Annotated in this window: 100 protein-coding genes, 1 tRNA gene and 1 pseudogene (1 of these 102 running past the window's edge); 52 read left to right on the top strand and 50 right to left on the bottom strand. The window is 70.9% G+C overall.

The features are described from left to right. From CW359_RS23065 to CW359_RS23055, 3 genes are all read left to right on the top strand, one after another. Positions 1–542, top strand: the 3' portion of a protein-coding gene (locus CW359_RS23065) for an SDR family NAD(P)-dependent oxidoreductase (RefSeq protein ID WP_105971979.1). The gene continues 226 nt to the left of window position 1, outside the view; 542 of the gene's 768 nt are visible here — the last part of the coding sequence; the start codon falls outside the window, past its left edge; the stop codon is at positions 540–542. Positions 543–584: 42 nt separating this feature from the next. Further along, positions 585–1430, top strand: a complete 846-nt coding sequence (locus tag CW359_RS23060) for an SDR family oxidoreductase (RefSeq protein WP_105971978.1) — start codon at positions 585–587, stop codon at positions 1428–1430. 204 nt (positions 1431–1634) lie between these two features. Next, a tRNA-Arg gene (locus CW359_RS23055) sits at positions 1635–1707 on the top strand. Positions 1708–1795: 88 nt separating this feature from the next. On the opposite strand, the gene CW359_RS23050 is transcribed toward CW359_RS23055, so the two are convergent. The 3 genes from CW359_RS23050 to CW359_RS23040 all read right to left on the bottom strand — a co-directional run bounded on the left by CW359_RS23050 (position 1796) and on the right by CW359_RS23040 (position 5783). Further along, on the bottom strand, positions 1796–2869 hold the full coding sequence (locus tag CW359_RS23050; RefSeq protein ID WP_105971977.1) for a Clp protease N-terminal domain-containing protein: 1074 nt from the start codon (positions 2867–2869) through the stop codon (positions 1796–1798). Positions 2870–3035: 166 nt separating this feature from the next. Next, on the bottom strand, positions 3036–4721 hold the full coding sequence (locus CW359_RS23045; protein ID WP_232838544.1) for a cellulase family glycosylhydrolase: 1686 nt from the start codon (positions 4719–4721) through the stop codon (positions 3036–3038). Positions 4722–4823: 102 nt separating this feature from the next. Then, complete coding sequence (locus tag CW359_RS23040; RefSeq protein WP_105972039.1) at positions 4824–5783, bottom strand: helix-turn-helix domain-containing protein; 960 nt, start codon at positions 5781–5783, stop codon at positions 4824–4826. 110 nt (positions 5784–5893) lie between these two features. Here CW359_RS23040 and CW359_RS23035 point away from each other — a divergent pair, with 110 nt between their 5' ends. Then, the gene (locus tag CW359_RS23035) at positions 5894–6955 is read left to right on the top strand and encodes a saccharopine dehydrogenase family protein (RefSeq protein ID WP_105971975.1); all 1062 of its coding nucleotides are present in this window, start codon (positions 5894–5896) and stop codon (positions 6953–6955) included. A gap of 7 nt (positions 6956–6962) precedes the next feature. Here CW359_RS23035 and CW359_RS23030 read toward each other — a convergent pair. Then, positions 6963–7388: pseudogene (locus CW359_RS23030) on the bottom strand (DUF234 domain-containing protein); the annotation flags it as partial. Positions 7389–7665: 277 nt separating this feature from the next. Further along, positions 7666–8163, bottom strand: coding sequence for a VOC family protein (locus tag CW359_RS23020; protein ID WP_105971974.1), 498 nt, complete (start codon positions 8161–8163; stop codon positions 7666–7668). A 341-nt stretch (positions 8164–8504) separates the two neighbouring features. Here CW359_RS23020 and CW359_RS23015 point away from each other — a divergent pair, with 341 nt between their 5' ends. Beyond that, positions 8505–8870, top strand: coding sequence for a beta/gamma crystallin domain-containing protein (locus tag CW359_RS23015; protein WP_105971973.1), 366 nt, complete (start codon positions 8505–8507; stop codon positions 8868–8870). Positions 8871–8981: 111 nt separating this feature from the next. On the opposite strand, the gene CW359_RS23010 is transcribed toward CW359_RS23015, so the two are convergent. Next, a complete protein-coding gene (locus CW359_RS23010; protein ID WP_105972038.1) occupies positions 8982–9446 on the bottom strand; it encodes a TIGR03668 family PPOX class F420-dependent oxidoreductase in 465 nt (154 codons plus the stop codon). A gap of 198 nt (positions 9447–9644) precedes the next feature. On the opposite strand from CW359_RS23010, the gene CW359_RS47605 reads away from it, so the two are divergent. After that, a complete protein-coding gene (locus CW359_RS47605; RefSeq protein WP_408647511.1) occupies positions 9645–9710 on the top strand; it encodes a hypothetical protein in 66 nt (21 codons plus the stop codon). Between the two features lie 61 nt (positions 9711–9771). Here the strand turns inward: CW359_RS47605 and CW359_RS23005 are convergent, their stop codons facing one another. From CW359_RS23005 to CW359_RS22985, 5 genes are all read right to left on the bottom strand, one after another. Further along, positions 9772–10584 carry a phosphotransferase family protein gene (locus tag CW359_RS23005; protein ID WP_105971972.1) on the bottom strand — a complete coding sequence of 271 codons (813 nt, stop codon included), beginning with the start codon at positions 10582–10584 and terminating at the stop codon, positions 9772–9774. A 238-nt stretch (positions 10585–10822) separates the two neighbouring features. Next, positions 10823–11929, bottom strand: coding sequence for a methyltransferase domain-containing protein (locus tag CW359_RS23000; protein ID WP_105971971.1), 1107 nt, complete (start codon positions 11927–11929; stop codon positions 10823–10825). Beyond that, positions 11926–12903, bottom strand: a complete 978-nt coding sequence (gene tgmB, locus CW359_RS22995) for an ATP-grasp ribosomal peptide maturase (protein ID WP_232838542.1) — start codon at positions 12901–12903, stop codon at positions 11926–11928. The genes CW359_RS23000 and tgmB overlap by 4 nt, the downstream gene beginning before the upstream one ends. Beyond that, a complete protein-coding gene (tgmA, locus tag CW359_RS22990; protein ID WP_232838541.1) occupies positions 12900–13070 on the bottom strand; it encodes a putative ATP-grasp-modified RiPP in 171 nt (56 codons plus the stop codon). The genes tgmB and tgmA overlap by 4 nt, the downstream gene beginning before the upstream one ends. Then, the gene (locus CW359_RS22985) at positions 13067–13597 is read right to left on the bottom strand and encodes an ATP-binding protein (protein WP_105971969.1); all 531 of its coding nucleotides are present in this window, start codon (positions 13595–13597) and stop codon (positions 13067–13069) included. The genes tgmA and CW359_RS22985 overlap by 4 nt, the downstream gene beginning before the upstream one ends. 174 nt (positions 13598–13771) lie before the next feature. Between CW359_RS22985 and CW359_RS22980 the strand changes: the two genes are divergently transcribed. The 3 genes from CW359_RS22980 (at position 13772) to CW359_RS22970 (ending at position 16849) form a co-directional block, all read left to right on the top strand. After that, positions 13772–14890, top strand: coding sequence for a helix-turn-helix domain-containing protein (locus tag CW359_RS22980; RefSeq protein WP_105971968.1), 1119 nt, complete (start codon positions 13772–13774; stop codon positions 14888–14890). A gap of 13 nt (positions 14891–14903) precedes the next feature. Continuing rightward, entirely contained in the window at positions 14904–15485 is a 582-nt protein-coding gene (locus CW359_RS22975; protein WP_105971967.1) for an HD domain-containing protein, read from the top strand. A 362-nt stretch (positions 15486–15847) separates the two neighbouring features. After that, positions 15848–16849: a hypothetical protein gene (locus CW359_RS22970; RefSeq protein WP_105971966.1), complete on the top strand. Its 1002-nt coding sequence runs from the start codon at positions 15848–15850 to the stop codon at positions 16847–16849. 57 nt (positions 16850–16906) lie between these two features. Here CW359_RS22970 and CW359_RS22965 read toward each other — a convergent pair whose 3' ends face one another. The 4 genes from CW359_RS22965 to CW359_RS22950 form a co-directional block, all read right to left on the bottom strand. Beyond that, positions 16907–20068 carry an FG-GAP repeat domain-containing protein gene (locus CW359_RS22965; protein ID WP_105971965.1) on the bottom strand — a complete coding sequence of 1054 codons (3162 nt, stop codon included), beginning with the start codon at positions 20066–20068 and terminating at the stop codon, positions 16907–16909. Positions 20069–20229: 161 nt separating this feature from the next. Continuing rightward, on the bottom strand, positions 20230–21738 hold the full coding sequence (locus tag CW359_RS22960; RefSeq protein ID WP_105971964.1) for a hypothetical protein: 1509 nt from the start codon (positions 21736–21738) through the stop codon (positions 20230–20232). 169 nt (positions 21739–21907) lie between these two features. Continuing rightward, positions 21908–23782, bottom strand: a complete 1875-nt coding sequence (locus CW359_RS22955; RefSeq protein WP_198655353.1) for an ABC transporter ATP-binding protein — start codon at positions 23780–23782, stop codon at positions 21908–21910. A gap of 172 nt (positions 23783–23954) precedes the next feature. Further along, positions 23955–25220, bottom strand: a complete 1266-nt coding sequence (locus CW359_RS22950; protein ID WP_232838540.1) for an MFS transporter — start codon at positions 25218–25220, stop codon at positions 23955–23957. A 100-nt stretch (positions 25221–25320) separates the two neighbouring features. Between CW359_RS22950 and CW359_RS22945 the strand changes: the two genes are divergently transcribed. The 4 genes from CW359_RS22945 to CW359_RS22930 all read left to right on the top strand — a co-directional run bounded on the left by CW359_RS22945 (position 25321) and on the right by CW359_RS22930 (position 30037). After that, a complete protein-coding gene (locus CW359_RS22945; RefSeq protein ID WP_105971963.1) occupies positions 25321–26355 on the top strand; it encodes an ArsR/SmtB family transcription factor in 1035 nt (344 codons plus the stop codon). A 9-nt stretch (positions 26356–26364) separates the two neighbouring features. Continuing rightward, positions 26365–26892, top strand: coding sequence for a glutathione peroxidase (locus tag CW359_RS22940; protein ID WP_105971962.1), 528 nt, complete (start codon positions 26365–26367; stop codon positions 26890–26892). An 83-nt stretch (positions 26893–26975) separates the two neighbouring features. After that, a complete protein-coding gene (locus CW359_RS22935) occupies positions 26976–27872 on the top strand; it encodes a MerR family transcriptional regulator (protein WP_105971961.1) in 897 nt (298 codons plus the stop codon). A 341-nt stretch (positions 27873–28213) separates the two neighbouring features. After that, positions 28214–30037, top strand: coding sequence for a hypothetical protein (locus CW359_RS22930; RefSeq protein WP_232838539.1), 1824 nt, complete (start codon positions 28214–28216; stop codon positions 30035–30037). 213 nt (positions 30038–30250) lie between these two features. Here CW359_RS22930 and CW359_RS22925 read toward each other — a convergent pair whose 3' ends face one another. Continuing rightward, positions 30251–33709, bottom strand: a complete 3459-nt coding sequence (locus CW359_RS22925; RefSeq protein WP_105971960.1) for a D-alanyl-D-alanine carboxypeptidase — start codon at positions 33707–33709, stop codon at positions 30251–30253. 222 nt (positions 33710–33931) lie between these two features. Here CW359_RS22925 and CW359_RS22920 point away from each other — a divergent pair, with 222 nt between their 5' ends. The 3 genes from CW359_RS22920 to CW359_RS22910 all read left to right on the top strand — a co-directional run bounded on the left by CW359_RS22920 (position 33932) and on the right by CW359_RS22910 (position 36578). Continuing rightward, positions 33932–34693, top strand: a complete 762-nt coding sequence (locus CW359_RS22920; protein WP_105971959.1) for a GOLPH3/VPS74 family protein — start codon at positions 33932–33934, stop codon at positions 34691–34693. 581 nt (positions 34694–35274) lie between these two features. Continuing rightward, a complete protein-coding gene (locus CW359_RS22915; protein ID WP_105971958.1) occupies positions 35275–36132 on the top strand; it encodes a helix-turn-helix domain-containing protein in 858 nt (285 codons plus the stop codon). Positions 36133–36368: 236 nt separating this feature from the next. After that, the gene (locus CW359_RS22910; protein ID WP_105971957.1) at positions 36369–36578 is read left to right on the top strand and encodes a DUF397 domain-containing protein; all 210 of its coding nucleotides are present in this window, start codon (positions 36369–36371) and stop codon (positions 36576–36578) included. A 152-nt stretch (positions 36579–36730) separates the two neighbouring features. Here the strand turns inward: CW359_RS22910 and CW359_RS22905 are convergent, their stop codons facing one another. Further along, complete coding sequence (locus CW359_RS22905) at positions 36731–37591, bottom strand: hypothetical protein (RefSeq protein WP_198655347.1); 861 nt, start codon at positions 37589–37591, stop codon at positions 36731–36733. Positions 37592–37682: 91 nt separating this feature from the next. Here CW359_RS22905 and CW359_RS22900 point away from each other — a divergent pair, with 91 nt between their 5' ends. Then, complete coding sequence (locus tag CW359_RS22900; RefSeq protein WP_105971956.1) at positions 37683–38468, top strand: SDR family oxidoreductase; 786 nt, start codon at positions 37683–37685, stop codon at positions 38466–38468. A 186-nt stretch (positions 38469–38654) separates the two neighbouring features. Then, entirely contained in the window at positions 38655–40226 is a 1572-nt protein-coding gene (locus CW359_RS22895; protein WP_105971955.1) for a sodium:solute symporter family protein, read from the top strand. A gap of 135 nt (positions 40227–40361) precedes the next feature. Here CW359_RS22895 and CW359_RS22890 read toward each other — a convergent pair whose 3' ends face one another. Beyond that, the gene (locus CW359_RS22890; protein WP_198655346.1) at positions 40362–42683 is read right to left on the bottom strand and encodes an ATP-binding protein; all 2322 of its coding nucleotides are present in this window, start codon (positions 42681–42683) and stop codon (positions 40362–40364) included. A 206-nt stretch (positions 42684–42889) separates the two neighbouring features. On the opposite strand from CW359_RS22890, the gene CW359_RS22885 reads away from it, so the two are divergent. After that, positions 42890–43252 (top strand): hypothetical protein, encoded by a 363-nt coding sequence (locus CW359_RS22885; protein ID WP_157968622.1) that lies wholly within the window; start codon positions 42890–42892, stop codon positions 43250–43252. Positions 43253–43292: 40 nt separating this feature from the next. On the opposite strand, the gene CW359_RS22880 is transcribed toward CW359_RS22885, so the two are convergent. Further along, positions 43293–44426, bottom strand: coding sequence for an ADP-ribosylglycohydrolase family protein (locus tag CW359_RS22880; protein ID WP_105972033.1), 1134 nt, complete (start codon positions 44424–44426; stop codon positions 43293–43295). Positions 44427–44599: 173 nt separating this feature from the next. Further along, the gene (locus tag CW359_RS22875; RefSeq protein ID WP_105971952.1) at positions 44600–48028 is read right to left on the bottom strand and encodes an ATP-binding protein; all 3429 of its coding nucleotides are present in this window, start codon (positions 48026–48028) and stop codon (positions 44600–44602) included. A 110-nt stretch (positions 48029–48138) separates the two neighbouring features. Here CW359_RS22875 and CW359_RS22870 point away from each other — a divergent pair, with 110 nt between their 5' ends. Further along, complete coding sequence (locus CW359_RS22870; RefSeq protein ID WP_105971951.1) at positions 48139–48687, top strand: DUF2165 domain-containing protein; 549 nt, start codon at positions 48139–48141, stop codon at positions 48685–48687. A gap of 21 nt (positions 48688–48708) precedes the next feature. Here the strand turns inward: CW359_RS22870 and CW359_RS22865 are convergent, their stop codons facing one another. Further along, positions 48709–49281, bottom strand: a complete 573-nt coding sequence (locus CW359_RS22865) for a hypothetical protein (protein ID WP_105971950.1) — start codon at positions 49279–49281, stop codon at positions 48709–48711. A 106-nt stretch (positions 49282–49387) separates the two neighbouring features. Beyond that, positions 49388–49591 carry a hypothetical protein gene (locus CW359_RS45395; RefSeq protein WP_157968621.1) on the bottom strand — a complete coding sequence of 68 codons (204 nt, stop codon included), beginning with the start codon at positions 49589–49591 and terminating at the stop codon, positions 49388–49390. Positions 49592–49788: 197 nt separating this feature from the next. Between CW359_RS45395 and CW359_RS22860 the strand changes: the two genes are divergently transcribed. The 3 genes from CW359_RS22860 (at position 49789) to CW359_RS22850 (ending at position 54132) form a co-directional block, all read left to right on the top strand. Next, positions 49789–51177, top strand: coding sequence for a glycoside hydrolase family 43 protein (locus CW359_RS22860; RefSeq protein ID WP_105971949.1), 1389 nt, complete (start codon positions 49789–49791; stop codon positions 51175–51177). A 343-nt stretch (positions 51178–51520) separates the two neighbouring features. Then, positions 51521–51955: a VOC family protein gene (locus tag CW359_RS22855; RefSeq protein ID WP_105971948.1), complete on the top strand. Its 435-nt coding sequence runs from the start codon at positions 51521–51523 to the stop codon at positions 51953–51955. Between the two features lie 449 nt (positions 51956–52404). Further along, positions 52405–54132 (top strand): ATP-binding cassette domain-containing protein, encoded by a 1728-nt coding sequence (locus tag CW359_RS22850; RefSeq protein WP_232838548.1) that lies wholly within the window; start codon positions 52405–52407, stop codon positions 54130–54132. Between the two features lie 35 nt (positions 54133–54167). On the opposite strand, the gene CW359_RS22845 is transcribed toward CW359_RS22850, so the two are convergent. Together CW359_RS22845 and CW359_RS22840 are read right to left on the bottom strand one after the other, a co-directional pair. After that, positions 54168–56780: a bifunctional FO biosynthesis protein CofGH gene (locus CW359_RS22845; RefSeq protein WP_105971947.1), complete on the bottom strand. Its 2613-nt coding sequence runs from the start codon at positions 56778–56780 to the stop codon at positions 54168–54170. A gap of 172 nt (positions 56781–56952) precedes the next feature. Then, positions 56953–57798, bottom strand: a complete 846-nt coding sequence (locus CW359_RS22840; RefSeq protein WP_105972031.1) for an LLM class F420-dependent oxidoreductase — start codon at positions 57796–57798, stop codon at positions 56953–56955. Between the two features lie 208 nt (positions 57799–58006). Here CW359_RS22840 and CW359_RS22835 point away from each other — a divergent pair, with 208 nt between their 5' ends. Further along, positions 58007–59545 carry a CehA/McbA family metallohydrolase gene (locus tag CW359_RS22835; protein ID WP_105971946.1) on the top strand — a complete coding sequence of 513 codons (1539 nt, stop codon included), beginning with the start codon at positions 58007–58009 and terminating at the stop codon, positions 59543–59545. A 148-nt stretch (positions 59546–59693) separates the two neighbouring features. After that, a complete protein-coding gene (locus CW359_RS22830; RefSeq protein ID WP_105971945.1) occupies positions 59694–60068 on the top strand; it encodes a peptidase inhibitor family I36 protein in 375 nt (124 codons plus the stop codon). Between the two features lie 61 nt (positions 60069–60129). Here the strand turns inward: CW359_RS22830 and CW359_RS22825 are convergent, their stop codons facing one another. Further along, positions 60130–60948, bottom strand: coding sequence for an endonuclease/exonuclease/phosphatase family protein (locus tag CW359_RS22825; RefSeq protein ID WP_198655345.1), 819 nt, complete (start codon positions 60946–60948; stop codon positions 60130–60132). A 102-nt stretch (positions 60949–61050) separates the two neighbouring features. Here CW359_RS22825 and CW359_RS22820 point away from each other — a divergent pair, with 102 nt between their 5' ends. Next, positions 61051–61446, top strand: coding sequence for a nitroreductase family deazaflavin-dependent oxidoreductase (locus tag CW359_RS22820; protein WP_105971943.1), 396 nt, complete (start codon positions 61051–61053; stop codon positions 61444–61446). Positions 61447–61480: 34 nt separating this feature from the next. Here CW359_RS22820 and CW359_RS22815 read toward each other — a convergent pair whose 3' ends face one another. From CW359_RS22815 to lanL, 4 genes are all read right to left on the bottom strand, one after another. After that, on the bottom strand, positions 61481–62359 hold the full coding sequence (locus tag CW359_RS22815) for an ABC transporter permease (protein WP_105971942.1): 879 nt from the start codon (positions 62357–62359) through the stop codon (positions 61481–61483). Next, on the bottom strand, positions 62356–63471 hold the full coding sequence (locus CW359_RS22810; protein WP_105971941.1) for an ATP-binding cassette domain-containing protein: 1116 nt from the start codon (positions 63469–63471) through the stop codon (positions 62356–62358). The genes CW359_RS22815 and CW359_RS22810 overlap by 4 nt, the downstream gene beginning before the upstream one ends. A gap of 256 nt (positions 63472–63727) precedes the next feature. Then, complete coding sequence (locus tag CW359_RS45920; RefSeq protein ID WP_198655344.1) at positions 63728–63883, bottom strand: VenA family class IV lanthipeptide; 156 nt, start codon at positions 63881–63883, stop codon at positions 63728–63730. Positions 63884–63927: 44 nt separating this feature from the next. Next, complete coding sequence (gene lanL, locus CW359_RS22805) at positions 63928–66642, bottom strand: class IV lanthionine synthetase LanL (RefSeq protein WP_105971940.1); 2715 nt, start codon at positions 66640–66642, stop codon at positions 63928–63930. 437 nt (positions 66643–67079) lie between these two features. Here lanL and CW359_RS22800 point away from each other — a divergent pair, with 437 nt between their 5' ends. From CW359_RS22800 to CW359_RS22790, 3 genes are all read left to right on the top strand, one after another. Continuing rightward, entirely contained in the window at positions 67080–67361 is a 282-nt protein-coding gene (locus CW359_RS22800; RefSeq protein ID WP_105971939.1) for a hypothetical protein, read from the top strand. A 68-nt stretch (positions 67362–67429) separates the two neighbouring features. Beyond that, positions 67430–67768: an STAS domain-containing protein gene (locus tag CW359_RS22795; protein ID WP_232838538.1), complete on the top strand. Its 339-nt coding sequence runs from the start codon at positions 67430–67432 to the stop codon at positions 67766–67768. Beyond that, positions 67765–68727 carry an anti-sigma factor RsbA family regulatory protein gene (locus CW359_RS22790; protein WP_105971937.1) on the top strand — a complete coding sequence of 321 codons (963 nt, stop codon included), beginning with the start codon at positions 67765–67767 and terminating at the stop codon, positions 68725–68727. Before CW359_RS22795 ends, CW359_RS22790 begins: the two co-directional genes overlap by 4 nt. A 153-nt stretch (positions 68728–68880) precedes the next feature. On the opposite strand, the gene CW359_RS22785 is transcribed toward CW359_RS22790, so the two are convergent. The 4 genes from CW359_RS22785 to CW359_RS22770 form a co-directional block, all read right to left on the bottom strand. Further along, a complete protein-coding gene (locus tag CW359_RS22785) occupies positions 68881–70332 on the bottom strand; it encodes an aldehyde dehydrogenase family protein (protein ID WP_105971936.1) in 1452 nt (483 codons plus the stop codon). Next, positions 70329–72059: an N-acyl-D-amino-acid deacylase family protein gene (locus CW359_RS22780; protein WP_105971935.1), complete on the bottom strand. Its 1731-nt coding sequence runs from the start codon at positions 72057–72059 to the stop codon at positions 70329–70331. The genes CW359_RS22785 and CW359_RS22780 overlap by 4 nt, the downstream gene beginning before the upstream one ends. 79 nt (positions 72060–72138) lie before the next feature. After that, positions 72139–73257, bottom strand: coding sequence for an LLM class flavin-dependent oxidoreductase (locus tag CW359_RS22775; protein ID WP_105971934.1), 1119 nt, complete (start codon positions 73255–73257; stop codon positions 72139–72141). Between the two features lie 117 nt (positions 73258–73374). Continuing rightward, entirely contained in the window at positions 73375–74151 is a 777-nt protein-coding gene (locus CW359_RS22770) for an SDR family NAD(P)-dependent oxidoreductase (RefSeq protein ID WP_105971933.1), read from the bottom strand. A 229-nt stretch (positions 74152–74380) separates the two neighbouring features. On the opposite strand from CW359_RS22770, the gene CW359_RS22765 reads away from it, so the two are divergent. Continuing rightward, on the top strand, positions 74381–75121 hold the full coding sequence (locus CW359_RS22765) for a hypothetical protein (RefSeq protein WP_198655343.1): 741 nt from the start codon (positions 74381–74383) through the stop codon (positions 75119–75121). A gap of 85 nt (positions 75122–75206) precedes the next feature. After that, on the top strand, positions 75207–75998 hold the full coding sequence (locus CW359_RS22760; RefSeq protein WP_105971932.1) for a hypothetical protein: 792 nt from the start codon (positions 75207–75209) through the stop codon (positions 75996–75998). Positions 75999–76064: 66 nt separating this feature from the next. Here CW359_RS22760 and CW359_RS22755 read toward each other — a convergent pair whose 3' ends face one another. The 7 genes from CW359_RS22755 to CW359_RS22725 form a co-directional block, all read right to left on the bottom strand. Next, positions 76065–76745 carry a response regulator transcription factor gene (locus tag CW359_RS22755; RefSeq protein WP_105971931.1) on the bottom strand — a complete coding sequence of 227 codons (681 nt, stop codon included), beginning with the start codon at positions 76743–76745 and terminating at the stop codon, positions 76065–76067. Positions 76746–76890: 145 nt separating this feature from the next. Then, on the bottom strand, positions 76891–77808 hold the full coding sequence (locus CW359_RS22750) for an LLM class F420-dependent oxidoreductase (protein WP_105971930.1): 918 nt from the start codon (positions 77806–77808) through the stop codon (positions 76891–76893). A 105-nt stretch (positions 77809–77913) separates the two neighbouring features. Further along, the gene (locus tag CW359_RS22745; protein ID WP_105971929.1) at positions 77914–78420 is read right to left on the bottom strand and encodes a hypothetical protein; all 507 of its coding nucleotides are present in this window, start codon (positions 78418–78420) and stop codon (positions 77914–77916) included. 142 nt (positions 78421–78562) lie between these two features. Further along, positions 78563–80893 carry a hypothetical protein gene (locus CW359_RS45390; RefSeq protein WP_157968620.1) on the bottom strand — a complete coding sequence of 777 codons (2331 nt, stop codon included), beginning with the start codon at positions 80891–80893 and terminating at the stop codon, positions 78563–78565. Further along, complete coding sequence (locus CW359_RS22735) at positions 80894–81754, bottom strand: protein phosphatase 2C domain-containing protein (RefSeq protein WP_105971928.1); 861 nt, start codon at positions 81752–81754, stop codon at positions 80894–80896. A gap of 2 nt (positions 81755–81756) precedes the next feature. Further along, positions 81757–82599: a vWA domain-containing protein gene (locus CW359_RS22730; protein ID WP_105971927.1), complete on the bottom strand. Its 843-nt coding sequence runs from the start codon at positions 82597–82599 to the stop codon at positions 81757–81759. Between the two features lie 122 nt (positions 82600–82721). Further along, entirely contained in the window at positions 82722–83993 is a 1272-nt protein-coding gene (locus tag CW359_RS22725; RefSeq protein ID WP_105971926.1) for an amidohydrolase family protein, read from the bottom strand. A 222-nt stretch (positions 83994–84215) separates the two neighbouring features. Here CW359_RS22725 and CW359_RS22720 point away from each other — a divergent pair, with 222 nt between their 5' ends. Continuing rightward, positions 84216–87227 carry an SARP-family global regulator AfsR gene (locus CW359_RS22720; RefSeq protein WP_105971925.1) on the top strand — a complete coding sequence of 1004 codons (3012 nt, stop codon included), beginning with the start codon at positions 84216–84218 and terminating at the stop codon, positions 87225–87227. A 230-nt stretch (positions 87228–87457) separates the two neighbouring features. Further along, entirely contained in the window at positions 87458–87664 is a 207-nt protein-coding gene (locus CW359_RS22715; protein ID WP_105971924.1) for a hypothetical protein, read from the top strand. Positions 87665–87792: 128 nt separating this feature from the next. Here CW359_RS22715 and CW359_RS22710 read toward each other — a convergent pair whose 3' ends face one another. Beyond that, the gene (locus CW359_RS22710; protein ID WP_105971923.1) at positions 87793–88158 is read right to left on the bottom strand and encodes a VOC family protein; all 366 of its coding nucleotides are present in this window, start codon (positions 88156–88158) and stop codon (positions 87793–87795) included. A 108-nt stretch (positions 88159–88266) separates the two neighbouring features. On the opposite strand from CW359_RS22710, the gene CW359_RS22705 reads away from it, so the two are divergent. After that, complete coding sequence (locus tag CW359_RS22705; protein WP_105971922.1) at positions 88267–89277, top strand: helix-turn-helix transcriptional regulator; 1011 nt, start codon at positions 88267–88269, stop codon at positions 89275–89277. A 35-nt stretch (positions 89278–89312) separates the two neighbouring features. Here CW359_RS22705 and CW359_RS22700 read toward each other — a convergent pair whose 3' ends face one another. Further along, positions 89313–90896: a FadD3 family acyl-CoA ligase gene (locus CW359_RS22700; RefSeq protein WP_232838537.1), complete on the bottom strand. Its 1584-nt coding sequence runs from the start codon at positions 90894–90896 to the stop codon at positions 89313–89315. Positions 90897–91013: 117 nt separating this feature from the next. On the opposite strand from CW359_RS22700, the gene CW359_RS22695 reads away from it, so the two are divergent. From CW359_RS22695 to CW359_RS22660, 8 genes are all read left to right on the top strand, one after another. Continuing rightward, the gene (locus CW359_RS22695) at positions 91014–92171 is read left to right on the top strand and encodes a lipid-transfer protein (RefSeq protein WP_105971920.1); all 1158 of its coding nucleotides are present in this window, start codon (positions 91014–91016) and stop codon (positions 92169–92171) included. Positions 92172–92200: 29 nt separating this feature from the next. After that, positions 92201–92617, top strand: coding sequence for a Zn-ribbon domain-containing OB-fold protein (locus CW359_RS22690; RefSeq protein WP_105971919.1), 417 nt, complete (start codon positions 92201–92203; stop codon positions 92615–92617). After that, positions 92614–93384 (top strand): enoyl-CoA hydratase/isomerase family protein, encoded by a 771-nt coding sequence (locus CW359_RS22685; RefSeq protein WP_105971918.1) that lies wholly within the window; start codon positions 92614–92616, stop codon positions 93382–93384. Before CW359_RS22690 ends, CW359_RS22685 begins: the two co-directional genes overlap by 4 nt. Before the next feature lie 107 nt (positions 93385–93491). After that, a complete protein-coding gene (locus CW359_RS22680) occupies positions 93492–94451 on the top strand; it encodes an alpha/beta fold hydrolase (RefSeq protein ID WP_105972029.1) in 960 nt (319 codons plus the stop codon). 237 nt (positions 94452–94688) lie between these two features. Then, positions 94689–95072: an MYXO-CTERM sorting domain-containing protein gene (locus tag CW359_RS22675; protein ID WP_105972028.1), complete on the top strand. Its 384-nt coding sequence runs from the start codon at positions 94689–94691 to the stop codon at positions 95070–95072. Further along, a complete protein-coding gene (locus CW359_RS22670; RefSeq protein WP_198655342.1) occupies positions 95069–95719 on the top strand; it encodes a class F sortase in 651 nt (216 codons plus the stop codon). Before CW359_RS22675 ends, CW359_RS22670 begins: the two co-directional genes overlap by 4 nt. A gap of 113 nt (positions 95720–95832) precedes the next feature. After that, on the top strand, positions 95833–96324 hold the full coding sequence (locus CW359_RS22665) for an RNA polymerase sigma factor (protein ID WP_105971917.1): 492 nt from the start codon (positions 95833–95835) through the stop codon (positions 96322–96324). Continuing rightward, on the top strand, positions 96308–96916 hold the full coding sequence (locus tag CW359_RS22660; RefSeq protein ID WP_198655341.1) for a hypothetical protein: 609 nt from the start codon (positions 96308–96310) through the stop codon (positions 96914–96916). The genes CW359_RS22665 and CW359_RS22660 overlap by 17 nt, the downstream gene beginning before the upstream one ends. Positions 96917–96946: 30 nt before the next feature. Here CW359_RS22660 and CW359_RS22655 read toward each other — a convergent pair whose 3' ends face one another. Together CW359_RS22655 and CW359_RS22650 are read right to left on the bottom strand one after the other, a co-directional pair. After that, positions 96947–98164: a glycoside hydrolase family 1 protein gene (locus tag CW359_RS22655; protein ID WP_105972026.1), complete on the bottom strand. Its 1218-nt coding sequence runs from the start codon at positions 98162–98164 to the stop codon at positions 96947–96949. Between the two features lie 41 nt (positions 98165–98205). Continuing rightward, the gene (locus CW359_RS22650) at positions 98206–99585 is read right to left on the bottom strand and encodes a glycoside hydrolase family protein (RefSeq protein WP_105971916.1); all 1380 of its coding nucleotides are present in this window, start codon (positions 99583–99585) and stop codon (positions 98206–98208) included. A gap of 180 nt (positions 99586–99765) precedes the next feature. Here CW359_RS22650 and CW359_RS22645 point away from each other — a divergent pair, with 180 nt between their 5' ends. The 6 genes from CW359_RS22645 to CW359_RS22620 all read left to right on the top strand — a co-directional run bounded on the left by CW359_RS22645 (position 99766) and on the right by CW359_RS22620 (position 105825). Continuing rightward, positions 99766–100788, top strand: a complete 1023-nt coding sequence (locus CW359_RS22645) for a LacI family DNA-binding transcriptional regulator (RefSeq protein WP_105971915.1) — start codon at positions 99766–99768, stop codon at positions 100786–100788. Positions 100789–100870: 82 nt separating this feature from the next. Then, a complete protein-coding gene (locus CW359_RS22640) occupies positions 100871–102214 on the top strand; it encodes an ABC transporter substrate-binding protein (protein WP_105971914.1) in 1344 nt (447 codons plus the stop codon). Between the two features lie 78 nt (positions 102215–102292). Further along, on the top strand, positions 102293–103255 hold the full coding sequence (locus tag CW359_RS22635) for a carbohydrate ABC transporter permease (RefSeq protein WP_198655340.1): 963 nt from the start codon (positions 102293–102295) through the stop codon (positions 103253–103255). After that, entirely contained in the window at positions 103255–104094 is an 840-nt protein-coding gene (locus tag CW359_RS22630; RefSeq protein ID WP_105971912.1) for a carbohydrate ABC transporter permease, read from the top strand. The genes CW359_RS22635 and CW359_RS22630 overlap by 1 nt, the downstream gene beginning before the upstream one ends. Positions 104095–104221: 127 nt before the next feature. Then, positions 104222–104800 carry a hypothetical protein gene (locus CW359_RS22625; RefSeq protein ID WP_105971911.1) on the top strand — a complete coding sequence of 193 codons (579 nt, stop codon included), beginning with the start codon at positions 104222–104224 and terminating at the stop codon, positions 104798–104800. 8 nt (positions 104801–104808) lie between these two features. Beyond that, on the top strand, positions 104809–105825 hold the full coding sequence (locus CW359_RS22620; protein WP_105971910.1) for a helix-turn-helix domain-containing protein: 1017 nt from the start codon (positions 104809–104811) through the stop codon (positions 105823–105825). Between the two features lie 46 nt (positions 105826–105871). Here the strand turns inward: CW359_RS22620 and CW359_RS22615 are convergent, their stop codons facing one another. From CW359_RS22615 to CW359_RS22600, 4 genes are all read right to left on the bottom strand, one after another. Next, on the bottom strand, positions 105872–106315 hold the full coding sequence (locus tag CW359_RS22615; protein WP_157968619.1) for a hypothetical protein: 444 nt from the start codon (positions 106313–106315) through the stop codon (positions 105872–105874). Positions 106316–106379: 64 nt separating this feature from the next. After that, a complete protein-coding gene (locus tag CW359_RS22610; RefSeq protein WP_157968618.1) occupies positions 106380–106637 on the bottom strand; it encodes a hypothetical protein in 258 nt (85 codons plus the stop codon). Further along, positions 106630–106983, bottom strand: a complete 354-nt coding sequence (locus CW359_RS22605) for a hypothetical protein (protein WP_105971907.1) — start codon at positions 106981–106983, stop codon at positions 106630–106632. The genes CW359_RS22610 and CW359_RS22605 overlap by 8 nt, the downstream gene beginning before the upstream one ends. A 62-nt stretch (positions 106984–107045) precedes the next feature. Beyond that, a complete protein-coding gene (locus tag CW359_RS22600; protein ID WP_105972025.1) occupies positions 107046–107489 on the bottom strand; it encodes an ATP-binding protein in 444 nt (147 codons plus the stop codon). Positions 107490–107634: 145 nt separating this feature from the next. Here CW359_RS22600 and CW359_RS22595 point away from each other — a divergent pair, with 145 nt between their 5' ends. From CW359_RS22595 to CW359_RS22580, 4 genes are all read left to right on the top strand, one after another. Then, positions 107635–108519, top strand: coding sequence for a helix-turn-helix domain-containing protein (locus tag CW359_RS22595; RefSeq protein WP_332874992.1), 885 nt, complete (start codon positions 107635–107637; stop codon positions 108517–108519). 2 nt (positions 108520–108521) lie between these two features. Next, entirely contained in the window at positions 108522–108698 is a 177-nt protein-coding gene (locus CW359_RS22590) for a DUF397 domain-containing protein (RefSeq protein WP_105971905.1), read from the top strand. 19 nt (positions 108699–108717) lie between these two features. Further along, on the top strand, positions 108718–109851 hold the full coding sequence (locus CW359_RS22585; protein WP_105971904.1) for a hypothetical protein: 1134 nt from the start codon (positions 108718–108720) through the stop codon (positions 109849–109851). 79 nt (positions 109852–109930) lie between these two features. Beyond that, positions 109931–113146: an ATP-binding protein gene (locus CW359_RS22580; RefSeq protein WP_105971903.1), complete on the top strand. Its 3216-nt coding sequence runs from the start codon at positions 109931–109933 to the stop codon at positions 113144–113146. Here the strand turns inward: CW359_RS22580 and CW359_RS22575 are convergent. Both CW359_RS22575 and CW359_RS22570 read right to left on the bottom strand, forming a co-directional pair. Further along, positions 113127–113918 carry an ABC transporter permease gene (locus CW359_RS22575; RefSeq protein ID WP_105971902.1) on the bottom strand — a complete coding sequence of 264 codons (792 nt, stop codon included), beginning with the start codon at positions 113916–113918 and terminating at the stop codon, positions 113127–113129. The two genes, CW359_RS22580 and CW359_RS22575, sit on opposite strands and share 20 nt — an antisense overlap. Then, positions 113915–114886 carry an ATP-binding cassette domain-containing protein gene (locus CW359_RS22570; protein WP_105971901.1) on the bottom strand — a complete coding sequence of 324 codons (972 nt, stop codon included), beginning with the start codon at positions 114884–114886 and terminating at the stop codon, positions 113915–113917. Before CW359_RS22570 ends, CW359_RS22575 begins: the two co-directional genes overlap by 4 nt. Positions 114887–115343 lie beyond the last annotated feature (457 nt).

The raw sequence follows: 115343 nt of genomic DNA, 5'->3' as shown, positions 1-115343 counted from the left end.
AGCGGACCGTCGCACACTTCGGGCGCCTCGACACCCTGGTCAACAACGCCGGGCTGATGCTGCTTGGCCCGGTCGTCGGTGCGGACGCCGCGGAATGGGAACGCATGATCGCCGTCAACGTGCACGGCCTGCTGCACACCACCCACGCCGCACTCCCCCACCTCCTCAAGGCCGCCGAGGACGGGCCGCGCCGGGTCGCCGACATCGTCAACGTCAGCTCCATCGCGGGCCGCGTCGCCTGGAACGGTTACGGCGTCTACAACCTCACCAAGTTCGGCGTGAACGGCTTCACCGAGTCCCTGCGCCAGGAGGTCACCCGGCGGCACGTCCGCGTCGGTGTGCTGGAGCCGGGCGGGGTGGACACCGAACTGGGCTCGCACAACGACCACAAGCCCGAACTCCGCGAGGCGATCCGCACCTTCTACGAGCAGACCGAGGTCCTCGCCCCGGACGACATAGCCGACGGCGTCGCCTACATGGTCACGCGCCCCCGACACGCCTCCGTCGGCGAACTCTGGATCATGCCGACCGACCAGGCCTGATCCGGCCCCACCAACGCCTCACGGCACCCGAAAGGAACTCTCATGAGCAAGGTCGTTCTCGTCACCGGCGCCGGACGCGGTCTGGGTACGGACATCGTCCGCGAGGCCCTCGCCGCCGGCCACCGGGTCGTCGCCACCGGCCGCCGTCCCGAAGAGGTCGAGCGGACGCTGGGCGGACCGCAGGCGAACCTCCTGGTCACCCGCCTCGACGTCACCAGCACCGAGGACGCCGAGGCCGCGGCACAAGCGGCCGTGGACCGCTTCGGCCGTATCGACGTGCTGATCAACAACGCCGGTAATTTCTTCGCCGGCTACTTCGAGGAGATCCCGCCCGCGCAGTTGCGCGAGCAGATCGAGACCAATCTCTTCGGCCCGATGAACGTCACCCGCGCCGTCCTGCCGATCATGCGCCGACAGCGCGCAGGACACGTCATCACGATCTCCTCCTCGGCCGGACTGATCGGCCAGGAGTTCTGCGTCGCGTACGCCGCCTCCAAGTTCGGCGTGGAGGGCTGGATGGAGTCCCTGCGCTACGACGTCGAGCCGTACGGCATCCACACCACGGTCGTGGAACCCGGCTTCTTCCGCACCGAACTCCTCGTGGACGCCTCCACCACCTGGCCCGAACCGACGATCGACGACTACGCCGACCGCACCAGGGCGACGATCACGGCCTGGAAGAGCATGAACGGCAGCCAGCCCGGCGACCCCACCAAGCTCGCCCGCGCCCTCCTCACGATCGCCGACCAGGACAAGCCGCTCCTGCGCTTCGTCGCCGGCGCAGACGCCATCGAGGGCGTCGAGGGCAAGGCCCGGGAACTCCTCGCCCAGGCGGACGCGTCCCGCGAACTGGGCGCCGACCTGGGGTACGCGGACACCGGGGCCTGAGGGTCCGGGACTGAGGGCCCGGGACTGAGGGTCCGGGACTGAGGGTCCGGGACTGAGGGTCCGGGACTGAGGGTCCGGGACTGAGGGCCCGGGCCTGACTGGCCGGGCCGACGGGCCGCCGCCGTCACTGATGCCCTGGCCCTCGCCTGCCGCTTATACCGACGACGCCCGTCCGCGCGTATCCGCTAGGCTGTCCCTGGTCCCGCCTTCGTAGCTCAGGGGATAGAGCACGGCTCTCCTAAAGCCGGTGTCGCAGGTTCGAATCCTGCCGAGGGCACAGAGTGGAACCGCAGGTCAAGGGCCCTTTCGTCCGTTGGACGGAAGGGCCCTTTCCTTGTGTTCGCGCTTTGTGTGCGCGGGAGTTGTCAGGCGGAGGACGTGGCGGTCAGCGTCTCGACGAGTTGTCTGGCGCGGGTCTGCTCTCCGAGGAGGATCTCGACCAGGGGGCCCGTGCCCGGGTCGGTCGTGCTTGTCGTGGTCGTGGCCTCTTCGATGTAGCGCTCGGCGGGGCGGGGGTCGGCGGTCAGGTGGGGTCGGTCGTCGGTCAGTGCGGTGCGGACCGAGGTGTAGTCGAGGCCCAGGTCGGCCAGGCGTTCGCCGCCCGCGTACCGGGTGTCGGGGGTGGGGGCGTTCTCCCGGGCCAGGTGCGGGTACCTGAGCGCCACCTCGTGGGTGGCCAGGATCGCCAGCAGGATGTGCTCCGTGCCCACCGCTCTGTCGCCGAGGCTGCGTGCCTGCTCGTAGGCCTCCATGCCGGCCCACCAGGCGGGCTTCGACGCCAGGTTGGTTCCGGCGCTCTTGACCAACCATCGCTTCCAGAAGGGCAGATGGCGGTAGGGGGCGCGGCCGAGGAGTACGTCGCGGGTGGCTTGCAGGTGGGGGGACAGGTCCTCGGCCTCCCTGTCTGCCTCGGTTTCGGTGCTGCTGTCCGTGCGGTCGAGGCGGGCTCGTACCGCTTGTGGTGGGATTCCGCAGGCCGCCAGTAGTTCCAGCGCGCGGTTGTCCTCCGCCAGGAGCGCCCGGAGCAGGTGGACCGCGCCGAACTTCGCCGCGCCCTCTCCCCTCGCCTGGTCCATCGCCGCGGTGAGCGCCCTGGCCGCCGCGCCCGTGAAGCGGTCTCGGCGGTCTCCGGACTCCTCTCCCAGTACCTCCTGCGCGGCGACGCTTCGCTCGGCCTCGTCGGTGCCGTGCCACGCCTCCTCCCGGGACTTCCTGTCCCGCAGCACCGCCAACAGCGCGGTCTGGGTGGCCCCTTCGTCGGCGAGGGCTTCGCGTGCGGTGCCCTTGGACGTGGTGATGCCCGCGAGCAGGTGCTCGGTGCCGATGGCCGCCCCGTCCGTCGCCAGTGCGCCGCCCCGGGCCGCGCCCAGGATTCCCACTGTCTTCCAGTCGGGCTCCACGAACGCCGCCCCGCCGTCTTCCTGCTTCTTGCCGGTCATGGGGTCCAGCCTCCCCTGCGGCGGGCGGCAGTCGCGTCGATCCAGGGGTGGATCTCCCTCTCTATCCATGGGTGCAGGGTCGGTCATTCATTCATGGGTGCAGGGCGGTGTTCCGGTCGCCGGGGGCCGCCCTGCACCCGTTCACTCGCATCAGTGGATCTGCGGGTCAACTCGTCGTGCAGGTCGTGCCGTTGACGGTGAAGGTGGTGGGTGCCGTGTTCGTCGCCCCCTTCGCTCCGATGAAGCCGACCGTCACCGAGGCCGCCGCCGGGATCGTCGCCGTATAGGAGGCGGGTACGACGCTCACGGCCGCGCCCGTCTGGGTCGGGGTGCCGCCCCACATGTTGCTGATCGTCTGGCCGTTGGCGAAGGAGAAGCCGAGGGTCCAGTTGGTGAGGGCGGTGGTGCCCGTGTTGCGCAGGGTGATGTCGCCCTGGAAGCCGCCGGGCCAGTCGCCGACGATCCGGTAGGCGACCGAGCAGCTGACGCCCGGGGTGCCGCCGCCGGGGGACGTGGTGACGTTCACCGTCGCCGAGCGCGGCGAACGGTTGCCGGCCGCGTCCCGGGCGTACACGGCGAAGGTGTACGCCGTGGCCGCCGTCAGGCCCGTCACCGTGACCGTGCCGCTGGTGGAGGCGGCGACCGTGGTCTCCGTACCGCCGCTGTTCACTCGTACGACGTCATAGCCGGCGACGCCAACGTTGTCGGTCGACGCGGTCCAGGTCAGGGTGGTCGAGGTGGCGGTGGTCGCGGAGGCGGCCGGGGTGCCGGGGGTGGTCGGGGGCTGGGTGTCGGTGCCCGTGCCGCCGCCGTAGATCGTGGCTTCCCTGGACGTCTGGGCTATGCCGTTGGCGCCGTTGAAGATGCGCTGGCCCCAGGTGCTGAGGTTCTTCGGGTCGAAGCCGATCGATAGGTCGAGGATCGGGTCCGTGTTGCCGCTCCAGGACCAGGCCAGGTAGCCCAGGTCGAGTTGCTCGGCGGTGGCCATCATCGTGTTCTCGTCCGGGTCGCCCCACTGGTCGGCCGGGCCGCCGAACTCGCCTATGAGGATGGGGAGTTTCGCCGTGACGAAGGCGTTGAGGTAGTCGGTGATCTCGGCCGCCGTGTCGAACACGCTGTACATGTGGATCGAGAAGATGAGGTTGCCGGTGGTGTCGGCGTTGTACACGGTCTGGGCGTTGGCGCGCATGACGCCCTGCCAGTCCTGGCCCCAGTTGGGCGCGTCCACCATGATCGTGTGCTCGAAGCCGGCGGCGCGGAGTTTCTGTACGGCGGCGATGGTGGGGGCGGTCCAGCCGGCCGGATCGGTGTTGCCCCAGGGCTCGTTGCCGATGTTGATGATGACGTAGTTCTCCTGGCCCGCGAGCACGCTCTTGAGGCCGATCCAGTAGTCGGCGGCCTGGTCGAGCGTGCCGGCGGCGGCGTCCTCGCCGTAGCCGGTGGTGTCGTGCACCTCCAGTACGCAGATCAGGCGGTTGGCCTTGCACTGGGCGATGACGTTGGCGACGTCGTCGGCGCTGTTCTTGGTCCAGCGGTGGCCGTCGGCGAGCACGACCCGGACGCTGTTGGCGCCCAACGCCTTGACGTCCCTGAGGGATTGGGTCTGGTTCGGGTACCAGGTGTGGGCGTGGTTGACGCCCCGCATCACGAAATCGTTGCCGTTGCCTTCGAGGAGACGGCCGTTGGAGATGTGGATGCCGGTGGCCAGGGTTCCCGGAGGCTCGGCCTGGGCCTGGGTGGGGGTCGGTGCCAGCGCCAGGAGGGCCAGGATGGTGGCCAGCGCGGTCAGCAGGACGGTTAAGGGGCTCTTTCGCGTGGCGCCTCGTGTCGTGGTGCTTCTCTGTGTTCTCACTGCGACTCCAGAAAGTGGGCGCGAAGGAACTTCAGCATCAGCGGAAATGTGGGAGCGCTCCCATAAACCCATCGCGGCAGGAACACGTCAAGACATCGCGCGTCATCGCGAGCTGCGGAACGTACGCCGGTACGTGTCCGGCGGCACCCCGATCGTGCGGTTGAAGTGGCGGCGCAGGGTCGTGGCGGTGCCCATGCCGACGGCCTCGGCGATGGCGTCGACGCTGTCGCCGGTGGCCTCCAGCAGCTCCTGCGCGCGCCGGATGCGCTGGGTGAGCAGCCACCGCAGCGGGGTGGTGCCGGTGACCGTACGGAAGTGGCGGCCCAGGTTGCGCGAGCTCATGTTGGCTTGGCGGGCCAGGTCCTCGACGGTCAGCGGGCGGTCGAGGCGTTCGATGGCCCAGGGGAGGAGTCCGGCGAGCGGATGGTCGTCCTGCGCGGGCACCGGCGCGGTGACGAACTGCGCCTGGCCGCCCGCCCGGTGCGGCGGTACGACGAGCCGGCGGGCGACGGTGTTGGCGACCGCCGAGCCGTGGTCGAGGCGTACGAGGTGCAGGCACAGGTCCATCGAGGCGGCCTTGCCGGCGGAGGTGAGGACGCTGCCGTTGTCGACGTACAGCACGTCCGGGTCGACGTCGACGAGGGGGTGACGGGCGGCGAGGACGTCGGTGTGCGCCCAGTGCGTGGTCGCGCGCCGCCCGTCGAGCAGTCCGGCGGCGGCGAGCACGAAGGCCCCGGTGCACAGGGAGGCGACCCGCGCCCCCGCCTCATGGGCGGCGCGTACGGCGTCGACGAGTTCGGTGGGCGGCGCCTGGTCGACGTCGGCCCAGCCGGGGACGATCACCGTGTCGGCGCAGGGGAGTTGGTCGAGGCCGGCGTCGGGTTCGAGGAGGAATCTGCCCGCGCGGACGGGGGCGGGGCCGCAGAGGGCGACGTCGTACCAGGGGGCGGTCACGTGGGAGAGGTCGGCGCCGAACACCTCGTAGGCGATGGAGAGTTCGAAGTGGAGCATGCCGTCGGTGATGGCGATCGCGACGGTGTTCGTACTCGTGTCCACGTCCATGTCCATGTCCGGAACTGTACGGGGTGTGTCGTTCCGGACACTCGCGCGGGTCGGGCAGCGCGGTCAGGATGGCAACGGTTGGTGTTGGTGAAGCGCGACGGGGAGAAGACATGGGATCAGGGCAGCGGGTCGCGGTGTTCGGGGCGTACGGGCACACCGGGCGGTTCGTGGTGGCGGAGTTGGTGGAGCGGGGGTACGTGCCGATCGTCTCCGGGCGGGATGCGGGGCGGTTGAGGGAGCTGGCCGCGTCGTACGGCCCAGGCCCGGGGCTCGACGTCCGCCCTGCCCCGGTCGACGACCCTGCGGCGCTGGACCGCGCGCTGGCGGGTGCGGTGGCCGTGATCAACTGCGCCGGGCCCTTCGCGGTGACCGCCGCGCCGGTGATCGAGGCGGCGCTGCGGGCCGGGATCCCGTATGTGGACGTGGCGGCGGAGATCGAGGCCAACCTCGACACGTTCGCGCACTTCGGGGAGCGGGCGCGGGCCGCGAAGGCGGTCGTGATCCCGGCGATGGCGTTCTTCGGCGGGCTCAGCGATCTGCTGGTCACGGCGGCCATGGGCGACTGGACGTCGGCCGACGAGGCGCACATCGCGTACGGCCTGAGCAGCTGGCATCCGACGGCCGGTACGCGCACGGCGGGCGCTGTGTCCCGGGAGCGTCGGGACGGCCGCCGAGTGCGTTACAGCGGGGGTCGGCTGGAGTACCACGACGACGCGCTGCCGACCCTGAAGTGGTCCTTTCCGGAGCCGATGGGGGCCCGGGAGGTGATCGGCGAGTTCTCGATGGCGGACGTGGTGACCGTCCCGAGCCACCTCACCATCCCCGAGGTGCGCGGCTACATGGCAGCCGAGGCGGCGAGGGACCTGGCGGCGGCCGACACCCCGGCGCCGGTCGCGGTCGGGGGCGGGGAGGGGAACGGGGACAGGCGGTCCTCGCAGACGTTCGTGGTCGATGTCGTCGTACGGGCGGGGGGTGTTGAGCGGCGGGCGGTGGCTCGGGGGCGGGACATCTACGCCGTGAGTGCGCCGTTGGCCGTGGAGGCGGTGGGGTGGGTGTTGGCGGGACGGACTCGGGGGGTGGGGGCGGGAGTGTTGTCTGCGGGGGCGGTTTTTGACTCGGTCGGGTTCCTCGGGGCTCTGTCTGCGCATATCTCGGTCGAGCTGTTTCGGTGAACGCGCGTCAACTCCTGCGCCAGGCGCCGAGCAGTTCCTCGGGGCCGTATGCCGCTTGGAGGCCGGAACAGCTGACGCCGTTGCGGGAGACCGCCACGAGCGGTACCGGCTCGTCGGTGATCGCCGTGCGGTGCTTGCGCAGCGCGGCCAGGTCGTGGCTGTCGAACGCGGAGTTCTCCAGCCACTTGACCGAGCCGAGGAACAGCAACCGCCTGGCGACCGGCTGCCGGTCGGCGCCCACCAGATCGATCTCGACGTCGTTGCTGCGGGTCCAGTAGCCGCCGATCGCCGGGGCTGCGGGCAGGGGTCCGTCCGGCAGGAGCCGGGCGAGGGATTCCCGGACGAGGGGCTCGATCGCGCGGCCCCGCCAGCTCGTCCACCGCTCCCTGATACGGCTCAGGGTGAGGTCCCCCCGGCCGCGTTCGATCTCCGCGGATCTCCATGGCCCGGGTGAGGGTGGTGCGGCTTCCGCATCCCCACGATGCGCGTGCCCGGCTTCTGGGGCTGACCGAGGCGGGCTGGGCCGCCACTCGCGCCGCCGACCAGGCTGCCCGGGCCGCCGTCGCACCGTGGCGGGAGACGCTGGGCGAGGCACGCTTCAGCGAACTTGTCGCCGACCTGACCCGCGTCACTCCACCGGGGCCGATCCGCCCCGCGTGGTGAGCCGGCAAGTCACTGGCCACCGCTCCGCCGGTCAGCCGCTTAGCCGGTCAGTCCAGGCCGGAGACCCGGCCCGGGAAGAAGTCGGCGCTTTGGACGTACTCCATCGCCTTGGTGAACTCCGGGTCGCCGAGGCGGTGTTGCATCTCCTCCGGGGTCAGGTCCTCCACGCGGGTCTGGATCCAGTACAGATTGCCCAGCGGGTCGTGTACCCGGCCGACGCGGTCTCCGAAGAAGAGGTGGGTGACCTCGGTGACCGAGGTGCCGCCGGCCGCGACTGCCTGGCGGTGCGTGGCGTCGGCGTCCTCGACGTAGAGGCGGAGGAAGCCGGGGGTCGGCGGCCACTCGGGGCGGGCGTCGAACATCATCACCACCGAGTCGCCGATCCGTACCTCCGCGTGCTCGATGGCCCCGTCCTTGCCCGCCAGGCACGCCAGCTCCTCAGCGCCGAACGCCCTCTTCATGAAGTCGATGAGCCGCACCGTGTCGCGGGAGATGATCCATGGCGTCACGGTGGTGTAGCCCTGGGGAACAGGTTTGACGGACATCCGGTTGCCTCCTGGCGGGTTCCTGGGGTGGCTTCTGGGGTGGTTTCTGGGGCAGCACGAGTGCCTCGACGTGGCGACGACGCTAGTTCCCGACTAGGTCAGGGGCTGTCCTAGAACATGCGGGAGAGCGCAGTCCAAAACGCGCTCGCGCGTTGCTCCTTCCCTGGGCAGACGTCGATGGCCCGCAAGGCAGACCTCCCGGCGCTTCGGGCAGCTCCGCCGCCTCGGGCTGGTAAGCGGCCGAGTCGGCGGCAGAAGATCGCCTCAACGGAGTGGCACGCGAGGCGAGTTCGTCCCGAAGGGTCGCTCCGCCTCTGCTCCTGGAAGGTGGACAACCCCCCATGAAGCAAATCGCCAAGAACGCGGTCCTGGCCGCGCTGACGTCCGTCGCGGTAACGGCCTCGCTCACCGTCGGCGCGACGAGCGCGTTCGCGATCAACGAAGGCACGTGCAGCAGGACCGACTTCCTGCAGATCACCATCCACCGGCCCGGCGAGAACTCGCAGATGCGGTGCTACGCCAACGCCGGAGAGGCCAACCTGATCTCCACGAACTGGTGGGTCACCCGGATCTCGACCGGCAACAACCGTGTCCAGTGGCTCGGGGACGGAAGCTGGCAGCCCGCTCAGGGCATCGACAAGTGGACCGTCATGACCTGGCCGAACCACCCGGGCGGGGTCAGCATCAACAAGGTCAGGATTCTCTGACCCACGGGCTAGCCAGCTGACTGGCCGACTGGCCGACTGACTGGCTAACCGGTTGTACGTGAGGCTGCACGGGACGGCGGTTCTGACGATCGCCGTCCCGGGCCGACCTGGTCACTTGGGCCCGTCATCCTTTGGGTCGTCCCGGCGTGACTGCGCGAACGCCCAGCCGCTCCACCGCTCGACCCGAACGGCGACCACGGGGCCCCGGGGAGGGCAGTCCTCGTACTGGCCATGCCGGTCGTACTTGCCGCACAGCGACTCCACCGCGCGGAGCCTCTCCTCGCCGTCCTCCAGGACCTCACCGCGCCCGTCGGCCCGCGCCCACCACAACCGCGACCAGTCCTCGTCGTAGTGGTCGACCAGCACCGTCACCGAGGGGTTGTCCCGGATGTTGCGCAACCGGCGCAGGTCCCAGGTGCTTTTGGGCTTGTGGTCGACGGCGAAGTAGAGGTTGTCGTCGAGGACTGCGAAGGTCACGGGTACGGCGTGGGGTACTCCGTGGGGGTCGGCGGTCGCCAGCCGGGCGACGGGTGACGTGGCGAACCGTTCCCTGGCGACGAGCGGCGAGAGTTTCATGCGGCCCACGGTAGTCACGTAGACCTTGGTTCCCGTGGGTTCCCGTGTCCCCGGTCCCGCGCTCGGTCCCGCGCCCGGAGCGCTTTCCTCGGCGGCTGCCGAGCGCCAGACTGCGGCTGTGAACTCGAACGACTCCGACCCACACGGGCGCGGAGCGGTCGACACCGTCGAGACGGAGAGGAAGCCGTCGCCCTCGTCGTGGCCCACCTACCCGATGACCTGGGCCCGGCTGTGACCGGTACTGCTGACGACCTCGGCCGATGACGTCGGTCGGCCCGGCCTCCCCCAAGAGCGCTCGAACCTGGTGCTCGGGTACGCGACGAAGTCAGGTCGCCCGTGCTCGGTGGGCGCCCCACGACTTGGCGGCCGTATGGACACTGTGGGTCCAGGAGTTGGGCGACTCGTCGGCGATCTCGGCCCACACGCTTTCGTTGGCCGCCGCGAACGCGTCCAGCCCGGCCTCGGGAGCCTCACGGAAGGCAGGGATGCGAGAAGCCCACTGTTCGGCGCTCTCGGGTGACTGGCCACCCTCGGCGATCAGCCAGACGACCCAGTACCCGGCGTCCAGCCACGGGGCGCCCCGGGTGGCCCACGCCCAGTCGACGAGCCACGCCCGCCCCTGACCGACCAGGACGTTGGTGGGGTTCGGGTCGGTGTGGCAGAGGGCGTCTCCGGTGAAGTGCGCGAGAGCCGCGGCCGGTGCGTGGTCACGCAGCCGGTGTCCGGCTTCCTTGAGTTCTACGCCGTCCGGCGCGCGCAGCTCCGACAGCCGTTCCAGAGTCGCGGCGACGAGCGGGAGATCGTCCGAGCCCTGTGCGTAGTCGGCGTGGCGGCCGTCGAGTGCGTCGAAGGCGACGAGGTCCCATCCGCCGGTCCGGAGGTGCCACCGCACGCGTGGAGAGAGGCCGTTCACGTATGGGCCCATGTCCGCTTCTCGCTGCTGCGTCCACATCCGAGGGTGATCCACGGGCAACCCCTTGACGTACACCTTGCCGTGCTCGGTCGTCAGTCGCGCGGAGATGGCGGAGTTGAAGCCGGCCGACACGGTTTCGACGCTCAGGAGCGGGCCGGTGCGGGCGAGGACGGAGCCCTGGACGTCGTCGGGCAAGTCGGCGAAGTCGATGCGATCGGTCGGCATGGGTGCACTTTTGCAGAGAGCAGAGACAGGGGTGGCCCCGCACAGCACGACGGCTGGAGTGCCCAGGCAGTCGGTACGTCGGCACGCACCAACACGTCTGAAACCGTCGGCTTCTCCGGCGGCTCGGATTCCGCACTCACACGCAACCGACCCGGCCGACGTGCCGTCACGCCCCAGCAGGACGAACAGACGAAAACGTCTGCGGAAGGTACCTCTGACGGTCATCACGTTGATATGGCTAGATCACGACCGGAGCGCGCGGCACAGGACAGCAGGGAGCGTCCAGCCAGATGCGCTGCGCCTGGACGGTCACGGTCACGCCGAAGCGTTCCCGGCTGGGCCGGTCGTTCTCGACGTACAGCGCGTGCGCGGCCTCTACCGCGTCCCACAGCGGTCGCGGCCCTGCCTGCCGTACGGCCCCGCCCTCGCACCGCGCCCACGCACCGTCAACGGCCCACAGTTCCAAGGCCGTTACCGTGCCGTTGTCGCCTCGCTCGAAAGCGAACGCCGTGTCCGGCGTGATGAGGGACAACACGAAACGGAATGCGTCGTCCTCGGCGACGACAGCCGGATCGACGGCTGTGAGCCGCCCGCTCGTCGCACTCGGCCTGCCAGGGTGTGCCGGGGTGCCGGTGGTGCCGGAATCACGGGCGGCCATAAAGTACGAGCCTCCTGGCAGGAACCGTCCTTCGGCACGGCCGTCGTAGCCGACGACCAGGCTCACGGTGCCCCAACCCAACGGGCACACGATCAGTCCGGCGGGCCTTACCTGCTCCAGCCAGGACGTCGGGATCGTGGAGAAAGCGCAGGTGGCAATCAGCCGGTCGTACGGTGCCCGGCCCGGATAGCCGTCGCGGCCGTCCCCGGCGACGACCAGCGGCGAGTATCCGCAGTGCCGCAACCGCGACTCCGCCAGCCGTGCCAGCGCGGGGTCGACCTCCACCGTGACCACCTGGCCGCTGCCCAGCCGCTCCGACAGAAGTGCCGAGTTGTAGCCGGTGCCGGTGGCCACCTCCAGCACCCGATGGCCGTCGGCCACTTCAAGTGCCTGGAGCATGGACGCCATCAGGCCGGGCGCGGTGGACGACGAGGTGGCCACGCCATCCGTCATCTGGGTCGCCAGCGCGTCGTCCGTATACACCAGGTCGAGCCAGTCGGGATGGGCTGCCGACACGAGCCGCCGCTCAGCATCGGCCAGAATCCAGAACTCCGGTACGAACGCTTGGCGCGGTACGGTCTCGAACGCCTTCCGCCAGGCGGGGTCGGTCAGTCGGCCGTCGGCTTCCAGAGTGTCGGCCAGCGCAGCACGCAGTTCGGCGGCACGCTCTTCGGTGTGCGTCGTCATGGTCGTCCTTCGGCGAGTAGGTCAGCAATGTGCGGGGCGATGGGCAGGCCGGTCCTGTTCTGGATCCAGGACCACTCCCCGGACGGGTTGCACTCGAACAGCACCCAGTCCCCGGCCGGGGTGACGGCGAAGTCGAACGCGCCGAAGTTGAGGCGGAAGTGTTTCAGCCAGCCCAGCACGCCCGCCCGTACGTGGTCCGGCACCCCGCACACGTCGTAGGTGAGGGCGTCATAGTCGCTGCGCCAGTCCACCCGGGAGGCGTCGCTGCCTGCGTGGATCTCGGCCGCGAACATGTCCGTGCCCACAACGGTCAGCCGTACCTCGTGGGACTTGGGGATCCACTCCTGGAACAGGTGCGCCGTCAGGGAAACCGTGTCGTCGAGGGTGCCGGGGTCGATCAGGGCCGTCGGCACCCCGGTGCGGCGGCCGTCCGGGTACTTCAGGGGGCCGCCCATGAGCGGCTTGCAGATCACCGGGCCGCCCAACTTCCCGCAGAACCTCCGGGCCGCCTCCGGGTCGGTGGTGATCAGCGATCGGGGCGTGCGGAGTCCGTGCGCCACCGCTACCGGGAGTTGTCCCGGCTTGTGGGAGGCGATGCCGTCCATGTCCGGCCGGTTGACCCAGGTCACCGGCAGTGCGTACAGCGTGCCGAGCAGGCCGGCCAGCGCCTGCTCGTTCGCCCATGTGCGGTGGGGTTCGTGCAGTTCATCGGATACGGCGGGAAGGCGGGGCCGCCTGTAGTAGACGGCCCTCACCTGCTCCAGCCGTACGGAGCGGTGTTCGTCGGCCAGGATCCCCGTCCAGGGTGCGTCGGTGTGTTCGGCGGACAGGGTGACCGCCGAGGGGAAGTTCCCCATGTCGAACCGCATCACCGGCACATGCCGGATCGTCAGTTCGTCGACCACCAGATCTGCGGCGGGGTCCAGTTCTTTGGTGACGACCAGCACCGGACCGCCGGACAGACGCGGTGTCACCGCATCACGTACGGGTCGGAGGTGTCGTCGTTCTTGCTGTCCCAGTTCGTGTTCGTGCAGCTCCCCGCCAAGGTCGTGGACCGGCTCCACAGCGAACCGGAGCCGTCGGCCAGGACGTTGACCTGACGTACCGGGTCGTAGGCGAATGCTCCTGCCTCCAGAGTCACGGTGTACGGGGTGCGCTCGGCGCGAGCGCCGAAGGGGACGACTGTCGTGGGCACGGTTCCTCCGTTGGCTGGTTGGTGGTGAGCGGGCTTTCACTGTCCGGCGCCGGAAACAACGGACCGCTCCCGCACAGGTCTGCCCACACCCGCTTCCCGCCGTGGACCGACTCGCTCCCCCAGTCGTGAGCGAGAGTCTCCACGAGGAGTAGGCCACGTCCGCTCTCGGCGTCACAGGACGGCGCAGCCGGAGCGGGGCTGGTGCGGGAGGTGTCCGTCACGACGATTCGTACGGTCTCGTCGCCGGTCCGGGTGAGGGAGGTGCCGACCGTGGCAGTGCCGGTGTGTTCCACGGCGTTGGCCACGAGTTCCGTGACGATCTGCTCGGCCACCTCGATCAGGTGGGAAAGGCCCCAGCGCTCCAGAGCCCGCGCTATGTCCCGGCGGGCCTGCCGGGCGGCCTCCGGCCTCGCCGGATACCGCTCCTGGTAGCGCTGTGGTCCTACTGATGCCGATGCAGCCGTCGTGGTCATCGTCGCGTCCCTCGGGGGTGCTCGCGTTCCGTGTGGCCTCATCACCGAGCGTCAGGGCCGCTGCCCCGTTAGGCTCGTCCGGTGATGCATACGACGGTAGAGAGCCGTGATCACCGCTTGAAGTGACTGCGGGTACAAGTGGTTTGCCGCGAACCAACGCAAACGGGGCTGTGGATGAGGTCGAGTTCACCACCAACCCTGACCGGGGGTCAGGGAACACCCGGGCGCCCGCGAACAGGCGTCATTTCCGGCTACGTCTTCCGGGTCATACGGGAGCAGTTGGGACTCACCCAGGAGGAAGCGGCCGAGCAGCTGCGGGTGTCCGCCGACACGATCGCGGGGTGGGAGTCCGGTCGGCGGCCCCTGACCGCCGTACCGGTCGGGCAGATGCTCGTGCACCGGCACCGGCTCATGCAGTTGGGCACGGTTCCCGCGCTTCTCCAAACCCTCGACCGCGCTCTGGAAGCAGACGTCCTCCTCGCGAGCGCGCTCGGTGACGAGGCCTCCCTGGTCGAGGACAGCCCGCTCGGAGCCTGGGTGATGCAGCGCGACCTCGTCGAGGTGCTCGCGTGGCCTCTCAACCACGTACCGCCCCAGCCCGTCCGTGACCTGCCCGCCCCGTCCCGCAAGCGCCGGGGACCCACGCCGACGGGGCCGGAACTGTCGGCCTGCGAACGGACGCGCTTCTTCACGCGGATGCGGAACACCGCGGAACAGGCCCGAAGCGAGGGCCAGTTCCTCCTCAGGCGGCAGGCCCTCTATCTCTCCGGGTACGACGATCAGCCCGACACGACAGAGTGGCTCGTCCACCAGCAGACCACCGAACGCCCCGGCGACTGGCTCACCCGATGGCTGGGCTCCCGTTCCGTCGCGGCCGTCTCGGCCCGGCGAGGAGACCGGGACCGTATGACCCACTTCATCGACACCGCGCTGACCGACGACGACGCCGGTGAGACCGCGAACCTGAACTACTGGGCGTACTGGATCGGCGAGACCGCGCACCTGGAGCTGAGCGACGACTTCATCGCCGCCAGCGCCCCCGGTCCCTGGCCGGGCGACAAGCTGCTCACCCACCTCACCCAAGGGCTCGCCCCGCATCACGGCTATGTCGACCTCAACATCCACTCCGTGTGGTCCCTGCTCCAGGTCCGGCCCAACCTGTTGCGCTCCGGTGCGGCGGGCCACGCCCTGCGCGACCAACTGCCCGTGATGTTGGATAGCCGGGAGCTGTCGGCGCGCGGGCGCCGGGAGCTGGAGAGCATCCGGTACGCGATCCGCCTCGCCGAGGCGTGAGAGGAGTCCGACGGTGGCCGAAGACCTGTCTGCGGTAGCTCGCTTCCTGTACGAGGCGGGCACCCTGAAGCAGACCAAGCGCACCGGCTGGTGGATGGCCGGCGTGCGCGACCCCGAGTCCGTGGCCGAGCACTCCTGGCGTACCGCCCTCCTCGCCACGATCATCGCCAAACTCGAAGGCGCCGACCCCGCCCGCGCCGCCTACCTCGCCGTGTGGCACGACTCCCAGGAGACCCGTACCGGCGACGTCAACCACCTCGGCAAGAAGTACGCCTCCGCCGCGGACCCTCGTGCGGTCACCGACGACCAAGTCGTCGGCATGCCCGAAGTGTTGGCCTCGGCGGTGCGCGAGATCGTCGCCGAGTACGAGGCCAAGGAGTCCCCCGAGGCCATCTGCGCCCGCGACGCCGACAAGCTGGAGTGCATGATCCAGGGCGTCGAGTACAAGGCCCAGGGCTACCAGAACGCGCAACGCTGGATCGACAACAGTCGGGGGCGACTCGTCACCAAGTCGGCCAACGAACTCGCCGACGCCGTGCTTGCGACCGGGTCACTGGAGTGGCTGCGGGCGGCGCTCGGGGAGAAGCAGGGCTGACATCGGGGCCCGAAGCTCAGGGCCCGAGTTTCAGTGGGGGAGGCTGCGTCGACACCGCCTCCCCCACCCCCTCGCACCCGCAACCCCGCGAAGCCTGAGCCCCAAGCTCCAGGCGCCGAGATCCGAGCCCCTTTTGTATTGAATGGGAGGGAAGTTGAACCCACCCTCCCACCCTCCCCTGGCCTTTGGCGCGGGCGCCGCGCGCGCCTCAACTGCCGCCTATACCAGCGGATGTGACTTTTCGTGATCGGCTTGCGACGCGCCGTGGTGACCGTCTAGCGTTCGCAGCAATAAACAACCCCGGCCGGGTGCTACCAACACCCGCCGGGGTCTGACCGACAAGATTCATCAGGAGTGATCTCGTGGCGTACGACGACTTTATCGCTGCCCCGCCCGACCCCGCAGCCCATCCCCTCGCCAAACCCGGCTACGGCAAGCGCTCCGCCCCGGACCAGTCGCCGCCCCGCAACGGCGACTTCGAGCATCTTCCGGCCCGCGCCGCCTATCTCGCCGGCCTCCTCGACCGGCTCTCCGAGAACGCGGCCATGGACGCCAAGACCATCGCCAAGGCGCAGCCCCTGTACGGCCAGGCGGCCGTGCGCACCACCCTCAACGAACTCGGGGTGGCCGGGCATCTGCGCCGGGTCCGCCGCCAAGTCCCCTCCGGTGAGAGCGTGAGCGGCACTCGGTGGGTCTTCCACACCTACTGGTCGCGTACCGCACGTGACAACGAATGGTGGGCTGTCTTCCTCCGAGGTGACGTGGTTCCCGGGGCGGCTGCGGCAGCCTCGGAGGAGACGGACGTTCAGGAGCCCCCGGCCGCCGACGAGGACCCGGAAGCCTCCGGCGCCGTACCGCCCCCGGAGGCCAACTCACCCCGCCCCGAACGGAGTTCGGCCCCCTCCGCCGCGTACGACACCCTCGCCCGGCTCGGTCTCCAGGAGCCCCGGCTCGCGCTGTCCGCCGCCGACTGTGCGGCCCTGGAGCAGTTGGCCGCCGAGTGGGTGGCCCGGGGCGCGTCCCCCGAGCACCTCACCCACGCCCTCCTCGCCGGGCTCCCGAACCCCGTGCACTCGCCCCGGGCGTTCGTCAAGCGGCGGCTGATCGACAAGATGCCGCCCGAGCGGACCGTCGTACCGGCAACGCCGACTCCCGGGCCCCGGCGCCGCCTGATGCTGGAGTGCACGAACTGCAGGGTGCCGGGGCGGCCGGAGGCGCTGCCCGGGGGGTTGTGTCGGGGTTGCCGGAGCCTGGACGGGAGTGGGCCCGGCGTTCCCGAGCGGTCGGCACGTCAGCCCGATCCGGGCGTACGTGCGCTGGTCGCGCAGGTGCGTGCCGGGCTGCGTGTGCCTCAGCGAGTCTGAACCGTCCTCTGTATGGAGTTACCGGCCTCCAGACGCCTGATTGCGTCAACTAAGCCGTCAGGAAAGCGACTTGTAACCCTTCCAGCCACTCGCGATCTTCACACGTGCGCCGAACGACCCCTTGCCGTCGCCGTTGTTGCGGTACAGGTTGCCGGACGTGTCCCTGGACACGAGGTCGGAGTTGCCGTCGTCGGTGATGTCGCCGACGCCGACGACCGCGTTGTACGAGCCGCCCCAGTTGCCGAACAGCTTCACGCGGGCCTTGAAGCCACCCGTGCCAGTGCCCGTGCCGTCGTAGCGGTAGAGGGTGTTGGACTTGTCCTGGGCGATCAGGTCTCCGACGCCGTCGCCGTTGAGGTCGCCGACGCCGACGATCTTCTTGTACGTCTTCCAGTTGGCGTAGAGCTTCACTCGGGCGGAGAGTTTGCCGGTGCTGGTGCCCTTGAAGAGGTAGACGGCCCCGGTGGAGGTGTTGCGGGCGATCAGGTCGGGGCGGCCGTCGCCGCTCACGTCACCCGGGGACGTGAGGATGTCGTACTGGGTCCAGCCGCTGGTCGCGAGGGTCGTGTACGACGTCGACGGCTTGAGCGTGGCGTAGCAGCCCGGCTTGTACAGGCGCAGGGCGCCGTTGCTCAGCCGTACCAGGACGTCGTTGCAGCGGTCGCCGCTCAGGTCGCCGAAGGGGACCACCTTGGCGGTGGTCGCCCAGCCGGTGCCGGTGGTGTTGGCGGTGAACCTGCCTGTTCCGGTGCCGGTGTGGACGGTCAGGGCGCCGGAGGAGCTGAGGGTCAGCAGGTCACCGCGGCCGTCCGCGCTGTCGAGGCTGCCGAAGTCGTGGCGTACGGCCGCACCTCCGAACAGGTAGCCCGATCCGGAGGTCGCCGTGGTCGCGGTGGTGGTGCCGAGGGCTGTTGCCTTCAGCGTCCACTTGAACGTGCCGTTGGGGAAGTAACTCCCGCTCGCTGTCCTGCCGTTCCACGTCGCCGTCACCGAGGTCGCGGCCGTGGAGCCGGTGATGGTGCGGGTGGCCCTGCCCGTCGCGCCGCTCTGGACCGAGGTGAGGGTCAGGGTCCAGGAGGTGACAGGGCGGGAGAGGATCCATCGGCCGTACCAAGGGGCCGACGACGCCGGGTAGGAGTAGAAGTCGGTTTCCGCCTCGAACGTGGTCAGGGCGGACGGTGTGATGCCGGTCGTGGCGACGTGTGTCTGCTCGAACGCGTCGAACCAGGCGACCAGCCCGGTGTACTCGTCGACCGTCCAGCGGTAGCGGCGGTCGACGGCGAGGCCGCTGTCGGGCAGGCCGGAAGCGATCACGCGGGTGGTGCCGGTGGCCGCGTCGGTGAGGATCAGTTGGTCGGCGTCGTGGTCGTGGCGGACGGTGAAGCCGTCGCCGAGCAGCACGTCACCGGGTTGCACGGCACGGGACGTACGGGCCTTCGTGTCGTACACGCCCGCCGAGTCCGTCCCGCAGGACCAGTACAACCAGCGTCCCGCCGCCTGGAGTTCGCTCGGCACGCAGCCGAGCGAGGGGACCGTCACCGTGGCGAGGGTCCTGTTCTCGGTGAGGCTGTACGAGGTGAGCTTCCCGGCGGTGGTGGTGGCGCTCCAGAGGGTGGAGCCGCCCAGGGCCGCGGTACGGATGGACCTCTTCAGCCTCTGGCCCTGGCCGTACTCGCCGACGTACTGCATGGGGGACGTACCGCCGGAGTTGTAGACGGCGTAGTCGTCGGAGACGTCGACGATCGTGCCGCCCTCGGTGCCGAACTCCAAGGCGACGTAGCCGATCGAGACCACCTTGTCCGCGGTGTCGTTGCCGCTGCCGGGGTCGTCGCCGTCGACGGTGTCCAGGTAGACGTCCCGGGGCCCGAAGCCCGTGGTGTTGCCCCACAGGGCCGCGCAGGTGGTGCCGGTGTACGGGCAGGCCGGGCGGATACGGACGCTCTCCGTGGCGGCGGACGCGGTGAGCGTGGCGGCGCCGTCGGTCGTCAGGGTCCGTACGGACGTGGTGTCGAAGTTGCTCGCGTCGGCGCCGGGATCGTCCTCCGCGACGCGCAGGTTGCCGCGGCTGAGCGCGATGCCGGTCTTGGCGTTCTCCTCCGGCGGGACCTGGCGCAGTTTCGACAGCTTGAGCGAGCCGTCCTCGGCCTGGCTCACGCGCTGGACCCACCAGTCGGCGGGGCCGGTGCCGCCGGTGACGAGGGCGTCGTCACCGGCCGCCTGGATCGTGTACGCGCCGGACCGTGCGAGCAGGGTCTTGTAGGACCCGTCGACGATCGAGACCGCCTTGACGGCCTCGCCGCCCTGTCTCCTGGTGATGGGCAGCAGCAGCTGGTCATCGACCAGGGCGGGGTTGCCGCCGAGCTCGCCCAGGTAGGTCAGCTCGTTGACGTCCGGGAGGGTGATGACCTGTTCCGCGGCGGTCAGGTCCGTGCGGGACTTGAGATGCAGTTCGGTGCCGTTGGAGTTGGACCAGCCGATCCGGTCCGCGCTCTGGACGAAGTGCGCGCTGGTCGGGACATCGGTGAACACCTCGGTGTTCACCGCCGTCGCGAGGTCGATGTAGTAGACCCTGCCGCCGTACGCCCAGAGCACGCCGGAGGAGTCCGCGGCCTTGAGTTCGCTCCCGCCGATACTGGTCGCGGCACCGGTGATGTCGCGTTCGCGCCGTTCACCGTCCACGAAGTCGATCAGGGTGGACGTGGTGACGACGGTCTCCCCGGCCAGCCCTCGGTAGTAGTTGGAGCTGTTGCTGGACGCCACGGTCGACAGTGCGTGCGTCTCCGGGTCCCAGAGGGTGACGGACCTGCTGGACAGGGACTTCGGCAGGGCGACCAGGTCGCCGTCCGATCCGTACCAGGCCGTACGGCACGTGGAGGCGAGGGCCGTGCAGCCCTCGCCCGGCGTGTAGACGCCGCTCGCGTTGCTGACGGTCACGCTGGTGCCGTCGGAGTAGTCCGTCCACTGCAGTCCGTCGGTCTTCGCCTGTCGGCTCAGGAACCCGGTCTCGCCCGCGACGAGCGGGCGTGCGGCGCGCGGGGTGTCCGATTTCGGATCGGCGAGCGTGATCTCCGTGGTGGTCGCGGCCACCGTGCCGGCCGCCTGGGCGGCGGCACCGTCCACCGGGCCGGAGAGCGTGTACAGGGTTCCGGCCATCAGGGCCAGAACGGTGGTGGAGACGGCGGCGGTCAGACCGCCCCGTCTCAGGGCGCGTCTGCCCACGTGAGTTTCCCTCCCCCGCGAGGACCCGGCCCTCGCACAACTGGCCGGATATTACCAAGGGTTCGCAAAGTCGATGAAGGGTTCCCGGAGCGCATGACAGCAGGGGCCCTCCCGTCCACCACTGGACGGAAGGGCCCCTGTCGTCGTGAGGCAGCCGTACGTCAGGCCGCCGGTGTCACACTCGGCGTCACCGCCGATGCCTCGCCCTTCGCCAGTGGCCACTCCTGGTGCAACTCCCCCAGCGGTATGCGGTGCTGGAAGATCGGCGTGCCGAAGATGGTCAGCTGGATCTGGAGGGCGCCGGAGAGGTCCACGCCGCCGTACAGGGCCCAGGAGCCGGTCGCCGAGCCCGTCCCGTCGCTCGATCCCTCCGCCGCCGCGTCCGCCTCGACCCGGAGGTACGGGGCCAGGTCGGCGACGACGCCGACCGTGCCGTACAGGCCGATGCCCGCCTCCGCGCCCAGCGACGCCTTGACGTCGCCGGTCGCCGTGACGTTCACGTCCAGCGGTGTGCCGGTCATCTTGGACTCGCTGACCGACTGCCAGCCCTTGCTCCAGGAGAAGGTGCCGCCGACGCGGAAGTCGCCCTTGAGGTCCTGCTCGACGTCGACCGTGACCTTGCCGTCGGCGTCGACCTGGAAGTAGAGGGTGAGGTCGAGGTTGACGACGATCGGGACCGGGCCCGCGTAGATGACCGGGTCGGAGTGGAGTTCCGCGAAGGGGATGCGCAGCGGCTTGCCGTCGGTCTTGGTGGTGCCGGCCGCGCGGCCCTTCAGCGACCACTTCGAGGCCCAGTCACCGGTCAGCCCGAGGAAGGCGCCGCCGGGTGCCGAACCGGTCCCGCCGGAGCCGTCGTACGAGAAGGCGACCTCGGGGGCGAGCTGCACGAAGCCCTGCACGGAGGCCGACGCCGAGGCGGGTGCGCCCTCGGCGGTGGCGATGGCCGCGCCCACGTCGATGCGCAGGCTGCCCAGCGGGAGCTTGGCGCCCTCGGGGCCGAAGGTGAGGTCGCCGGTCTTCGCCCAGGAGACCTTCACGCCCTGGACGAGCGGCTCGACCTCGATGGCGGACGGGTCGACCGGGACGTCGCCCTCGGCCTTGGACTCGCCGAGTACGGAGCTGAGTTCGGCCTCCTTGGTGACGACCTCCGTACCGCCGCTCGCGTCCTCGCCGACGACCTCGGTCACCTCGGCCAGCAGACCGTCGGGGGCGCCGGGGGCCGGGGCACTGGCGATGACGTCACCGACCGCCACGGGGGCGGCGGCGGGCGTCTCCGATGCCCCCGATGTCTCCGACGCGGAGGGCGAGGGAGAAGAAGGGGCGGTGGCCGTGTCCGAAGGGGACGCGGAGGAAGCCGGGGGCGCTGTGACCGACTTGGCGGTGATGACCGCCCGGCCGCTCTTCTTGTCGTACGAGGCGACCTTGAGCGAGGACTTCCGGGCCGTGTCACCTGCCGCCGAGGCGTCCTGGGTGGCCAGGGCGGTGGGTGCCGACTTGCCCAACGGGGCCTGTACGACGGCGAGTTGTTCCGGGGTCGCGGAGGCGGCGGGGGTCTCGGCCGCCGCGCCCACGGCGTCGGTCTCCGTGGACGAGCTTGCGGAGCAGCCGGTGGTGAGCAGGGCGGCGACGGTGACGGACGCCAGCAGGGCATGTCTGGTGAGCTTGTGCACGCGTGGGGGTCCTCGGGATCGAGTCGATCGAACTGGGGGACGGGGCACGGGGGTTGGGGCGGAGCACGGACGGTTACCCCTCGGTAGCCACGCATGAGCATGCCAGTCCCGCGCACCCCACGAGCCACACTTGCTTCACTTTCTTCACATCACGCGCGCGTGATGTGGATCACTCTCCGCCCCGCTCTTCCCCGTCGAGGCGGTACTGCTCCGACTGGACCAGATACATCCGCCGGAACAGCCCCTGCCCGTCACCGTCCGGCCTCATCAGGTCCTCGAACGTGCCGTGTTCGGCGACCCGGCCCCGCTCCAGGACGTAGATGTCGTCGGCGTGCCGGACGCTGTGCAGCCGGTGGGTGATCAGGATGACCGTCTGGCCGGCCGCCGCGAGGCTGCGGATCTGGTCGAAGACGCGCTGCTCGGTCTCCGCGTCGAGGGCGCTGGTCGGTTCGTCGACGACGAGGACGCGGGCGTCGCGGTGCCGGGCGCGGGCGATGCCGAGGCGCTGCCACTGGCCGCCGGAGATCTGGTGGCCGCCCTTGTAGCCCCGGGCGAGGAGGGTGTCCCAGCCCCGGGGCAGGGCGGCGATGGTCTCGTCGGCGCCCGCGTACTCGGCTGCCTCGTGCAGGAGTTGGTCGTCGTGCGGGGCGTCGGGGCGGCCGATGGCGATGTTGACGCGGGCGGTGAAGGGCCAGCGGTAGAAGTCCTGGGCGACTACGGCGATCCGGTCGAAGAGGTCGGTGCGGTCCAGCTCGGTCGAGTCGAGCCCGTCCCAGAGGATGCGGCCCGTGTCGGGCGCGTACAGCCCGCACAGCAGCTTGGCCAGCGTGGACTTGCCGCTGCCGTTGTTGCCGACCAGCGCGACGATCCGGCCGGTGGGGATGGTGACGTTCACGGCGTCGAGGGCGGGTTCGGTGTCCGTGCCCGGGTAGGTGAAGGAGACGTTCTCGAAGCGGATGGCGTCGACACGGGCGGGCAGTTTGACGCCCGTGTCGGGGATCAGCCGACGGTCCGCCTCCTGGCAGAGCCGTTCCAGGTCGGCGACGAACAGGCTTTCCTCATAGAGGTAGTTGAGCTGTACGACCAGTGCCTCCAGGTTGGCGGAACCGGTCCGGATGGCGATGACGGCCGTCCCGGCGACCGCCAGATCCATGGCCCCGGTCCACAGCAGCAGCCCGAGCACGCCGTACGCGCCCGCGGTCACCAGGCCGGTCCAGCCGGAGGCGATCAGCCCGGTACGGGCGGCCAGTGAGGCGAGCCGGGTCTGTTCCCGTTCGCCCGTCTCGGCCATGGTCCGGAAGTGCCGCAGCAGGAACGGCCCGATGTTGTGCACCCGCACCTCGGGCGCGGCCTGCGTGTCGATCAGCAGCCGCCCCAACAGCTGCCCCGCGCGGGCGTGTTGGACCCAGGCGTGGAAGGAGACGTAGCGGCGGCGGGCGATGGTGATCGCGCTCCAGGCGCTGGGCAGGGTCATCAGCACGAGCAGGGGGAGCAGGGCCGGGTGCAGCACGGTGAGCACACCGGCGGCGGCGACCAGCGCGATCCCGGCCGTCATGACCGACGTACAGAACCGGATCATGCGCCGCGCGGACTCGGCGCCCCACTGCGCGGAGTCGAGCAGCTTGTGGAACTCCTCGTCCTCGACTGCGGCCAACTCCACCCGGGCCACCCGCTCCAGGTACTCCTCGGTCGCCACCCGGAACACCTTGGGTTCGAGCCGCCCGGTACCAGCGGTCGACGCGGACCGTAACAGCGCCCCGACGAGCGCGGTGACCGCGACGACCACCAGTGCCGGTACGGCGTCCCGCATCCGGTCGGTGGTGGCGCCGCCGCCGAGCAGTTCGGTGAGCACCTGGTTGACGGCCACGAGCCCGACGGCCTGCGCCACTCCCCCGCCCAGCTCGGCGACGGCGACCGTGCGCAGCGCGCGGGGGTCGGCGCGGTGGGCGAGCCGGACGGTGGCGCCGATCAGCCGGGGCATCCGCCCGATCATGGTCCGCAGCCCCAGCTCCAGGAAGGACCCCTGGTGCTGGTTCCACCCCATGTCGTACCTCAACGGCCCCCCGAACAGCAGCCGTTCGGACTCGGAGACCCCGTCGGCACCACCGTCGGTACCACCGTCGGCACCGGTTTCCTCCCCGGTCGCCTGTTCCGCCGTGTCCGCCTTCCCTACCTTCTCCGCCCTCTCTGCCTTCTCCGCCTTCTCCGTACGTTCGTCACGCGTCGTCATCCGAGTGGGTCCCCCTTGGCGAGCCGGGCGCATGCGTCACGCCCAGTTCTTCCCTCGCCGTCGGCGTGGCGCACTCGTCGCCGGACCCGCCGGGCCGCCGTCCGCGTCCCGCCAGCACCAGGCCCACCGTCACGCACACCGATCCCGCCGCCATCGACGTCATCGCCGTTGCAGGGGAGGTGAGTTGGGCGATCGTGCCCGCGAGGGCCGCGCTCACGCCCTGCGCCGTGAGCATCCCGGCGGAGTGCAACCCGAGGGCGTGGCCGGAGAGTTCGGGCGGGGTGAGGGACATCAGGCGTTCCTGCTGGACGAGGCTCGCGCCGTAGCCGACCGAGGCCACGCAGACCGTCAGCGCGGCCACCCAGGCCCCCGGGGTGAGGGCGAAGAACAGGTTCGGTACGGCCAGCAACAGCAGGAGCGGTACCGCGAGTTGGCGGCGCAGCCGGGGTGGCACGAAGCGGCCGATCGTGATGTCGCCGATGAGCATGCCGAGGGCCGCGCAGGCGAAGAGGGTGCCGGCGGAGCCGGGGTCGTAGGAGACGTACAGGGACTCGACGCCGACGACCAGGCCGTTGGGGAGCCAGAGGCCGAGATAGGTGAGGCGGCGCGGGCGTACCGACCACAACTGGGCGTTCGTACGCCAGGTTCGGGCGATGGACGGGCGGCCGGTCAGGCGGGGTGGGCGGCGGGTCAGGCCCAGGCGGGTGGCGAGGGCGCCCGCCAGGTAGAGGGTGGCGGCGGTGAGGAGGGTGGTGCGGGGCGAGAGGGTGGCCACCAGGACGCCGCCCGTCGCGTAACCCGCTATCTGCATCAGCCCGTTGGCCATGTTGAAGACCGAACGGCCCAGCAGATAGCCCGCCTTGGCGAGGATCTCGTTCAGCAGACCCCAGCCGACCCCGGCCCCCAGCGACGCGATCAGCCCGAGGACGAAGAGGAGGGCGAAGAGCGCGCCGATCGGCAGGCCCGGCGTCGCCGTCACCGCCGTACCGAGGGCGAAGGCCAGCGCGATGCCCGTCAGGGTCGCGCGCGGCGGCAGGCGGTCGGCGGCCGAGAGGAGGGTCGTCGCGCCGGCCACCTGGGCGAGCTGGGGGCCGAACATGCTCAGCGCGGCGAGCAGCGGAGAGCCCGTGGCGTCGTAGGTGAGGGTCGCGAGGGCCAGGCCGCCGATCGTCGAGGCGGCCGTCCTGAGCGCCGTGGAGAGGAAGAGGGGGGTGAATTCGGGCGTGCGGAAGAGGGCGGAGTAGCTGCGCATGCGCGGAGTCTGCGAGGACAGGTGGGGCGGTCGTTATTGTTTCGCGTACGTGCGAAACCTCAGGGCGGTGGGGAAGGGCAGCGGAGGAAAGGCGGGGGACGTGGGCTGGTGGCAGGTGGACGCCGACACCCTCGCCCGCAGCCGGTTCGTCGTCTCGCCGCTCGCCGAGACCTTCGCGAGCCTGCGGCTGCTGCACTCCGGGACGGCCTCGCACCCCGGCGAGCGCGTCTGGCTGGCCGCCCGGCTGCCCGCGTACCGCGAGCGCCTCGCGCGCGACCCGGTCACCGCGCTGCTCGTCCGCGCGGGCCTCGGGCGGGAGTGGATCGCCGACTTCCTCACCCCGACCCCCCGGTACGGCGAGACGTTCGAGGAGGCCGTCGCCCGCGTCCGTACGGTCGATCCCGCCCTGGCCCGCGGCCACCTCACCCGCGCCCTCGCGGGCCCGCTCCCCGCCGCCCTCGCCGACCGGGACGACCTCCCGGAACGCGCCGCCGACCTGCTCACCCACCTGTGGGAGGAGGTCGTACGCCCGGACTGGGACCGGAGACGCCGGGTCCTGGAGGCCGATGTGGTCGCCCGGACGGCGCGGGTCGGTCAGGTCGGCTGGGCGGGCGTACTGGACGCGCTGCGGCCCGGCACGCGCTGGCTCGACGGCGACCGGCTCCAGGTCAATCTGCACGAGTACCCGCCCCGCGAGATCTCCGGCGCCGAGCTGGTCTTCGTACCCGTGACGCCGAAGACGGGGTGGGTGTCCTGGGAGGAGCCGGAGCGGTACGCGGTGATCTACCCGTGCGCGGGGGCGCTGGCCGGGGACCGGCGGGACGGGCGGGCCGCGCCGGCCGCCCTCTCGGCACTGCTGGGCTCCGCTCGTAGCACCGTGCTCGTACTTCTGGTCTCACCCCGGAGTACTACTCAGCTGACAGCCTTGACCGGGCAGGCGCTCGGTTCGGTCGGGCGGCATCTGCGCGTGCTGCTCAACGCGGGGCTGGTGGAGCGGCGGCGGGCGGGCCGGTCGGTGCTGTACTCGCGCACGGCGGCCGGTGAGGTCTTGGTCAAGGCTTCGGGGGCGGGGGACGGGGCGGGCGAAGGACAGGGGGCGGGGGCGGGGGGCGGGGCCGGTGGCGACCGGAGTTAGCATCCGTTTATGACCACTGATGCCAGTCCCTCTTCCTCCTCCCCCTCCGCCGACTCTCCCCTCGCCGTCGAGATCGGTGCCCTCACGGGCGGTTCCGCGGACCTCGCCCAGTACGCGGGCAAGGCCGTCCTCGTCGTGAACGTCGCCTCCAAGTGCGGGCTGACCCCGCAGTACGCGGGGCTGGAGAAGCTCCAGGCGCGGTACGCCGACAAGGGCTTCACCGTGCTCGGGGTGCCCTGCAACCAGTTCCTCGGCCAGGAGCCGGGCAGCTCCGAGGAGATCGCCGAGTTCTGCTCGGCGACGTACGGCGTGACCTTCCCGATGACCGAGAAGATCGAGGTCAACGGGGACGCCCGGCACACCCTGTACGACCGTCTCGTCGGCTTCGCCGACGGTGAGGGCCACACCGGCGACATCCGCTGGAACTTCGAGAAGTTCCTGATCGGCCGCGACGGCCAGGTCGTCGCCCGCTTCTCCCCGCAGACCGAGCCGGAGACGGCGGAGCTGGTCGGCGCGCTGGAGAAGGCCCTCGGCTGAGCCCGGCCCGATCCTTTCTCTCCGGTTGACCTTGTCCCTGGGGCAAGGGTGAGCGTCCTGTGTCACCGGGCCGACCGTGCCCGGTGACGGAGGATGTCGGGGTGGACGTGGACGGGGACGACGAGCTGCTCACCATCGGCGCGTTCGCCGCCCGGGCCCGGCTCTCGGCCAAGGCTCTGCGGCTGTACGACCGGCTCGGGCTGCTCGCCCCCGCGCACGTCGACGAGGTGAACGGCTACCGCTACTACCGGGCCGCGCAGACCGAACGTGCCCGCCTGGTGGCCCTGCTGCGGCAGCTGGACATGCCGCTCGCCCTGATCGGCGAGGTCGTGGACCTGGTCGAGCGGGACGGGCCGGCCGCCGCCGAACGGCTCGCCGCCTACTGGGCGGACGTCGAGGAGCGGCTCGCGCGCCGGCGCACCCTCGCCGCCTACCTCCGTGGACGACTGTCGGGGAGGAGCTCCGAGATGGCCGAGCTGTACGGAAAATTCGTCGTCGAGACCGTGGACGTACCCGAGAGGGTGGTGCTGACGGAGACGCGGCACACTCTCGCGGATGAGTTGCCCGCGTGGATCGGGGCGTCGCTCGGGCGGCTGGAGGCGGGCGCGCGGGAGTGCGGGGGTGTGACGGCGGCGCCGTTCGTCGTCTACCACTCCGAGGTGTCCATGGAGAGCGACGGCCCGGCCGAGGCGTGCGTCCCGGTCGCCGACGAGGCCGCCGCGCGGGCCTGGGCCGAGGCGCACGGGCGGGCCCGGGGGACGGCGGTACGGGTGGAACCGGCCCGGCGGCTCGCGTACACCCGGATCAGCAAGGCGCAGGTGGCCCATCCGCAGATCATCGCCGCCTTCGAGGCGGTGGAGCGGTGGCTGGCCGGGCAGGGGATCGAGGCGGCGGGGCCCTGCCGCGAGGTGTACTTCGCGGACTGGGACGCGGCGGGACCGGACGACGCGGTGTGCGACATCGCCTTTCCCGTGACGTGAGCACGTTCTCCGTGGCGTGGGCGCGGTCCCCGTGACGTGAGCGAGCGATCGCGTTTCCCGTGACGTAGGAGAATGTCCGGAAGGGCGCGGCCTGAATTATCCGGTCGCGCCCGCCCGGGAACCGCCTCAAGCTGATGGGGCTCTTTTCCGTCATACCCCGGTCACCACCTGGTCACATGGGGCCCTGTCGGCCAACTCCCGGGGGACGGTTAGCGTCTACCTCGGAGAGACCTCCACAGGACAGACACCAGCCAGCACCCGCCAGTCATGTGCGCGCGCCCGAGCCGAACGGAAACGGAATCGCAGTGGCCTTTGCCGAGCTGACCCCACGCAGACCTGCCATGCGCGCCGACAAGCCCACGCAGGCACGTGAGGTGTGGCACGAGCGCCACCGGGTGGCCCTGACGGTGACCGCCTGCGCGGTGCCGCTGTACTTCGTCTGGTGGGCGGTCTTCGCGACCGGCGGCGGCGATCTGGCCGCCCAGGTGGCGTGGGCCGAGTTCGCGAAGATGTACCCGGGTTCCGCATACAACCTGTTCTGGTACGGCGGTCTGCACGCGGCCAACTACAGCCTGATGTCGCCGTACCTGATGGCCGCCATAGGGGTCGTCGCGACGACCATGCTGTCCGGGGTCATGGCCACGCTCCTCGGCGCGGAACTCGTCGCGCGCACGGGCGTGCACAAGCCCATGTGGCCCGCGATGGCGGTCGGGTTCTCGCTGTGGTGCCAGGTGATCTCGGGGCGCTCGACGTTCGTGCTGGGCACCGCCTTCGCGATGGCGGCGGTCCTGGCCGTGGTCAGCGGTCGCGGCGCCCGGCACCTCGGCGCCGCCGCGCTGTGCGCGACGCTGGCCACCACCGGCAGCCCGGTCGCCGGGCTGTTCGTCCTGGTCGTCGGCGCCGCCTACCTCCTGTCCCGGGACTGGGGCCGGGCGGCGGCCCTGCTGGTGCCCCCGGTGGCCGTGGTGGGTGTGACGACGCTGCTGTTCCCGTTCGAGGGCGAGCAGCCGATGCCGTTCACCCGTATATGGCCGCCGGTCGTGCTGTGCGTGATCGTCGTCCTGACGGCGCCGAGCGCCTGGCGCACCCTGCGGCTGGGCGCGGCGGTGTACGCGGTCGGCGTGGTCCTCTGCTACCTGATCCCGACGCCGATCGGTACGAACGTCGAGCGGCTCTCGGAGCTGGCGGCACCGGCGACGCTGCTCGCGATCATGATGTACCGCACGACGGAGAGACGGCCGGGCGAGGAGACCGCGGGGCGGACGGAGGACGAGCCGGACGGGGGTGCCGTGCCGGCCGCCGCCGATGTCCGGCCGCCGCTGCTCGTCCTCCCCCGGTTCACGGCCCGGCTGGTGCTGCCCCTCCCCTGGTTCACGGCCCGGCGGCGCATGGTGGCGCTCGGGCTGGCCATGGCCATCGCGGTGAGCTGGCTGTCGGGCAAGACGATCGCCGACATCGCCACCAACACCACGGTGCCCGAGTGGGCCGTGAAGACGGACGGCGTCGTGAACGAGCTGAAGCGGCTCGGCGCCGAGCAGACGCGCGTAGAGGTCGTCCCGGCCCGCGACCACCGCGAGGCCGCCATCCTCGCCCCGTACATCAACATGGCCCGGGGCTGGAACCGGCAGGCGGACGTCGAGCGGGGCCGGCTCTTCTACGAGGGCCACGGCGGCACGGAGGAGCCCGAGGGCGGTTTCTCCGCCGCCGCGTACAAGGCGTGGCTCTCCCAGTGGGCGGTGGGCTTCGTCGTCCTCGTCAACGGCGAACCGGACGGCCCGGCGAAACTGGAGCACGCCCTGGTGACCAGCGGGCCGAGCTATCTCCAGCCGGTCTGGGAGGACGCCAACTGGAAGATCTACCGGGTCAAGAACGCGACCCCGCTGGTCGACAGGCCCGCCTCCGTGGTCAGCGCGGACGGCGCCAACCTCGTCGTACGGATGCCGAAGGCGGGCGAGGTGACGGTCCGGATCGCGTACTCGCCGTGGCTGTGGGCGGAGAACGGCTGCCTGACGGACGAGGGCGAGTTCACCAAGCTCACGGTCGAGCAGCCGGGGGACATCCGGATCAGCTCGGCGTACGGGGGGCCGAGCCAGGAGACGACGTTGCGGTGCGAGAAGGAAGAGGAGAAGGCGAAGGAGGAGAAGGACAAGGACAAGGACAAGTAGGGGCGGGACAAGTAGGAGCGAGACTGAGAAGTGGGGGGGGGGGGGGGGGGGGGGCCCGCGCCCCCCCCCCCACAATGTGGGACACAGGGGAAAGCGGGACACCGGGGGGGGGGCACTTATTTGTGGGGTTTTTGGGGGGGGGGGGGTCCGGGGGGGCCCCCCCCCCCCCCCCCCCCCACTTCTGTGTTGCCCTGTGCTGCTCTGTGCCGCCGCTCAGCCGACGCGCGTCAGTTTCTTGTCGAAGCCGGGTTCCACGAGGTCCTTCTGGAGCTGTACCGGTACCTCCACGGCGCTGCCGCTGCCGTCGCCGACGGTGAGGGTGCCCACCGAGGTGCCGGCCTTGGCGGAGTGCGGGAGGTCGTCGGCCGCGGCGAACGACAGCTCGACCTTCAGCCCGGCCCAGCCGACCGCCGTGACGTCCTTCGAGAGCACGACCGGCGTGTGACCGCCGAGTCCGTCGTCGACGTATCCGACGACGTCGCCCTTCTTGAGGATCTTCGACGAGAGCAGGGCCTCGCCCGCGGCGATCAGCGCGGTCTCGCTGACGTTGTTGACGGTGTCGATGATCGGCGCGGTGTGCTGGCCGAGGATCGCGCCGACGACGGTGACGGTCTCGCCGCCGACCTCCTTGGTGCCGGCGAAGAGCAGGTTGCCGCCGGCGGCGGTGGTGGTGCCGGTCTTGATGCCGATGGCGCCGTTGTAGGGGACGAGGTCGTTGTAGTTGCGCCACTTCTGGCCCGACGGGTCGTACCAGTACGGCTGCTTGGTGATGTCCATCAGCGCGGGGATACGGACCAGTTCGTGGCCCAGCTTCACCTGGTCCTCGGCGGAGGAGACGGTGGTCTCCTTGAGCCCGGAGGCGTCGGTGTAGGTGGTGTTCTTCATGCCGAGTTCCTTGGCGGTGTCGTTCATCTTCTTGATGAACGCCGCCTCGGTGCCCGCGTCCCAACGGGCCAGCAGGCGCGCGATGTTGTTCGCGGAGGGGATCATGACGGCGGACAGCGCCTGCTTGAGGGTGAGGGTGTCGCCCTCCTTGACCGTGTTGAGGGTCGACTCGTTGTCCTTGTAGTAGCCGCCCTCCTTCTCGGCGGTCGCGTCGATCGTGATCTTCGGACCGTCCTCGCCGACCTTCAGCGGGTGGTCCTTGAGGACGATGTAGGCGGTCATGGCCTTGGCTACGGACCCGATGGCGACCGGCGTCTGCTCGCCGAAGTTGCCCATCGTGCCGATGCCGTTGACGTCCATCCAGCCCTGTCCCTCGGAGGGCCAGGGCAGCGTGGCCGCCTTGCCGTCGAAGGTGTAGGAGTCGTCGGCGGTGAGGGTCAGCTCGGGGGTCGGCAGGGGGCGCAGAGTCTGTACGACTGCAAAGATGATCGCCAGCAGAATGACCAGCGGCGTCCAGATCTTGACCCGCCGCACGATGGTCCGCACCGGGGTGTTCGGCGGCGGCGGGGTGTTGGTCAGCTCGGCGAGCAGGTCCAACGGCGGCAGCGGCGGCAGCGGCTGCTGGGTGGTCCGCTCGGGCCCGACCTGCGGAATCGCGGCGGTGGCAGCGGCGGCGGGAGCGTTGGCGGTCGGTGCGGCGGGCGCAGCGGGCGCCACCGGCGGCTTACGCGTGGCCGGGTCGTCCAGCTGCCGCAGAGCAACAAATTTGCTGGTGCGCTCAGAAACAGACTCCGCGCTGCCGCCCCCGGCACCGGCAGGAGCCCCGACCTCGTCACCGCTCTCGGGCTTTCCGACCGCCTTGGCCTTCCCGGCGGGGACATCACCGAGCTTGAGCATGGTGGTCGGCTGGTCGACGGAGGGTGCGACGGGCGGACGGACGGCTTTGAAGACGGCGGTGGGTTGGTCTACGGGGGGCTTGGGGGTGCGGTCTGTGTCTGGGGTGGGGTCAGTGTCTGGGGTGCGGTCGGCTTCGGCGGGGGTGTCCGCGTCGGCGGCCGTGGGCGGAGCGGGGGTTCCGTCGTCCGTGGCCGGGGTCGTGCCCTTGGCCGGAACCTCGTCTGCTTCAGCGCGAGCGTCCGCGTCCGCGGCCCGGGCCCAGCCGGGGGTACGGGCGCCGCCGGCTCGGGCGGCAGCCGCGCCCGCTGCCCCGCCTGCGACCGACGCCGAGGCCGAGACACCGCCCGCCTCGGCGGGGGCTGCGCCCGCAGCCGGGGAGGAGGCGCCTTCGGTGCTGGGGTCCGCAGCTGCGGGCGTGGCCGGGGCGGCGTCCGTGACCGAGGTCCGGGTGGGTGCGCCGCCGGCCTCGGCTGCGTTTCCTGCGCCCGGAGCCGGGATGGCCGCGCCCTCTGCGTCGGCGCTCCGGCCCGCAGCCGGGGCAGGAGCCGAGGTCGCGCCGGTGGCCGGAGGCCGGGTCGCGGCGCCAGCCGCTTCGGCGGAGGCTTCCGCACCCGCAGCCGGGGCGGAGGCGTTTCGGGGATCGGCATCCGCGCCTGTGGCCGGGACCGCGGCCGTGGCCGAGGTCCGGGTCGAGGCGCCGCTCGCCTCGGAGGCAGCTTCCGTGCCTGCAGCCGGGACGGAGGCGCCTTCGGCGTCGGCGTCCGCAGCTGCGGCCCGAGCAGCGCCCGCCGCCGGGGCACGGGTCGGGGTCGCGCCGAAGGTCAAGGTCGGGGTCGCGCCCGGGACCTGGGTCTCGGCATCGCCTGCGGCCGGAGCCGCATCCGTCGCCGAGGCCGGGTTCGTACCCGAGGGCCGAGGCGCAGCACCGTCTGCGTCAGCCGCATCCGCGCCTGCGGCCCGAGCCGTTGCCGGGGTCGCGCCCGAAGGCCGGGGCGCAGCAGCGGCCTCGTCGGCTGCATCTGCGTCTGCGGCCCGAGCCGCATCCGTCGCCGAGGCGGAGGTCGACGTCGCGACCGAAGGTCGGGGCTCGGCGTCGCCTGTCTCGGCCGTGTCCGTGGCTGTGGCCGGAGTCGTGCCCGTCGTCGGGGTCTCGGCGACTTCGTCCGCGTCCGTGGCCGGGGACTGAGGCGCGCCCGGGGTGCTGGTCGCCTTGGTGTCCGTCCGTGTGGCGTCGGCTGCGGCCGGGGGCCTGGTGGCGCCCGGGGCGTCGGCTGCCTTCGTGTTCGGGGTCGGCTTGCTCTCGGGGGCGGGAGTCGTCTGCTTCGGGGTGCTCTCCTGTGCGCTCTTCGGCTCAGAGGAGACCTCCCGAGGCCCACCCGAGGGGCCTTGCGGGGCCTCAGGGGCCTTCTCAGGGGCCTCGGAGTCGGAAGCGGGCCCTGCGGCGGGCGTCGGTGCCCGTGCGGGCTCCTCGCCGCTCTCAGGGGCGTCGGCCGCAGTCGTCGTATCCCCGTCGGGGGCGGATTCCGCATCGGGGCCTGCTCCCGCGGCGGCATCCTCGGCGCCTTCGGGCTCGCCCTCGTCGGCCGTGGGGACCCGCTCCGCCGTCGCCGTGCCCAGCCTCGCGTCGCCCGTGCCGTCCGCCGGGGTCGGCTCCGTGCCTTCTTCCGGTGGGAGATCCCGGCGGGAGAACACCCGGGTCGCCGTGTCCACGCCACCGCGTGGTGTGGGCTCCCGGTCCCTGGCCACCGCGAGTCGTGGATCGCGGGCCCCGGTGCCGGATTCACTCCTGGCCCCGGGAACCGGACCCGCGCTCCCCGACGTCGGTTCTTCCGACGACTCGCGCTGCTTCGACCTGTCGGGGGACTCGCCCGCCACCGATGCCTCCTCCATGCGCCGCACGTTCTCGTGCGTGTACCGAACCAACCGTGAACCGTGAAAAGGCCGCCCGGACGACACTGTCCGAACGAGCTACCAGTGTCCTGTGCGCGACCTTGACTCCTGCGGTAGACGAGAACGACATACCTACTGGTTCCACTACGAACCGGTCACGCCCTCTCGACAGATGAATGTGAGAGGGGTCACCCTGTCATTCATCCACGCGGGGAGGCATGGATGGGCAGGAGCCGCAGATCAATTCCGGAAGAGCTTCTTCTGCTGGCGCTGGACCCGGCCACGGGTACCACCGCACAGCCGCAGTCGCTCGACCTCGGTCTGGCCGGAGCGCAGCTAGTGGAGCTGGCGCTGGCCGGACGGATAGCCCCGGACGGGGATCGTATCGCCGTGGTCGTACCACGGCCGACTGGAGATCCAACACTGGACTGTGCGTTGGAACTGCTTCGCCGACGCGGAGCACCCGTACGCGCAGTGAACTGGATTGGCGGGCCCCGCCTGGGGCTGCGTCAGACCTACCTCTCGCATCTTGAGCGGTGCGGCATGGTGCATGCCGTGGCGGGACAGATGTGCGGGGTGCTTCCGACGACTCGCTATCAGGCGACGGACACGGAGATCAGCCGGGAGATCAGAGCCCGGCTGGACACAGCCATCCGCACCGGCGTCCCGCCGGACCCGCGGACGGCGGCGCTCGCCGCGCTGGCCCATGCGGTCGGACTCGGCAAGCACCTGTATCCGGGTAACGAGGGACGTTCGTCCCGCTCCCGGCTGCGGGACCTGATCCGGCACGACCCCATGGGTGGCCTGGTGGCTCACGCTGTCATGGACGTGCAGAACGGCGTCGCGGCCCAGCCGCGCCGCAGCCCGGCACCGGTCGGCCGTCAGGCCGCACCCGGAGCCAGGCCCGCACCGGAGCCCGCCCGCGGCGTTCCGATGCAGCCGCACCAGCACCGCGGATCGATGGCGCGCGCCGTGGCTCACTGAGCCGCAGTCCCACGGCGTACACCCGGTCCACGAGGCACCCGCACCACCTCGCACCACGCAGGGCACCACGCAGGGCATCATCAGCGCCGCACCGCAGTCCCCAAGACCGGTTCGGGAGCCGCTGGTCCGCGCGGGGCGGCGAGGGCCGCAAGGCCGTCCGTGAGGACGACCGAACCGGTCCTCGCCGTCCCGCGCGACCGCATGTCCGGAGCCAGGGCCGCACGTCCGCAGCCCGGCCGGTCGGTCGGTCGGTCGGTCGGTCGGTTCCAGTGGGCCGGCTGGCCGGTTCCGGTGGCCGTGCCGCGCCCTGACGCGCGTACCGCCGCCGCACCCGCGAATCGCGAACACGGCCCCGCGCGCCCGGCAACGGACCCCGGCACATGCGCGCCCCGGGACGACCGGAAACCGCCCCCGGACGGTAAGCGGAATCCGCCGGACTGGCGTGTACCGGGCGCATATCTCCCGACTGGGCACCGCATATCCGCAGTTTCCCAGCGGTAGCACACACCTTGGTGGCAGTCTGCTCAACAGCAGATACGGAAAGTGGCAAGTACAGGCACGCACCCGGAGGTGCACGTCCCATGGCGTCCAACGTCAATCCCACCGTCAGGCGACGCCGACTGGGCCAGGAGTTGCGCAGGCTCCGCGAAGCGAAGGGCATGACGGCCGAAGAGGTCGCCGAGCGGCTCCTGGTCTCCCAGTCGAAGATCAGCAGGTTGGAGAACGGCCGCCGCAGCATCAGCCAGCGCGACGTCCGCGACCTGTGCGGGGTGTACGAGGTCGAGGACCAGCGAATGGTCGACTCCTTGATGGAGATGGCCAAGGACTCCCGCCAGCAGGGCTGGTGGCACGCGTTCGGGGACGTCCCGTACAGCGTGTACATCGGGCTGGAGACGGACGCGGCGTCACTGCGCGTCTACGATCCCCAGGTCATCCCGGGGCTGTTGCAGACCCGGCCGTACGCGGAGGCGCTGATCTCCGGCGCGCTGCCGGAGACGCCCTCCAGCGACGTCGAGAACCGCGTCCAGGTCCGGCTGCGCCGGCAGGAACGAATCACCGCGCTGGAGAACCCGCTGCGGCTGTGGACGGTCCTCGACGAGGCGGCGCTGCGCCGCGTCGTGGGCAACAAGCTGCTGATGCGGGAGCAACTGGAGTCCCTGGTCGAGCAGTCGCAGCTGCCGCACGTCACCGTCCAGGTGATCCCCTTCGACATGGGGGCGCATCCGGGCCTCAACGGCCAGTACGCGATCCTGGAGTTCCCGGACGCGGCCGATTCCAGCGTGGTCTACATCGAGGGCGTCACCAGCGACCTCTATCTGGAGAAGGCGCAGGACGTGCAGAAGTACAGCGTCATGTACGAGCATTTGCGGGCACAGGCCCTGAATGTCGAGCAATCCCGGCAATTCATCGCGGACTTGGCGAAAGAGTACGCGCACTGACGCCCTGGAGAAGCAAGGGGCGCACAGTACACCTCCGCCTCACGCCAGTGGAAGACCCAGCTGGTATATGCCACCCGGTCGAGTGAACGACCGGTCCGCATACGGATGTTGGCGAGTAGCGTCGATCAGGCCATCAAGGAACAACGTTGGCGCGATCCGGCCGCGGGGCCCCGCAGGGGGCCTCCGGTCGGCGACAGCAACTCATCACCTCATCACTGGTCAAAAGCGGAGCGAACATGGCAATTCAGCAAGGCGCCACGAGCACCTGGACGAAGTCCTCGTACTCCACGGGCAACGGCGCGTGTGTCGAGGTCAAGTCCCCGGTTCACGCGGCGATGGCGGTCCGGGACTCCAAGGTCCCGGCAGGCCCGACCCTGGCTTTCCCGGCCGACTCATGGAACTCGTTCGTGGCAGAGGTCAGCCGGGGAGCGTCCGACCTCATCTGATCTCGACCTCATCCGATCTCGACTTCATCCGATGTGGTACCGCCACTCTCCACAACTCCATAAGCACCGCAAGGAAGAGCCCTCTCGACTGGCCCGCCGTCCTGGCCGAGGGGGCTCGGCCATGCCCAGCCCCTCCCCCGTCACCCGTCCGGTCACCTGAGCCGGTCGACGTACAGATCGGTCCCCGGCACCGTCGGCACGAACGGCGCCACCAACTCCACCCGCCCCAGGCCCGTTTCCCGCACCGCCTCCGCCAGCCCCGTGAAGTGCGGCTCCCAGCAGTCCCGCGGATCCGCCTCCAGGAACCACAGCAGCGTCAGCCGTACGTCCACGCCCTCGACCTGCTTCACATACGTCATCCGGTCGCCGGGCAGCGGGGTCGGGCGGAAGACCGTGACCATGGCGGCGGGTGACCCGGCGAGCCGCTTGGGCAGGTGGCGGGCCCGCAGCCACTCCAGCAACTCGGCCCGCCCCTCCGGGGATTCGGCGTCGACGACCTGCAACACCAGCCCCGCGTACGGGTGGTCGAGCGCGTGGAAGTCCCGAGGACCGGCGGCGCCGTCCCGGTAGACGGTCGCCTCGTGGTCCTGGAAGGCCGTGAAGACGTGCGTACGGTCGTGATAGACCCGGGCGTCGCGGTTGAGACGCTTGTTGATGCCGACGGTCCAGCGCATGTGGTCGGCGTAGCGGCCGTCCGTGATCCAGTAGGTGGAGAGGTAGCACCCCGCCGTGACCGGCTGCGCGACCGCCGACTTCTCGGGCCCGCGCAGGAGTTGGAGGTCCCGGGTCGCGACCCAGCGGCGCCCGGAGAACATCCAGGGCATCGCCATCGCACCGGCGTAGTAGTGGTCGTCCTCGTACCAGCGGTTGTACGCGTACTCGTGGCCCGGGTGCGGTTCGACCATGGTGATGAGCGCATGGCCCGGGTGGACTCCGTACGGGCCGACGGCCGCCAGTTCGGCGTACACCTCGCTCGTCCCGACGCCGTCCGTCTTCTCGTTCCGCTCGCTCACTGCCTTCCCCTCTCCCTCTCTTCCTTCCTCCTTCGGACGCCCATACTCTGACGCTCCGTCAGATAATCCGCCAGAGCCGGGGAGGGCTTTGATGTCGCTGCTCACAGGGAAGACCGTGGTGGTGTCGGGAGTCGGGGCCGGGCTCGGGCGGCAGGTCGCCGCGGCCGTCGTGCGGGACGGCGGCAACGCCGTGCTCGGGGCGCGTACCGAGGCCCATCTCGCCAAGACCGCGGGGGAGTTGGACCCGGACGGGGAGCGCACGGCGTACCGGGCGACCGACATCACCGACGAGGAGGAGTGCCGGGCGCTGGCCGCGCTGGCGGCGGAGCGGTTCGGGGGGATCGACGCGGTCGTCCATGTCGCCGCCTGGGACAGCTACTTCGGGGGGATCGAGGACGCGGACTTCGAGACCTGGGCACGGGTCGTGGACGTGAACCTGCTGGGCACGCTGCGGATGACGCGGGCCTGTCTGCCGGCGCTCAAGGAGCGGGGCGGGAGTGTGGTGTTCATCGGTACGCAGTCCGCCGTGGCCGCCCCCTCGCAGGTGCGGCAGGCCGCGTACGCCGCCTCGAAGGGGGCGCTGACGAGCGCGATGTACTCGCTGGCAAGGGAGTTGGGGCCGCATCGGATACGGGTCAACACCGTGCTGCCGGGGTGGATGTGGGGGCCGCCGGTGGAGGCGTACGTGCGGTTCACGGCGCACGGGGAAGGGGTGCCGGAGGAGGAGGTGCGGCGGCGGCTCGCGGAGCGGATGGCGTTGCCCGAGCTGGCCACGGACGGGGATGTCGCGGACGCGGCGGTGTTCCTGGCCTCGGACCGGGCCCGGGCCATCACCGGGCAGTCGTTGCTGGTGAACGCGGGTGAACTGATGCGGTAGCAGTAATTCCGCCATTCTTCGACGTTCGCGCTCTCATTCATGGACATGAACGGAGGTCACTTCCGCGAACTCTTTTACTCCCTCTTGACTCGCCGGGCGGTTGTCGCTGGCATGTCAGCGAATCGACGATGAGCGGGCGCTCGACACGCCCGCTCGACTCTGCTCGACGCCCCTGGGAGGGAGCACATGAACGGTCTCGACTGGACCGTGCTCATCGCTTACTTCGGAGTGATGGTCGCCATCGGTGTCTGGTCCCACAAACGGGTCGACAACGTCAGCGACTTCTTCACGGCGGGCGGGAAGATGCCGTGGTGGCTGTCCGGCATCTCCCACCATATGTCCGGGTACAGCGCGGTGATGTTCACGGGTTACGCGGGCATCGCCTACACGTACGGCGTCACCTCCTTCGTCACCTGGTCCTTCCCCATCGCGCTCGGCATCGCGATCGGCTCCAAGCTGTTCGCGCCGCGCATCAACCGGCTGCGGTCGCGGCTCCATGTGGCGTCCCCGCTGGAGTACCTGAAGAGCCGGTACGACCTGAAGACGCAGCAGGCGCTGGCCTGGTCCGGGATGCTGCTGAAGATCGTGGACGTCGGCGCCAAGTGGGCCGCCATCGCGACCCTGTTGTCCGTCTTCACCGGGATCTCCCTCAACCAGGGCATCCTGATCACCGGTGCGATCACGGCCGTGTACTGCACGATCGGCGGGCTGTGGGCGGACGCGCTGACGGAGTTGGGCCAGTTCGTCATCCAACTCCTCGCGGGCATAGCGATGTTCGTGGCGGTGGTGCTGAAACTCGACGACCACGGAGGGTTCTTCGGGGTCTGGGACGAGCCGGCGCTGCAGGGCCACGGCAAGCCGCTGGTGGGCCCCTACGGCACGGTGTTCCTGCTCGCGTTCCTCTTCATCAAGCTGTTCGAGTACAACGGCGGCATGCTCAACCAGGCGCAGCGGTACATGGCGACGGCGAGCCCTAAGGAGGCCGAGCGGTCGGCTCGTCTTTCGGCGATCCTGTGGCTGGTCTGGCCGTTGGTGCTGTTCTTCCCGATGTGGATGTCCCCGCTGCTGGTGGAGTCGCAGAAGCCGGACGGTTCCGACTCCTACGCCCTGATGACCGAACAGCTGCTGCCGCACGGCCTGTTGGGGCTCGTCATCGTCGGCTTCTTCTCCCACACGATGGCCATGTGCTCCTCCGACGCGAACGCCATCGCCGCCGTCTTCACCCGGGACTGCGCGCCGGTGATCTGGAAGCGGGCACGGTCGTGGACGGACTCGTCCGGGCTGGTGGCCGCGCGCGTGACGACGGTCGTCTTCCTCGGGCTGTCGATGGCGGCGGCGACGCAGGTCAACTCACCCGCGTTCAAGGACATCATCACCGTCGTCATCAAGTGGGTGGCCGGGCTGATGGGGCCGATGGCGATCCCGATGATGCTGGGCCTGCTGCGGCCGTTCAGGCGGTCGGGGCCGACGGCGGCGCTGGGGAGCTGGTCGATGGGGCTGCTGGCGTTCTGGCTGGTGAACTACCCGATCGACTGGAACGTGGAGGGCGGGGTGCCGCTGCAGTACCAGGTGTCGATACCGCTGGCGGTGTCGTTGGTGCTGTACATCCTGATCGGGTTCCTGCGGCCGGAGGACACGCCTGAGCGGTTGGCGATCATCGAGAGCGTGAACACGGACGGGGACGGCGACGGTGCGGCGGCGGCACGACTCCCGGTTCCGGAACCGGAACCGGCGGACGCCGTACGCGCCAAGGACTGAGTTCCTCGCCCCCGCCGCCCCTACCCGTCCCATCCCTGGGGGCTGCGCCCCCAGACCCCCCTTCGTCCTCAAACGCCGGACGGGCTGACATACCCAGCCCGTCCGGCGATTGAGGACGAGGCCGTTCGGGGCCGGCTACACCCCGGTCGGCTGAGCCGAGCGCAGGCGTTCGCGGATTCGGGTCGCGTCCGTGTGGCCCAGGCGGTCCAGGAGGCCCACCGCCTCCTGCCAGCACACCGTCGCCTCCGCACGCGCGCCGAGCGCCAGGTGGGACTCCGCCAAGTGGTCCAGGGTCTCCGCGATCTCGTTCAGGTCGCCCCGCTCCCGGCGCAGGTGCAGCGAGTGGGTGTAGCAGGTGATCGCCTCCCGGTGGGCGCCCAGATGGTGGTGGGCGTGGGCCAGGGTGTCCCAGGTGGCGCCCTCGCCGTCGCGGTCGCCCAGTTCCTGGAGGATGTCCAGGGACCGCGCGCTGTGCTCGACGGCCCGTCGGTGCTCGCCGAGGAAGGACAGGTGCCAGCCCATCTGGTTCAGGACCCTGCCCTCGCCGATCCGGTGTCCGGCGGCCCGGAACAGGCCCAGCGCCCGCTGGGCGAGATCCAGCGCCTCCGCGTGCCTGCTCCGCGCCCCGGGCACCTCGCTCATCCGGCCGAGCACCGTACTCATGTTCCGCATCGCCTGCGCCTGCACCACCGGATCCCCCAGCTCCCGGCCGAGCCTCACCGAACGGCGCAGATGCACCAGCGCGTCCTGGTGGCGCCCCTGCCGGGAACGGACCCGGGCGAGGTTGCGCCGGGTGCGGGCCTCGCCGACCGTGTCCCCGGAGCGTCTGGTCGCGTCCAGCGCCTGCTGGTGCGTGGCGACCCACTCCGGCCAGTGTCCCGCGAGGTCGAAGAACGCGACCATCGTCCAGGCCAGTTGCCAGGAGTGGGTCTCGAAACCGGACCTGGCCGCCGCGCGAACCGCCGCCGTCAGGTTGGGGAGTTCGGCGGTGAACCAGGCCGACGCGGCTGCGGGGCCGCCCGGTTGCTCAGGCGAGGAGTCCGGCAGGGGGGCCGTCGGCGGGATCGGGTCGCGGTACCAGCTGAGTTCCTCGGACGCCGTGGCCGCCGTACGGAGGTAGTGGTCGAGGAGGCGGTGAAGTGCCGCGCGTCGGGCGGGTTCCGGGTCGTGCTCGTGGGTCAGTTCGGTGGCGTAGGCGCGGAGCAGGTCGTGCAGGGTGTAGCGGCCCGGCGCGTGCTGGTCGATCAGGTGCGCCCGGGTGAGTTCGGTCAGTTGAGGGCGTACCCGCTCGGGTTTCAGCCCGGTCAGGCCGGCCGCGGCCGGGGCGGTGATGTCGGGGCCGGGGTGCAGGCCGAGGAGGCGGAAGAGGCGGGCGGCGGCGGGGCTGAGGCGGTGGTACGACCAGGAGAAGACCGCCCGTACGTCCGTCGCGGGGTCGTCGTCGGTGAAGTCGGTGAAGGGGGCGAGGCCGGCGCCCGCGCCCGTGGCGCGCAGTTCACCGGCGAACCGTGCCAGCCCGAAGTGCGGGTCGGTGGCGGCGCGGGCGGCGACGATCGACAGGGCGAGGGGGAGCCGGGCGCAGCGGTTGATGATCTCGGTGACCGCCCCGGGGTCCTCGGCGAGGCGGGCGGGGCCGAGCCGGTGGGTCAGGAGTTCCCTGGCCTCGGTCATCGTCAGCAGGTCGACGCGGAGCGGGTGGGCGCCTTCGGCGGCGACGAGGCCGGTGAGCTGGTTGCGGCTGGTGACCAGGGCGAGGCAGCCGGGGGCGCCGGGCAGCAGGGGTCTGACCTGCTCGGCGTCGCGCGCGTTGTCCAGCAGCACGAGCAGCCGTTTGCCCGCGCACAGGCTCCGGTACAGGCCGACCTGGGCCTCGGCGCCCGCCGGGACCCGCTCGGCGGGTACCTCGAAGGCGTCCAGGAAGGCCCGTACCGCCTCCGCCGAGGTCATCACGGCCCCGCTCGGATGGAAGCCGCGCAGGTTGACGTACAGCTGACCGTCGGGGAAGCGGGCGGCCACCCGGGAGGCCCAGTGGACGGCGAGGGCCGTCTTGCCGACGCCCGCGGTGCCCGCGATGGCGGAGATGACGACAGTGCCGGCGCCGGTCGCGGGGAGTTGATCCGCCTCGCCGCCCAACAGGGCGTCCAGTGAGTCAAGTTGCGCGGTCCGGCCACTGAAACCTGCGTGGGCGGGCGGTAGTTGGGCCGGGGAGGACGTCGTCTCCGGGTACGTCGGCTGCGGCGGGCGGGGTGTGTGCGGGAGGCCGGTCGCCGCCTTGCGGAACTCCTCCAGTCCCGTCCCCGTCAGGGCCAGCGCGCCGGCCAGCCGCCGTACGGTGGCCGGCCTCGGGCGTTCGATACGGCCCGTCTCGACATGGCAGATCGTGCGCACACTGACGCCCGACCGCTCCGCCAACTCCTCCTGTGTGAGCCCCAGTCGGCGCCGGTGGTCACGCAGCACCTCACCCAGCATCGGCAACCCCCCTGGCCCCCGCCTCTGGTCGCCCCAACTGTCCCACCCCCGCACCCCTGTCGGGTGAGGGCACATCCGGTCAGTTGCGGGTCAGTTGCGTGCGGCTTTCGTGGCTGCGGCGGTCCCCCGCTGCGACCGTTTGAGACGTTCACCGAAAAGTCGTGGTCCACAAGGAAAGGCAGGAACCTGTGAAGATGAACCGCACGGCCAAGCGCGGCCTCCTGGTCACCGGCGCCGCGTGCGCGGCCCTGGCGTTGATGTCCGAAAGCGCCTCGGCGACCACGATCATCTCGCTCTCCGGACGGGGCTACGGCCAGGTCAACACCGGAGGAGGGTACGTGTACGCGTGCGACACCAACGCCGACAACTGGGGGGTGCGCACGCAGTACTACACCAGCAACGGTGTCACCGACATCGTGGGAGACGCCAACGGCAGCTCCAGCGGCTGCGGCGGCGAGTCGCCGACGGGCGGCGGCTACATCACCAGCGCACGGGTCTGCGCCGGCGTGAACGGCGCCAACACCAGCTGCACGTCCTGGTATTACTACCCTTGGTGACCGGGCCGTAGGCAACGGAACACCGTGGGTCCACACCGCCTCACGCCCGGGGATAGCGCGTGAGCCACCCCGGCGACGACCCCGCCGGCCCGTGCAGGGACGGTCCCTGGGTCATCTCCATCGCGAAGTCGTCCGCGAGGACCAGCATCGTCGGACGGCCCTCCAGCTCCGCCAGCCAGGCGGGCGGCAGGGCCGTCTCGCCGTGCAGGGCGCCCAGCAGACCGCCGGTCAGGGCGCCCGTCACGGCCGAGGCGCCGCTGTGGTTGACCGAGAGGGCGAGGCCGTGCCGGATGTCCTCGCCGACCAGCGCGCAGTACACCGCCACAGACAGGAGGCCCTCCGCCGTGCCGGCGCCGGCCAGGTCGTCAACCCGCGCGGGGGTCGGGATGCCCTGGCGCACGGCGCCCAGGGCTCGCTGGAGGGCCTCCGCCACCTGCTGATGGCCGGGCCTGGCCGCCAGCAGGGCCAGCGCCCGCTGGACGGCCGCGTCGAGGCTCTCGCCGCGCGCCAGACCGTGCACGATCACGGCGTACGCACCCGCCGCGAGGTAGCCCGTCGGGTGGCCGTGGGTCTGCGCGGCGCACTCCACCGCCAGCTGCATCACCAGCTGCGGCTCCCAGCCGACCAGCAGCCCGAAGGGGCCGGAGCGGGCCGCGGCCTCCGCGCCCGCCTCGCCGGGGTTCTTGGGCGCGTCCAGGGTGCCCATCGTCTCGTCGCCGAGGCCGAGCAGACAGGCGAGCGACGGGTCGCGGCGGGCGTACAGCCACTCCTCGTGGGCCAGCCAGCCGTCCTCCTTGCGCCGCTCGTCGGGGCCCCAGTCGCTCTGGGTGGCCGCCCAGCGGCGGTACGCCCGGTGCAGATCGGTCGGCGGGTGCCAGGCGCCGGTGTCGCGGCGCACCTGGGCGCGGATCAGGCCGTCCAGGGTGAAGAGGGTGAGCTGGGTGAGATCGGTGATCGCCCCGCGTCTGCCGTACGCGAAGGCCAGATCGGCGAGGCCCTCCGCGCCGTACGCCTCCCGGATGGAGTCGGCGGTGAGCCCCTCCAGCGGCGCCCCCAGGGCGTCGCCGAGCGCCGCGCCGAGCAGGGTCCCGCGGACCCGGCTGCGGAAGTCCTGCTGTTCGGAGCGGCCCCAGATGGCGCCGGACGCGGCACCGGTCACACCACCGGACGTCATCACGCCCACCTCGGACTCCCTCACAGAACCGTTCGTACGATCGACAGCTCAGCACTGTAATCGACCGGGAACCGTCTGTTCAGGGGCCGGATTGGTATGCGGAATGTGGCATGACTGGGCACGAGTGATCCCCTACATGCCTTTTACGTCACCGCCGCTCAGGCCTCACGGCGCTACGCGTACCGCCGTCTGATCCGCTCCCGCGCCTCCCGCACCCGCGCCAGCCGTACGGCGATCCGCTCGCCGTCCGCCGCAGGGGTGCCCGGCGCCTCGGCCAGCTCGTTCAGCAGGTCGGCCAGCCAGGCCACGTCGACCCACTCCCGGGTCCCGGTGAGCAGACTGCCGAGGCGTCTGTCCAGGTCGGCCCAGTCGCCGAGGCCCGCCGCGATCACCGCGTGCAGGAAGTCGGAGGCGCCCTCGGTGAGGTCCCAGCCGGTGGCCAGCCGGTCCGCCTCGCGCCAGATCGGGCGGGCCGCCGCCGTGCCCCGCTCGCCGCCGACCGCGAGGGCCAGGCAGAAGGCGCCGCCCGCCTCGTGCAGGACGCGCATCCGCTGCGCGGTCTCACGCGCCGCCGCCCACTCCCCCGCCCTGCGCTGGGTGCGGGCCAGTTCCTCAAGACCGGCGGGCTCGGCAAGCCCGTGCCGCGCGGCCTCCGCGAGCGCCGCCGCCGCGTCCTCGGGGCGCCCGTCCAGCAGCTGGATCTGCGCGAGGGTGTGGTGCGCCCAGGCCAGGTCGTCGCCGATCACGAGGAAGCGGCCGAGGTCGGCGCGGGCGTCCTCGGGGCGGCCCACCGCCAGCAGCGTCATGATCCGCCGCATCAGATGCCAGGCGCCGCCAGGATCGAGCGCGACCGCCCGGTCCAGATCAGCCAACGCCTCGCCGTACAACCGCAGTTCATGCAGTACGGCGCCCCGGCAGCCGATCGCCCACACGCTGTCCGGGGACAGTGTGAGCGCCCGGTCCAGGTCGGCGCGGGCAGGGCCGAAGCGGCCGAGGCAGCGCAGCGCCTCACCCCGGTTCCACAGCGCCCACGCGCTCTCCGGCTCCAGTTCGACGGCCCGGTCGGCGTCCTCGTACGACGCCTCGTACCCGTCGGCCCGCCGGTGCACCACCGAACGCTGCACCAGCGCCCAGGCGTACGCCGGATACAGCTCCAGCGCCCGGCCCAGATCCGCCAGCGCCTCCGCGTGCCGCCCGAGCCGGCTGCGCGAGACGCCCCGGCTGGCGTACGCGGACGCGTACTCCGGGTCGAGTTCGAGGGCGCGGTCGTAGTCGGCGAGGGCCTCGGCGTCGCGGTCGGCGACCCGCAGCGCGTCACCGCGCTCGCACGCGACCCAGGCCAGCTCCGGCCCGAGGGCCACCGCCCGGTCCAGATCGGCGAGTTGACCGGCCTGCTCGCCGCGCGAACGGTGCACCCGGGCCCGCCGGACCAGCGCCCACACGTGCTCGGGGTCCAGTTCGAGGGCCCGGTCGAGATCGGCGAGGGCGCGCTCGGTGTCACCGGTGCCGTGCCGGGTGACACCCCGGGAGGCCCAGGCACCGGCGAGGTCGGGCCCGAGGACGACGGCCCGGTCCAGATCACGGACGGCCTCCTCGTGATGCCCGAGGATGCGGTGGTAGTCGCCGCGTACGAAGAGGATGCGGGCGGTGTCGGGGGCGAGTTCGTCGGCGCGGTCGAGGTCGGCGACGGCCGCGGCGTAGTCGCGCTGTTCGGCGCGGGTGACGCCCCGGCCGTAGTAGGCGCGCTCCAACTCCGGGTCCAGGGCGACGGCTTGCTCGTACTCGCCGAGTGCCTTGCCGTACTCCCGGCCCAGTCGCAGTTCGCGTCCGCGCAGCATGCGGGCGACGGCCTGGCCGCGCGCGTCGAGGCCGCCCCGGTTCAGCAGGAGCGCGAGGGCGCCGAGCACACCGCCGTCACCGCCGCCGGCGGTTCCGTAGGCACTCTCGCCGCTCTCGCCGCCCTCTCCGCCCGCCTCGCCGGGCTCTGCGGTCCCGGGCGAGGCGAGGGCGGCGAGCAGGTCGCGGCCCCAACGGCCCACGACCGGCGCCTCGTTGTCGTCGCCCGCCTCCACCAGGACGCGCGCCCAGCGCCGGGCGACCACCTCTCCCTGGTCGCAGGCGTCGACGACGTCCCGCAGGACGCCGGGCAGCGCGGTGCGCGGGGACGCGCACAGCAGGTGGTACGACTCCGCAAGCCGCAGCTCCCGCCACTCCTCCGTGGCCCACAACTCATCGGCAGGAAGCGGCACTTCTGCCTCTCCACGCCAGCGGGCGAAGGTCCCGGCGAGCCCGGTGTGCTGCTCGGTCCAGCGCCGCGGGGAGCGTCGGCGCTGCAGCCTGAGCATCGGGGCCCGTACGACGGCGTGGTACTGGATCCGGCCGCGGTCGCCGCGGTCGTCGACGAACGGCAGCGATCTCAACCACCCGAAGAGCAGGTCGAGTTCGGTCTCGTCGCCGGTCAGGCCGAGGACGGGCAGGGCGGCCCGGAAGATGTCCGCGTCCAGCCGCCGGGGCAGTGCGCAGGCGAGCGCGGTGGCCTGCCGCACCGGGTCGGTCTCCCACTTCAGGAACCGGCCCACGGCGGTCGCGCTCGGGTCGCCGATGTCGTCCGGGTCGGTGGGGCGGGCCTCGGCGAGGGTCGACACCAGCACCGGCAGCCCGCCGGTGAGCCGCAGCACCTCCTCGACGACCGGCTCGTCCGTCACGCCCCGGTCGGCGAGCAGGCCGCGCGCCTCGGCCTCGGTGAACGGCCCGAGCGGCACCTCGGTGACGAAGTCGGCGAAGCCGCCCCAGCGCCCGGTGTCGAAGGGGAGTTGACCGGCGGTGACGAGGACGAGGTTGGCGGGGAAGGAGAGGTCGCCGTAGCGGTCGGTGGTCATGATGTCGTGCAGCCAGCCGTCGAGGAACGGCCCGGTGCGCTCGTAGGTGTCGAGGAACAGGACGATCCAGGGCACGGCCGAGCAGATGTCGTCCAGTTCGGCGAGGAGCAACGGGGTGAGAACGCGCTCGGGTGCGAGGACGAGCTGGACGTCGTCCTGGTTGCGCAGTCGGGCGGCGATCCCGGCCCGTACCCGGTCGGCGCCCTGGGCGATCCGGTCGGCGTCGAGGGCGCCGGCGAACGGCCCCACGACCGGGATGAGTCCGGCCCCGACGAGCCCCATCCGGGCGACGGTCAGACTCCCGGTGGAGGGCCCCTCGGGCTGCGGTTCGAGGCTTTCGAGGCTCGCGACGGCGGACTCGGCCTCGTGCCGGCGCTCCCGGTGGGCCGCGAGCAGCCGCTCCAGTTCCTTGAACCGCCGTCCCTGTGCGGCGAACTGACGGCACATCACCGCCAGCGCCTCCGGCACACTGCCGACGCCCTCGTCGACGTACGCGGTGAGCGCGCCGCGTTCCTTGGCCTGCTGCTCCAACTCCCGTACCAGGAAGGTCTTTCCGACGCCGGCGTTGCCGTGCACATGGAAGCGGAAACGGTGGCGTTCGTCGTCCGGCGGCAGCTCGAAGTTGGCCCGGAAAGCGGCCCGTTCGGCACCGCGGCCGACGAAACCGGCGCGTCTGCGCTGCTGGATCAGCTGCCGCATCGACGGGCGCGACGGCTGGGGCATCGGCGGGTCTCCTCGGGTCCGGACGGGACTGATGGCTCGTACACAGTCTGGCCCAACTACCCGGCGAGTAACGAGAAGACGGGGCCCGAACGAATCCATAGAGTTATGCCATGACCACAACAGGTACCCCCCACCCCACCCGTACCTCACCCCCCACCCGCACCGCGCTCACCCTCGCCGCGACCCTCCTGACGGCGACGCTCGCCCTCTACACGGCCCTGGTCGCGCTGGGCAACATCACGGACTTCGACTCGAACCAGCAGTTCGTGCGCCATGTCCTCGCGATGGACACGACGTTCAAGGACGACGACCTGATGTGGCGGGCGATCACGTCGAAGGGCCTCCAGGACACGGCGTACGTGGCGATCATCGCGTGGGAGACGCTCGCCGCCCTCGTCCTGGTCGCCGGTACGTGGCTGTGGGTGCGCCGCGACGTCGAACGGGCGCGGCGGGTGTCGACGTACGGCCTGCTGATGCTGATGCTGCTGTTCGGCGCCGGGTTCATCGCGATCGGCGGGGAGTGGTTCGCGATGTGGCAGTCGGAGGACTGGAACGGGCTGGACGCGGCGACGCGGGTGTTCCTGCTGAGCGGGGTGGTGCTGCTGGTGATCCATCTGCCGGGCGCCACCGCACCCCGGACTGCCGACGACGAGTCGTAGGCAACCGCGCCGTCTGTGGGCCTACTTGACGACCGTCACCTCGGTGCCCGTGTCGCCGAAGGCCCACAGGGCGGTGCCGTCCGCCTTGGACATGCGGATGCCGCCCGTCTGCACGCCTGCGGACGCGGGCTGCGGCGAGGCGCCGTCGACGGCGTTGGAGAAGGCGATCGAGAGCCCGGAGCCGGTGGCGAAGAACATGACGTGCTCGATGGCGACCCCGTCGGAGCCGGTACGGGCCGCGTCGCGCTGTCCGACCGCGTACGTCCCCGGCGCCGGGCTCACCGACCCCGGCCACACCGCGAACGTACGCCGGGTCTGCTCGCTCGCGTCGACGAGCCAGACCCGCTTCTGCCCGAGCGAGTAGACGACCCGCCGCCCGGCCCCCGACCCGTCGGGCACGCCCGGCGCGGCGGCCTGGCTGGGCTTGGCGGAGGGCTGCGCCGAGGCGGACGCGCTGGGTCTGGCGGCGGCGGTGGCGTGGGGCTGCGGCCCCTGCTCGGCCTTGACGGCCAGCACGGCGACGACAGCGACGGCGCCCACGGTCAGACCGGTGACCCAGACCGATGAGGGAAGCCGTCGGGCAGCCACGGTCACGCATCTCCTCAGCTACGGAACCCGCCGCCGGGTGCTCCGCCGCGGGTCGGATCATCGTACTCCGATACGGGGTCCGCCCCTGGCCGGAAGGGTGCCGCCGGGGTCGTCAGTCCTGGTGGACGACGTTGCGGCCGGGGCCACCGCTGAGGGCGTCCTTGCCGGGGCCGCCATCGATCGTCGCGTCGACTTTCGCCTTGTTGGTCCGACCCGGCGCCGCTGTGTAGACGAAGGAGCGCTCGGGGCCCCTCGTCAGAGTGGCCGCCGGTTCCGCCCGGTGGCGACGGCGAGGGGCACGCAGGGTTGTGCGCAAAGAATCCCCACAGCATTGCCGGAGTGATTGACGAGCAGGGTGGTGCGATCTACCTTCTGATCGACTTTCCGAACCGAGTTCGAAATTTCGGCCAATTCGCTTACGTGACTGCGTACTTCACGTCTCCCTTCGCATGGAATTCACGCAGCCGCTCACTCCGCTCCCGGACCCGCATCCACCCCCGCTTGGAGACAAAGATGAGCGCAAGACCCCAGCCTTCCCGCCGTCTCTTCCTCGGCATGGCCGCCACAACCCCCCTGGCCGTGTCCGGCGTGCTGACCCTGGGCGCCGGCACCGCCCACGCGGCCGACTCGGCGTACGTGATGTGCTATTTCACCGAGTCGACGAGCCTGGGCCTGGGCACGGACTACGGCCTGCACCTGGCCGTGAGCACCGACTCCCTCAACTGGACGCCGCTGAACCAGAACGACCCGGTGGTCACCCCGACCGCGGGCGCGCTCGGTCTGCGGGACCCGTTCCTCATGCGGAAGCAGGACGGCACGTTCGTCGTCATCGCGACCGACCTCAAGGGCACGGACTGGTCGTACAACAGCCAGTACATCCACGTCTGGGACTCGGCCGACCTGCGCACCTTCACCGGCTACCGCCGCCTGAAACTCCACGACATGACCACCCACAGCTGGGCACCGGAGGCGTTCTGGGACGCGGGGCGGGGCCAGTACGCGGTGATCTACTCGTCGGTCAACTCCAGCGGCCACAACGTCATCATGGTCAACTACACGAGCGACTTCGTGACGGCGTCGGCACCGCAGGTGTTCTTCGACCCGGGCTATGACGTGATCGACGGGGACATGGCGGTAGGGGCGAACGGCTACAACTACCTCTTCTACAAGAAGAACCAGACGCTGGTATCGGCCCGCTCGACGTCCCTGGACCCCGGGAGCTTCACGGAGTACAGCGCGGGGGTGGCGCACGGCGGCACGGAGGCACCGACGGTCTTCAAGTCGCTGACGTCGAGCACGTATTACCTCTGGGGAGACACCTACACCCCGAACGGCGTCTTCTACGCGTGGCAGACGTCGGACCTGGCCTCGGGCACGTGGACGGCACTGGACCAGAAGACGTACACGCAGCCGGTCAACTCCAAGCACTGCGGCGTGGCGACGATCACGGCGACGGAGTACACCAACCTGCTGGCGAAGTGGGGCTCCCCGGCCTGGAACCGCCTCAAGTCGTACAACTACCCGGCGCGTTACATCCGCCACGCGAACTTCGTCGGCCGCATCGACGAGTACCCCTTCGACCTGTACACGGACTCGGAGTGGAAACTGGTCCCGGGCCTGGCGGACAGCACGGGCGTCTCGTTCCAGTCGGTGAACTACCCGACGCGGTACCTGCGGCACTACAACTACGCCCTCCAACTCGACGTGAACGACGGCACGTCGACGTTCGCGGGAGACGCGACGTTCTACCGGACGGCGGGGCTGGCGGACAGCTCGTGGGCGTCGTTCCGGTCGTACAACAACCCGACGCGGTACATACGGCACTCGAATTACGTGCTGCGGATCGACCCGGTTTCTACGGCTACTGAGCGGCAGGACGCTACTTTCAGGGTGGGGTACTGAGGCGGGCCGGTTCTGAACCGACTTGACCCGCTGTCGGTGCCGGGCGGTGTCCGGCACCGACACCGCCCGATACCCGGGGCCCTTCGCCTCAGGCGCCGCTCGTCAGGTGGCCGACGCCCCGGAGCGGTACTCACGAACGGCCAGGACGAGCAGAAGGACGCTGATAAGGGCGCCGAAGGCCGAGATCAGCGCACTGATGCGGTTGGTCATATGACCATCATTGACGACAGTCCCGGTCGGCAAAAGTGATCCAAGCGAGTCGTCCTGCTCTGCGCGCCGGTGAGCTGGCGCACCTGGAGTTGAGCGCACTGGCCCCCTGCCGTCCCCCTGCTAGGGTGCGCCGATGTCCTCGGTCAGGAAGTTCCAGGTCACCTTCGACTGCGCGGAGCCCGAGCGCGTCGCCCGCTTCTGGTGCGAGGTGTTGGGGTACGTCGTGCCGCCGGCCCCGGAGGGGTTCGCGACCTGGGCCGACTACGAGCGCTCGCTGCCGCCCGAGCGGCAGGGTGCGGGGTTCGTCTGCGGTGATCCCACGGGTGTCGGCCCGCGACTGTATTTCCAGCGTGTTCCGGAGGGCAAGGTCGTCAAGAACCGGGTGCATCTCGACGTGCGAGTCGGCACCGGACTCGTGGGTGAAGAGCGTCTCGCCGCGCTCGAAGCCGAGTGTGCGCGACTGATCCCGCTCGGGGCGACACGTGAGCGACTGCTGCTCGCCGACGAGCACAACGAGTCGTGCCTCGTGATGCTGGACATCGAGGGCAACGAGTTCTGCCTCGACTGAACCCCGACCGGGCCTCCCGCCCCTCCCTGAGGAGCCTGGCCCCGAACCTCATCTGCCACACATCCATCGACCCCGGCGTTTCGGCCACCCCCGGACCCGGGGTCGACCCGTGCGCCCCAGGGGTCGATGCATCTGCCACGGCACCCCCGTCGCGTAACCGCACGGAATCCGCTCCGGCTCAAATACGTGTGTTCGATATCGCCGCTGCTCTCGTTGACCCGTGCGTCGTCAGTTGGTCTCGTTCACAACGACCTTGCAGGGGAGCGCAGTTGACATCCATCGACGAGGACGCCAAGAGCACCCGACCCGAGAAAGCACAGACCGAGATTCCGCCACCCCCACCCGCGGAGATCGTCTACAGCGGCGAGCACTCCATCAACCCGCTGGGCGACGTGTCCTTCACGCAGCTGTGCGTCAAGTTGCCGTCCGTGCTGCGCGGCATCGCCCGTATGGCCTGGCGGCTCGACCGTGCCGCCGTCGTTCTGCTGCTGCTCTGCCAGGTGGTCACCGGCGTGGCCGCCGCCGTGCTGCTGACCGCCACCGGGCGGGCGATGCAACCGATCCTCGGGGGCGGCGCCGTGGCGGAGCGGTTCCAGCAGGCCCTGCCCGCGCTGCTCGTCGTCGCCGGTGCCGCCGCCTGCGGGCGGGTCGCCGGTGCGGTGTCCTGGTACGCCGACCGGAGGATCACGCCACCGCTCACAACTCACGCCGATACGGCCCTCGTCGAAGCCGTCTGCCGGGTTGAGGCCGCCGCCTACGCTCAGGACGGCTTCGCCGACCGGCAGGAGGCGGCGGAGATGGGGGTGGTGCGTACGCACGTCATGGTCAGCGACGCCCAGCGGTTCATGTCCGCCCTGATCAGGATGGTCGCCGCCAGCGGAGTGCTGTCGGTGCTCCACCCGCTGATGGTGCCGCTGCTCGTCCTGGCCGTGCTGCCCGCGGGCACCGGCGCGGTCCTCTCCGCCCGCGTCGACTACGAGATGCACTACGCGAACGTGGCCGACCGCAACGTACGCCACATGATGCGCTGGTGGGCCACCACGCCCAAGCACGGTGACGAGGTACGCGCCAACGGCATGACCGGCTACCTGCTGTTCTGGTACCGCGCGCTGTCCGAACGCATCGACCGGCGGCTACGGGCCGTCGCCCCGCGCACCCTGCGTATCGCGCTGGTGTCCTCCCTGGTGGGTGGGCTCTTCCTCGTGCTCACCTGGGCGGCGCTGGCCTGGCTGGCCGTGACCGGCCGGATCGAACTCGCCGTCGCCGCCCTGGCCGTCGTCGCCGTGCAGACCACCCTCGCCGCGCTGTCCCAGGTCGTCATCAACGGCGCCGCCCTCTTCCACACCAGCCTGTACCTCACCGACATGCAGGCCTTCCTCGACGACGCGGCCCAACGCGCCCCGCAGCGCGGCGAGTTGGGCGTCACCCTCCCGGTCGAGGAGATCCGGCTCGACGAGGCGGCGTACCGGTACCCGGGCAAGGAACGCCCCGCCGTAGACGGCGTGTCGCTCACCTTCCGCCGGGGCGAGATCGTCGCCGTCGTCGGCGAGAACGGCTCGGGCAAGTCGACGCTGCTCCGCCTGATCACCGGTATCTACCTGGCGGACAAGGGGAAAGTCACCTGGAACGGGGCCGATCTGGCGTCCGTGCACCAGGACGCCGTATGGGCCCGCACCGGACTCGTCCCGCAGCTCTTCGCCCAATGGCCGCTGCGCGTAAGGGAGAACGTGACCCTCGGCCAGCCCCGCTCCGAGGACGACGCGACGGTGTGGGAGGCCGTAGACGCCGTCGGTATGCGCGAGGCGGTCGACGACCTCCCGAACGGGATGGAGACCCTGCTCGCCCGGGAGGTGTTCGGCGGCGCCGAGTTGTCCGGCGGCCAGTGGCAGCGGCTCGCCTGCTCCCGCGCCCTGTACCGCCTCCCCGAACTCCTGATCCTCGACGAGCCGACCTCGCAGCTGGACCCGCGCGGCGAGCACAAGATCTTCGAGGAGATCAAGCGCGTCGCCGCCGACCGCATCACCATCGTCGTGACCCACCAGCTGGAGAACACGAAGATCGCCGACCGGGTGGTGGTCATGGAGCACGGCCGGGTGATCGAGCAGGGCGGGTACGAGGATCTCGTCCACGCCGGCGGTCTCTTCGCGGAACTCCTCCGCCTGGCCAAGGACCGGTAGCCCCCCGACCACCTTCACGGCATCGAAGTGCCCCCTCAATCCAACACAGGCAACAACTCCGGCAAATGCCCGTCCGAAACAGCCGCCGCCCGCTGCCGTTCCTCCGTGACCTCCCCGTACAGGGTGGTCCGGGGTCGGGCCGGACGGCCTGCTGCCTCCGCGACCGCGATCAGTTCCTTCACCGACTTGTACGAGCCGTAACTCGACCCCGCCATACGGGAGATGGTCTCCTCCATCAGCGTGCCGCCCAGGTCGTTCGCGCCCGAGCGGAGCATCTCTGCCGCGCCCTCCGTCCCCAGCTTCACCCAGCTCGTCTGGATGTTGGGGATGTGGGTGTGCAGGAGGAGGCGGGCCATCGCGATGACCGCGCGGTTGTCGCGCATCGTCGGGCCGGGGCGGGCGATGCCGGCCAGGTACACCGGGGCGTTGGTGTGGATGAAGGGGAGTGTCACGAACTCCGTGAAGCCGCCCGTCTGTTGCTGGATGCGGGCCAGGGTGCGGAAGTGGCCGAGCCAGTGGCGGGGCTGGTCCACGTGGCCGTACATCATCGTCGAGGACGAGCGGATGCCCAGCTCGTGGGCCGTCGTCACGACCTCGATCCACGTCGCCGTCGGCAGTTTGCCCTTGGTCAGGACCCAGCGGACCTCGTCGTCCAGGATCTCCGCCGCCGTGCCGGGGATCGTGTCGAGTCCCGCCTCCTTCGCGGCCGTCAGCCACTCGCGGATCGACAGCCCGGTGCGGGTCGCGCCGTTCACCACCTCCATGGGTGAGAACGCGTGTACGTGCATCCCGGGGACCCTCTCCTTCACCGCCCTCGCGATGTCGAAGTACGCCGTGCCCGGCAGGTCCGGGTGGATGCCGCCCTGCATGCAGACCTCGACCGCCCCCACCTCCCAGGCCTGTTGGGCGCGGTCCGCCACCTGGTCCAGCGACAGGGTGTACGCGTCCGCGTCCGTTCGGCGTTGGGCGAAGGCGCAGAAACGGCAGCCGGTGTAGCAGACGTTGGTGAAGTTGATGTTCCGCGTGACGATGTAGGTGACGTCGTCGCCGACCGCCGACTTCCTTACGTCGTCGGCCACTTGGCACAGGGCGTCCAGCGCCGGGCCGTCCGCGTGGAACAGGGCCAGCGCCTCCGCGTCGGTCAGGCGCGTCGGGTCGTCCGCCGCCGTCGCCAGTGCCGACCGTACGTCCGTGTCAATGCGCTCCGGCACCATCCCGGGCGCCGCCGCCTCCCGCAGGGCGCCCCAGTCGCCGTACACCTCGTCGAAGTCGTCGCGGCGGTCGGACGTACGGCCGTCGGTGTCGATGGTGGTGTGGAGGTCCGTGCGGCCGGAGGACACGAAGACCTCCTCCGGTTCCTGCCACGGGTGGCCCTCGACCACCGCGTCCGGCCGCGCCAGGCCCGTCTCCGGGTCCGCGAGCGCCCGTACGTGCGGGAGCAGGCGCGGGTCCAGCCATGGTTCGCCGCGCTGTACGAACTCCGGGTAGACGCAGAGGCGTTCGCGCAGTTCGAAGCCGACCGCCGCTGATTTCGCGGCCAGTTCCTCGATCTGGGGCCAGGGGCGTTCCGGGTTCACGTGGTCGATCGTGATCGGGGAGACCCCGCCCCAGTCGTCGATGCCCGCGCCGATCAGGCGCTCGTACTCGGAGTCGACCAGGTTGGGTGGGGCTTGCAAACACGCCGCCGGGCCCAGCAGCAGCCGTGCCACCGCCACCGTCGCGACCAGCTCGTCGAGTTCCGCGTCCGGCATGCCGCGCATCGCCGTGTCCGGCTTGGCGCGGAAGTTCTGGATGATCAGTTCCTGGACGGAGTGGTAGGCCCTCGACACCTTCCTCAGCGCGAAGAGGGACTCCGCGCGCTCCTCGTACGTCTCGCCGATGCCGATCAGGATGCCCGAGGTGAAGGGGACCGATGACCGGCCCGCGTCCTCCAACACCCGCAGCCTCACGGCCGGTTCCTTGTCCGGGGAGCCGTAGTGCGGGCCGCCCGGCTCGGACCAGAGGCGGGTCGCCGTCGTTTCGAGCATCATCCCCATGCTCGGCGCCACCGGCTTCAGGCGCTGGAAGTCGGTCCAGGACATCACCCCGGGGTTGAGGTGGGGCAGCAGGCCCGTCTCCTCCAGGATGCGGATCGAGATGGCGCGTACGTACGCGATCGTGTCGTCGTAGCCGTGCGCGTCGAGCCACTCGCGGGCCTCCGGCCAGCGGTCCTCGGGCTTGTCGCCGAGGGTGATCAGGGCTTCCTTGCAGCCGAGGGCGGCGCCGCGACGGGCGATGTCGAGGACCTCGTCCGGGGACATGAACATTCCATGGCCCGCCCGGCGGAGCTTGCCGGGCACCGTCACGAAGGTGCAGTAGTGGCATTTGTCACGGCAGAGGCGGGTGAGGGGGATGAAGACGCTCTTCGAGTACGTGATGACGCCGGGGCGGCCCGCCGCCGCCAGGCCGGCGTCGCGGACGCGGGCGGCGGAGGCGGTGAGGTCGCCGAGGGCCTCGCCGCGGGCCTGGAGGAGCACCGCCGCCTCGCTGACGTCGAGGGCGACGCCGTCACGGGCACGTTTGAGGGCGCGACGCATGGAGTTCTCGGTCGGGCCGGAGGCGCCTGGGCGCTCGGTGGGGCCGGTTCCGGAGGTCTCGGGAGTCGTCATCCTTCGAGCATACGATCGATGTGATCAGGTCTTGCAGGGACCGCCCTGTCCGTTCGGGCGGCCGGACGTTACAGGGCGGCACTGTCGGCCGGGCGCCGGCGAAGCTCTCCCGAGCCGGTGGCACCTGGGTATGACTTCGGGCGTACGACCACGGAGCTACCCGGCCGGGGGACTACAGGTACGGGGCGTAGCCGTCCAGCAGGGTCAGGATCTCGGCCTCGCCGGCCGGCGGCAGCTGCACCACGGCCTCCTCGATGCCGAGGTCGGCGTAATGGGCGAGCTTGCCCGGGGTGGGCTGGACGGCGTACGGGACGACCTGGAGGGCGGCCGGGTCGCGGCCCGCGTCGGCCCACACCGAGCGCAGCACGGGCAGCGACTCGGACAGCCCGCGCCCGCCGATCGGCAGCCAGCCGTCCGCGTACTCGCTGATGTGGGCGAAGAGTTTCGGCCCCGCCGAACCGCCGATGAGCGTGCGCGGTCCGACGACCGGACCACGCGGCTTCTGGACCGGCTTCGGGTACGCGGTGCTCGCCCGCACGCTCCCGAACTCCCCCTCGTACGCGGTCGGTTCGTCCGACCACAGGGCGCGCATCAGCGCCATCCGGTCCCGGATCAGATCACGCCGCGTACGCCATTCGACGCCGTGGTCGGCGGCCTCCTCGACGTTCCAGCCGTAGCCGAGGCCGAGGGTGAAACGGCCGCCGGAGAGGTGGTCGAGGGTGGCGATCTGCTTGGCGAGGTCGATCGGGTCGTGCTGGGCGACGAGCGTGATGCCCGTGCCGAGGGCGAGCCGCTCGGTGACGGCGGCGGCCTGACCGAGCGCGACGAAGGGGTCGAGCGTACGGCCGTACTCGGGCGGCAGCTCGCCGCCGGCCGGGTACGGGGTGGTCCGCTCGACCGGGATGTGCGTGTGCTCGGGCAGGTACAGCCCGGCGAACCCGCGCTGTTCCAGCTCACGGGCGAGCCGGGTCGGGGTGATCGTCTCGTCGGTGAGGAAGATCGTGACGGCTAGGCGCATGTCCATATCTGTACCGGGCGGCAGGCCGTCTGTCCATACCGACCGGTCGGCATCGGTCGAAGGTCACGCACGCTCGAAAGACGGCGATATCCCGGCGACACCCCTGTCTTGTACGGGAGTTCACTCCGGGACCCGAGAGTGGCTATGAAGAGAGACACACGCCACCACTGCCTCACCCACGTCACACCGACTTCCTGGGAGCAGCAGCATGTGCGAAGACGACGACCACGGAACCGGCACAGGAAACGGCCTGGCCAGGCGCGCGCTGTTCGTGACGGGAGCCGCCGCCGCGCTTACGTTGGGAAGCGTGACCTTCACCGACGGCACCCCGGCCGAGGCGACCCCCGGCACCGAGACGAAGACGGTACGGGGGACGCTCCCGACCGGCTCCCCCGACTTCGTCTATCTGCCTGTCGAAATCCCTTCCGGCGTACGGGAGTTGAGGGTCTCGTACACCTACGACCGCCCGTCCGTCCCGGCCGGCACCGCGGGCAACGCGCTCGACATCGGTGTCTTCGACCAGCGCGGCACCGAACTGGGCGGCAAGGGCTTCCGGGGCTGGTCGGGCGGCGCGCGCACGGAGTTCTTCGTCCGCGCGGACGACGCGACGCCCGGTTACATCCCCGGCCCGGTGAAGGCGGGCACCTGGCACATCGCGCTGGGCCCGTACACGGTCTCCCCGCAGGGCCTCGCGTACGAGATCACCATCACGCTGACCTACGGCGAGCCCGGTGAGGTCGTGGACCCGGTCTACCCGCCGGAGCGCGCGAAGGGGCGGGGCCGGGCCTGGTACCGGGGCGACTGCCATCTGCACTCCTGGTACTCGGACGGCCGCCGAACCCCGGCCGAGATCGCGGCGCTGGCGCGGGCGGCGGGCCTGGACTTCATCAACTCGTCCGAGCACAACACCCAATCAGCGCACGCCCATTGGGCGTCGGAAGCGGGCGACGACCTCCTCATCATGGTCGGCGAGGAGGTCACGACCCGCAACGGTCACGTCGTCGCGCTCGGGATCGACCCGGGCACGTTCGTGGACTGGCGCTACCGGGCCCGCGACAACCGCTTCGGCAAGTACGCCCGCCGGATCCGCCGCGCCGGCGGCCTGGTCGTCCCGGCCCACCCGCACGCCACCTGCGTCGGCTGCAACTGGAAGTTCGGCTTCGACGACGCGGACGCGGTGGAGGTGTGGAACGGCGCCTACTCGCCCGAGGACGAGGTGGCGCTGGCGGACTGGGACGGCATGCTGGTCGCCTCCGTGCGGGAGGGCGGCCGGGACTGGATTCCGGCGATGGGCAACAGCGACGCCCACCGCGACCCCGACCCGGTGGGCGTCCCGCAGACGGTCGTCCTGGCCGACGACCTGACCCGGGAGGCGATCCAGGAGGGCTTGCGGGCGGGCCGCTCGTACGTGGCCGAGTCCAAGTCGGTCGCCCTCGCCTTCACGGCGTCCGGTCCGAAGGGCGAACACGCGGACATCGGGGGCCGGTTGAAGGTCGCGAAGGACGTCCCGGTCACGGTCCGCCTGGAGGTCTCCGGCGCCCCGCGCTGCACGGTCCGCTTCGTGACGGACCAGGGCGTGCTGTTCACCAGCGCGGTGCTGCCGGTGGCGGGCGCGGGGGTCGTGGAGTGGCGTACGACGGCTCAGTACGCGGCGTACGTACGGGCGGAGGTGCGGCACGAGGCGGTGCTGGCGCCGCTGCCGGGGGCGTTGGCGGCGTTCACGAACCCGATCTTCCTGGGGCGGTAGGCACGGGAGCCGAACCCGCACCCTGCTCGGACCGGATGCGGACTGCATGGGAACTGCAGGGAAACTGCATCGGGACTGCGCGCCCTCTGCAGCGGGCCGGCCGACAGTGGTGGGGCAAGCCGTCGACCTGCCTCACCAAGGGGAACTCATGCGCAAGCGCACCATCGCACTCACGGCGGCGTCCGCGGCCCTCGCGGGCGTCGTCGCCATGGCACCCGCCGCCTCCGCCGAGCCGAACCCGCCCGGCTGCGAAAAGGGGTACTTCTGCGTCTACTCCGGCCAGAACCAGACCGGCACGCTCGTGGTGAAGACCTTCGGCGACTGGTCGGGCAGCGCCGGCGGCCGATCCACCTTCAACAACGGCGTGGCCGCCCCTGGTGCCGACCACATCCAGCTGACGTACACCTACCACGGCGCCACGTACGAGCGCTGCCTCCACTTCAACCCCGGCCCGGGCGACTACAAGTTGAACTTCGACACCGGCGTGGTGTTCAAGTCGGCGGTGTGGCGCGGGGAGTGCTGACGGCCCGACAGAGACCGTTTGAGGCGGCACCACGGCGTACAGCCCCTCGGGCGTACGCCCCTCAGGCGGACGCCAGATCCGCCACCACCGCCGCGTGATCGGACGGCCAGATGCCCTCCACGACCCGGTGCCCGGCCCGTTCCACCTTGCGCACATGCCCGAGCCCGCCCCGCCCGGGCGGCCCGACGAAGACGTAGTCGATCCGCGCGCTGGGCCCGAACCCGGCGGCCACATACGGATTGGCGGCGTCCCAAGTAGCGGACGGAGCCGCCGGGTCGGCCAACTCCCACGCGTCCAGGAACACTTGGCCCGGAACGGCGGGGGCGGTCTTGTAACCGCCCAGCAGCCGGATCTCGTCGGAGTCGGGCCAGGCGTTGAAGTCACCGGTGATGACCGGCGGGTAGGCGGTGCCGTCACGGTGTCCCGCCACGAACTCCGCGACTGCGGTGACCTGTTGGCAGCGCACGGCGGAGGCGTGGGGCGCGGAGGTGAGGTGGGTGGTGAAGAAGGGGACGTGATGGCCGGGGGCGGCGAGGCGGGCGTACAACGCGAGCCGTCCGTCGTCCAGTTCGTCGGGGGCCGGCAGCCGCATCGACTCGCTCTCGACGACGGGCCAACGGCTCAGCACCGCGTTGCCGACGTCGACCTTCGCACCGCCGATCCGCCGCTGCCAGCGCTCGGGGACGGCGGAGGGAGCCCAGGTCCAGTGCAGGCCCAGTTCGTCGGCGAGCCAGCCGGCGAGGTTCTCCCCGCCGCACTCCCAGACCTCCTGCAGCCCGACGACATCGGGCCGCAGCTCCCGCAGCACGGCCAGAATCGCCTTCTGCCGCGCCTCCCACGGCCCGAACCGCCACCACAGGTTCCAGGTCACCACGCGCACACTCGCCACCGCCCGCCCAATTCGCCCAGCCCTTGCCCCACTGGGAGACCATTCAAGAGCACGCGACAGCAGTGGCACGAACGCAGGAGGCACCGAACCGACATGTCCCGCTTCACGGAGTTCAGATTCAAGGCGGCCACCACCTTCCAGCGCCGCATCGGCAACCCCGTAACCCGCCGCCTCCCCTTCCAGACCCTCCTGGAGACCACGGGCCGCACGTCCGGCCTCCCCCGGGTCACCCCGCTCGGTGGCCGCCGGGTCGGCGACGAGTTCTGGCTGGTCTCGGAGTTCGGCGAGAAGTCCCAGTACGTACGGAACATCAAGGCGAACCCGAGGGTGCGCGTGCGGGTCGGCGGGCGGTGGCATGTGGGTACGGCGCATCTGCTGCCGGACGACGATCCGGTCGCCCGGCTGCGCATGCTGCCGAAGGTGAACAGCACGGGCGTACGGGCGATGGGGACGAGTCTGCTCACGGTGCGGGTGGATCTGGAGGGCTGAACCTGCCCGGGCCGGGCCGGGGACCGCGTACGTGTCATTCGGGGCGGCTGAAGCGGTGGGCGGCCCACAGCAGGGCCAGGACCCCGGTGGTGAGGAGAACGGCGCCCTCCAGGAGCAACGGGGGCTGCCAGTCGTACCACTCGATGCCCGCGGTGGTCGCGCGGTCCGGTACCCACAGCGCGATGCAGCGGCGGAGCAGGTCCACTCCGTACGCGAGCGGGTTGACCGCGGCCAGGGCGCGTGCCGGGCCCGGCAGGTTCTCCAGCGGGAAGAAGCCGCCGGAGAGGAACAGCAGGGGCACCATCACCAGGCCGAGCAGCATGTGGAAGGTCTCGGGCCGGCTCAGGCACACGGCCAGCATCAGGGACAGGGCCGTGATGGTGAAGGAGGCCAGGATCATGCCGGCCAGGAGCAGGGCGAGCAGCAGCGGGTCGTAGGGCAGGCCGACGGTGCCGCCCAGGCCGAGCAGGACGGCGCCCTGGACGGTGGAGACGATGGTGCCGCCCGCGCAGCTGCCGAGCAGCAGGGTGGACCGGCTGACCGGGGCCATGAGGAGTTCGCGCAGATAGCCGCTCTGCCGGTCGGTGATCAGGCGGATCCCGACCACGACGGCCGGTGCCTGCACCGTCATCATCAGCACGCCCGGGAAGAGGTACGTCTGGTACCCGACTCCCAGCGAGGAGTGCGGGATCAGGGCGGCCAGGCCGCCGCCGAGGACGAAGAGGTAGAGCACCGGCTGGAGCAGCATGAGGGCGGTGTGGGTGCGCTGGGCCGCCAGGCGCAGCAGATCGCGGTGGACCAGGGCGTGGACCGCGCGCAGTTCACGGCGCAGGGCGGTCCCCGGCTCGCGGCCGGGGTCGGCGGAGGGGTGTGCGGGGGCGTCAGGGGCCGGGTGCGCGGGGGCGGCGGTCATGAGGCCTCCTCCGTGGCCTGGGTGGTTGCGCCCGGGGCCGGGGCGGCCGGTGTCCGGTGGGGCTGCGGCGTGTGGATGCTGCGGCCGGTGTGGTGGAAGAAGACGTCGTCGAGTGTCGGCGGGGTCGCGGACGCGGCTCGCACCGCGATGCCGTGGGCCTCAAGTGCCGCGCACAGCCGGGGAATCCAGGCGCTGCCGTCGGGCACGCGCACGGACACCCCCTCGGTGTCCCGGGTGACGACGAGACCCGGCGGCACGGTCCGGCCCACGACCTGCCGGGCCGTCTCGTCGTCGCCGGTGCGCAGCACCACCAGGTCGTCCCCGATCTCGGACTTCAGCGCGAGGGGCGTGCCCTGGGCGACGAGCCGGCCGTGGTCGATGATGCCGAGGCGGTCGCAGTTCTCCGCCTCCTCCAGGTAGTGGGTGGTGACGAAGAGCGTGCTGCCGTGCAGGTCGCGCAGGACGCGGAGGTGCTCCCAGACCTGGGCGCGGGCGTGCGGGTCGAGTCCGGTGGTCGGCTCGTCGAGGAACAGCACCCGGGGCTCGTGCAGCAGGCCGCGGGCCAGCTCCAGGCGGCGGCGCATACCGCCGGACAGGGTGCGTACCGGGGCCCGCCTCCGGTCGGCCAGCCCGACCGTTTCCAGCGTCTCGGTGACGCGCGCGCGGGCGTGGCGGCGGCGCAGTCCGTAGAGGCGGGCGTGGATGTACAGGTTCTGTTCGGCCGTCAGGTCCGGGTCCAGGGCGCTGTGCTGGAAGAGCATCCCGACCGACCGTCGTACCCGGTCCGGCCGGGCGACCACGTCGGCGCCCGCCACCGTGGCCTGTCCGGCGGTGGGGCGGGCGATGGCACACAGCAGGGAGACGGTGGTGGACTTCCCCGCGCCGTTGGGGCCGAGGAAGGCGTAGGTCTCGCCCTGGCGCACGTCCAGGTCCAGGCCGCGCACGGCGTGCACGGTGGTCCCGTCCGGGCCGGGGTAGTTCTTGACCAGACCGCGCGTGCTGATGGCGTACGCCGACTGGGCGGCGGACCGCGTGCCGCCCGGTTCCGTGGGGGCGGCGGTCAGGAGGGGCGCTCGGGTACGGGCGTCGTCACCTGCTGCTGGTGGCTGCATGGCCGGGTCCTCGTCTGCGGGAGATACGGAACATGCGGGACATACGGGGGAGGGGTCTTCCGCGTCTACGGGAGGGGGGTCGTCCGCGTCTGCGTCTGAGGGAGAGGGGTCATGTGCGTCTATGGGAGAAGGGCTGTCCGCGTCTGCGAGAAGGGCCTTCCGCCATGCCTGCGGAAGGCCCTTCCGTGCCGGCTGCGGCGCCGGTCGCTCCGGCCGGTGGCTGTCCGGGCAGTCACCGGCCGGAGGTTTCACGCGGCTACGCGCAGCTGATGCCCACGCAGACCGTGTTGAGCAGCGTCAGCACGCCGACGCACGCACACGTTCCGGAGAACGAGTCGCCGTCGATGCCGACCGGGTCGGTCTCCGGAAGGGCGTGCAGCTGGGCCAGCAGTTCGAGAGCCTGGTTCTCCATGACATTCTCCTTCTCTGTGAGGCGGCGACAGGGATTCCTGCCGCTCAGCCCGGCTGCTGGACCGTCCAGTGCCGGGAGTCTGTGTGGCGGGTCCGCAGCAGGAACGCCAGGATTCCCGCGGACCCGTCGCTCCAGCTCGTCGAGACGTCCCCGTACTCGTTGGGGAAGACGACGTGACTGTCGCGGTGGGCTCGTTCGGAGACGAGGACTCGGGCCAGTTCCCCGGCCATCGCCAGGTAGGCGGGGTCCCCGGTGGCCTCGGCCATGTCGAGGAGGAAGTCGCCGTTCCCGGCCAGCCCGTGGCACTGGGCGAGCGCGGCGCGGGAGGCCCGCTCCATGACGGCGTGCGCCGCGCCACGGGCCAGTTCGTCGTACCGCCGGTCCCCGGTGCGCTGCCAGAGCCGGACCAGGAAGGAGCCGATGCCCGCCGAGCCGTGGCACCAGTACGGGGCGGTGGGCGGGTCGGTGGCCTGGGAGGGCCACTGGGCGGCCCGGTCGACCAGTACGGCGTTGGCCACCAGGTGTTCGCCGGCCGCGAGGGCCAGTTCCAGATGGCGCGGGTGGCCGGTCACGGCTGCGGCGGTGAGGAGGAAGGAGCCGATGCCTGACGTTCCGTGCGCGAAGCCCAGGTAGCGTTTCCCGGCCTCCTCGGAGACGGCTTCCGCCGGCACGGGCCAGCTCACTCCGGACGGTTCGGGCTCGGCGGCGGCGACCAGCCGGTCTGCCGCGTCGACGACCAGTTCGGCCAGGCGCGGATCGCCGGTACGGTGCCACAGGTGGGCGGCGGCGAGTCCGCTGCCCGCGGAGCCGTGGGTGATGTCGTGGCTGAGGGTCAACTCCAGCGGGGCCAGTGCCAGGGCCAGCGCGTGGTCGGTGAGCGTGCGGTCGTCGACGGCACGTCCGGCCTCGTACAGCGCCCAGGCGATGCCGCGACCGCCGAAGTGCAGGCCGGGGCGGATGGAGCGGGGGTCGGTGCGGGCGACGATCCAGTGGCCGGCGGTGGACAGCAGTTCCGGCAGCCGTGGGTCGTCGCTCAGCTCGTAGTACCTGGTCAGGACCGCCAGTACGCCTGCCGCGCCCTGCTGGACGGTGCAGGGGTCGGTCTCCCCGGCCAGGACGGACACGGGCCACAGCCGCCGGTCGTCGGCCGGGGTCATCGAGTCGACCAGGTGGTTCACCATCCCGGCGACGGCGACCTGCGTCGCGACCTGCCCGGCGGCGTCGGGTGCCCTGCGCGGCCTGGCGGCGCGCTGCCAGGGCCGGGTCGGCGCCGGTTCCGGGTACGTCTCACTCTCCGCCACCGGTTCCAGCTCGCGGAGGGCCGCACGCGCCCTCGCGAAGTCCCAGCGCGCGGCGGGGTCGTCCCTCGTCAGCCCGAGGATCAGCTGGGACAGGGGGTCCGGCAGGCGCAGGGTCGCGGCGCAGGTGGCGAGCCACTCGGCGAACCGCTGCTCCGGGGGCCTGGTGGCCGGCTCCTCGGGCAGCAGGTTCGGTACCTTCCCGCAGAGCACGAAGCAGATCGTGGCGCCGAGGCTGTAGTAGTCGGCCGTCGGGGAGACGGCGGCGTCCAGCAGGCGTTCGGGGGCGCTGAAGCAGGGTGTCCCCACTTTGGTCGGCAGCGCGGCGTCGCCCTCCAGGACGGCCAACTCCAGGTCGATCAGGCGCAGTTCCCCGTCGGGCCGGACCATGACGTTGCCGGGCGTGAAGTCCCGCAGCACGCAGCCGCGGGCGTGGGCCGCCGCGACCAGCTCGACGAGACGTCCGACCTGGGCGAGCGCGTCCGCCCGGTAGCGCTCGCTCCCGACGTCGCGGAAGTGCTCGGCGACCCAGTTGCGCAGCGGTATGCCCGGCACCTCCTCCTGGGCGAGGAACAGGTGCCCGCCCGTCTCGAACATCGAGAGGGCCTCCGGTGCCAGCCCGGTGTCGCTGAGCTTCTCCAGAATCCTGGCCTCGGCCCGCAGCCAGTCGCGCACGTCGGAGCCGGACGCGTCTCCCTCGACGTGCGGCCGGGCCTCCTTGATCACCACTCCGCCGCCCGTGGTGACGTCGGTGCCCCGGTAGACACCGCCCTTGTTGGTGTGCCGGATCGCCTCCCGTACGGAGAACCTCCCGCCGAGCAGCACCGGCTTCCTGGCCGCCTGTTCCTGCTTCGGCGGCAGCGGTACCGAGGCGGGAAAGGGGCTGACCGCCCAGGAGGGCGGGGAATACCTCCCGGTGCGCTTGTCCTCCACGGGATTGCCGTCGGGGTCCTCGATGAACCACACCAGCAGACCCTCGTCCGACAGGCGCCGCCGGCCCACGAAGGCCCCGTAGCGGTAATGCACCAGACTGTGCGGGGCGTAGGGCTGGTCGGAAAGAATCCGGGGGCCGGAAAGTCCCGCCGTGGCCTTGTGCAGCCTCAGCGCCATTCGGGCCGCGTCAGCATCCGAGGGCGGGTATACGGTGATGAACTTTCCCGAACTTCCCATTGGCGTGGCGCGGGAGTTGAGTGCGCTCACCTGCTCAAGGGACCGGACGAACTTGAATCCGGATTCCTCGTAAAGCAGCACGTCCAGCACCTTCACCAGGACTTCCGGCGCCGAGGCGGCCGTCGCGGAAACATGCAGTTTCCAGCCCTGCCGGCACTGAATTCCGGACAGGGGCGCGAGGCGGCACCACGTCTCTTCCACGTCGGTCACCCAACGCGTTTCCGTACCTGTGGCCTGTAACGCCCGGAAGAGCAGGCTTTCGAGTTTGACTTCGGTCGCGTGGCTCGTCATGCGTGTACCTCCCCAACGGTGAGAACCGCTGAGTGAAATATCCCCGCAACAATGATAAATGCACAATACGATTCAACGAGCGCACGGCATTGCCGTGCCGACAGGTGGCGCAGTCCGGCGCACATACAGGGCGCATATGCGCCTGCGGATCAGAAATGCTCGCCGTGTTCGACAATGCGAGCGAAAAGACAAGGGGATCGTGCATTCGGCGCCATTTATCTCCGAATTTGCCACTCACCGCCCACCGCAACTTCAACTGAACGCACCGAGCGACCGATTCTGACCGTTTCCCGCTCGGTTCGACACCATCGAAACGGGTGGGACTCCGACAATCGCCCTGATCATCCATTCCGGACAGGCGATACGGTGGCGTGGCCGCTCCGCACCCCCCTCTCCGCCCCCCTCCTCCACCGCCTCGAAGCAGAAACGACCACCCCATGACAACCGACCCGACAGCCATCCAGGCCGGCCTGCGCCGCCTGGGCGAAGCCGGGTGCCCGGCCTCCGAAGTCGCGCGCTGGGTGATGCGGGAGACCGGGGACGACGAAGTCCGCGTCTTCCAGCTCATGGTCCACTTCTTCCGCGCCTACCACCTCTCCGTCCGCACCCTCCGCGAACTGGAACTCTGGGAGGGCCTGGGCGCCGGCGGACCCACCACGGACGCCGAGTTGGACGCGCTGTTCGGTCCGCTCAGGGTCCGGGAGACGCCGTTGTCCTGACGGCGCGGGGCACACACGTGGGACCCTGCGGGCAGGGGATGACTCGCCGCGTCGTACTGGAGGTGTCCGTGAACGCGTCAGCGCCGGTCGCGTCGGGGAGCGCGCTGCACCTGCGTCCGCTGCCCGACCGCGCGGGATGGCGGGCGGTCGGGGAGATCACCTCGGCCACCTGCCCGGCCTGGGAGCGGACACTGGAGCAACTGCCACTGCACCAGGAGTTCGGGTGCCGTCTGGAGATGTCCGCCGTGACCTTCGTCGATGTCGCCGGTGTCTCGGCCCTGGCCGTCACCGCCCAACTCCTCCCGCCCGGACGGCACATCAGGGTCGAACGGCCGCCCGCCACACTCCCCCGGCTCCTTGAGATGTTCTGGCCGGACCTGCCCGCGATCGAGGTGGTGGCCCGATGACCGCCACGCACACCACCACCGAACCGACCGCCGCCCCCGAGCCGTTCGCCCACCCCGCCCTGTTCTACCGGGGGGAGGAGGAGTACCTCGACGGCACAGTCCCCTTCGTACGGGAGGGAATCAAGGCGGGGGACCCGGTGGCCGTCGCCGTGCCCGAGCCCCGACTCGCCCTGCTCAGGCAGCACTTGGGCGGCGACGCCGACTCCGTGCACTTCGTCGACATGACCGAGGCCGGCCGCAACCCCGGCCGGATCATCCCGCGAGTGCTGCGCGCCTTCGCCGACGCCCGCACCGACACGCACGTACGGATCATCGGCGAGCCCATCTGGCCCGGCCGCAGCGGCGTCGAGTACCCGGCCTGCGTGCAGCACGAGGCGCTCATCAACCTCGCCTTCCAGGGCCGGGATCTAACTATCCTCTGCCCGTACGACGCCGAGCGCCTCGCCTCCGACGTGCTCGCCGACGCGTACGCCACCCACCCGGTCGTCGTCTCCGGCGGCATCCGGCAGCCCAGTCCGTCGTACGCGCCCGGCCAGGTCGTCGCCGAGTACAACCGGCCGTTCCCGGCGGCTCCCGCGAGCGCCGAGCCCCAGGGCTTCGGCTCCGAAGAGCTGCCTGTCGTACGGCACTTCGCCGTCGCGCTGGCCGCCCAGCTCGGCCTGTCCGGCATACGTCTGGACGATCTCGCCCTGACCGTCGCAGAGTTGACCACCAACAGCGTGGTGCACGGTGGCGGCACCGGCACGCTCCGGGTCTGGGCCGAGGACTCGCAACTCGTGTGCGAGGTCCGCGACCGCGGGCACCTCAGCGACCCGCTCGCCGGCCGCCGCCCCGCCACCCGCGACCAGCGCGGCGGACGCGGCCTGCTGCTCGTGCACACCGTCACGGACCTGGTCCGCGTCCACACCGACCCCGCCGGCACGGCCGTCCGCTGCTACTTCGGAATCGGCAGCAACTAGCCGCCCAGCGGCCTCCGTCGACCTATCTCAGCCTGCCCAGCGAACTCCGTTGCCCGACCTCAGCCAGCCCAACGGCCCCGTTCGCCAACCTCAGCCAGCCCAGCGGCCCCCGTTGCCCGACCTCAGCCAGCCCAACGACCCCACTGGCCGACCTCACCCCGCCCAGACGACCGCCTGCACCTCCCCGTACGCATGCAACGCGTACGACCCCACATCCCGCCCCACACCGCTCCGCTTGAACCCCCCGAACGGCGCCTCCATGTTCCGCCCGACGGTGTTCACGCCCACGCCCCCGGCCCGCAGCCGTCGCGCGACCCGGAACGCCCGGGCCACGTCGCCGGACCAGACGTAGTCGATGAGCCCGTACTCGCTGTCGTTGGCGAGCGCGATGCCCTCCTCCTCGTCGTCGAAGGGGATGACGGTCACCACCGGGCCGAAGATCTCCTCCCGGGCCACCCGCATGTCGTTCGTGCAGTCGGCCAGCAGGGTCGGGGCGACATAGAAGCCCCGTTCGTACGGCGGGCGTTCGCCGCCCGCGACCACCACCGCGCCTTCCTTGCGGCCCAGTTCGACGTACGCCTCCACCCGGTCCCGGTGTGCCCCCGAGATCACCGGGCCGACCACCGTGCCCGCCGCACGCGGATCGCCCACCTTCAACTGACCGGCGTACGCGGCGAGTTGCTCGACCAGCTGGCCGTACACACCCCGCTGTGCCAGCACCCGCGTCGGTGCCGTGCAGATCTGGCCGCTGTAGAAGGAGAACGTCGTGCCGATGCCCGAGACCGCCGAGCGCAGATCCGCGTCGTCGAAGACCAGAGCCGCGCCCTTTCCGCCCAGCTCCATCAACTGCCGTTTCATGCCACGGCCGCACACCTCGCCGATCCGCTGCCCGACCGCCGTGGAGCCGGTGAAGCTGACCATGTCGACGTCCGGCGAGTCCACGACCGCCTCGCCGACCCCAACTCCCCGTCCGCTGACCACGTTCACGGTCCCCGGTGGCGCACCCGCCGCCTCCAGCGCCTCCGCCATCCGGTACACGGACAGCGGGTCCTGCGGCGCGGGCTTCACGACCACCGTGTTGCCCATGGCCAGGGCGGGCGCGATCTTGCCGGCCGGGTTCGCCCAGGGGTTGTTGTACGAGGTGATGCAGGCGACCACGCCGACCGGCTGGCGTATCGCCAACGCGCCCATCACGGCGGCCTTCCCGAACGGTCCCCCCTCGTTGACCTGCGGCGCGATCGCCCACTCGGCCGGCTCGACCGTCGCGTACCGGCGGAAACGGGCCGCGCCCACACCCACCTGCATCCCGCGCGCCGTCCCCGTCGTGGCGCCGGTCTCCGCCTGGGCGAGCGCGGCGTACGGCGCCAGCCGGCTCTGGATGATGTCCGCCGCCCGGCCCAGTACCGCCGCCCGTTCCTCCGCCGGCAGCCGGGACCACGGCTCGAAGGCCTCGCGAGCCGCCGCTGCTGCGGCGTGCGCCTGCTCCCGCGAGGCCTCCGGCGCCCACCCGACGGCCTCCTCAGTCGCCGGGTCGACCACCTCGTAGTGACCGTCGGCCGGCTCGACCCAGGAGCCGCCGACGAACAGCCGCTGTCCGTCGGTCACTTGGTACTCACCGTGGCCGTGTCCTGCCCCGAGCGAAGCACCTTGCCCGGCACCGCACCCGTGACCACATCGCCCCTGATGGCCTCGACTCCGTTCACCCATACGGCAGTTATGCCGATCGCCTGCGAGTCGAGACGCGGACTGTCGCCCGGCAGGTCGTGCACCAGGGTGGCCTTGCCGGCGTCGATCCGCTCCGGGTCGAAGAGGACCAGGTCCGCATGGAAGCCCTCCTCGATACGCCCCCTCTCCCGCAGGCCGAACAGCCGCGCCGGATCGTCGGTCAGCATCTGCACCGCCCGTTCCAGCGAAACCAGTCGGCGCCCGCGCAGACAGTCGCCGATGAACCGCGTCGTGTACGGCGCCCCGCACATCCGGTCCAGATGCGCGCCCGCGTCGGAGCCGCCGAGCAGCACGTCCTCGTGCCGCCAGGTCTCCGCGCGCAGCGCCCAGGACGCCGGGTCGTTGTCGGTGGGCATCGGCCACAGGACCGTACGGAGTCCGTCGGCCACGCAGATCTCGACGATGCAGGTGAAGGGGTCCTGGCCGCGTTCGGCGGCGATGTCCCGCACCACCCGCCCGGTCAGTCCCTCGTTGGCCTCGCTGTAGGTGTCCCCGATGACGTACCGCCCGAAGTCGGTCAGCCGCCGGAAGACCCCGGCCTCCTCGCTCTGTCCCCGGCGCACCATCTCCGCCCGTACGGCGGGGTCGCCGAGCCGCTCGATCCGCTCGGGCACCGGCAGGCCCAGGATCGGCCCCCATCCGGGGATCAGGTTCAGCGCGCAGAACGTGCCGAGGGACATGTTCATCGGCGTGAGGATGGGCATGGTGAGCGCCACGACCCGGCCACCCGCCTTACGGGCCCGCTCACTTGCCTCCAGCTGGCGGGGGACGCGGGCAGGTACGGCCGCGTCGATCGTCAGCACGTTCCAGTTCAGCGGACGTCCGGCGACCGCGCTCATCTCGACGAACAGATCGATCTCGTCGTCGCTGAACTGGTCGAGGCACCCGGCGACGATCGCCTCGATCTGTGTGCCCTCGTGCTCCCCGACCGCCTTGGAGAGGGCGAGGAGTTCGGCGGGCAGCGCGTGCCGGGACGCCACCGGTTTACCGTCCCCGTCGGAGTGGGTGGACGACTGGGTGGTGGAGAACCCCCAGGCCCCGGCCTCCATGGCCTCGTGGAACAGCCGCAGCATCTCGGCGAGTTGCCGCTCGGTGGGCTGTCCGCCGACGGCGTCCGCCCCCATCACGTACCGCCGCAGCGCGCAATGCCCCACCATGAAGCCCGCGTTGACGGCGATCCGCCCCTCAAGGGCGTCCAGATACTCCCCGAAACTGCTCCAACTCCACGGCGCCCCCTCCTCAAGCGCCACCAACGACATCCCCTCGACCTTGGACATCATCCGCCGCGTGTAGTCGGCGTCGTCCGGCCGAGCAGGGTTCAACGGGGCAAGCGTGAAGCCGCAGTTGCCAGCGGCGACCGTCGTCACCCCGTGATTGAGAGAGGGCGTCGCATACGGATCCCAGAAGAGCTGGGCGTCGTAGTGCGTATGCGGATCGACGAACCCGGGCGCCAACACCAGCCCGGCGGCGTCCTCGACGGTCCGGGCCTCCTCGGTCACGGTCCCGATGACGGCGATCCGCCCGTCCCGCAGCCCCACGTCAGCGACGTAGGCGGGCGCCCCGGTCCCGTCGACCACGGTGACTCCCTTGACCACATGATCAAGCAAGACTGCAACTCCCTTCTTTTTCAGGGGCGCGAGGAACTGCGCGACCAGCCCCCACGCACCCGCACCCGCCGACGAACCCTCAAGCCACCCCACGGAACCGCGAAGTCCGATGCACAGGATCCGTGTCGATCTTCGGAATCACATGCTCACCGACCAGCCGAATCGTCTGCAGCGTGTCCTCCCGAGAGATCCCGATAGGCATCCCGAAGCTCAGCTGATCGGCCCCGGCCTGCTCCCACCGCTTGCACTGCGTCAGCACCTCGTCCGGGTCCCCGCAGATCAACAGCTCCTCGGCGATGAGCAGTTCGATGATCTCCTCGTTGAACTCGGGCAGCGTCTCCGGCCACACCGGGAACCCCTCGGGACGAGGGAACGTGTCGTGGTACCGGAACAGCAGCGACTGCAGATAGTGCAGTCCACCGCCCGCCGCGATCCGCACCGCCTCCGCGTGCGTCGGCGCGCAGATCGCCGTCGACGTCACCATCACGTTGTCGTTGACGTACTCACCGACCGGCTCCGCGTCCACGATCGCCGTCTTGTACTGCTCCAGCACCCACTCCATGTCGGAGACCTTCTGCACGCTGAAGCCGAGCACGCCCAGCCCCTTGCGGGCGGCCATCGCGTACGAGGGCGGCGAGCCGGCGGCGTACCACATCGCGGGGTGCGAGGGCCCGTACGGCTTGGGCAGGACCTTGCGCGGCGGCAGCGACCAGTGCTTGCCCTGGAAGCCGACGTACTCGTCCTGCATCCACATCTTCGGGAACTCGGCGATCGTCTCCTCCCAGAGTTCCTTCGTGTGGTTCATGTCCGTGATGCCGGACATGAAGCCGAGGATCTCGTGGGAGCCGGCGCCCCGGCCGCTGCCGAACTCGAAGCGGTTGCCGGTGAGATGGTCGAGCATGGCGACCTTCTCGGCCACCTTCACCGGGTGGTTGACCGGGGCGAGCGGGTTGAAGATGCCGGAGCCGAGGTGGATGCGCTCGGTGGCGTGGGCGAGGTAGCCGAGGTAGACGTCGCTCGCCGAGATGTGCGAGTACTCCTCCAGGAAGTGATGCTCGGACACCCAGGCGTACTTGAAGTTCGACTTGTCGGCCTGGACGACGTACTCGGTCTCCTCCATCAGCGCCTTGTGCTCCGCGAGTGGATCGGTCTCGGCACGCTTGCCCACGTATCCCTGTACAAAGAGCCCGAATTCCAAGGAGGTTCACCGTCCCCAGTCACCCAAGTCAGCGTCTCTGACGTTTCTGACGTAGCGTCAGATTTCTTGGGTCGACTGTTCCACCGGGCCCTGTGACCGTCAATAGCTGACGGTCAGTCAGACAACACTGACACCCGCGAGCCAGCCCCCGTCGATCACGAACGGCTGCCCGGTGATGTACGAGGAGTCCTCCGAGGTGAGGAACAGCGCGAGCCGCGCCACCTCCTCGGGCCGCCCGATCCGGCCCAGCGGCACGAGCTTGCGGTACAGCTTGTCCAGGCCCTGCGAGGCACCCTCGGCGTCGGCGTCCGGGTCCAGCACGGCCGGGTTGGACATCGCGGTGTCGATGGCGCCCGGGCACATGGCGTTGACGCGGATCTTCTTCCGGGCCAGCTCAAGCGCGGCGACCCGGGTGAGCCCGACGATGGCGTGCTTGCTCGCCGCGTACGCCCCGACCGCAGCCATCCCGGTGACCCCGGTGTACGAGGCGGTGTTGACGATCGTCCCGCCGCCCGCGTCGGCGATGCGCGGCGCGACCGTCCTGATGCCCAGGAAGCAGCCGACCTGGTTCACCTGCACGACCTGCATGAACTCGTCGAGCGGGGTGTCGAGAAGGGTGTTGAAGCGCAGGATGCCGGCGTTGTTGACCAGCCCGTCGATCCGCCCGTACGCCTTCTCGGCGGCGGCCACGGCGGCCTGCCAGCCCGCCTCCTCGCGCACGTCGAGATGGACGTACAGCGCCCCCAACTCCTTGGCCAGCTCCTCCCCTTGATCGTCGAGCACATCCGCTACGACGACCCGCGCGCCCTCCGCCGCGAAGAGCCGGGCCTCCTGCTCGCCCTGTCCGCGTGCCGCGCCGGTGACGAGTACGACCCGTCCGTCGAGCTTGCCCATGCGGGGACCCCTTCCGCAGTTCGGATCGGTGGAGGTCAGCATCGTACCGCCGTATCTGACGATGCGTCAGAGACGGCGTCGGGTGTGCTGTGTGTGCGAGAGCACACTGAAAGTGACCGAGGAGTAGGGATATTTGACCCTGTCGCGAACCCACAGGTGACGCCAATAATCCTCCACGAGAAGGTAAAGCGATCCCCAAGAAACCCAAGTGTTCCAGGGACGGAGCGGCATGGCCAAGAGGCGACTGAAGAGCAAGAAGATCCGGCTCGTGGCGATCGGATCGGCGTTGGCGACCGGCGGCGCGATCATCACCTTCCTGCCGTCGGCCAACGCCGCTGAGGAGAAGACGGCGGAGCAGATCATGACGCTGTGCCAGCGAGCCGAGGTGCTCAATGGTAAACAGCAGGACATCTTCGACTTCGGCGGACACCCGATCGCCGGCCCGAGTTTCGAGTCCGACAACTGTGATTTCGTCGAGACGAAGTTCGAGACCTTCGACGGGCCCACCGAGAAGTCGTCCATCGACTTTCCGAACTGCGAGCCGAACGCCACCGAACCGTCGAAGGTGTCGATCACCTGGTCGGCGAGCGCCGCCCAGGGCCAGGGCCTTTACACCGTGACCCAACAGGGCGGTGGCGGCGGTCTCTTCGGGGCCATCGGCGGATCGTGGCTCAAGCACAAGGGCACCCTGGACCTGACCACGAAATCGGCTTCGGCGGGTGACACGGAAGAGCGCGAGGTGCCGGTCGGCAAGGTGCTCCACATGGAGTTCACGCCGAAACTGCAGCGGATGACGGGTGAATGGCGGGTGCGGATCGACGCCGACCCGGGCAGCTTCGCGGTGAATCCGTCCCCCGAGAAGAACTTCGTCGCGCCCGATGTGATTGAGGGTCCGGCCGTCCTGGCGGGTGCCGCCGGCGCACCCGGTCTGGTGGACGGCACGTCGAAGGCGGTCCTGGAGGACTGCTGACCCTCCTCCCGCCGCCCGCGAGCACTCCGCTCCCCCTCACCCTTCAAAACCGCAGATCAGCAGCCTTTCCCCCCAGGAGAACCCTATGAGCCGCACCGGCCGCGCCAAGAGCCACCGGAGCAAGAAGAAGCGCATCACCCTCGCCCTGGCCCCGGTCGCGGCCCTCGCGGTGGCCGTCCCGCTGATGGCCCAGGCGGGTGCCGCCACGCCCTCCGAGGTGACCGCGGACTGCGCCTCCGACTCGGACAAACTCGCGGACTGCGATTTCGTCCCCGTCCAGAACAAGCGGAACAGCCTCGGCCCGAACGAGCGGGTCTCGGCGATCACCGACAACTGCGGATCGACGAGCACCGCCTCGAAGACCTTCAAAGTGGCCGCGACCGTCAGCCGGTTCATTCAGTTGGAGGACGGATTCGTCGCCGCGGCCGACTCGAAACTGGTGGGTTCGTTCCTTGAGGTCGGCGTCAGTTTCAACACCTCCGAGATCAACATCACGACGGACGACAAGACCACCGGCCTGGAACTCAGCCGCACCGACACCGTGCAGGCGGACAGCATCGGTTTCTTCATGTGGTCGGCCAAGCGCACCGATGTGAGCGGATTCCTGCGCGCCACGTACAAGGACGAACAGGACGGCCAGAAGGTGTTCTTCGCGCCGAGCGAGGGCGCCGCGACCGTCCATGTCTTCTATCCGCAGCTCCTGAAGAACGGGACTCCGGACGGCCGGTTGTGGCTGCGCAATGTGAAATGCGGTACTCCGCAGGCAAACGGACTCCAGAATTCGGAGAACAGTGCCCGCGCGGAACCCGGATTCGGTGAGGGCGGCGGGAATGTGACGGACGTCGAGATCCCGCTGTCGGAGGTCGCGGCGGAGTAGGGATTCCGGACGGCGTCAGAAGCCGGTGGAAAAGGGGCGGCCCCGAATGTATCGCGCGAGCTGTTCTCAGGTGCGAACGACCGGGGCCGCCCCCAGCCATCTCAGCACCGCGTCCGTACTCCCCCGGGCGTCCAGCTTGGCGTAGATGTTGCTGAGGTTGTTGCGGACGGTCTTCTCGCTCAACCGCAGCCGCAGGCCGATCTCCTGGGCGCCCAGGCCGGTCGACAGCAGCTCCATGATCTGCCGTTCGCGCGGCGAGAGCAGGCTCCGGAGCCGTTCCATCGCCGCCCCGGCGACGGAGGCGGAGGCGCCCTTCGCCCCGTCCCGCAGGGCGGCGCACGCGGCAGGCGAGAGGTAGGTGTGGCCGACGGTGGCGGCCACGACCGCCGAGGACAGCATGCAGGTGCAGTAGTCGCCCTCGACGAGATAGCCGGCCCCGCCCCGGAACACCTCGACCACGGTCTCGGTGTCCTGCCGGGGACTGACGACGATCACCGGAACACTGACGGCCCCCATGGCCCGTAGCAGCACCGGGAATTCACTGGTCGGCTCCTCGCACCGCAGGACGACGACGTCCACGGCGCCCTCCTCGCACAGCTCCCGGTAGGGCGGTGCCACGTGCAACGCCCGTTCCACGTGCGGGCTTTCGGGCTCGGGCCAGTTCTCGTGCGGCCACTCGCCCTCCGCGCAGGCGAGAGCGACGGACAGCCTGGGCGCCGAGTGCTCGACGAACCGGGAAGTGCGCACCGTGCATGTCCTTCCGCCGGAACCATGACGTCCGTACGTTCATACGTACGCGCCCCGGCGTGGACATGTTCAAAGATTCAAAGAACCCCGGCCACCCGACCGGGCACGGCTGCTCGGCGGACCAGTCGATGAGCGGAACAGCGGATCAGTCGAGCAGGGGCCCCACCTGCTCCCCGAACGCGGCTATCTGGTCGAGGAGTTCGGCGGAACTCCGGCTCCGGAACCGCACCTGGATCTGATCGACACCCATGGCGCCGTACGCCCGCAGCGACTCGGCGACAGCCTCCGGAGCCCCGCTGACGGTCCGCCGCCCCACGTCCCACCCCGGCTCACCCACATACAGCGGCTCGGTGATCGCCCCCACGCTGAACGCCCCCTGGATCCCGGCCTGTTCGCGCAACCGCCGAATCCGCCCGATCTGCTCCCGAAGCCGGTCCCGGGGGTCCCCCTGCGGCAGCCACCCGTCCCCCTTGAGCGCGGCTCGGCGCACGGCGGCGGGAGACGACCCGCCGACCCAGAGGGGCACCCGTTCCTGGGCGGGCCGCGGCAGCTGCCCGAGCCCTTCGAAGTCGAACAACTTGCCGTGGAACTCCGGGAATTCATCCGGCCCGAGGGCAGCCCGCAGCGCGTCGACGGTCTCGTCGAGCACGGCGCCCCGCCGCTCGAAGTCGACCCCCAGCGCCTCGAACTCCTCCCGCACATGCCCGGCCCCGACCCCGAGGATGAGCCGCCCGCCGGAGAGATGGTCGAGGGTGGCGTACTGCTTGGCGGTGAGCAGGGGGTGCCGCAGCCCGACGACGGCGACATGACTGAGCAGTCGGACGCGCTCGGTCACGGCGGCGAGGTGGGCGAGGGTGGCGACAGGGTCGTACCAGACGGTGCTCATCGCGGGGGCGAGCCGGCGGGGAATGGCGACGTGATCACAGGAGGCGAGGTAGGCGAAGCCGGAGCGGTCGGCGGTGCGGGCGATGTCGACGAGGGTGGCCGGGGTGGCGGTGGCCTCCCAGGGTTCGGTGTAGAGGGTGGACTGGGACTGGACGGGCAGTTGCATGCCGTAGCTCATGGGCGGGCCCCTCTCCTCGTATCTGACGGATCGTCACATCAGCGCGCTGGCATCATGGTCACCGCTGCGGAACGACGAAACAAGGGGCGACCGCCCACTGCCTGCCTACCACCAGGGAGTGCAGGTGATCCCGTCCGTCTCCCCCGGGCTGAACAGCATCGCGCAGACCCGGAAGGCCCGGCTCGACGAGCTGCTGGTCGGGTAGGCCGGGGTGGTGATCCTGGTGCCGAACGATCTCACCTCGAACGGGCCGCACTGGATCCAGTCCACCTTGTCGTTGTTGGTGACGTCCATCCAGACACTGGCCCTGACACCGGGTCCCCAGTGGTCGCGTCCTCCGGTGCTCAGGACGCCCCAACCCGCCTGTACGCCACCGACGTTGCCGGTCTGCATCGCGTACGACGCGACCGCGTGCGGGTTGCCGATCACCAGTGCTCCCGCGCCCGCCACGCCCCGGCCGCTGAGGCTGTCGGGGATGTCGGTGAAACCGGCCGCGCCGCCCGTGCAGTCGGACGCCGCCGCCTGGGCCGCGCCGGAGGAACCGGCCAGGAGCCCTGCCCCGAGTACCAACGCGGCCGTTCCCACGCCGAAGGTCCGCCGGACACCGCGCATGTCTTCTCCCTGGTCGAAGAGTCAAAGAACTGACGGCTCCCGCGGCAGCCCGGCCCTTCGCCGTCATGCCCGCCCGCCGGAACCTTCGTCATGTCGTCATGACGGAGTCGGGCAGCTCTCCGTATGAGCGAACTTCGTTCACTCACCGGCCGATCAGCAGAAAACGCACGTAGCTGCCTACGCCCAGTTCCCCCCAGACCTCGTCTCGCGCGACCCCCAACTCCGATACCACCCGGCCCCGTTCGACCTCCGCGCCCGCCAACTGCTTCTGCCTCTGCAGCAGTTCCGCCCGCCTCCGCTGTGTGTCCATCGCCCGCTGCTGTCGCTGGCCGGTGAGGCGGGTGCGTTCGTCGGTGATCCGGCGTTGCAGGGCCGTCTTCTTCTGCTGGGCCTCGCCCTCCGCCTGCTTGATCTCCGCCTTGTGGGTGCGGCGGAGTACGACGATGTCCGCCTTGATCTGGGCCTGCGCCGCCGCGGGCACCGTCGTCGGGGCCGAGAGCCTGGCCCGGTGTTCCAGGCTCTGGCGCCAGACGTCCAGTACGTTCGCGCGGGCCTCGCCGATGCCGGGGACCCGGACCCGCTGGCCGCCCGGACGTACCAGGAACACCACCGACGGGTTGTGCGAGAGGTCGACGCCGATGAAATCGGCGGCGGTTCGGATGCCCGCGCTCTGCAACGCCTGGACCATCTTGCTGCCCATGTTGCTCAGCGACCGCGCCTCCTCGATCGACGTCCGCCGCAGTTTCTCCTGGACGTGCGCCCTGACCGCCGGTTCCAGCGCCTTCTCCAGCCGCCGCCGCTCCTTCGCCGCCAGCCCGGCCAGCTGCTGCTTGGCCTGGTCCGTACGCCGGTTCAGCTCCATGGTGATACGGGCCTGGCCGTCGCGCAGTTCGAGCTGCAGGGCCTGGATGCGCTGGTCGGAGGCGGTGTTGTCCTTGGCCAGAGCGTCGTCCAGGACGCGGATCTCCTTCTCCAGACGCTCGTACGTGCTTGCCGGGTCGGCGAGTTCACGTGCGCGCCGTTTCAGCTCGCGCACCCGCTTGCGGGCCGCCCGGTGCTCGGGGCGCCTGCGCCGGCCGAGGCCGATCAGGGCGGCGGAGGTGAGGAGGGCCACGCCCTGTGCGGCGGGGAAGACGTCCACCGGCTGGGCCGCCGCCAGGACCAGTGCGCCCGGCGTGGAGTTGCTGAGCAGCGCGCCGACAGCCGCCACCAGGTCACCGGTGCCGCGCTTTCCGAAGCCTGCCCTTGTCCCGGTTCCCGCCGCGGGTTGCCGCACCGGCTTCGGCGCGGGCGCCTGGGTGCCCAACCGGCCCGCCATCCACGCCGGTACACCGGACGGTGTCGCACCCGGCCCCGGCCCCGGCCCTGTTCCCGACGCCGCTCCCGAACCGGCCGGCGTCCAGGACGTGACCGTAGGGCGGCCACCGCCCAGACCGGCCCCGGGACCACCCGCACGTCCGCTTCCGCCCGTGCCCCCGCCCGTCCGCTGGCCCGGAATCCGCACCCCGTCGACCGTCAACGGCGGCAGCCCGGACGCCGGTTCGCCCAGGAACCCCTTCACCCTGCCCGCCAACTCCCGTACCCCGCGGTCCGGGTGGGTCAGCAGGACCGGCCAGGCGAGGGAGGTCGCCGGGTCCTTGAAGTCCGGTTCGGAGAGGATCAGGAACTCGCCGTGGCGGTCGTGTAGTTGGGTCCACAGGCCGGGGTCGGTGGCCACGGCGAGCAGGGCCAGTTCGATGGTCCAGGCGGAGAAGCGGTCCATGGCGGGGCCGAAGTCGGCGGCCGTGCGGCTGGGCGACTGGTAGTTGCGGTGGCCGTTCTCGGTGGCCTGTTCGCCGCGCAGAGCGGGGACGTACATGCCGTCGTAGTCGACGAGCCGGAAGGTGCCGCCGGCGGCCACGAGGAGGTTGCCGTGCTGGAGGTCGCCGTGGGCGATGCCGTTGCGCTCCAAGTCGGCTGTCATGGCGAGGAAGTTGTCGGCGAGGGTGTGCAGGGCGGACGGGTCGCCGAGATTGCGTTCGATCCAGGGGATCAGGCCGGTGCCCTGGATCCAGGTCATCTTGACCGCCGGGTACCACTCCCGGCCGACCAGGACGCCCTGTTCGAGGAAGTCGAACCCCACCGGCCACGGCTGGGACAGGGCTTTACCAGTGCCGCCCAGCCCGCCGAGTGCCGAACTGATCGCGGAGTAGCGCCTGCCAAGCGTCGCGCTGTCCCGGGTGAAGCACTTCAGCGCGTACCGCTGGCCGCTCCGCGCCGTCACGGAGAAGACGCTGGCGAAGTTCCCCGAGATCGCCTTCGGGCCGAGCACCGGGCTCTGCTGGACCGCGCCGAACTTCAGGTCCGGGTCCCTGAAGCACAGTTCGGGGTGTTGCAGGGCCTCCGCGTAGTTCGCTCCCGTCGGGAACTTCCTGGCCGAGCCGGTGCCCGAACCGGGGCCGGGTCCGGGGCCGCCGCCGGGGGGCACCGCCATCTACGCCTCCGCTCCCACCCTCGCCCGTACGAGCGTCACGTCATCGTTGCGCATCCGGGCCCGCGCCCGCTGGTCGTCCACCCACTCGGCGAAGTCCTCCTGGTCGAAGGAGGCGAAGGCGGGTGCGTCCACAAGGCCCCTCGGTTCCGCCTCTGTTGTGCGGGACAGCAGCCAGGCCGCCAACGCGTCGGTGGCCAGCAGGAGTTCGTCGCCCGGCAGCAGTTCGCCGGACGCCAGGCGCATCCGCCGCGCCACCAGCTCCACGTCGTGGTTGCGGCTGCCCAGCAGCTGGGGAGTGATCCCGAACTCCTCGACCGTACGCACCGGGAACGACTCAAGGAGCCGTCCGTCCCGCACCTGGAAGAGGCAGCTGTCGCCGAGCGCGAACGCGTACCAGTGCCAGCGGGTCGTCCCGTCCGCCAGGACCACGGCCCGCACCTCCGCCCCGAGCACGGTGGCGAATGCGCCCTTCTCCAGGCCCGGTTGCTCGTACCAGGCGATGGGTCTGCCCTGGGCGGCGCGCTCGGCCTGGTAGCGGATGAGGAAGGCGTCCCAGTGTGCGGCGGAGCGGTCCATCAAGTCCCGTACGAATGTCGGGAGTTCCTGCCACCAGTCACCGGCCAGGCGCATCGACTCGACGGCGTCGCGGACCAGGAGGCGGGCCCAGTCGCGGGCGAGCAGGCTCTCCGAGGCGCCGTCGGAGACCGCGACGTACAGCGACGCGACGGGACGTCCGGCGCCGTCGGCAGCGGCCTCGCCGGACTGCCAGCAGTACGCGGCGTCCTCGTACTCCTCCCGTCCGCTGCCCGACTTCTGCGTCCACAACCACTGCGCCCGCGGCAGCGCGGGGATGTCCCCCATGGTCAGCGCAGCTCCGTCGCACGGGTGCCGATGTCGAGGAACTCCACAATGGAGACGATGTCGGCGTTGTAGACGAAGCCCCGGGTGGTCTCGCCGACGCGGTGGCCCTGCGAGGCGGCGTACGAACGCATGTGGCTGGGCAGGACGCTGGACATCTGGAAGAGCAACTTCGCGTACGTGTCCGGCAGTTGCTCCTCGCTGTCCGGGAAGGTGATCGGGGCGCCGCCGCTGCCCGAGACGTGCAGGTTGAAGAGGAGGACCGGGCCGTCGGCGGTGGCGTGCGAGGCCAGGCCGATCGCGGCGCTGGTCGGGTCGCCGTCGGTGGACTCGCCGTCGGTGAGGTTGAGGACGATCGGCGGGAAGCCGCCGGGGTGGGTGTCGACCCAGTGCGCGACCAGGGTGTCGGCGTAGCCGAGGGCGCGGGTCATCGGCGTACCGCCGTTGGCGACCGGGTCCATCCAGACCGGGAACTGGACGGTCGTCTCGACCAGCCCGCCCGCCCCGTCCGGCACCTTCTTGGTCCGACTCTCCACGCGGGCGGGGTTGTTGGCGACCTCGCTCAGCGGGACGAGGTCGCGGCCGGCGAGGACTCCCTGGTAGGCGGAGCCGACCTGGTTGTGGCCGTAGCCGATGACGGCGACGTGGAAGTAGTCGCGTACGCCTTCCTCCTTGGCGCACTTGACCGACAGTTCCGTCAGGAGCCGGTTGATGGCATTGGCAACCACCTCGGCGCGCGGCTGGGTCGTCTCACCGCTCTCCATCGGGTCGCTCATGGACGCCGACTGGTCCACGAGGAAGATGAAACAACCCGGGTTGGTCCGGCTGATCTCTGCGGTGTACGGCAACGGAACGCCCCCGTGTCTCCCTGACCGGCGTCGGTCGGCGCCGGTCAGCGCTTTCGCACAAGTCGGTTACTTGTCCCCCAAAGAGAAATCACGGTACCGGACACCCCGCCCCCGACATGCGGTTATGCGGATTTCCCCGAACTGCCCGGACTCCAGAGTCCGTCCGGGGTCAGCCCGAGCAGTTCGATCGCGTTGCCCCGGACGATCCGCTCCACGACCTCCGGGTCCAGGTGCCCCATCTGCCGCTCGCCGACCTCGCGCGAGCCGGGCCAAGTGGAGTCGGAGTGGGGGTAGTCGGTCTCGTAGAGGACGTTGCCGACGCCGATCGAGTCGAGGTTCTTCAGGCCGAAGGCGTCGTCGAAGAAGCAGCCGTAGACGTGCTCGGCGAAGAGTTCGGACGGCGGCCGGTGGACCTTGTCGGCGACTCCGCCCCAGCCCCGGTTCTCCTCCCAGACGACGTCCGCGCGCTCCAGGATGTAGGGGATCCAGCCGATCTGGCCCTCCGCGTACATGATCTTCAGCTCGGGGAAGCGCTCGAACTTGCCGCTCATCAGCCAGTCCACCATGGAGAAGCAGCAGTTGGCGAAGGTGATGGTGGAGCCGACGGCGGGCGGGGCGTCGGCGGAGGTGGACGGCATCCGGCTCGACGAGCCGATGTGCATGGCGATGACCGTGCCGGTCTCGGCGCAGGCGGCGAGGAAGGGGTCCCACTCGTCGCCGTGCACGGAGGGCAGCCCGAGGTGCGGGGGTATCTCGGAGAAGGCGACCGCGCGGACCCCCCGGGCCGCGTTGCGCCGGACCTCGGCCGCCGCCAACTCGGCGTCCCAGAGCGGGATCAGGGTGAGGGGGATCAGGCGGCCCTGGGCCTGTGGGCCGCACCAGTCCTCGACCATCCAGTCGTTGTACGCCCTCACGCCGAGCAGTCCGAGTTCGTGGTCCTTGGCCTCGGTGAAGGTCTGGCCGCAGAAGCGCGGGAAGGTGGGGAAGCAGACGGCGGACTGGACGTGGTTGATGTCCATGTCGGCGAGGCGCTGCGGGACGTCGTAGGAGCCGGGGCGCATCTGCTCGTAGGTGATGACTTCGAGTTTGATCTCGTCCCGGTCGTAGCCGACGGCGGTGTCGAGGCGGGTGAGGGGGCGGTGCAGGTCCTCGTAGATCCACCAGTCGCCGATCGGGCCGTCGTCGCCGGGGCGGCCCATCACGGGCTTGAACCGGCCGCCCAGGAAGGTCATTTCCTTCAGGGGTGCGCGGACCACGCGCGGGCCGATGTCCAGGTACTTCTTCGGGAGCCGGTCCTGCCAGACGCCCGGGGGCTCCACCGTGTGGTCGTCCACCGAGATGATCTTCGGGAAGGTGCTCGTCGCCGTCTCCGCGCTCTCCACAGTTGTCTCCATATCAGGCACGGTAGCGCTGATCTGACGAACCGTCAGCTATGCGGTCGCCGGTCACTCACCGCTCACCCGCCGCACACCTCTGTGCGGAGACAGTGTGAGAACTCTGTAGTACTTCGTGGATATGCCGTGCGCCGATCTGTGATCGCTGTCTCGACAGCTGACGGACACCCCGGGAACAAGGCAAACTGCTCTCCTGGTCATGAAGTTCGGCAGGGAGCGGTGATGGGTGACATACCGGCTGTACCGCGAGTGCCGGCACAGCGGGATCCCAGGGATACTCCGGTGGAATCCTCGGCGGACTCCCCGACTGCGCTGCGCTTCAGCGTGCTCGGGCCGGTGCGGGCCTGGCGCGACGAAGCGCCGCTGCCCAACGGCTCCCCGCAGCAACGGGCGCTGCTGGCCGCGCTGTTGCTGCGCGACGGGCGGACGGCCACGGCGGCCGAGCTGATCGACGCGGTGTGGGGCGACGAACCGCCCTCGCAGGCGCTGGCGGCACTGCGGACGTACGCGTCGCGGCTGCGCAAGGTGCTGGGCACCTGGGTGCTGGTGAGCGACGCGGGCGGGTACGCGATCCGTTCGCTGAGCGAGGGGGCCCTCGATCTGGCGGTGGCGCAGGATCTGGCCACGGAGGCGGAGAAGGCGAAGAACGCCGGGGACCTGTGCCATGCCCGGAACGTCCTGAACAGGGCCCTGGACCTGTGGGACGGGGAGCCGCTGGCGGGCGTGCCCGGTCCCTACGCGGACGCCCAGCGCGTCCGGTTGGAGGAGTGGCGGCTGCAACTCCTGGAGTCACGACTCGACATGGACCTGGAGCAGGGCTGCCACGCCGAGTCCGTCAGCGAGTTGACGGCTCTGACGGCGGCCCACCCGCTCCGGGAGCGGCTGCGCGAACTGCTGATGCTGGCGCTCTACCGCAGCGGCCGGCAGGCCGAGGCCCTGGCGGTGTACGCGGACACGCGCAGGCTGCTCGCGGACGAGTTGGGCGTCGATCCCCGGCCCGGGCTCAAGGAGTTGCAGCAGCGCATCCTCAACGCGGACCCGGGACTCGCCGAGCCCTCCGCGCCGCTCGCCCCCGAGCCCGCCCCGGCGCCCGTGCGCCCGGCCCAACTCCCGGCGACGGTCTCGGACTTCACGGGCCGTACCGCCTTCGTCACCGAGCTGAGCAAGGTGCTGTCGTCCGCGTCCTCCGCGTCGGCGGCGCAGGGCCGGGTGATGGCGGTGTCGGCGCTGGCCGGGATCGGCGGCGTGGGCAAGACGACCCTCGCCGTGCACGTGGCCCACCAGTCCAGATCCGCCTTCCCCGACGGGCAGTTGTACATCGACCTCCAGGGCGCCGGAACGCAGGCGGCACAACCGGCGACGGTCCTGGGCGCCTTCCTGCGCGCCCTCGGCGCCGCCGACTCGGCGATCCCGGACTCGCTGGAGGAGCGCGCGGCCCTGTACCGCTCGCTGCTGGACGGCCGCCGCGTCCTGGTCCTGCTGGACAACGCCCGGGACGCCGCCCAGGTACGCCCGCTGCTGCCGGGCACGGAGGGCTGCGCGGCCCTGGTCACCTCCCGGGTGCGGATGGTGGACCTGGCCGGCGCCCATCTGGTCGACCTGGACGTCATGTCCCCCGAGGAAGCACTCCAGTTGTTCACCCGGATCGTGGGCGAGGAGCGGGTCGCCGCCGAGCGCAAGGCGGCCCTGGACGTGGTGGCTGCCTGCGGTTTCCTGCCGCTGGCGATCCGGATCGCGGCGTCCCGGCTGGCCGCGCGCCGGACGTGGACGGTGTCGGTCCTGGCGGAGAAGCTGGCGGACGAACGTCGGCGCCTGGACGAACTCCAGGCAGGCGACCTCGCGGTGAAGGCGACCTTCGAGCTGGGCTACGGCGCCCTGGACCGCCAACAGGCGCGCGCCTTCCGTCTGTTGGGCCTGGCCGACGGTCCCGACATCTCGCTGGCGGCGGCAGCGGCCGTACTGGGCAGGCCGGTCGAGGAGGCCGAGGAGGTCCTGGAGTCCCTGGTGGACACCTCGCTGCTGGAATCGGCGGCGCCCGGCCGCTACCGGTACCACGATCTCGTACGGCTCTACGCGCGTGCCTGCGCCGAGCGGGACGAACACCCGCCGGGCGAAAGGGCGTCGGCGATGTCCCGCCTGCTCGACTTCTATCTGGCGACGGTGGCGGCGACGTACCGCATCCAGCGACCGGAGGACCGGCTGGTCGACCATCTGGAGCACGCGGTGTATCCGGGGCTGACCTTCGCCGACCGGCACGCGGCGCAGGACTGGGTGCACGCGGAGGCGGTGTGCGTGCTGGCCTGCGTACGGCAGTCGGCGAGCCGTCCTGAGACGCTGCGCCGGGCCGCCGACGTGCTGTGGGCGGCGGTCGAGCTGGCCGAGTCCGGCACCAACTCCCGGGAGTACGAGGCGGTCGCGGCGATCGTGCGGGACGCGGCGCGGGCCGCCGGGAACCCGCGCACGGAGGCGCGGGCCCGCATCACGCTGGGCTTCGTGCACCACATCTCGGGCAGCGACTTCGACGCGGCGGTCCAGGAGGCCGAGAAGGCAACGGAGTTGGCGCTGGCGGCGGACGACCAGTACACCGCGTGCTGGTCGTCCAACCTCAGCGGCATCATCGCGCTCTACCAGGGCAGGCACGACGCGGGCGAGGCCCACTTCGCCCGCGCGATCGAGAACTACCGCGCCTACGGGGACCGTCCGGGCGAGGCCAGTGCCCTGTGCAACCTGTCCCGTATCCATCTGGCCACCGGCCGCACCGACAGCGCGGTCGCGCTGGCCGAGCGGGGCACCGCGATGTACGACGCGATGGGCCACACCGTGCGCGGGGCCAACGGCCGTTACGCGCTCGGCCTGGCCCTCACCCAGAGCGGCCAACTGGCGGACGCGGCTGAGCACTTGGAGGAGGCCCTGCGGGTGTTCCGGGACAGCAGGCAGCGCCTGTGGGAGGGCATGACCCTGTTCCGCCTCGCCGAGGTCGACCTGGCCGCCGCCCGCTCGGCCCGCGCGGCGACCAACGCCGAGCAGGCGCTGACGGTACTGCGCGGCATCGGCGGCGAGTGGCGCCGCGGAAATGTCCTTACGGTCCTGGGCCGTGCCCTGCACGGCATCGGCCAGTTGGACCGCGCGCAGGTGTGCTGGAAGGACGCGCTCTCCATCTTCGAGACGCTGGAGGCGCCGGAGGGCGACGCGGTACGGGAGTTGCTGGGGCGGCCGACGCGAACGAGCTGCTGAGGGTTGCCTGGACAAACGGTGAAAAGCGCCCGGAACCAGGGTCGTTCATCGTTCGTTTATCGCCGTCCGGCAGTCTCGTCCCGTCGAGCCGTCGCGTCGGGGGGCAGGCGGAACGACACGGAGCCGGACCTTTTGGGGGTGAACCGGCTCGGGGCCCGTCCCACGATCCACGGGGGAGTCGAGGGACGGGCCCCTCATTCCAACGGTCACCATTCAGGGGAGACAGCAAGATGAGCGACGAGATCACGACAAAGGACATCCACGCGACGTCCGAGCCGGCCACCGCCACGACGCTGGGCGACATCCACGCGACGAGCGAGCCGGCCAAGAAGACGAAGTCCACGGCGACGACCCTGGGCGACATCCACGCCACGACGGAACCGACGACGGCCACCGCCACGACGGACGACATCCACGCGACGGACGAGCAGGCCTGAACCGCCGGTCACGGCAGACACGTACACCTGCACACGGGGAACGACCGCGGCGGCGCGGAGGGGGAGCCGCCGCGGTCGTGGTGTGTGCGGGGGTGAAACCCCGCGGCCTTTCAGCCCCGCGGTGCGACTCAGCCCCGCGGTGCGACGCGGATGCGGTTCCCGTCTGGGTCGGCCGCCAGGAAGGTCAGCCCGAACCCCAAGTCATGAGGCTCGCGCAGGATCGTGACCCCCTGGGAACTCCACTGCTCAAAGGTCGCGTTGAGCTCCTCGGGTCCACCGTCGATGGCCAGGCACACCTCACCGGTGCGCGGCACGTCCGGTGACAGATCCTCGAACTGGCCGGACCACACGGCGAGTTCGGCGCCCGGCCCGAGGTCGAAGGTGATGTATCCCGAAGTCTCGAATGAGGGGCTCAGGTTGAGCAGGCCGCCGTAGAAACGAGCCGCGGCCGGCGCGTCGTTCACGTAGACGATGGACACGACGGATCTGGTCATGGTTGTTCCTTCTCCCAGGTCGTAGGTGGGTGGGTAGGTGGGTACGCGTCCACCAGCCTGACCTGGATATGCGCCATATCCTGGCGCAATTCCTGAGAAAATTGGCACGTGACCCCGGACCGTTTCTTCACCCTGATGCTGCTCCTCACATCGAGGGACACCGTGACCACACAGGAACTCGCCTCGGCGCTCGGGGTGTCCCTCCGCACCATCACCCGGGACCTGAACTGGCTCCGCGACGCCGGTCTGCCGGTGACCGCGCACCGGGGCCGTCTCGGAGGCGTGACCATGCTGCCCGGGTCCGGGCCCGACCTCACCCGGCTCACACCGGACGAGCGCGATCACCTGTCGCTCACCGGGCTGGACGAGAAGCAGCGTGCGGAGCTGGACGCATCGGCCGAGGGCCGACGCGCGCTCGCCAAGATCGCCGCCGCACAGCCACGCCGGGTCCATGAACTCCTGCCGCTCACCGACGTGGTGCACGTGGACAGCCGTCCCTGGCGTCAGGCGCGGGCTTCCGGCCCGACTCCGGCCTCGCTGATCGGCGCGGTGCGGCGGGGCCGCCGGCTGCGGATCGAGTACGACAGCCCACGCTCGGTACGCCCACGCGACCAAGTCGTCGATCCTTACGGGCTGTTCGCCAAGGCCGGCACCTGGTACCTCGTCGCCGACCGCGCCCGAGCGCCCCGGATGTACCGGCTCGAACGGATCACGACGTGGAAGGAGGTCGACCAGCCACGACAGCTCCGCGAGAGCCAGACCCTGGCCACCGTCGCCGCGGCGCTCATCGATCAGTGGGAGCACGACCACGCGATAGAGGTCAGCGCCACCATCGACCAGGGCCAGATCGAGCGAGCGCAACGGATCTTCGGCCTGCGACTCGTCCCGGACGACCTCGACGACCATGACAACCACGGCGACCACGGCGACCACGGCGACCACGAAGAATCCGCCACCGGCCGCAAGGTGACCATCCGCTTCCCGCATCTGGAGGACGTGCGCGCACTACTGCCGTTCGGGAGCGCCATCACCGTGCACGGCCCCACCGAAGCCAGGGCCCACCTTCGCGACCTCGCCACCGACCTCGCGCACCACTATGCGCCGCCACCAACACCCTGACCCGCAACAACCAGCCCCCGCTCAACTCCCCTCCCTCAACTCCCGCCCCGCAACTCCCCCTTGACCACCTTCCCGCTCGCGTTCCGAGGCAGCCCGCCCACGAACTCCACCACCCTCGGCACCTTGTAGTTCGCCATCTCCCGCCGCGCCCAGGCGATCAGGTCGTCCCCGGTCAGCGACACCCCCGGCCGCCGCACCACGAACGCCTTCCCGACCTCGCCCAACCGCCCGTCCGGTACGCCGATCACCGCCACGTCCGCCACCTCCGGATGGAGGCCAAGCAACTGCTCGATCTCCGCCGGATACGCGTTGAAGCCGCCGACGATGAACATGTCCTTGAGGCGGTCGGTGATCCGCAGATTGCCCGCGTCGTCCAGGACGCCGACATCCCCCGTCCTCAACCAGCCCTCCTCCGTGACCACTTCGGCCGTGCTCGCCGCGTCCTCGAAGTACCCGCGCATGACGTTGAAGCCCCGCACCAGCACCTCCCCGGGCTCCCCCACCAGCGCCTCCACCCGCACCTCGACACCCGGCACGGCCCGCCCGGAGGTCGACGCGATCACCTCGGCCCCGTCCCCCCGGCGGCACATCGTCACGATGCCGCTCGCCTCGGACAGGCCGTACGCCGTGAGGACCGTCGCCACGCCCAGCTCCGTACGCAGCCGTTCCACCAGCTGCAACGGCACCACCGCCGCCCCGGTCACCACCAGCCGCAGCGACGACAGGTCGTACGCCGACCGGGACGGGTGGTCCAGGACCGACTGGAGCAGGGTCGGCGGGCCGGGGAGTACCGTCACCCTCTCCGCCGCCACGTTCGCCAGTACCGTGTTGACGTTGAACACCGGCTGCGGGATCAGCGTCGCGCCCCGCATCAGGCACGCCAACACCCCTGCCTTGTAGCCGAAGGTGTGGAAGAACGGGTTCACGACCAGATAGCGGTCGCCCTCCCGCAGTCCCGCCAACTCGCACCAGATCTCGTACGCCCGCAGCGACTGCGCGTGCGTGATCACGGCCCCCTTCGGCCGCCCGGTCGTGCCCGACGTGAAGACGATGTCCGAGGGGTCCGAGCCCTTCACCGCCTCCGCCCGCGCCCGGACCACCCCCGCGTCCACTCCGTCCCCGCCCGCCAAGAAGTCCTTCCAGGTACGGAATTCAGCGGGCGCGTCCTCCCCCAGCACCACCACGTCCCGCAGCTCCGGAAGCCCCGGCAGGGGGCCCGAACCGCTGCCCTCGCCCGCCGCCCTGCGCAGGGACGCCACATACGACGTGCCCAGGAACGTGCCCGTCACGAACAGCAACTTGGCGCGGCTGCGGGCCAGTACGTACGCGGCCTCCGTCCCCTTGAAGCGCGTGTTCAGCGGTACGAGCACCGCGCCCGCCGAGACCGCGCCCAGCGCGGACACCAGCCAGTCGAGGGTGTTGGGCGCCCAGATCGCCACCCGGTCCCCGGCCGCCACCCCGTTCGCGACGCACGCAGCCGCCGCGTGCTCCACCCGCGCGCCCAACTCCGCGTACGAGACCCGCGTACGGCCGTCCACGACCGCCTCGGTGTCGCCGTACCGGTCGGCCGCCGCCCGGACCAGTCCCGGAATGCTGCCCCACTCCACGTCACCGCGCACGGCCGGCCTCCCCGACAACATCCCCGAACACAAGAGCTGACTGACCGTCAGATTAGCTGTAACCTGACGCTCTGTCAGCAGCCAGCCGGGCTCTCGCGCGGAGGTGCGTGCACAGCTATGGCCATTACCGCCGGGATCAAGGACGCCACCGCCATCGCCGGAATCGGGCAGACCGCCTTCGCCCGCCAACTCCCGGAGAGCGAGCGGACCTTGGCGTGCCGGGCGATCCTCGCCGCGCTCGACGACGCGGGCATCGCCCCCGCCGAGGTCGACGCCCTCGCCTCCTTCACCATGGAGGAGACCGACGAGGTCGAGGTCGCCAAGGCGCTCGGGCTCGGCGACCTCACCTTCTTCTCCAAGGTCGGCTACGGCGGCGGCGGTTCCTGCGCCACCGTCGCCCATCTCGCCGCCGCCATCGCCTCCGGGCAGGCCACGGTCGGGGTCGCCTGGCGGTCGCGGAAGAGGGGCAGCGGTCCCAGGCCTTGGAAGAACACGGCCGTCCAACTCCCCACGCCCGCCCAGTGGACCCGGCCCTTCGGGCTGCTGCGGCCCGCCGACGAGATCGCCATGCTCACCCGCCGCCACATGCACGAGTACGGCACGACCCGCGACCACCTCTTCAACGTCGCCCTCGCCTGCCGCAACCGCGCCAACCAGAACCCGGCCGCGATCATGTACGACCGTCCGCTCACCCGCGAGATGTACATGACCTCCCGCTGGATCAGCGAACCCCTCTGCCTCTTCGACAACTGCCTGGAGACGGACGGGGCGTTGGCCTGTGTCGTCGTCTCGGCGGAACGGGCCCGGGACTGCCGGCGCACCCCCGTCTACATCCACTCCGCCGCCCAGGGACTGCCCGCCCAGCACCACGGGATGGTCAACTACTGGAACGACGACCCGCTGACCGGCCCGGCCTGGACCGCCGCCCGACACCTCTGGAAGCACGCCGACTTCACCCCGGAGGACGTGCAAGTCGCCCAGATCTACGACGCGTTCACCGCCCTCATCCCGCTCTCCCTGGAGGGCTACGGCTTCTGCGGACGCGGCGAGGGCGGCGCCTTCACCGAGGGCGGCGCCCTGGAGATCGGCGGGCGGCTGCCGATGAACACCGGCGGCGGCGGTCTCAGCGAGGCCTACGTCCATGGCTTCAACCTGATCACCGAGGGCGTACGCCAACTGCGCGGCACCAGCACCGCCCAGGTCCCCGGGGCCGGCACCTGCCTGGTCACCGCGGGCGAGGGCGTACCGACCTCGGCCCTGCTCCTGCGTAACTGACTGACGTGGTGGAAACGAGGAGTTGAGTGATGCTGACCCCTGTCGTGGACGACGACGGCGCCCCCTTCTGGGGATACGCCGCCCAGGGCGAACTCCGCGTCCAGACCTGCGCCGACTGCGAGGAACCCCGCTTCCCGCCCCGCCCCTGCTGCCCGCACTGCCAGTCCTTTGCGAGCGAGTGGCGTCAGGTCAGCGGACGCGGACGCGTCTGGTCGTACGTCGTCCCGCATCCGCCGCTCCTGCCGGAGTACGCCGAGCTGGCCCCGTACAACGTGATCCTCGTCGAGCTGGCGGACGCCCCGCGCATCCGGCTCGTCGGCAATCTGGTCACCGGGCCCGACGCGCCCCTCAACTCCCTCTCCCCGGACCGCATTCGGATCGGCGCCCGGGTGCAAGTGGTCTTCTCGGGCGACGGGCTGCCGCAGTGGATGCTGGAGCGCCCGTGAGCCTGGGGATCGTCACCGACAAGGACACCGGGGTCGCCGTCGTCACCCTCGACCGGCCGGCGAGACTCAACGCCGTCGACCTCGCCACCGCCGCCGAACTGGCCGCCGCCTGGCGGGAGCTGCGGTTCGACGACACCGTACGGGCGATCGTCCTCACCGGAGCCGGTGAGCGCGCCTTCTGCACGGGGCTCGACCGCACCGCGACCGTGCCGCAGCCCAACTCCCCCTACATGGTGGACGATCCGCTCGAAAACATCGGCCCGAAGGCCAACGGCCTCTGGAAACCGGTGATCGCCGCCGTGAACGGCATGGCCTGCGGCGGCGCCTTCTACCTGCTCTCCGAGTCGGAGTTCGTCGTCGCCGACCCGGCCGCGACCTTCTTCGACCCGCACACCACCTACGGCATGGTCAGCGCCTACGAGTCGATGGGGATGGCGCAGCGGATGCCGTACGGGGAGATCGCCCGCATGGCGCTGATGGGGACCGCCGAGCGGGTGTCGGCCGCGCGGGCGTACCAGATCGGCCTGGTCAGTGAAGTCAGCGCGCCCGGTGGGGTGTTGGCGGCCTCCGTGGAGTGTGCGCGGGTGATCGCGTCGTATCCGCCGGAGGGGGTGCAGGGGACGGTCCGGGCGGTGTGGGCGGCGAAGGAGGCGGCCCGTGCGCACGCCCTCGCGTTCGCCCCGCATCTCGTCCGGCTCGGCAACCTGCCCGGGGACCGGCAGGCGGAACTCTTCGCCTCCAGGACCCCGGATTTCCGGTTGCGATAGCAACACATACCCTTTGCTTCATGGCTGAACAAGACATGGTGGCCGGACAAGACATGGTGGCCGGACAGGACACGACGGTTGGGCCCGGCACGGTGATCGAGCACCGCATGGTGGACGTGAACGGCATCCGGCTGCACATCGCGGAGGCGGGCGAGGGCCCGCTCGTCGTGCTGCTGCACGGATTCCCCGAGTCCTGGCACTCCTGGCGCCACCAGTTCGGCCCGCTGGCCGCCGCCGGGTTCCGCGTCGTCGCCCCCGACCAGCGCGGCTACGGCCGCAGCGACCGCCCCGAGGACGTGTCCGCGTACAGCATCCTGCACCTGGTCGGGGACGTGGTCGGGCTGATCCACGCGCTCGGCGAGGAGACGGCGTACGTCGTCGGGCACGACTGGGGGGCGCCGGTGGCCTGGCACACCGCGCTGCTGCGGCCGGACGTCGTGCGCGGGGTGGCCGGGCTGAGCGTGCCGCCGCCGTTCCGGGGCACACGGCGTCCGCTGGGCGCGATGGAGGAGCGGTTCGGCGGCCGTTTCTACTGGAACTACTTCAACCTGCCCGGCGTCGCCGACGCCGAACTCGACCGCGACCCGCGCCTCACCCTCCGCAAGGCCCTGTACGCCGCCTCGGGCGACGGCCCCGACGCGGGCTCCGGCAAGCAGCCGCTGGTCGAGCACGGCCAGGGCTGGCTGGACACGATGCCCGACCCGGAGGAACTCCCGGCCTGGCTCACCGAGGCGGACCTCGACCACCTCACCGAGAGCTTCGCGGGCGGCTTCACCGGTGCCCTCAACTGGTACCGCAACATCGACCGCAACTGGGAGCTGACGGCGGCCTGGCACGGCGCGGTGGTCAGCCCGCCCGCGCTGTACGTGTACGGCGACCGGGACCTCGTACCGGCCTTCCCCGGCACACCCGAACTCATCGAGCGGCTCCCGCAGTTGATGCCCAACCTGCGGCGCCCGCCGGTGGTGCTGGCGGGCTGCGGGCACTGGACGCAGCAGGAGCGCCCGGACGAGGTGAACGCGGAACTGATCGCGTTCCTGGGCGAGTTGAGGGACGCGGACAAGTAGCGGGTATGGGGAGGGGGTTGGCGCCCCTCTCCCCACACCCGCACTCTCAACTCCCACCTCCTCACTCCCACCTCCTCACTCCCACCTCCTCACTCCCATCTCCTCACTCCCATCTCCTCTCCCACTCCGGCGACTTTGCCATCTCTTTACAACCTGCTCCCGGGCCGCCTCGTCTCTTCGCACGATCCGTCACTTCCGGACGGACCGACGAAAGAGAGCGAATCCATGCGCCGTACCGTGCGCCGCACCGTCCTCAGCGCCGTGGCCCTCGCGGCCACCGCCGTACTCGCGGGCACCGGGCCCGCGTTCGCCGACGGCAGCAGCCCGACCCCGGTCGCCAGCACCGCGCCGACCGACGCCACCCCGGCCCCGAGCGCCGAGCCGACCCAGATGCCCGCCGAGGAGGCCAGCCCGGCGCCCAGCACGGCACCCACCACCGACGTCCAGGAGCCGGCCCAGGTCTCCGAGGTCCCGAAGGGCGCCGCAGGCACCGGGGTCACGCCGCAGTCGTCCGACTCCGGGACGCCGGGGACGCTGATCGGCGGGGGCGCCGCCGCCGCGTTCGCCGTGGCCGGCGCGGCCGTGTTCGTCGTACGCCGCCGGCGGGCGACCGGGGCGTGACCGTGCTCTCCAGGCGGGCCTTCGGGACAGCGGCCACGGCGGCTGCGGCCTCGCTGCTGGTGGGCTGCTCCTCCGGCGGCGACGGCGTACGGGTCACCGGGACCGCGCAGCCCGGCACCACCACGCCACCACCACCTTCGGCTTCCGCCTCCACCAACACCTCCGCCAAGTCGGTGCGGGCGGTGGGCCGTTCGGCTCCGGTCCGGCTGCGGATACCCGCCATCGGGGTCGACACCCCGGTCATGCGGCTGGGGTTGGCCGCCGACGGCAGCGTGGAGGTTCCGCCGGTCGCCGATCACGACCTGGCGGGCTGGTACGAGCACTCGCCGACGCCGGGCATGACCGGACCGTCGGTGATCCTCGGGCACGTCACGGTCGGCGCGTACGGGGACGGCGTCTTCCACGACCTCGCGCGGCTGCGCCGGGGCGAGAGGATCACGGCGCGTCTGGAGAACGGCACGGAGACGGAGTTCACGGTGACCTCGCTGCGTACGGTGGCCAAGGCCGACTTCCCGACGGAGGACGTGTACGGGAACGTGAGCCGCCCCGAGCTGCGGCTCATCACCTGCGGCGGCCCGCGCGACGCGAACGGCTACCTCGACAACGTGATCGTCTTCGCGGCGCTGACGTCCTCGACGCGCCCGTGACCGTACCCGCACAGAAAGGATGGCGGGCCGGCGGAACGTACGCCGCCGACCCGCCGTCCTCCCCCACGACCGCCGCACCGGTGGCAGCAGGTCGTCCAGCACCATGGAGAGCGTTGAAACGGTCCCGCGACAAGGCAGCGTCCGAGCTGTTCGCCGCCCTCTATCCGCGCCTGGCCGGCTGGTGCCGCCGGCTCGTCGACGACGACGAGACGGCCCACGAGATCGCCTCGGAGGCGTTCACGCGCCTGTGGGCGCGCTGGACGACGGTGGAGGAGCCGCGCGGCTTCCTCTATGTGACGGCGGCCAACATCGTCCGGGACCACTGGCGCAAGACGGAACGCGAACGCAGGGCGATGCGGCACGTGACTACGGAGGCGGCGCTGCGCCCGCACGCCGACCCGGCGGACCCGTCCATCCGCATGCTGGTCCAGTCGCTGCCGGAGCGACTGCGCGTCCCGATCCTCCTGCACTACTACGCTGATATGCCGATCCGGGACGTGTCCGCGCTGACCGGACGCAAGGAAGGAACCGTCAAGGCCGACCTCCACGCGGCCCGAGAACTGCTCCGCGCCCACTTGAGGAAGAGCCTTGACCACACGCTTTGACGACGAAGACGAGGGCGACGCCCGGGAGTTCGGCCTACCGGGCACCGGCCCCGCCCAAGACCCCGACGATCCGCTCCTCGTCCTCCTCGGCCCCGCCCCCGCCTATCTGGGCGCACCCCCGGGCCGCTTCGAGGAGATCCGCCGCACCGCGACCCGTCGCCGCCGAGTCCGTACGGCGGCCGGAGTGGGCGTGGCCTGCGCGGTCGCCGCGCTCATCGCGCTCCCCCTCGGCCTGACGTCGTCGTCCCAGAACCCCCGCTCTCCTACGATCCCCATGGCCCCGCCCGTCTCGACCGCCCCGGCGACCCCCGACCCGTCGCCGTCCCCGTCCCGGTCGGCGTACCCCGCTCCGGCCACCGCCGTCCCCTCGGGCGGTCCCGCCGAGGAACCCACGGAGGAGTCGACGCAGGGCCAGGCCGAGGAACCCGCCACGGACCCCACCGGGGCATCCCTCGCCTCGCCCGACCAGGCCCCCACGGCCACCCCGGAGGCCACGACGGGGGCGAGCGAGGCGGAGGTGGCTCCGACGCCGACGCCGACGCCGAGCCAGGACTCGCCGGTCACCGAGTCGGTCGACACCCTGGAGCCGTAGCCCACCTCCCCCAGCCCTTCCCCCTCTCCCTTACAAGTCGGCGCGTGGCAGCCGTCCGGTGCGGGCGAGGCCGCCGAGCCAGGCCGCGGAGGGCTTGGGGGTGCGTACGAAGGTGTCGGGGTCCACGGCGATGAGGCCGAAGGTGGGCCGGTAGGAGCCCCATTCGTAGTTGTCGAGGGCGCTCCAGGCGAGGTAGCCGTGGATGTCGAGGCCGTCCTCCAGGGCGGCGGCGACGGCGGTGAGAGCGCCGGTGTAGTAGGCGACACGGCGGCTGTCGTCGGCGGTGGCGATGCCGTTCTCGGTGACGATGAGCGGGACGTCGCCGACGAGGGCGGCGGTGTGGCGCAGGGCGTGACCGGTGGCCTCGGGGTAGAACTCCCAGCCGGTGAGGGTGAGTTCGGCGTCGGGAGGGGCTGGCAGCGGGCCGTCCGCGCCGATCCTCGTACGGGTGTAGGACTGGACGCCGATCCAGTCGTCGTCGCGGGCGGCCTCGATGAAGACGTCCTCGCGGGGGTGGCTGTAGGCGGCGGTCGCGGCTTCGGCGCCGGGCAGTGCCTGGTAGACCTGGTTGGCGACGGACCAGCCGACCTGGAGGTCGGGGGAGATCGACTTCAGCGCCGTCCGCGCCCGGTGGTGGGCCTCGATCAGCGCGTCGGTGGTCGGTTCGTCGAGGAGCGGGATGCCCGCGACGGGGGCGACCTCGGTGCCCAGCTCGCGGAAGGCGACGGCCAGGGCGATCATGTTGGGCTCGTTGATGGTGCAGACGTGACGGACGCCGGTGGCGATGATCGGCGCGGTGGCCCGTACGTAGCGTTCGAAGAGGTCGATCGCGCCCTCGGCCGTCCAGCCGCCGCGCTCGGCGAACCAGTGCGGCACGGTGAAGTGGTGCAGGGTGACCATGGGACGCAGCCCGCGCTCCAACGCCCCTTCGACCATACGGCGGTAGTGGGCGATCTCCGCCTTCGAGAAGCGGCCGGGGGCCGGTTCGACACGCGCCCACTCGATGCTGAACCGGTAGTCGGTGAAGCCCAGTCGGGCGAGCAGGTCCATGTCCTCGCGCCAGCGGTGGTAGCTGTCGCAGGCGTCGCCGCTGGGTTCCGGGAGCGTGGTGTCCGGGGCGTGTTCCCGGTGCCACCAGTCGCTGTTGACGTTGTTCCCCTCGATCTGGTGGGCGGCGGTGGAGGCCCCCCAGAGGAAGCCGTCGGGGAAGGGGAAGGAGAAGGGGAGACCGGCGGGGGTCGTTTCCATGGCGGAGCCTTTCAACTCGCGGCGTTTCGACTCGTGGCCCATCAACTCGTGGCCGGACCCGGCCATACGGCGGACGCGTCGTCGCGGTCGGGGTCGGGCAGCCGGACCGGGCGGACCGGGACGGTGCGGGTGTGTCCGTCCGTCACCGCCGTCCAGGGGGCGGGCCGGCCCGAGTAGCACAGGGCGGTCAGGACGAAGACGCCGTCCGCGTAGACCTCGACGTACTCGCCGACCGTGAGGACGCGCAGGGCGGTCGCGGGCTCGGGCAGGACGGTCTCGCCCAGGGGCGTGCCCGTGGGGCCGGTGATCCAGAGGTTCTTGCCGTCGCAGCCGACGACCAGGGCGGGGCTGCCGTCGTCGCCGGTGCGCAGGGTGACCTCCACCCGCCCGGCGACGTCGATGTCCCCGACCGCGTGCGGCGCGGGCTCCGTCGTCTCGGGCAGCAGCCAGGCGTCGAGGCCGGACCACCACTCCAGGCGGGGCGCCGAATCCCCGTCCACGACAAGGGACTTGGGCTGCGCGAGCATTCCCCGGCAGCGTTCCCCGGTGTCGGTGAGGCCGACCTGGCGGGGTGTGGTGTGCAGGACGACGCGGGTGCCGTCGGGGGCGGCGACGACCCGGGGTGCGTAGGAGCCGGTCGGGCCGAGGGGACCGCGTCGGGTCCAGGGGCCGCGCAGGGCCGGTGCCGTCCACGACTCGAAGCCGCGCGTGGCGCCGATGGAGCCGAGCAGCAGCCAGCCGCCGTCGTCGAGGCGCTCCAGGACCGGGCACTCCAACTCGTCGACGTCACCGGGTGAGATGAGCGGCGGATGGACGGTCCAGTGCTCCAGATCGGTGGAGGTCGCCAGGGCCACGCAACCGCTGACCTCGACCGGGAGGGAGGCGTCGCTCGCGCAGATCACCATCGCCCAGCCGCCCGCCCCTCCCGACTCTCCCGTCCCGTCCGTCCCGTCAGCGTCGTCGCGTACGACGAACGGGTCGCGCCAGCCCATCCGTTCCCCGGTGCGGTACCAGCGCGGGTCCGCCTCGACAACCGGCCCGGTGCCGTGCCGCCGCCAGCCGGTGCCGTCGGTGCGGTCGGAGTACGCCAGGCCGACCGACTGCAACGGCCAGCCGTCCGGCGTCAGTCCGCTCACGCCCGTGTAGAACATCGCCGATCCGTCGCCGTGCCGCAGCGGGTGCATAGTCCACACCGCCTGCTGGTCGAAGCGGCCGGGCAGACCGACCCCGAAGGCGGTGCCCTGCGGCTGCCAGGCGACCAGGTCGGTGGAGGTCGCCCGGCCGAAGGAGGTCTCCATCCGCAGATGGTCGAACTCGGCCGTCCAGGGCCCCTGCAGATGCAGCACCGCGTACGTGCCGTCCGCGTCGTCCCGCAGGACGGCGAAGTCGTTCACGCAGAGGCCGGGCGGGGCGTATCGCATACGCGGTTCCTGTCGCTCCACAGCGCCCAAACGCATGCGCTGTTGCCGGATAACAAAAGGGTCTCCTGAGAATCGGCCCAAGTAAATATGAACGCAAACGCTTGCGCAACAGCATGGGCGGGTCTACGGTCACGTCACCCACAGATCACATCGATGTGACATCAACGGGAGGTATCCGCCGTGACGGCCAGCATCACCGACGTCGCCCGTGCCGCCGGAGTCTCGGCGTCCACCGTGTCCCGCGCGCTGCGCGGCCGGCCGGGGGTGTCGGAGGAGGTACGGGCGCAGATCGCGGCCCTCGCCTCCCAGCTCGGCTACACCGCCTCGCGCTCCGCGTCCAGCCTGGCCAGCGGGCGCACGTACACGATCGGGGTCGTGGTCCCGTACGTGGGCCGCTGGTTCTTCGGCACCGTGCTGGACGCCGCCGAGCGCGAGTTCAGCGCCGCCGGGTACGACGTCCTGCTGTACAACCTGGGCTCGCCGGAGACACGCAAGCGTTTCTTCACCAAGCTGCCGGTGCGCAAGCGGGTGGACGCGGTGCTGTCGCTCCTCATCCCCGACGAGGCGGAGTCGGCCGCGCTGCGCTCACTGGGCGTGCCGCTGGCCAGCACGGTCGGCGGCGCCCGGCCCGGCTTCACCGTCGTCGGCATCGACGACCGGGCCGGCACCGAGAGCGCCGTACGGCATCTGGTGAACCTGGGCCACCGCAGGATCGGCATGATCAGCGGCTCCAGCGGCCCGCTGCACTGGACGACGCCCGTCGAGCGCCGCAACGCCTACCTGGACGTCCTGGCCGACGCCGGGATCGCGCACGATCCGGCGCTGGAGGCGGACGGTGACTACACCGTCGACGGCGGTGAGCGGGCGATGACCGAGCTGCTGGCCGCCGCCCGGCCGCCGACGGCCGTGTTCGCGCAGTCCGACGAGATGGCGATGGGCGCGCTGCGCGCCCTGCGCAGGCACCGGCTGAAGGTGCCGGACGACGTGTCCGTCGTCGGCTTCGACGACCACGAACTCTCCGACGTGGTCGGCCTGACCACTGTCGCCCAGCCGGTCGCCCGGCAGGGCGCGGAAGCCGCCCGCCTGCTCCTGCGTCAGCTCGACGAGCCCGAGGCCGACCCGCCCGCCGGGCAGGTGCGGATGCCCATCCGCCTCGTCCTGCGTGAGACCACGGCCCCGCCGAGCCCGCGCGGCCCGCAGTAACCCCACCGAGCCCCACCCAGTCCGACCGAACCCCACAGACACGTCAGCACGTCGAAACCCTCGCCAGCACGGAGGCACAGCCATGAGCGCGACCAGCAGAAAGTACCGCCGCATCGCCTGTACGGGCCTGGCGCTCGCGCCCCTGGTGGCGCTGGCCGCCTGCGGTGGCTCGGGCGGCGGCACGGACACCTCCGCCGAGGCGGGCAGCGGCAAGGGCACGATCAGTGTCTGGGCCCACCAGGGCCAGAAGAGCGAGGCCGCCGCGCTGCAGAACGCGGTGAAGTCCTTCAACTCCTCGCAGAGCGCGGTCAAGGTCGACCTGAAGCTGATCCCCGAGGCCGACTACACCAAGACCATCACCGCGACCAGCGCCTCCGACCTGCCGGACGTGATGGAGTTCGACGGCCCGACGATGGCGAACTTCGTCTACAACAAGAAGCTCGCCCCGATCGACGACTACGTCTCCTCCGCGACGATGGGCAACGCCACCGACGCGAGCAAGGCGCAGGGCGAGATCGACGGCAAGCACTACGGCCTGGGCATGTTCGACTCCGGGCTCGGGATCTACGGCAACAAGAAGCTGCTGGACGCGGCCGGGGTGAAGTACCCGACGGGCCTGTCCGACGACTGGACGGCGGCGCAGTTCACCGCCGCGCTCAAGGCGCTGCAGGCCAAGGACTCCGACGGCAAGACCCTCGACCTCCAGGAGACCGGCGGCTACGCCAACGAGTGGGGCACGTACGGCTTCGCCCCGATCGTCTGGTCGGCGGGCGGTTCCCTCCTCAAGGACGGCAAGGCGGAGGGCGCCCTCGACACCCCGGCCGTGGTCTCGGCCCTGAAGACCTTCCAGTCCTGGAAGACGTACGTCGACCCGAACACCGACGGCAACGCCTTCGCCAAGGGCCGGGTCGCCCTGAGCTGGGTCGGCCACTGGATGTACCCGGCCTACAGCGAGGCCCTCGGTGACGACCTCGTCGTCCTGCCGCTGCCCGACTTCGGCAACGGCCCCAAGACCGGCCAGGGCTCCTGGGCCTGGGGCATCGGCGCCGACAGCAAGAACGCGAAGGCCGCCGGTACGTTCCTGGACACCCTCCTGGACGACACCAACGTCACGGCGATGACGGCGGCCAACGGAGCGGTGCCGGCGACGAAGACAGCGCTGGCGAAGAGCGAGCTGTACAAGCAGGGCGGCCCGCTCCAGCTCTACTCCGACCAGCTGGCCAAGCCGTGCGGCGACACCGACATCACCAAGTCCTGTGTGGCGGTGACCCGTCCGGTGACCGCCGGATACCCGGTCGTCACCGCCAAGTTCAGCGAGGCCCTCAACTCGATCTATGGCGGCGCCGACCCCAAGAGCGCCCTGGAGAAGGCCGCCCGCGCCATCGACCAGGACTTCTCCGACAACGCCGGCTACCAGATCCCGTAGGACCGTCGGCCGGGGCGGGCGCGACCGCCGCGCCCGCCCCGCCGGGAACAGGACCCACCCGTGAATTCCGTGACACCCATGAAGCCCTCGCGCCCGACGCGACCGGCGCGTACGGTACGACCGGCACGGCGGCAGGGCCGCGAGAACCGCGACTGGCTGCACGGACTGCTGATGTCCGCCCCGGCCGTCGTAGGACTCGTCGCGTTCGTCGGCGTCCCGTTCGTGTACGCCGTGGTCCTCTCCTTCTACAACGTCCGCCTCGGCTCCCCGCTCGCGCCCACCTTCTTCGGCCTGGAGCAGTACCGCCGCCTGTTCACGGACCCGGACCTCTCGGGCCCGTTCCTCCGCGCCCTGCTGAACAACCTCACCTTCGCGGTGGTCGTGGTACCCCTCCAAACAGGGCTGGCCCTGGGCCTGGCCATCCTCCTCAACCGCAAACTCAGGGCGATCGGCGTGTTCCGGTCCCTCTTCTTCCTGCCGGTCGTCTTCCCGATGGCGCTGGTCGCGGTGATCTGGCGGCTCATCCTGGCCCGCAGCGACCAGGGCATGCTCAACTCCGCGCTGCACGCGGTGAGTTTCGGCAACTGGGGCGCCTTCGACTGGCTCGGCGACGGTGCCACGGCGATGGCGTCGATCATCGTGCTGTCGGTGTGGCAGGGCGTGGGCTTCCAGATGGTCATCCTGCTGGCGGGCCTCCAGCAGATCCCGACCGAGCTGTACGAGGCGGCCCGGCTGGACCGCGCCACCGCCTGGCAGCAGTTCCGCCACGTCACCCTGCCGGGCATCCGGGGCACGCTCGTCTTCGTCGCGATGCTCACCTCGGTGCTGTCGTTCCGGGTCTTCGACCAGGTGTACGTCCTGGTCAAGGGCGGCGGCCTCGACGAGGACGCGGCCCGCACGGTGATGTACCAGGCCGTGACGACGGCCTTCGACCAGAACAACGTCGGCCAGGCAGCCGCGATCACGGTCGTCTTCTTCCTGATCGTCGTGGCCCTGACGGTCGTCCAGCGCCGTGTGGTCCGCCCAGACAACGAGGACTGATGATGCCCCGCACACCCCTGCGCCGCTTTCTCGACTACGCCGTCCTGTCCGTCCTGGCGTTCGTCTTCGCGCTGCCGGTGATCTACCTGTTCCTGGGCAGCCTCAAGCCCTCGGACGAGGTCCTGAACGGCCTCTCCGGCTTCCTCCCCACCCACCTGTCCTTCGACAACTACACAGCGGTCCTGGACAACCTCGACTCCGACAGCACCGGCTACTTCTGGCGCTTCATGGGCGTCTCACTGCTGCTGGCGTTCGTGGTGGTGACGGGCGGCCTGTTCGTCAACTCGATGGCGGCGTACGGCCTGTCGAGGCTGAAGTGGCGGGGCAGGAACGCGGTCTTCACCCTGATCCTCCTCCTGATGCTGGTCCCATTCGAGTCGGTGGCGGTCCCGCTCTTCTACATGTTCAACGACCAGCGCAACACGCTCTACATCCTGGCGCTCCCGTTCATCGCCAACGCCTTCTCGGTCTACCAGTTCCACACGTTCTTCCGCTCGATCCCGCCGAGCATCGAGGAGGCGGCCCGTATCGACGGGGCGGGCCCGTGGCGTACGTTCTTCGCGATCGTCGTCCCGATGTCGAAGCCGGCGTTCGCGTCGGTGGCGATCCTGACGTTCCTCACCCAGTGGGGCTCGTTCCTCTGGCCGGTCCTGATGGTGTCCGACCCGGCGGTCCGGCCCCTCCCCCTGGAGATGAGCGTGTTCCAGGCCCAACTCCCGCCGGACTGGGGGCAGACGCTCGCCTTCGGGGTGCTCCTGGTCCTGCCCGTGCTGATCGTCTTCCTCTTCTTCCAGCGCTGGTTCGTGCAGGGGGTGGCGAGTTCGGCGGTGAAGGGCTGAGCGGCTGAGCGGCTGAGCAGTGATGACGGAGGCGGTCGCGAGGGGGATGATAATCTCACCGACCGCATGAATTCGGGCCAGTTGGCGGGATGGACGGCCCGAGTCGATGTCAACCACGGGAGTCGGCTTGGCACTTCGCAGCAGATCCGGCCGGGGCGCCGCCCTCCTCTCGGCGGCGACACTGGCGACCGGAGCCCTCACCGGCTGCCAGACCCTGGTGGACGCCGCCTCCGACGCGGGCTGCGACGGCACCGAGAGCCGCGTCGACGAGCTGAAGGCGCACGGCATCCTCGGCTCCCGGCCGCAGGGGACGGTCGTGCCCAAGGGCTTCGAGAAGCTCGACGCGGGCTGCTGGACGGACAGCGGCGAGGTATGGCTGTACGCCGAGCGGACGTACGTCCTCCCCGGCGGCGAGGGCGACAAGGCCGAGGTGACCCGGCACTACCGGGCGGCGGCGGAGCGCGCGGGCTGGCAGCCGTCCCGGGCCACCCGTGGGTCCGCGTCCGCCGACGGACCCACGAGCCTGTGCTTCACCCTCGGCACGAAGGCCGACGACACGACGCAGTTGGACGTGTACTTCCTGACGCGGGAGATCCTCGACGCCGAAGAGAGCGTGACGGGGCCCGAGTTCGCCTCCGGCACCGGCTACCGAGTGGCCGTCACGTCCGGGGCGGCGGACGGTTCGACGGCAGGCTGTCCGGACTGAGGCCCGGGATGATCGGGACGGTGTTCCACAGCGAGGACGTGCCCGCCGAGGACAGGTTCGACTACTGGCGGGAACTGATCGCCCGTACCCGCTCGAACGAGTTCATCAGCACGCACGCGGCCCGATTCTGGGGCGAGCTAAGGCTGTTGGAGCTGGGCCCGGCCACGGTGATGCGGGCGTCGTTCCTGCCGACACGGTTCCACCGGAGCACGCGCATGGTGCGCCAGGACGACCAGGAGCTGTACCACCTGACCCTGATGCTCGACGACGGAATGGCCCTCGACCACGCGGGCCGGAACACCGCCTTCGGCCCCCACGACCTGCACCTGGTCGACAGCTCGCGCCCCTACGACTTCCGCCCGGCGGACGACCACGAACGCCGGGTCGTCACAGGCATCGGCCTGGACATCCCCAAGGCCCTTATCCCCCTCCCCCCGCACCGCGTAAGGGAGTTGCTGAACCGGCGCCTGCCCGGCCACGAGGGAATCGGCGCCCTGCTGACCGACCACCTCACCGGCCTGAACCGCCAGGCCCACACCCTCCGGCCCGCCGACGCACCCCGCCTGGGCAGAGTCGTGGTCGACCTCCTCACCGCCTGGCTGGCCAGCCTCCTGGACGCCGAGACCGCCCTGCCCCCGGAGACCCGCCAGCAGGCCCTGACGGAACGCATCCGCGCGTTCGTTCAACAGAACCTGCACGACCCGGAGTTGACCCCGCCGGTGATAGCGGCGGCCCACAACATCTCGGTCAGCTACCTGCACCGGGTCTTCCAACAGCAGCCCCAGGGCGAGACGGTGGCGGCATGGATACGCTCCCAGCGCCTGGAGGGCGCCCGCCGGGACCTGTCCACCCCGACCCTGCGCACCACACCGATCCACACCATCGCCGCCCACTGGGGCTTCCCCCGGGCAGCCGACTTCACCCGGGCGTTCCGGACGGCGTACGGGGTCTCGCCGAGGGAGTACCGCCAGACGGCCCTGAGCGTCCAGTCGCCCGCCGGCCCGGTGACGTCCGGACCAGCCTGACGGGGCAGGACCCGGTATCCGTTCTCCACTGCTCCAAGCGGTCCGGTCAGATGGCGAACTCGTGCGTGATCCCCATGCAGTTGTCCTCTTCGAAGAGGAGCGCGATGTGGTAGACGTCGCTCTGCCATTGCAGAAGTACCTGATTGGACCCCACCAGGCTGAAGCTGGAGTAGGGCCCGACCACAGCGATGATGTCGTCCCGGCTGCGGCCCACGAGATTACCGAGACCCGCGAACCCCTGAGCCAGCTTCCGCCCTCCGGGCAACGCTCCCGAGTCCTCACTCATGATGCCCGCGAACAGACCCTCTTCGAAGAGGAGCGCGATGTGGTAGCTGCCGCTCTGCCACTGGAACAGGGTTTGCCCCGGCCCCGCCATGCTTTGACTGACCGGTGAACCAACTACGGCGACGATCTCCTCCAGCGTGCGGCCGGTGAGATTCCCCAACTCCGCGAAGCCCCGCTGCAGCCTCTGCCCCGACAGACCGAACACGAAAACCTCCCCCAGCACTGGTGAAGCCCGCACTCTACTGGCCTTGGACCAGGCCCGAACACCCTCAGCCGCCCAGACCAAGCCGACATGAATCTCCGTACGGGGACGGCCTGACGGAACGTGCCGAAGCGGTACGTCCCGTGGGCCCCAGGCTCTCGGTCCGCACGCCAGGCCCCGGACCGGTGCAGGCGGCCCCCTCCAGGAAAACCATGGACTCGCGTACGGCGATCTCGTTGGCCAGCCGGTCCGTCTCGGCGCGTGCCACCTCCGGGAGGCCTTCCAGCAGGTCGTCCTGGAACAGCTCCCAGTGCCAGTCAGCCACCGGCGACCTCACGGTGAGCCGCCTGTACGATCTCGCCTGCCTCCTGGATCGCCCGCTCCCGTACGTCAGGGTCGGCGCTGCTGATCGCCTGCTCGGCGACGTGCAGCCTGCGGGCCGTCTCCGGGTGCCTCTCGATCTCCACGACGACGCCCCACTGCCGGTAGAACATCCGGATCGGTACGACGCTGTCCTCGTCCCCGGCACGCACGAAAGCCTTCTGCAGGTCATCGAAGAACTCGGGCAACCGGGACGGAGCGACGGTGGCCACGGCCTGCCGCAGATCGGGCAGCGTCAGCTCGGGCCGAGGGATCAGTGGACCGTCCCCGTCCATATACGGCATGGTCATCGGCCGCCCCTTCCACTCGTCGAGCCGCGTTCCGGCACACGCCCACGCTAGCGCCATTCCCGTCACTTCTTGAGCCCGATGAGCGGAACGCCATCACATGGGGCGACAGCCGGCCCCCACTCCGCCCACACCGTCTTCCCCACCCCCTCCCGAGGCCCCACCCCCCACCGCCCGGCCAACGCCCCCACCAGCAAAAGCCCCCGCCCGAACTGATCGTCCCCGCCCACCTCCCGAGCACACGGCACCCGCTCGGCACGCGGATCGCTCACCTCGACGCGCAGGGCGTCGGCGGTGAGGGTCAGTCGTACGCGGATGAGGCGCCCCCGGATGCTCCCGTGCAGCAGGGCGTTGGTCATCAACTCGCTGACGACGAGGGCGACATCACCGGCCAGCTCCGGGTGCCCCCACTCGACGACCAGCCGGGCGGTGCGGGTTCGGGCGAGGGGGACGCTGCGGGGGACGGGGGTGTAGTCGAGGCGGTCCTCGTGGAGGAGGGGGTCGAGCATGGGGTGCACCTCCGAGTGCGTGGGGTGAGTGTCCGGGCACCGAAGGTAGTCGCGCCTCAACTCTCAGCACAATCGAACTGAGGAAGTTCTTCCTGAAAATGCCAAGTCATTCGACTGCGTAATGGCTGTGCGACACAGTGTGGCCGTGACGAGATCGACTCAGCCCCGGCAGGGACAGGTGTCAACTGTCCTGGCGCGCAAGCTAGGTGGAGAGCTGCTGCGGCTGCGCGACGCCGCCGGCAGGACCCAGCAGCAGGCTGCCGAGTCCATCAACGCGACCGGCACCAAGATCGTGAAGATGGAGCGCGGCTGGGTGCCGATGCGCGACCCGGACATCCGGGTGCTGTGCGAGTTCTACGGACTGGAGGACCCCAGGGTCCTCGCCCGGCTGCTGGAGCTGGCCCAGCTGGACCGCGAGCGGCGCAAGGCGAAGGGCTGGTGGCGCAACACTGTCGACAGCGGTTCCACCGCCGAGTACCTCGGGATGGAGGATGTCGCCGAGCGCATGCGCAACTGGCAGTCCTCGCTGATCCCGGGACTGTTCCAGACCTCCGAATACACGCGGGCTCTGGCCATTGACGAAAGCAGCACCTGGGGAGATCCGTTCGACGTCGAGCGCTGGGTCGAGGTCAGGCGCAAGCGCCAGGAACGGCTGCTCGGTGAACGTCCCATCCAGATGCACGCGGTGATCTGGGAAGCGGCGCTGCACCAGCAGATCGGCGGCGCCTCGGTCATGCGCGCCCAACTGGAACGCCTGCTGGACGTCGCGGAGTTGCCGAACGTGCGCCTACAGGTGCTTCCGTTCCGAGCCGGTGCTCATCCCTGCATTTCCGGCGCGTTCTGCATCCTCTCCTTCATGGAGAACGAGGCGTTGGACGTGGTCCAGAGTGACACCATGAAGGGCATGGTCTGGGCGGAGAACGAGGCCGAGAGCAACCTCTACATCACAGCCTTCGACAGCACGTCCCGGCTCGCCCTGGCCCCCCGCGATTCCCTCGCACTCATCGGCGACCTACGCAAGGAAATGTGACCGTGTCCAAGTTCGACTTCGTGAAGTCCAGCTACAGCCAACTGGCACAGGAGTGCGTAGAAGTCGCCCGCAACTTCCCCGGAGTCGTAGCCGTCCGCGACTCCAAAGCACCCACCCCCGACGCCCCCATACTCCACCTCTCCCCCACCGCCTGGCGGAAGTTCACCGCCGCGCAGTGACCCAGCGAATCGGGAAGACTTGTTCGTTTTCGTGTGCGCGGGGTGCGACGCCCCGCTGACCACCCCCCTGTCCCAGGTCGCCCTGCCCGTCCATGCCCATCAGAAGTACGGGAACGCAATCCAGCTCCCCGTGCTCATGGAGCCGGGCACGTTCGCCGTCGAGACGGAGCCCTGGGGGCCGCCCTGGCGGCGTTGGGAGGAGGTCGGTTCGGAGGAGGCGGCTCTTCGTGGTGTTCTCGCGCCGGTCCACGCCCTGTCCTACGGCGCGTCCGGCGCGATCGTCGTCGCTCCCGGGGACACGCGCGGAACCGTGTTGTTCCCGGAGCGACTCGGTGGCGCCTGTTGCGGGCTCGACGGCCGCGAAGGCCCCAACGCGGCCTGCGAGGCGTGCGGGTCGCTCGTGGCGACCAGGATCGACGACTGTTCGCTATGGCAGGCCACGTGGCTCGCCCCGGACGCGGTGCGTCGGTGCCCTGTCGACGGCGGCGGCGACACAGACGTTATGCCGTTGTCCTGGGCGGAGTTGGTGGCGGAGGGGAGTGCCACGCCTCCCTTCGAGCCGGTCGCCACCTGGGGAGGGTCACGGCTCGGGTCGAGCCACTTCTGGTCGTGGAGCCCGCGGTGGGTGGCCGCCGCGGGCCAGGCGCTCGCCCATCTGCTGGCCGCCTCGGAGGGACGACCCGTCACCGTCCCGGACGGCCTGGTCGCGGACCTCTTCCGACGCGCCCTCGACACCCTGCTGCCCACCGGGCCTTCGGCACGGCGCGCTGTCCTGGCCGGACCGGAACTGCCCGCGCCCGACACCGGCACCGGCTCCGACGCCCACGCCCACGCCGACATCCTCCTCGTACCCACCCATCCTCAGACGGGGGAAACCTGGGCCCCCGCCGATCCGACCACCTCGGCATACTGGGTGCCGCTGCCGTTCGGTGTGTGGCTGTCCCTGGTCTTCCCCGAGCCGTACCCGCCCGTCCTCGCGTCCGGCGTCATCCCCCTCGACGTGCTCCGTGACGACCCGCTCGCACCGCTTCCCCCACAGCCGTTCCGTGCCGACCCGCGCGTGTTCCACCGCACCATGGCCCGGCTACCGGCCGTACGCAGCCCGTGGCTGCGCGAGATCCTCAAGCAGAACTCCCTCACGCACCTCCTCTAGCACCCGAACAGCACCCCGAACTGCACGCCACCGCACACGAGTTGACGCACAGCCCAACCCCCTTGGCTACCCTGCACAAATGCCCACCGACCTGACCCTCCTCCCCCGCGTGGCCCACCGCGGCCAGGAGGTCACCGCGCCCCGGCTCCGTGCCTTGCTCGCGCTCCTCGCCGGCGACCACCGCACCGGCTGCAGCACCGAGCGGCTGGTGGCCGGGCTGTGGCCGGACGAGTTGCCCGAGCGGCCCGGCAAGGCGCTCCAGGTGCTCGTGTCCAGGGCCCGGACCCAGCTCGGTGCCGATGTCATCGCCAGCACACCCACCGGCTACCGGCTCGCCCTCGCCGAGGAACAGGTCGACAGTTCCGCCCTGTTGTTGCGTGCCGCCGAGTGCTCGGACCGCGCCCGCGCCGGCGACCACGCCGGGTCCCTCGCCGCCGCCGAGGCCGGGCTCGCCCTGTGGGAGGGCACCCCCGCCGCCGACCAGGACGGCGATCCCGTCGCCGCCCTGCGTGCCGAGCGTGCCCCCGTCCACCGTTCCCTCGTCCGCGCCCGCGCCCTCGCGCTCGCCCGGCTCGGGCGGCACGCGGAGGCCGCCGGGCCGCTGGCCGCCGTGGCTGCCGAGCACCCCCGCGACGAGGAGGTGCTCGCCGAACTGCTGCGCGGCGAGGCCCGGTCGACGGGGCCGTCCGCCGCGCTGGCCCGCTACGAGGCGTACCGGCGCGAGCTGCGCGACACGCTCGGCACCGATCCGGGGGCGCAACTCAAGTCCGTACAGCGAGAGTTGCTGCTCGGCGAGGCACCCGTGCTCCGGCACGGTGTGCCGCACGAGCCCAATCCGCTGCTCGGCCGGGACGACGACATCGCCGCCGTGGAACGGCTGTTGGGCGGATCGCGTGCCGTCACCGTCGTCGGGCCCGGCGGTCTCGGCAAGACCCGGCTCGCGCACGCCGTCAGCCGCCGGGCCGAGCAGCGCGTCGTGTACTTCGTGCCGCTCGCCGGTGTCACCAGGGACGACGACGTGGCCGCCGAGGTCGCCTCCGCGCTCGGCGCCGGTGAGGCGCGGCCCGGCGCGCTCGGCGGTCACGATCCCGTGCCCGGCATCCTCGGCGTCCTCGGCACCGGGCCCGCCCTGCTGGTCCTCGACAACTGCGAGCAGGTCGTCGCCGGTGCCGCCGCCCTCGTACAGGCGCTGGTCTCGTCCGCCCGGGAGCTGCGGGTGCTCGTCACCAGCCGGGCCCCGCTCGGTCTGACCTCGGAGGCCGTATACGCACTCCCCGAACTCCGACTCGCCACCTCCGTCGAGCTGTTCGGCCAACGGGCCCGCGCCGCCCGGCCCGGTGTGGAGCTGCCGCCGGACGCCGTCGCCGGGCTCTGCCGACACCTCGACGGGCTGCCGCTCGCCGTCGAACTGGCGGCGGCGCGCGTACGGGTCCTGTCCGTCCCGGAGATCGCCCGCCGCCTCGGCGACCGGTTCGCGCTGCTGCGCGGCGGGGTCCGGGGCGTACCGGAGCGCCACCGCACACTGCACGCCGTCGTCGACTGGAGCTGGAACCTCCTCGACGCGGAGGCCCGGGCCGCGCTGCGCCTGCTGTCCGTGTTCCCCGGCGGCTTCTCCGGCGAGGCGGCGGAGCAAGTCCTGGGCGGGGACGCCCTGTTCGTCCTGGAGCAGCTGGCCGACCAGTCGCTGCTCACCGTCGCCGACACCCCGGCCGGCGTCCGCTTCCGAATGCTGGAGACCGTACGGGAGTTCAGCGCGGCCCGGCGTACCGAGGCGGGCGAGGACGAGGTGGCCCTCGACCGGTTCCTGGGCTGGGCAAGGGAGTTCGGGGTCACGTACCACGACTGGTTCTTCGGCTCGGGACCGATGACCGCCTGGGAGCTGGTCAGGGCCGAGCAGGACAACCTCGTACTCGCCCTGCGGCACGCCCTGGCCCGCACGGACGGTCCCACCGTCGCCGCACTCACCGCCGTCCTCACCGCCCTGTGGTCCACCGGCTCCAACTTCACCCGCCTCGCCGCCCTCACCGCGGAGACCGGCCCGCTCCTGTCGCACTACCGTCCCGAGCCCGGGTCCGAGTACGTCGAAGTCGCCCGCTCCGCCGCCGTGTTGTCGACGGCGATCCTGTTCATGGGCTACGGCCCGCACGCCGTACGCCAGTTGGTCACCCTGCGGCGGCTGCCCCCGGCCCCGCCGGACACCCTGGCGCGCGCCATCGCGATCGTGCTCTGCGCGGTCCCCGAGATGCGGCCTCCGGACCACGAGGTGCTGCGGCGGCTCTGCGACAGCGAGGAGCCGCTGCTCGCCGGTATCGCCGAGTGCGTCGCCACCTATGTGTGGGAGTACGAGCACGACATCGACCGCGCGCTCGCCTCGGCCCGCCGGATCATCACCGCGCTGGCCCCGGTCGACAATCCGTTCCTCCAGGTCATGGGCCATGCCCGGCTGGGCGAGCTGTATCTGAGGACGGAGGGCGGCGAGGCCGCGTACACGCACCTCATGGCGGCGCTGGAGGCGCTGCCGCGGCTCGGTGACGAGCACGACTCCATCGGCGTACGCAGTGGTCTGGTCCTCGCCTGTCTGCATCGCGGCGATCCCGACGAGGCCGAGTACTGGCTGCGGCAGGCGGAGGGCCGCAGCATCCCGCAGCCGGACGACTTCCACAGCCCCGGCCTCGGCGGACGCGCCGAGATCGCGCTCGCCCGCGGGCTGACGGAGGTCGGGCTCGGCCTGTGGCGCGGCGCCCTGGAGGGGGTGACCGGGGCGTACACGCTGCACGGCGGCGATCCCTTCCTGGACCGGTGGGTGCTGCAGATCCAGTCGGCGGCGGTGACGGCGCACGCGCACGTCGGCCGCGTCGAGCAGGTCGCCGAGGTGGTCGTCCGGCTGCGCCAGGACCTGCGGACCATGCTGGACGGCCCGGCCGGTTCGCCCATGGAGGTGCTGTACGGGACGGCGCTGCACGCCCTCGGCACGGCGGCGCTCGCGTCCGGCGACGACATCCCGGCCGCCGTACGGATGATCGCGCTGGCCGAGCGGCTTGGGGTGCTGCGCGACTACCAGCCGACGATGTCGTCGGACCGCGCCCGGCGGGCGGCCGAGCAGGCCGACAGGGCGGCGTACGCCGACGCCGTGTCGGAGTACGCCGCCCTGGGACGGGACGGACTGCGGGACGCGGCCCGGGCTGTCGTCACGGCGGTGGCTTCCGCCTCTGCCACCACCACCGCTGCCACCTCTGCCGCCGGCGTCGCCTCTGCCGCCGGCTCCACCGCCACCGCTACTTCGGGTCGCGGTTGAACTGCGCCGTCGACCAGCGGTAGCCGAGGGCGATCAGGCCGAGGCACCAGGCGACGGCGATCCAGCCGTCGTTGCCGATCTCGGTGCCGAGGAGCAGCCCGCGCAGGGTCTCGATGGCCGGGGTGAAGGGCTGGTACTCGGCGATCGGCTGGAACCAGCCCGGCATGGTGTCGGCCGGGATGAAGGCGCTGGAGATGAGCGGGAGCAGGATCAGCGGCATGGCCATGTTGCTGGCGGCCTCGGGGTTCGGGCTGGCCATGCCCATGCCGACGGCGATCCAGGTGAGGGCGAGGGAGAACAGGGCGAGCAGTCCGAGTGCGGCCAGCCATTCCAGGGCCGTCGCGTCCGTCGACCGGAACCCGATGGCCACGGCGACGGCACCGACCAGGACCAGGCTGGCGAGCACCTGGAGCACGCTGCCGAGGACGTGCCCGATGAGGAGCGATCCCCGGTAGATGGCCATGGTGCGGAAGCGGGCGATGAGGCCCTCGGTCATGTCCATGGAGACGGCGATGGCGGCCCCGATCACGGTGGAGCCGATGGTCATCATCAGCAGGCCCGGGACGATGTAGGCGATGTAGTCGGAGCGGTCGGCGCCGCTGCCGCCGATGCCCGCGCTCATCACGTCGCCGAAGATGTAGACGAAGAGCAGGAGCAGCATGATCGGCGTGAGCAGCAGGTTGAGGGTCATGGAGGGGTAGCGGCGGGCGTGCAGCAGGTTGCGGCGCAGCATGGTGTTCGAGTCGCGGAGGGCGAGGGTGAAGGCGCTCATCGGACGTTCTCCTTGGTCGAGTCGGTGAGGGTGGCGGGGCCGGTGAGGGCGAAGAAGACGTCGTCCAAGTCCGGGGTGTGGACGGTCAGTTCGTCCGCCTCGACGCCGGCGGTGTCGAGCCAGTCGAGGATCGAGCGGAGTTCGCGTTGGCTGCCGTCGCTGGGGATCTGGAGGGCGAGGGCCTCGTCGTCGCGGGTGACCTCGCGCAGGGCGGTGGCGGCGGACTGGTAGGCGTCGGGGTCGGTGAAGCGGAGGCGGACGTGTCCGCCGGGGATGAGGCGTTTGAGTTCGTCGGCGCTGCCCTCGGCGGCGATCTTGCCGTCGTGGAGCACGGCGATGCGGTCGGCGAGTTCGTCGGCTTCTTCGAGGTACTGGGTGGTGAGGAAGACGGTGACGCCGTCGGCGACGAGGCCACGGATGATGCCCCACATGTTGTGCCTGCTGCGGGGGTCGAGTCCGGTGGTCGGTTCGTCGAGGAAGATGATCCGGGGGTTGCCGACGAGGGTCATGGCGAGGTCGAGCCGGCGCTTCATGCCGCCGGAGTAGGTGGAGGCGGGCTTCTTCGCGGCGTCGGTGAGATCGAACCGCTCCAGCAGCTCGGCGGCGGACTTCCTGCCCTCGTCCCGGGGCAGGTGGTGCAGGTCGGCCATGAGGAGCATGTTCTCCTCGCCGGTGATCAGTCCGTCCACGGCGGAGAACTGCCCGGTGACGCCGATCGCGGCCCGTACGGCCTGCGGGTCGGTGGCGAGATCGTGGCCCCCGACGCGCAGCTCGCCCGCGTCGGCGCTGACGAGGGTGGAGAGGATCTTGACGGCGGTGGTCTTGCCGGCCCCGTTCGGACCGAGCAGGGAGAAGACGGTGCCGGTGGGGACGGCGAGGTCGATACCGTCGAGGACGGTCTTGTCGCCGTAGGCCTTGCGCAGCCCGTGGGCCGCGATGGCGGGTGAGTGCGATGTCGTCGAGGTCATGCCGAGGAGATTGCGGCAGGCCGCATTCAGCGCGGTTTCACCGTGGTTTCAGCGCCCTGGAAGGTGTTCTCGCCCCCGCCGCCCCTACCCGTCCCATCCCTGGGGGCTACCGCCCCCAGACCCCCGCTTGTCGGCCTGAACGGCCTCGTCCTCAAACGCCGGACGGGCTGGAGATGCCGGCCTGCGCTGAAAACCCAAGCCCCGCCAGCACCCCAGGGCCACGGCCCGCACCCCTGAAGCCACGGCCAGCACCACTCAGCCCGTCCGGCGTTTGAGGACGAGGCCGTCAAGGCCGATCAACCCCCCACCCACCCCCCCCCCCCCCCCCCCCCCCCCCCCCCGCGACCCCCGCGCCCCCCCCCCCCGGGGGGGGCGGGGGGGGGCCCCCCCCAGGGATGGGACGGGTAGGGGCGGCGGGGGCGAAGAAACTCACCCCGTACGAGCCGTCCCCGTCCCC

It is taken from the genome of Streptomyces geranii, assembly GCF_002954775.1.
GTDB lineage: Bacteria > Actinomycetota > Actinomycetes > Streptomycetales > Streptomycetaceae > Streptomyces > Streptomyces geranii.
The sequence above is the reverse complement of the archived record's forward strand: the minus strand, read 5'-3'. Positions and strand labels throughout refer to the sequence as shown.

Bases quoted from the DNA above. Each gene is read 5' to 3' on its own strand.
- CW359_RS22925 (WP_105971960.1), bottom strand. From the start codon at position 33,709: ATGGAGGAGGCATCGGTGGCGGGCGAGTCCCCCGACAGGTCGAAGCAG.
- CW359_RS22715 (WP_105971924.1), top strand. From the start codon at position 87,458: ATGAGCGACGAGATCACGACAAAGGACATCCACGCGACGTCCGAGCCG.
- lanL (WP_105971940.1), bottom strand. From the start codon at position 66,642: ATGACGAGCCACGCGACCGAAGTCAAACTCGAAAGCCTGCTCTTCCGG.
- CW359_RS22680 (WP_105972029.1), top strand. From the start codon at position 93,492: ATGGTGGACGTGAACGGCATCCGGCTGCACATCGCGGAGGCGGGCGAG.
- CW359_RS22870 (WP_105971951.1), top strand. From the start codon at position 48,139: ATGACCACAACAGGTACCCCCCACCCCACCCGTACCTCACCCCCCACC.
- CW359_RS22885 (WP_157968622.1), top strand. From the start codon at position 42,890: ATGAACCGCACGGCCAAGCGCGGCCTCCTGGTCACCGGCGCCGCGTGC.
- CW359_RS22815 (WP_105971942.1), bottom strand. From the start codon at position 62,359: ATGACCGCCGCCCCCGCGCACCCGGCCCCTGACGCCCCCGCACACCCC.
- CW359_RS22835 (WP_105971946.1), top strand. From the start codon at position 58,007: ATGTGCGAAGACGACGACCACGGAACCGGCACAGGAAACGGCCTGGCC.
- CW359_RS22860 (WP_105971949.1), top strand. From the start codon at position 49,789: ATGAGCGCAAGACCCCAGCCTTCCCGCCGTCTCTTCCTCGGCATGGCC.
- CW359_RS22580 (WP_105971903.1), top strand. From the start codon at position 109,931: ATGCCCACCGACCTGACCCTCCTCCCCCGCGTGGCCCACCGCGGCCAG.
- CW359_RS23020 (WP_105971974.1), bottom strand. From the start codon at position 8,163: ATGTCCGTCAAACCTGTTCCCCAGGGCTACACCACCGTGACGCCATGG.
- CW359_RS22735 (WP_105971928.1), bottom strand. From the start codon at position 81,754: ATGGGGGACATCCCCGCGCTGCCGCGGGCGCAGTGGTTGTGGACGCAG.
- CW359_RS22655 (WP_105972026.1), bottom strand. From the start codon at position 98,164: ATGGAAACGACCCCCGCCGGTCTCCCCTTCTCCTTCCCCTTCCCCGAC.
- CW359_RS22845 (WP_105971947.1), bottom strand. From the start codon at position 56,780: ATGACGACTCCCGAGACCTCCGGAACCGGCCCCACCGAGCGCCCAGGC.
- CW359_RS22575 (WP_105971902.1), bottom strand. From the start codon at position 113,918: ATGAGCGCCTTCACCCTCGCCCTCCGCGACTCGAACACCATGCTGCGC.
- CW359_RS22880 (WP_105972033.1), bottom strand. From the start codon at position 44,426: ATGACGTCCGGTGGTGTGACCGGTGCCGCGTCCGGCGCCATCTGGGGC.
- CW359_RS22720 (WP_105971925.1), top strand. From the start codon at position 84,216: ATGGGTGACATACCGGCTGTACCGCGAGTGCCGGCACAGCGGGATCCC.
- CW359_RS22640 (WP_105971914.1), top strand. From the start codon at position 100,871: ATGAGCGCGACCAGCAGAAAGTACCGCCGCATCGCCTGTACGGGCCTG.
- CW359_RS22930 (WP_232838539.1), top strand. From the start codon at position 28,214: ATGCGCGCCGACAAGCCCACGCAGGCACGTGAGGTGTGGCACGAGCGC.
- CW359_RS22605 (WP_105971907.1), bottom strand. From the start codon at position 106,983: ATGACCATGCCGTATATGGACGGGGACGGTCCACTGATCCCTCGGCCC.
- CW359_RS23035 (WP_105971975.1), top strand. From the start codon at position 5,894: ATGGGATCAGGGCAGCGGGTCGCGGTGTTCGGGGCGTACGGGCACACC.
- CW359_RS22910 (WP_105971957.1), top strand. From the start codon at position 36,369: ATGGCAATTCAGCAAGGCGCCACGAGCACCTGGACGAAGTCCTCGTAC.
- CW359_RS23060 (WP_105971978.1), top strand. From the start codon at position 585: ATGAGCAAGGTCGTTCTCGTCACCGGCGCCGGACGCGGTCTGGGTACG.
- CW359_RS22875 (WP_105971952.1), bottom strand. From the start codon at position 48,028: ATGCCCCAGCCGTCGCGCCCGTCGATGCGGCAGCTGATCCAGCAGCGC.
- CW359_RS22570 (WP_105971901.1), bottom strand. From the start codon at position 114,886: ATGACCTCGACGACATCGCACTCACCCGCCATCGCGGCCCACGGGCTG.
- CW359_RS22850 (WP_232838548.1), top strand. From the start codon at position 52,405: ATGGCCTGGCGGCTCGACCGTGCCGCCGTCGTTCTGCTGCTGCTCTGC.
- CW359_RS22690 (WP_105971919.1), top strand. From the start codon at position 92,201: ATGCTGACCCCTGTCGTGGACGACGACGGCGCCCCCTTCTGGGGATAC.
- CW359_RS22745 (WP_105971929.1), bottom strand. From the start codon at position 78,420: ATGCGCGGTGTCCGGCGGACCTTCGGCGTGGGAACGGCCGCGTTGGTA.
- CW359_RS22620 (WP_105971910.1), top strand. From the start codon at position 104,809: ATGATCGGGACGGTGTTCCACAGCGAGGACGTGCCCGCCGAGGACAGG.
- CW359_RS23005 (WP_105971972.1), bottom strand. From the start codon at position 10,584: ATGCCGACCGATCGCATCGACTTCGCCGACTTGCCCGACGACGTCCAG.
- CW359_RS22765 (WP_198655343.1), top strand. From the start codon at position 74,381: ATGGCCAAGAGGCGACTGAAGAGCAAGAAGATCCGGCTCGTGGCGATC.
- CW359_RS22985 (WP_105971969.1), bottom strand. From the start codon at position 13,597: ATGACCACGACGGCTGCATCGGCATCAGTAGGACCACAGCGCTACCAG.
- CW359_RS22770 (WP_105971933.1), bottom strand. From the start codon at position 74,151: ATGGGCAAGCTCGACGGACGGGTCGTACTCGTCACCGGCGCGGCACGC.
- CW359_RS23010 (WP_105972038.1), bottom strand. From the start codon at position 9,446: ATGAAACTCTCGCCGCTCGTCGCCAGGGAACGGTTCGCCACGTCACCC.
- CW359_RS22630 (WP_105971912.1), top strand. From the start codon at position 103,255: ATGATGCCCCGCACACCCCTGCGCCGCTTTCTCGACTACGCCGTCCTG.
- CW359_RS22710 (WP_105971923.1), bottom strand. From the start codon at position 88,158: ATGACCAGATCCGTCGTGTCCATCGTCTACGTGAACGACGCGCCGGCC.
- CW359_RS22725 (WP_105971926.1), bottom strand. From the start codon at position 83,993: ATGGAGACAACTGTGGAGAGCGCGGAGACGGCGACGAGCACCTTCCCG.
- CW359_RS22900 (WP_105971956.1), top strand. From the start codon at position 37,683: ATGTCGCTGCTCACAGGGAAGACCGTGGTGGTGTCGGGAGTCGGGGCC.
- CW359_RS22790 (WP_105971937.1), top strand. From the start codon at position 67,765: ATGACCGCCACGCACACCACCACCGAACCGACCGCCGCCCCCGAGCCG.
- CW359_RS22940 (WP_105971962.1), top strand. From the start codon at position 26,365: ATGACCACTGATGCCAGTCCCTCTTCCTCCTCCCCCTCCGCCGACTCT.
- CW359_RS22950 (WP_232838540.1), bottom strand. From the start codon at position 25,220: ATGCGCAGCTACTCCGCCCTCTTCCGCACGCCCGAATTCACCCCCCTC.
- CW359_RS22915 (WP_105971958.1), top strand. From the start codon at position 35,275: ATGGCGTCCAACGTCAATCCCACCGTCAGGCGACGCCGACTGGGCCAG.
- CW359_RS22750 (WP_105971930.1), bottom strand. From the start codon at position 77,808: ATGAGCTACGGCATGCAACTGCCCGTCCAGTCCCAGTCCACCCTCTAC.
- CW359_RS22980 (WP_105971968.1), top strand. From the start codon at position 13,772: ATGAGGTCGAGTTCACCACCAACCCTGACCGGGGGTCAGGGAACACCC.
- CW359_RS22830 (WP_105971945.1), top strand. From the start codon at position 59,694: ATGCGCAAGCGCACCATCGCACTCACGGCGGCGTCCGCGGCCCTCGCG.
- CW359_RS23015 (WP_105971973.1), top strand. From the start codon at position 8,505: ATGAAGCAAATCGCCAAGAACGCGGTCCTGGCCGCGCTGACGTCCGTC.
- CW359_RS22840 (WP_105972031.1), bottom strand. From the start codon at position 57,798: ATGCGCCTAGCCGTCACGATCTTCCTCACCGACGAGACGATCACCCCG.
- CW359_RS22695 (WP_105971920.1), top strand. From the start codon at position 91,014: ATGGCCATTACCGCCGGGATCAAGGACGCCACCGCCATCGCCGGAATC.
- CW359_RS23040 (WP_105972039.1), bottom strand. From the start codon at position 5,783: ATGGACGTGGACACGAGTACGAACACCGTCGCGATCGCCATCACCGAC.
- CW359_RS22920 (WP_105971959.1), top strand. From the start codon at position 33,932: ATGGGCAGGAGCCGCAGATCAATTCCGGAAGAGCTTCTTCTGCTGGCG.
- CW359_RS22760 (WP_105971932.1), top strand. From the start codon at position 75,207: ATGAGCCGCACCGGCCGCGCCAAGAGCCACCGGAGCAAGAAGAAGCGC.
- CW359_RS22600 (WP_105972025.1), bottom strand. From the start codon at position 107,489: ATGCTCGACCCCCTCCTCCACGAGGACCGCCTCGACTACACCCCCGTC.
- CW359_RS22800 (WP_105971939.1), top strand. From the start codon at position 67,080: ATGACAACCGACCCGACAGCCATCCAGGCCGGCCTGCGCCGCCTGGGC.
- CW359_RS22855 (WP_105971948.1), top strand. From the start codon at position 51,521: ATGTCCTCGGTCAGGAAGTTCCAGGTCACCTTCGACTGCGCGGAGCCC.
- CW359_RS22635 (WP_198655340.1), top strand. From the start codon at position 102,293: ATGAAGCCCTCGCGCCCGACGCGACCGGCGCGTACGGTACGACCGGCA.
- CW359_RS22895 (WP_105971955.1), top strand. From the start codon at position 38,655: ATGAACGGTCTCGACTGGACCGTGCTCATCGCTTACTTCGGAGTGATG.
- CW359_RS22650 (WP_105971916.1), bottom strand. From the start codon at position 99,585: ATGCGATACGCCCCGCCCGGCCTCTGCGTGAACGACTTCGCCGTCCTG.
- CW359_RS45920 (WP_198655344.1), bottom strand. From the start codon at position 63,883: ATGGAGAACCAGGCTCTCGAACTGCTGGCCCAGCTGCACGCCCTTCCG.
- CW359_RS22810 (WP_105971941.1), bottom strand. From the start codon at position 63,471: ATGCAGCCACCAGCAGCAGGTGACGACGCCCGTACCCGAGCGCCCCTC.
- CW359_RS23000 (WP_105971971.1), bottom strand. From the start codon at position 11,929: ATGACGACGCACACCGAAGAGCGTGCCGCCGAACTGCGTGCTGCGCTG.
- CW359_RS23050 (WP_105971977.1), bottom strand. From the start codon at position 2,869: ATGACCGGCAAGAAGCAGGAAGACGGCGGGGCGGCGTTCGTGGAGCCC.
- CW359_RS22820 (WP_105971943.1), top strand. From the start codon at position 61,051: ATGTCCCGCTTCACGGAGTTCAGATTCAAGGCGGCCACCACCTTCCAG.
- CW359_RS45390 (WP_157968620.1), bottom strand. From the start codon at position 80,893: ATGGCGGTGCCCCCCGGCGGCGGCCCCGGACCCGGCCCCGGTTCGGGC.
- CW359_RS22955 (WP_198655353.1), bottom strand. From the start codon at position 23,782: ATGGGGTGGAACCAGCACCAGGGGTCCTTCCTGGAGCTGGGGCTGCGG.